The 89,546-nt window shown below is 58.8% G+C and carries 79 protein-coding genes and 4 pseudogenes (1 of these 83 running past the window's edge); 32 read left to right on the top strand and 51 right to left on the bottom strand.

Features of this window, described 5'->3' with window-relative positions; all coding sequences use genetic code 11:
* Nucleotides 1–129 precede the first annotated feature (129 nt).
* From GGD57_RS06530 to GGD57_RS06445, 17 genes and pseudogenes are all read right to left on the bottom strand, one after another.
* Nucleotides 130–1,074, bottom strand: a complete 945-nt coding sequence (locus GGD57_RS06530; RefSeq protein ID WP_184467993.1) for a Gfo/Idh/MocA family protein — start codon at nt 1,072–1,074, stop codon at nt 130–132.
* A complete protein-coding gene (locus tag GGD57_RS06525; RefSeq protein ID WP_184467991.1) occupies nt 1,071–1,874 on the bottom strand; it encodes an IclR family transcriptional regulator in 804 nt (267 codons plus the stop codon). Before GGD57_RS06525 ends, GGD57_RS06530 begins: the two co-directional genes overlap by 4 nt.
* Nucleotides 1,875–1,884: 10 nt before the next feature.
* Entirely contained in the window at nt 1,885–3,498 is a 1,614-nt protein-coding gene (locus GGD57_RS06520; protein WP_184467989.1) for an ABC transporter ATP-binding protein, read from the bottom strand.
* A complete protein-coding gene (locus GGD57_RS06515; RefSeq protein WP_184467987.1) occupies nt 3,491–4,327 on the bottom strand; it encodes an ABC transporter permease in 837 nt (278 codons plus the stop codon). Before GGD57_RS06515 ends, GGD57_RS06520 begins: the two co-directional genes overlap by 8 nt.
* Before the next feature lie 17 nt (nt 4,328–4,344).
* A complete protein-coding gene (locus GGD57_RS06510) occupies nt 4,345–5,316 on the bottom strand; it encodes an ABC transporter permease (protein ID WP_184467985.1) in 972 nt (323 codons plus the stop codon).
* 70 nt (nt 5,317–5,386) lie between these two features.
* Nucleotides 5,387–6,967 (bottom strand): ABC transporter substrate-binding protein, encoded by a 1,581-nt coding sequence (locus GGD57_RS06505; RefSeq protein WP_246713563.1) that lies wholly within the window; start codon nt 6,965–6,967, stop codon nt 5,387–5,389.
* Nucleotides 6,968–7,056: 89 nt separating this feature from the next.
* On the bottom strand, nt 7,057–7,938 hold the full coding sequence (locus tag GGD57_RS06500; RefSeq protein WP_184467983.1) for a dihydrodipicolinate synthase family protein: 882 nt from the start codon (nt 7,936–7,938) through the stop codon (nt 7,057–7,059).
* A 514-nt stretch (nt 7,939–8,452) separates the two neighbouring features.
* Nucleotides 8,453–8,824, bottom strand: a pseudogene (locus GGD57_RS06490) (ATP-binding cassette domain-containing protein); the annotation flags it as partial.
* A 111-nt stretch (nt 8,825–8,935) separates the two neighbouring features.
* Nucleotides 8,936–9,355, bottom strand: coding sequence for a GlcG/HbpS family heme-binding protein (locus tag GGD57_RS06485; protein WP_184467979.1), 420 nt, complete (start codon nt 9,353–9,355; stop codon nt 8,936–8,938).
* Between the two features lie 15 nt (nt 9,356–9,370).
* Nucleotides 9,371–9,562: an NIPSNAP family protein gene (locus GGD57_RS29085; RefSeq protein WP_348645956.1), complete on the bottom strand. Its 192-nt coding sequence runs from the start codon at nt 9,560–9,562 to the stop codon at nt 9,371–9,373.
* Between the two features lie 144 nt (nt 9,563–9,706).
* Entirely contained in the window at nt 9,707–10,459 is a 753-nt protein-coding gene (locus GGD57_RS06475; RefSeq protein WP_184467977.1) for an SDR family oxidoreductase, read from the bottom strand.
* A 10-nt stretch (nt 10,460–10,469) separates the two neighbouring features.
* Complete coding sequence (locus GGD57_RS06470; protein ID WP_184467975.1) at nt 10,470–11,279, bottom strand: aspartate dehydrogenase; 810 nt, start codon at nt 11,277–11,279, stop codon at nt 10,470–10,472.
* Complete coding sequence (locus GGD57_RS06465) at nt 11,272–12,036, bottom strand: alpha/beta fold hydrolase (RefSeq protein ID WP_348645955.1); 765 nt, start codon at nt 12,034–12,036, stop codon at nt 11,272–11,274. Before GGD57_RS06465 ends, GGD57_RS06470 begins: the two co-directional genes overlap by 8 nt.
* A gap of 49 nt (nt 12,037–12,085) precedes the next feature.
* Nucleotides 12,086–12,592, bottom strand: coding sequence for a cupin domain-containing protein (locus GGD57_RS06460; protein ID WP_088682713.1), 507 nt, complete (start codon nt 12,590–12,592; stop codon nt 12,086–12,088).
* An 11-nt stretch (nt 12,593–12,603) separates the two neighbouring features.
* Nucleotides 12,604–14,349, bottom strand: a complete 1,746-nt coding sequence (locus GGD57_RS06455; protein WP_246713562.1) for a choline dehydrogenase — start codon at nt 14,347–14,349, stop codon at nt 12,604–12,606.
* A 13-nt stretch (nt 14,350–14,362) separates the two neighbouring features.
* Nucleotides 14,363–15,397 (bottom strand): proline racemase family protein, encoded by a 1,035-nt coding sequence (locus GGD57_RS06450; RefSeq protein ID WP_184467971.1) that lies wholly within the window; start codon nt 15,395–15,397, stop codon nt 14,363–14,365.
* 79 nt (nt 15,398–15,476) lie between these two features.
* A complete protein-coding gene (locus tag GGD57_RS06445) occupies nt 15,477–16,523 on the bottom strand; it encodes a LacI family DNA-binding transcriptional regulator (RefSeq protein WP_184467970.1) in 1,047 nt (348 codons plus the stop codon).
* A gap of 190 nt (nt 16,524–16,713) precedes the next feature.
* Between GGD57_RS06445 and GGD57_RS06440 the strand changes: the two genes are divergently transcribed.
* From GGD57_RS06440 to GGD57_RS06390, 12 genes and pseudogenes are all read left to right on the top strand, one after another.
* Complete coding sequence (locus GGD57_RS06440) at nt 16,714–18,021, top strand: ABC transporter substrate-binding protein (protein WP_184467968.1); 1,308 nt, start codon at nt 16,714–16,716, stop codon at nt 18,019–18,021.
* Between the two features lie 61 nt (nt 18,022–18,082).
* Nucleotides 18,083–19,030 (top strand): carbohydrate ABC transporter permease, encoded by a 948-nt coding sequence (locus GGD57_RS06435; protein ID WP_184467966.1) that lies wholly within the window; start codon nt 18,083–18,085, stop codon nt 19,028–19,030.
* A gap of 11 nt (nt 19,031–19,041) precedes the next feature.
* Nucleotides 19,042–19,881: a carbohydrate ABC transporter permease gene (locus GGD57_RS06430; RefSeq protein WP_184467964.1), complete on the top strand. Its 840-nt coding sequence runs from the start codon at nt 19,042–19,044 to the stop codon at nt 19,879–19,881.
* 11 nt (nt 19,882–19,892) lie between these two features.
* Entirely contained in the window at nt 19,893–20,978 is a 1,086-nt protein-coding gene (locus GGD57_RS06425; protein WP_184467962.1) for an ABC transporter ATP-binding protein, read from the top strand.
* 28 nt (nt 20,979–21,006) lie between these two features.
* Nucleotides 21,007–22,494 (top strand): aldehyde dehydrogenase family protein, encoded by a 1,488-nt coding sequence (locus tag GGD57_RS06420; protein WP_184467960.1) that lies wholly within the window; start codon nt 21,007–21,009, stop codon nt 22,492–22,494.
* 109 nt (nt 22,495–22,603) lie between these two features.
* On the top strand, nt 22,604–24,052 hold the full coding sequence (locus tag GGD57_RS06415) for an aspartate ammonia-lyase (RefSeq protein ID WP_184467957.1): 1,449 nt from the start codon (nt 22,604–22,606) through the stop codon (nt 24,050–24,052).
* A 6-nt stretch (nt 24,053–24,058) separates the two neighbouring features.
* Nucleotides 24,059–24,733 (top strand): HAD family hydrolase, encoded by a 675-nt coding sequence (locus tag GGD57_RS06410; protein ID WP_348645954.1) that lies wholly within the window; start codon nt 24,059–24,061, stop codon nt 24,731–24,733.
* Between the two features lie 221 nt (nt 24,734–24,954).
* A pseudogene (locus tag GGD57_RS29495) lies at nt 24,955–25,794 on the top strand (GMC family oxidoreductase); the annotation flags it as partial.
* A 99-nt stretch (nt 25,795–25,893) separates the two neighbouring features.
* A complete protein-coding gene (locus tag GGD57_RS29075; RefSeq protein WP_246713559.1) occupies nt 25,894–26,577 on the top strand; it encodes a GMC family oxidoreductase in 684 nt (227 codons plus the stop codon).
* Nucleotides 26,578–26,875: 298 nt separating this feature from the next.
* Nucleotides 26,876–27,949 carry a substrate-binding domain-containing protein gene (locus GGD57_RS06400; protein WP_184467952.1) on the top strand — a complete coding sequence of 358 codons (1,074 nt, stop codon included), beginning with the start codon at nt 26,876–26,878 and terminating at the stop codon, nt 27,947–27,949.
* Between the two features lie 62 nt (nt 27,950–28,011).
* Complete coding sequence (locus GGD57_RS06395) at nt 28,012–28,818, top strand: ATP-binding cassette domain-containing protein (RefSeq protein WP_184467950.1); 807 nt, start codon at nt 28,012–28,014, stop codon at nt 28,816–28,818.
* A 52-nt stretch (nt 28,819–28,870) separates the two neighbouring features.
* Nucleotides 28,871–30,031, top strand: coding sequence for a sugar ABC transporter permease (locus GGD57_RS06390; protein WP_184467948.1), 1,161 nt, complete (start codon nt 28,871–28,873; stop codon nt 30,029–30,031).
* 14 nt (nt 30,032–30,045) lie between these two features.
* Here GGD57_RS06390 and GGD57_RS06385 read toward each other — a convergent pair whose 3' ends face one another.
* The gene (locus GGD57_RS06385; RefSeq protein WP_184467946.1) at nt 30,046–31,038 is read right to left on the bottom strand and encodes a LysR family transcriptional regulator; all 993 of its coding nucleotides are present in this window, start codon (nt 31,036–31,038) and stop codon (nt 30,046–30,048) included.
* A gap of 317 nt (nt 31,039–31,355) precedes the next feature.
* Here GGD57_RS06385 and GGD57_RS06380 point away from each other — a divergent pair, with 317 nt between their 5' ends.
* Entirely contained in the window at nt 31,356–32,585 is a 1,230-nt protein-coding gene (locus GGD57_RS06380; protein ID WP_184467944.1) for a metal-dependent hydrolase family protein, read from the top strand.
* A gap of 44 nt (nt 32,586–32,629) precedes the next feature.
* Here the strand turns inward: GGD57_RS06380 and GGD57_RS06375 are convergent, their stop codons facing one another.
* The 3 genes from GGD57_RS06375 to GGD57_RS06365 form a co-directional block, all read right to left on the bottom strand.
* The gene (locus GGD57_RS06375; RefSeq protein ID WP_184467942.1) at nt 32,630–33,013 is read right to left on the bottom strand and encodes a VOC family protein; all 384 of its coding nucleotides are present in this window, start codon (nt 33,011–33,013) and stop codon (nt 32,630–32,632) included.
* A gap of 473 nt (nt 33,014–33,486) precedes the next feature.
* Nucleotides 33,487–34,473 carry a substrate-binding domain-containing protein gene (locus GGD57_RS06370; protein ID WP_184467940.1) on the bottom strand — a complete coding sequence of 329 codons (987 nt, stop codon included), beginning with the start codon at nt 34,471–34,473 and terminating at the stop codon, nt 33,487–33,489.
* A gap of 4 nt (nt 34,474–34,477) precedes the next feature.
* A complete protein-coding gene (locus tag GGD57_RS06365; protein ID WP_184467938.1) occupies nt 34,478–36,724 on the bottom strand; it encodes a methyl-accepting chemotaxis protein in 2,247 nt (748 codons plus the stop codon).
* Nucleotides 36,725–37,210: 486 nt separating this feature from the next.
* On the opposite strand from GGD57_RS06365, the gene GGD57_RS06360 reads away from it, so the two are divergent.
* A complete protein-coding gene (locus GGD57_RS06360; RefSeq protein ID WP_184467936.1) occupies nt 37,211–37,987 on the top strand; it encodes a DeoR/GlpR family DNA-binding transcription regulator in 777 nt (258 codons plus the stop codon).
* Here the strand turns inward: GGD57_RS06360 and GGD57_RS06355 are convergent.
* Nucleotides 37,952–38,902, bottom strand: a complete 951-nt coding sequence (locus tag GGD57_RS06355) for a LysR family transcriptional regulator (protein ID WP_184468036.1) — start codon at nt 38,900–38,902, stop codon at nt 37,952–37,954. The genes GGD57_RS06360 and GGD57_RS06355 overlap by 36 nt on opposite strands.
* A 109-nt stretch (nt 38,903–39,011) precedes the next feature.
* On the opposite strand from GGD57_RS06355, the gene GGD57_RS06350 reads away from it, so the two are divergent.
* From GGD57_RS06350 to GGD57_RS06335, 4 genes are all read left to right on the top strand, one after another.
* A complete protein-coding gene (locus GGD57_RS06350) occupies nt 39,012–40,454 on the top strand; it encodes an FAD-binding oxidoreductase (RefSeq protein ID WP_184467934.1) in 1,443 nt (480 codons plus the stop codon).
* A complete protein-coding gene (gene glcE, locus GGD57_RS06345) occupies nt 40,451–41,629 on the top strand; it encodes a glycolate oxidase subunit GlcE (protein WP_184467932.1) in 1,179 nt (392 codons plus the stop codon). The genes GGD57_RS06350 and glcE overlap by 4 nt, the downstream gene beginning before the upstream one ends.
* 14 nt (nt 41,630–41,643) lie before the next feature.
* A complete protein-coding gene (glcF, locus tag GGD57_RS06340; RefSeq protein WP_184467930.1) occupies nt 41,644–42,963 on the top strand; it encodes a glycolate oxidase subunit GlcF in 1,320 nt (439 codons plus the stop codon).
* Nucleotides 42,964–43,172: 209 nt separating this feature from the next.
* Nucleotides 43,173–43,310, top strand: coding sequence for a DUF1127 domain-containing protein (locus GGD57_RS06335; RefSeq protein ID WP_088682709.1), 138 nt, complete (start codon nt 43,173–43,175; stop codon nt 43,308–43,310).
* A 53-nt stretch (nt 43,311–43,363) separates the two neighbouring features.
* Here GGD57_RS06335 and GGD57_RS06330 read toward each other — a convergent pair whose 3' ends face one another.
* Nucleotides 43,364–44,530: an aminotransferase class V-fold PLP-dependent enzyme gene (locus GGD57_RS06330; protein WP_184468034.1), complete on the bottom strand. Its 1,167-nt coding sequence runs from the start codon at nt 44,528–44,530 to the stop codon at nt 43,364–43,366.
* Nucleotides 44,531–44,562: 32 nt separating this feature from the next.
* On the opposite strand from GGD57_RS06330, the gene GGD57_RS29450 reads away from it, so the two are divergent.
* Entirely contained in the window at nt 44,563–45,522 is a 960-nt protein-coding gene (locus tag GGD57_RS29450; protein WP_184467928.1) for an IclR family transcriptional regulator domain-containing protein, read from the top strand.
* A gap of 172 nt (nt 45,523–45,694) precedes the next feature.
* On the opposite strand, the gene GGD57_RS06320 is transcribed toward GGD57_RS29450, so the two are convergent.
* The 3 genes from GGD57_RS06320 to GGD57_RS06310 form a co-directional block, all read right to left on the bottom strand.
* Entirely contained in the window at nt 45,695–47,032 is a 1,338-nt protein-coding gene (locus GGD57_RS06320; RefSeq protein ID WP_184467926.1) for a glycoside hydrolase family 32 protein, read from the bottom strand.
* A 170-nt stretch (nt 47,033–47,202) separates the two neighbouring features.
* Nucleotides 47,203–47,994, bottom strand: coding sequence for an HAD family hydrolase (locus GGD57_RS06315; RefSeq protein ID WP_184467924.1), 792 nt, complete (start codon nt 47,992–47,994; stop codon nt 47,203–47,205).
* Nucleotides 47,995–48,311: 317 nt separating this feature from the next.
* Nucleotides 48,312–50,633, bottom strand: a complete 2,322-nt coding sequence (locus GGD57_RS06310; RefSeq protein WP_184467922.1) for a methyl-accepting chemotaxis protein — start codon at nt 50,631–50,633, stop codon at nt 48,312–48,314.
* Nucleotides 50,634–50,832: 199 nt separating this feature from the next.
* Between GGD57_RS06310 and GGD57_RS06305 the strand changes: the two genes are divergently transcribed.
* A complete protein-coding gene (locus GGD57_RS06305) occupies nt 50,833–51,264 on the top strand; it encodes a GlcG/HbpS family heme-binding protein (RefSeq protein ID WP_184467920.1) in 432 nt (143 codons plus the stop codon).
* A 326-nt stretch (nt 51,265–51,590) separates the two neighbouring features.
* Here the strand turns inward: GGD57_RS06305 and GGD57_RS06300 are convergent, their stop codons facing one another.
* From GGD57_RS06300 to GGD57_RS06285, 4 genes are all read right to left on the bottom strand, one after another.
* A complete protein-coding gene (locus tag GGD57_RS06300; protein ID WP_184467918.1) occupies nt 51,591–52,886 on the bottom strand; it encodes a DUF3422 domain-containing protein in 1,296 nt (431 codons plus the stop codon).
* Nucleotides 52,887–53,502: 616 nt separating this feature from the next.
* Nucleotides 53,503–54,528: an ABC transporter permease gene (locus GGD57_RS06295; RefSeq protein ID WP_184467915.1), complete on the bottom strand. Its 1,026-nt coding sequence runs from the start codon at nt 54,526–54,528 to the stop codon at nt 53,503–53,505.
* Nucleotides 54,529–54,568: 40 nt separating this feature from the next.
* The gene (locus GGD57_RS06290; protein ID WP_184468032.1) at nt 54,569–56,110 is read right to left on the bottom strand and encodes a sugar ABC transporter ATP-binding protein; all 1,542 of its coding nucleotides are present in this window, start codon (nt 56,108–56,110) and stop codon (nt 54,569–54,571) included.
* Between the two features lie 79 nt (nt 56,111–56,189).
* On the bottom strand, nt 56,190–57,152 hold the full coding sequence (locus tag GGD57_RS06285) for a sugar-binding protein (protein WP_184467913.1): 963 nt from the start codon (nt 57,150–57,152) through the stop codon (nt 56,190–56,192).
* Between the two features lie 346 nt (nt 57,153–57,498).
* Here GGD57_RS06285 and GGD57_RS06280 point away from each other — a divergent pair, with 346 nt between their 5' ends.
* Nucleotides 57,499–58,608, top strand: coding sequence for a LacI family DNA-binding transcriptional regulator (locus GGD57_RS06280; protein WP_184467911.1), 1,110 nt, complete (start codon nt 57,499–57,501; stop codon nt 58,606–58,608).
* A 67-nt stretch (nt 58,609–58,675) separates the two neighbouring features.
* Here the strand turns inward: GGD57_RS06280 and GGD57_RS06275 are convergent, their stop codons facing one another.
* From GGD57_RS06275 to GGD57_RS06250, 6 genes are read right to left on the bottom strand one after another with little or no spacing between them, the layout of a single operon-like run.
* Nucleotides 58,676–59,557, bottom strand: a complete 882-nt coding sequence (locus GGD57_RS06275) for an alpha/beta hydrolase (protein ID WP_184467909.1) — start codon at nt 59,555–59,557, stop codon at nt 58,676–58,678.
* A gap of 60 nt (nt 59,558–59,617) precedes the next feature.
* Nucleotides 59,618–60,775: a glutathionylspermidine synthase family protein gene (locus GGD57_RS06270; RefSeq protein WP_184467907.1), complete on the bottom strand. Its 1,158-nt coding sequence runs from the start codon at nt 60,773–60,775 to the stop codon at nt 59,618–59,620.
* Between the two features lies 1 nt (nt 60,776).
* Nucleotides 60,777–61,382, bottom strand: a complete 606-nt coding sequence (locus tag GGD57_RS06265) for a DUF1190 domain-containing protein (protein ID WP_184467905.1) — start codon at nt 61,380–61,382, stop codon at nt 60,777–60,779.
* A 12-nt stretch (nt 61,383–61,394) separates the two neighbouring features.
* The gene (locus GGD57_RS06260) at nt 61,395–61,796 is read right to left on the bottom strand and encodes a DUF350 domain-containing protein (protein WP_184467902.1); all 402 of its coding nucleotides are present in this window, start codon (nt 61,794–61,796) and stop codon (nt 61,395–61,397) included.
* Between the two features lie 35 nt (nt 61,797–61,831).
* A complete protein-coding gene (locus tag GGD57_RS06255; RefSeq protein WP_184467900.1) occupies nt 61,832–62,491 on the bottom strand; it encodes a DUF2491 family protein in 660 nt (219 codons plus the stop codon).
* On the bottom strand, nt 62,488–63,543 hold the full coding sequence (locus GGD57_RS06250; RefSeq protein WP_184467898.1) for an ion channel: 1,056 nt from the start codon (nt 63,541–63,543) through the stop codon (nt 62,488–62,490). Before GGD57_RS06250 ends, GGD57_RS06255 begins: the two co-directional genes overlap by 4 nt.
* Nucleotides 63,544–63,648: 105 nt before the next feature.
* On the opposite strand from GGD57_RS06250, the gene GGD57_RS06245 reads away from it, so the two are divergent.
* Nucleotides 63,649–64,095 carry a YjfI family protein gene (locus tag GGD57_RS06245; RefSeq protein WP_184467896.1) on the top strand — a complete coding sequence of 149 codons (447 nt, stop codon included), beginning with the start codon at nt 63,649–63,651 and terminating at the stop codon, nt 64,093–64,095.
* Complete coding sequence (locus GGD57_RS06240) at nt 64,092–64,826, top strand: PspA/IM30 family protein (protein WP_184467894.1); 735 nt, start codon at nt 64,092–64,094, stop codon at nt 64,824–64,826. The genes GGD57_RS06245 and GGD57_RS06240 overlap by 4 nt, the downstream gene beginning before the upstream one ends.
* Before the next feature lie 73 nt (nt 64,827–64,899).
* Here GGD57_RS06240 and GGD57_RS06235 read toward each other — a convergent pair whose 3' ends face one another.
* The 12 genes and pseudogenes from GGD57_RS06235 to GGD57_RS06180 all read right to left on the bottom strand — a co-directional run bounded on the left by GGD57_RS06235 (nt 64,900) and on the right by GGD57_RS06180 (nt 77,501).
* A complete protein-coding gene (locus tag GGD57_RS06235) occupies nt 64,900–65,625 on the bottom strand; it encodes an amino acid ABC transporter ATP-binding protein (protein ID WP_184467892.1) in 726 nt (241 codons plus the stop codon).
* Nucleotides 65,603–66,262, bottom strand: a complete 660-nt coding sequence (locus tag GGD57_RS06230; protein ID WP_126909339.1) for an amino acid ABC transporter permease — start codon at nt 66,260–66,262, stop codon at nt 65,603–65,605. Before GGD57_RS06230 ends, GGD57_RS06235 begins: the two co-directional genes overlap by 23 nt.
* Nucleotides 66,259–66,930 (bottom strand): amino acid ABC transporter permease, encoded by a 672-nt coding sequence (locus tag GGD57_RS06225; protein ID WP_184467891.1) that lies wholly within the window; start codon nt 66,928–66,930, stop codon nt 66,259–66,261. The genes GGD57_RS06230 and GGD57_RS06225 overlap by 4 nt, the downstream gene beginning before the upstream one ends.
* 79 nt (nt 66,931–67,009) lie before the next feature.
* Nucleotides 67,010–67,795, bottom strand: a complete 786-nt coding sequence (locus GGD57_RS06220) for a transporter substrate-binding domain-containing protein (RefSeq protein ID WP_184467889.1) — start codon at nt 67,793–67,795, stop codon at nt 67,010–67,012.
* Between the two features lie 3 nt (nt 67,796–67,798).
* Nucleotides 67,799–68,542: a GntR family transcriptional regulator gene (locus GGD57_RS06215; protein WP_184467887.1), complete on the bottom strand. Its 744-nt coding sequence runs from the start codon at nt 68,540–68,542 to the stop codon at nt 67,799–67,801.
* Nucleotides 68,543–68,882: 340 nt separating this feature from the next.
* Nucleotides 68,883–69,653, bottom strand: a complete 771-nt coding sequence (locus GGD57_RS06210; protein WP_184467885.1) for an amino acid ABC transporter ATP-binding protein — start codon at nt 69,651–69,653, stop codon at nt 68,883–68,885.
* 12 nt (nt 69,654–69,665) lie between these two features.
* Nucleotides 69,666–70,325, bottom strand: coding sequence for an amino acid ABC transporter permease (locus tag GGD57_RS06205; protein ID WP_085740342.1), 660 nt, complete (start codon nt 70,323–70,325; stop codon nt 69,666–69,668).
* Between the two features lie 5 nt (nt 70,326–70,330).
* On the bottom strand, nt 70,331–70,993 hold the full coding sequence (locus tag GGD57_RS06200) for an amino acid ABC transporter permease (protein ID WP_184467883.1): 663 nt from the start codon (nt 70,991–70,993) through the stop codon (nt 70,331–70,333).
* 128 nt (nt 70,994–71,121) lie between these two features.
* Nucleotides 71,122–71,961 (bottom strand): transporter substrate-binding domain-containing protein, encoded by an 840-nt coding sequence (locus GGD57_RS06195; RefSeq protein ID WP_184467881.1) that lies wholly within the window; start codon nt 71,959–71,961, stop codon nt 71,122–71,124.
* A 419-nt stretch (nt 71,962–72,380) separates the two neighbouring features.
* The gene (locus GGD57_RS06190; protein ID WP_184467879.1) at nt 72,381–74,168 is read right to left on the bottom strand and encodes a methyl-accepting chemotaxis protein; all 1,788 of its coding nucleotides are present in this window, start codon (nt 74,166–74,168) and stop codon (nt 72,381–72,383) included.
* A 254-nt stretch (nt 74,169–74,422) separates the two neighbouring features.
* Nucleotides 74,423–76,606: pseudogene (locus GGD57_RS06185) on the bottom strand (DUF1217 domain-containing protein).
* A 247-nt stretch (nt 76,607–76,853) separates the two neighbouring features.
* Nucleotides 76,854–77,501, bottom strand: a complete 648-nt coding sequence (locus GGD57_RS06180; protein WP_184467876.1) for a TetR/AcrR family transcriptional regulator — start codon at nt 77,499–77,501, stop codon at nt 76,854–76,856.
* A gap of 164 nt (nt 77,502–77,665) precedes the next feature.
* On the opposite strand from GGD57_RS06180, the pseudogene GGD57_RS06175 reads away from it, so the two are divergent.
* From GGD57_RS06175 to GGD57_RS06140, 8 genes and pseudogenes are all read left to right on the top strand, one after another.
* Nucleotides 77,666–78,529 (top strand): annotated as a pseudogene (locus tag GGD57_RS06175) (EF-hand domain-containing protein).
* Between the two features lie 321 nt (nt 78,530–78,850).
* Complete coding sequence (locus GGD57_RS06170) at nt 78,851–80,143, top strand: flagellar hook protein FlgE (protein WP_184467874.1); 1,293 nt, start codon at nt 78,851–78,853, stop codon at nt 80,141–80,143.
* Between the two features lie 13 nt (nt 80,144–80,156).
* Nucleotides 80,157–81,617 (top strand): flagellar hook-associated protein FlgK, encoded by a 1,461-nt coding sequence (gene flgK, locus GGD57_RS06165; protein WP_184467872.1) that lies wholly within the window; start codon nt 80,157–80,159, stop codon nt 81,615–81,617.
* A gap of 2 nt (nt 81,618–81,619) precedes the next feature.
* Nucleotides 81,620–82,666 carry a flagellar hook-associated family protein gene (locus GGD57_RS06160; RefSeq protein WP_184467870.1) on the top strand — a complete coding sequence of 349 codons (1,047 nt, stop codon included), beginning with the start codon at nt 81,620–81,622 and terminating at the stop codon, nt 82,664–82,666.
* A gap of 9 nt (nt 82,667–82,675) precedes the next feature.
* Nucleotides 82,676–83,050: a hypothetical protein gene (locus tag GGD57_RS06155; RefSeq protein WP_184467868.1), complete on the top strand. Its 375-nt coding sequence runs from the start codon at nt 82,676–82,678 to the stop codon at nt 83,048–83,050.
* A 186-nt stretch (nt 83,051–83,236) separates the two neighbouring features.
* On the top strand, nt 83,237–84,097 hold the full coding sequence (locus tag GGD57_RS06150; RefSeq protein ID WP_184467866.1) for a DUF6502 family protein: 861 nt from the start codon (nt 83,237–83,239) through the stop codon (nt 84,095–84,097).
* Entirely contained in the window at nt 84,094–85,164 is a 1,071-nt protein-coding gene (locus tag GGD57_RS06145) for a DUF5666 domain-containing protein (RefSeq protein WP_184467864.1), read from the top strand. The genes GGD57_RS06150 and GGD57_RS06145 overlap by 4 nt, the downstream gene beginning before the upstream one ends.
* Nucleotides 85,165–85,407: 243 nt before the next feature.
* The gene (locus GGD57_RS06140) at nt 85,408–85,656 is read left to right on the top strand and encodes a hypothetical protein (RefSeq protein ID WP_184467862.1); all 249 of its coding nucleotides are present in this window, start codon (nt 85,408–85,410) and stop codon (nt 85,654–85,656) included.
* Nucleotides 85,657–85,766: 110 nt separating this feature from the next.
* On the opposite strand, the gene GGD57_RS06135 is transcribed toward GGD57_RS06140, so the two are convergent.
* Nucleotides 85,767–85,937 (bottom strand): hypothetical protein, encoded by a 171-nt coding sequence (locus GGD57_RS06135; protein WP_184467860.1) that lies wholly within the window; start codon nt 85,935–85,937, stop codon nt 85,767–85,769.
* 160 nt (nt 85,938–86,097) lie between these two features.
* Here GGD57_RS06135 and GGD57_RS06130 point away from each other — a divergent pair, with 160 nt between their 5' ends.
* On the top strand, nt 86,098–87,915 hold the full coding sequence (locus GGD57_RS06130) for a methyl-accepting chemotaxis protein (RefSeq protein ID WP_184467857.1): 1,818 nt from the start codon (nt 86,098–86,100) through the stop codon (nt 87,913–87,915).
* 66 nt (nt 87,916–87,981) lie between these two features.
* On the opposite strand, the gene GGD57_RS06125 is transcribed toward GGD57_RS06130, so the two are convergent.
* Together GGD57_RS06125 and GGD57_RS06120 are read right to left on the bottom strand one after the other, a co-directional pair.
* Entirely contained in the window at nt 87,982–88,950 is a 969-nt protein-coding gene (locus GGD57_RS06125) for a sugar kinase (RefSeq protein ID WP_184468030.1), read from the bottom strand.
* Between the two features lie 121 nt (nt 88,951–89,071).
* On the bottom strand, nt 89,072–89,546 hold the 3' portion of the coding sequence (locus GGD57_RS06120; RefSeq protein WP_085740354.1) for a carbohydrate ABC transporter permease. It continues 341 nt past the right edge of the window; 475 of the gene's 816 nt are visible here — the last part of the coding sequence; the start codon falls outside the window, past its right edge; it ends in the stop codon at nt 89,072–89,074.

Raw genomic sequence — 89,546 nt, 5'->3', positions numbered from 1 at the left:
AAACGCGCCGCACGAAGCTTCGATGCAATAACAAGAGCCCTCGGTGAGATCGTCGCCCTCTTCTCAGTCGACGAATGCCTGAATTTCTTCAGAGCTGCCGGATATGAGGCAGAATAAGTGCGACACGCTTTAGCCGGCATAGTGACCTTGATCGCCACCGCCGAGCGAGGGGGTTGCACCGCGACGCGCATCCGGTATGCCTAACTGTTCACCGCATTCCGCCAAGAGCCGCAGAAGCTGCAAACCATAAGACGCGTCGCAATACGGTTCCTTCTGGTTGCCATTGACCATCTGACGAATTGCCTCGCGATAGGCTTCTGCTGCCCCCCCGTTGATCATGTCGATCTGCGGTAGCTCGATCTTGCCTTCACTCCCAACGAAGGCGGTGTCACTCGCGAGGTCAGCGTCGAGCGCGGTTAATGCGAGTTCCGCATGTGATGTAGCGCCGCCTTCGTGGCGAGCGAACAGCAAAACATGGCCCTTGGCGTCGAATTTCGCGCAAACGTCTGAGATGCCACCGAGGACGGACTGCAAGACCGAAAGTGCGTGCGGGCCCAAGTCCCAAAGTGCGGCGTGCGGATCCTGGCGCCACCGCGAGTTGTTGTACGGCGATAAAACTCTCATGGAATTCGCCACGATTCTCACTCGCCCATGCATCACATCCTGTGCTTGAGCAGCCGATGCAAGCTGCGATCGGAGCCTCGGGTGAAACAGGCGGGTCAGGAAAACGACAGAGCGTACACCGCCGTTGCGTATTGCCTCGTTTAGCGCGATGCCGTCATCCAGATTGAGGGCTATCGGCTTTTCGAGGAGCACATGTTTTCCCCGTTCTGCGGCTCTTTTTGCTAGCGTGGCCTGAGCGCCGGGCGCGACGGCGAAGCTGACGGCGTCCACTTCGTCCAACAACTCGTCAAAATTGTCGAACGCCGCGACCATGTGCGTGCCGGCCAACGCAGTTGCTTTGCCCCGATCTCTCGCCCAAACCCCGACAAACGTCACATTGGGATCGTCGGCGAGCCCAGGCGCGTGAATTTCCGATGCCCAGTGAGCGGCACCGACAAGCCCGATCTTCATGCCGTTCGCATCCTCTGCTGTAGCGATTGCTGATAACCCAAGGCACGGGAAACCTCCTTTGCGGCCGCCGAGACAACATCACCGATCGATGCAATGTCGTCGGAAACGATGCGGCTAACGGGGCCGCTCATGCTGATTGCTGCGATGGGGCGCCCCGCCGCATTGAATACAGGTGCCCCGATACAACGTCCCCCAAGCGACGATTCTTCGTCGTCGACTGCAAAGCCAAGTGCACGAATGGTTTGGAACTGAGCCTGCAGCAGCGATGTGGTTGACAGTGTATTCCTGGTGAAGACCTCCAGTGCTGGCGTGGGCAGCAAATCGTTAAGCGTCTTCTCGTCCAGCCAAGCCAAAATCGATTTGCCAAGCGAACTTGCGTGCCACGGATTCGGCAGTCCGACGGTTGCTCCCTGTTTGAGTGCCTGGGTGGCCTCAATACAGTCAATTACGACAAGTTCATTATGAACCCACAGCGCGAGACTGACGGTTTCGTTGTAACGGCGGTGAAGCGCTTCGAGCTGCGGACGCGCCAGATTGCGTACGTCACGATGTTGGAGGGCTTTCTGCCCCAGCAGGTAAAGCCCGATGCCGAGCACGTATCGCCCATTTTCGTCCCGTTCGACGTACCCGTGGCCGACCAGGCTCGTTAGATAGCGCGACGTGGTCGGCTGGCCCAATCCTACCTCCCGCGCAATTTGCGACAAAGAACATGGTCCGTTGGCAGCGCCGAGAGCAGCGAGAATTGCCGCAGCCCGATCGACAGCATCAAATCGTGTCGACTTTCCGCTTTCCACTTCCATCCGCCCATCCTTACTGCTTTGGAAACCGACCCACGCGAGATGCAAGTTGTGTCGCGTTAACCCTCGGAGCTGCCGCTAACAGAAGTCGCGTATATTCGTCCTGGGGCGAACGCAAAACCTGGTTCGTGCTTCCGCGTTCAGTCACCATACCATTCTTCATGATGATGATAGATTCAGCAATCTCGGACACCAATGGCAGGTTGTGGGTTATGAACAACATTGATAATCCGTCGCGCTTCAGCTCCATGAGCAGGTCGACAACGGCTGCTTGTACGGAAACATCAAGGGCCGAGGTGATTTCGTCGCAGATCAGCAGGTGGGGGTTCATTGCAAGAGCCCGGGCAATCGCAACACGTTGCCTTTCTCCACCTGATAGGTGAGCCGGATACAAGGTCGAAACCCGTCGCGGCAAACGCACTCTGTCTAGCAGCTCCGTCACCTTAGAGTCGATTGAGCCTTCGTCGGCTCCCGCAAGTTTTGCTGCGCGACCCACCGCATTATAGATGGATTCACGTGGATTAAGAGAACGATCCGGGTTCTGAAAGACGATCTGAAGCGCGGCCAGTTGCGCCCGCGAACGGTTGCGGTAGCCGTAGCTCAGCGCCGCATTCTGGAAAGTCATTCGGCCATGACCGTTTGCATGAAGACCGGCAATGCACCTCCCGGTTGTTGTCTTGCCACTACCACTTCCTCCGACAAGTGCGAGGCATTCTCCACGATCGATTGAAAATGAAATCCCGTGAACGACCCTGACGTCACCATAGGAAACGCTCAAGTCTTCGATCTTGAGCACAGCGGGGAGTACCCGGTTTGAAGCGCCAAGCTCCTCGACGATGTTACACCGATCGGGCAAATGCGGAATTGTGCTGAGCAGCGTGCGCGTATAGTCAGTTGCGGGCTTCGTGAAGATTTGCTCTTTCGTGCCCGTTTCAATGATCTTTCCGCCAAGCATGACGGCGACGCTGTCCGCGATGTTATGCACGACTGCGAGGTCATGCGTCACATATACGAAGCTCGCCTTCGATGTCTGGACCAGCTCGCGAATCAAGTTCAGAATAGTTTGTTGGGTAGAGACGTCGAGCCCTGTGGTGGGCTCGTCCATGACGATCACGCGAGGGCGAGTAATGAAGGCCATCCCGATCGCGACCCTTTGCAACTGGCCGCCGCTGAGTTCGAACGGGTAGCGGCGCAGGAAGCCATCATCTGCGGGCAAGCCGACATTCTCGAGCATGTCCCGCCTCAAGGCCGGGGTCTCCGCCGCTGAGTAGCCGTGAACACTCAGCAGCTCTGCGATCTGATCGCCGATCCTCATGCGCGGGCTGAAACTCGTCGTCGGATTCTGTGGGACCAGCGAAACCTTGCTTCCCCTGTATCTTCGCAGCTTTTGCTGCGAAACGCTCAGGATATCTTCATTGTCGATAATCACTTCGCCGCCGCTGATCAACATACCGGGACGCGCAAAGCCCAGCAGGCCAAGAGCCAATGAGGTCTTCCCGGACCCCGATTCCCCGATAATGGCGAGCACTTCGCCTTCGCCGACAGCTATCGAGGCGTCATCCACGATGATGCGGCCCTCGGTGTCGCGCATCGACAAGTTCTTAACGATCAATGGAGAATCAAGCATTTCCCTGCCTCTTCGAATGACCGATGGAACGCGCGAAGTTGTCAGTCAGGACGTTCACTGCGACAGAGAAGATGGCTATCGCGGCCGCCGGCGCTACGGCAAGCCAGGGGGAGATCGTGATGCCCAGGCGATTCTCGCTGATCATCATTCCCCAGTCGGCTGCAGGTGGCGGCAGTCCCAGGCCAAGGTAACTGAGCGAGGCGTAGAGAATGATCGATCCGCAAAGCCGAACGCCATAGTCAGCAAATATCGGAGGAAGAATATTCGGCAGGATATCTTTGAGACACACTGCCAGCCAGCTCTCACCTCTGACGAACGCTGCTTCGACATATTCGTTTCGAGATATGTCAATCGTAATTAGCCGAACAATCCTCAGGACACGAGGTACGTGGATAAACACAATGCCAAAAATCACGGTGGTCAGGCTGGGCCCGGTTGCTGCGAGGAGGACGAGCAGAAAGATGGCGGGCGGCAAGGCATAGACGATGTCCGACAGCGCTACGAGGGCGTGGTCAAACGAGCCGCGCCGTAGACCTGATAATATTCCAATCGGCACTGCAATGATAAATGCCAGAGTCGTTGCAAGCACGGCGATCATCAAGATGGTTTCACCGCCGGTGAGAAACCGGCTGAAAGCGTCTCTTCCGAGGAAATCCGTCCCCAGGATGTGATCGCGCGATAGCTGTGAAAAAGGAGGGCCAACAATCTCATCGTACGCGTAAGGGGCCAGCCAGGGCCCGATCGTGGCGACGCAGACAACGGCGATAATGAGGAGCAAAGATGTCCATGCGGCGCGATTTGAAAACATAAGGCGCAAAGTTCGAAGCATTGATCTTCCTTACGAAATCAAAGCACGGCGTGCTGTGCCCGCAAACGCGGGTTGAGAAACATGATCAGGACCTCAGAGACGAGGTTGATCAGAACATATGTTGCCGTGATCAACAGGGTCACGGCCAGGACCGTTGGCATGTCCCGGTTGATGACGGCGTCTGCGAACGCACTGCCGATGCCGGGCAATTGAAATACCGCCTCCGTCACGACGACTCCACCTGCAAGCCAAGCCGCGTTCAGCGCGATGGTTTGGATTGACGGTGTTACGACGTTGGGGAAGACATGGCGCATGAGCACGCGACCTGGGCCGAGGCCACGGAGACGAGCCATGTACACATACTCTGCCGATAGCACTTCGATGGCAACGGCCCGTACCATACGGACGACTTGGGCCAACGTCGTGCACAGGAGAGTGACGACCGGCAGAAAAAAGAGGGTCGACTGTGACAGTAGCGTTCTGTTTCCCTGGATGAGCGATACCGGCGGGAGCAGGTGTAGGCCAACGGCGAAGACAACGATCAGCACAGTGCCGACGACAAATTCTGGCAGCGCCACGAGTACAATCGTGGGGATTGTGATGATGTGGTCAGGAAATCTGTCCTTCCATATCGCTGCTGTGATCCCCAGTAAAAACGAGAGAGGAATCAACAGCAGGAGCGAAGAGGCTGTGAGGATCACCGTATTTATCGCCTTCGGCCGGATCATCTCCCAGACCGGGCGCCCCGATGGAATGGACTTTCCAAAATCTCCGGAGACGACGCCTGTCGCCCACGAAACGTACTGGGAAAATGCAGGGCGGTCCAAGCCGAATTCGGTGCGCAACGCCTCTACGGCGGCAGGATCCGCTTTCGCGCCGAGCGCGGCCCTTGCTGGATCTCCTGGAAGATAGAGCGTTGCAGTGAAGACGACCGCCGAGACAGCGACCAGTGTCAGAAGTGAAAGAGCTAGTCTTCCAATCAGCAACCTGGAGAAGCGTGCAAAAATCATCTGTGTTCCCTTCTTTTGCTGCTCCGCCTGATCGCCAGGCGGAGCAATCGGTAGGTAGGGGAAAGCTGAACTAAGCTTGGAGTGAAATCCCTTCGAAGCGGTAGTAGCCAAGATTACGCTGGCTGGAAGGAAGAAGACCCTTTACGCGAACGTTCGCAGCGTCCAGCAGGTCTCTAAATCCCCAGATGATATAGCCGCCGTCTTCCCAGATGATCTTTTGCGCTTCGAAGAGATAGTCCTTCCGTTGAGATGGATCGAACGTCGTGCGAGCCATGGAAACCCACTTGTCAAACGTGTCGTTGGTCCAATCTGGTTCGTTCCAGTACGCACCGCGGGCATAGGCCTGCCCAAATACGGATTCGATCGTATGTTGCCCCCAGTCGGAGCTGGCCATCGCTGTCTTCTTGAACTTTGGCCCGGAGTAATAGCTGTCTGGCGGGACAACACTCAGGTCAATTTTCACGCCAGCCTGTTTTGCCTGGTTCGCAATAAGGGTCGCGGACGCCAGCATTCCTGGCGCGGCGTCCGAGGTGTAGAGCTCAAACGATAGATCATTGTCGTATCCTGCTTTTTTCAGGAGCGCCCGGGCCTGATCCGGATCGTGCTGTCGCTGCGGCAGCGCCGAAGCGTAATCGGGGTCGGTTATGCAATGAAGATCGTTGCCAACCCCGCCATAACCAGCCAAGGCGTTGGTCACCAACTGCTCGCGATCAACAAGAAGACGCATCGCTTGACGTACTCGGACATCGGTGAAGGGCTTCTGGGCCACCATCATGAATTGGTCAGTGGTAGCGGCACTCTTTGAGCGCAGCAAAGCCATCGCTGGATTTGCCTCGACGATACGGGCAAGGTTGCCATCGAGCTGCGCGACAACATCAACCTGGTCGGCAACGAGCGCATTCATTCGCGCAGTCGGGTCATTGATGGCAACGAATTCGATGCCGTCGAGATATGGCATTCCCGCTTTCCGGAACGCGTCATTGCGCTTCAGGGTAACCCGTTGGCCTTGACTCCATTCGACGAATTGGAAGGGCCCGGTCCCGATCGGCTGGTTGAAGTCCTTCGTGCCATCCTTTACCAGGAACATCACTTTGCTACCGAGCACCTGGGGCAGAAGCGCGTAGGGCTTGGCGAGAGAGACCTCAACCGTGCTATCGTCGAGCGCGCGAACGTCCGACGGCTTCATCAAGGTTGACAGGTTGGTGTAGCCGTCTGCCTTGTTTTCCGGCGTCAGCATGTACTGCAGCGAATAGACCACGTCTTTAGCAGAGAATGGCGTCCCATCATGCCAGACAATGCCGCTGCGAATTCGGATTTTCCAGACGTTGCCTTCCTTGTTGTGACTGAAGTCCTCCGCCAGGCTGTTGTAGATGTTTCCGTTACCGTCGAAGTCGGTCAGCCGGTCGAAGATCGATTGCGCGACGGCAAAGTCCATATCTCCCGTGGAAATAAACGGGTTCAGCGATGACTTGGCCCCTGCTGCGCCAAGACCGACTCGCAAAACACCCCCGCGGGACGGCTCATCGGCAAGCGCTCGATCGACAATGGCCGGATTTAGTGCAATACAAGATCCGACCGCCAGACCCGCCTTGAGGAAATTGCGTCGCGGCATTGTCGCCGATGTAAAAATGTTTGTGCTCTTCTCTTTCATCACAGCTGCTCCCTTTTAGTGTTTGTAACGGCAAGAGGATGAGGTGCCGAAAGCTGGAAAGATGATCCGGCACCTCGGAAATCTTTGAGCTATGCGATAAGACCTGCGTGGCGCAGCGCGGCGCGGATGTTCTCTTGATCTTCTTTGGCCAGATCGCCGCTGGGCTTCCGCGGTTCGCCCACCCGGCGACCCAGGAGGTTGATCGCGAATTTCACGCGAGCGGGAAAGTTGGCCGGCTTGATCATCTCTCGTGCGAGAGGCGCGATTTTTTCGGTCAGTTCTCTGCCCCGTCTGTAATCGCCTTCGACGTGAGCGCGATAGATTTCCCCGTACTCTTTCGGGATGACAGTGTTTACGCCGGAAATCGACGCGTCTGCGCCCAATAGGAAGCTTGCAATGTTCACACTATCCGCGCCGGCAGCAATCGCAACGCGGTCGCCAACTGTCTGAACGAGCTCAGCGACCGGCTCAAGCGCGACCTCCTTTACGCAAATCACTCCAGGAAGGTTGGCGATCCGCTGCATGACCGAAGGAGGGCTGAAAAAGTGATTGTAGAATATAATCGGCATTTGCGTCGCGTCGTGGATATCTCGGACAAACGCCTCGAGACCCTCCTGCGACGGCGTCGTATAAATCGGCGGGCCGACCATCAGGGCGCTCGCACCTGCCTCTTTTGCCTTTTGGCCGCGCAGGATCGCATCCTTCGTTGTTGTTGTGATCACGCCGGCGATAATGCGAATGGAGCTGTTCTGCACCGCCTCCGAGACAAGCTGCTCCAGCTCGTCAGCGGACAGCTCATCTCCCGACCCTGTACTGCCTCCAACGACAGCCAATGTGACACCAACACTTTCCATGAAGCGCAACTCGTTTCGGAAAAGCTCGAGGTCCAAGCTTCCGTCCGCTGCAAACGTCGAAACGAGTGGCGGTATGACGCCGCAAATCTCTTCCTTGCCTAGCGTTTGTCGTGTCATGATTTTTTCCTTATTTCACTGAATGAAAGTATAGTTCGCACAATGAAATTGTTCAGCAGTCGGCTTTATGTGTCAACTCGCATTGAAGGCAGACGCGTCACATCGCGTCACTTATTATTGAAGTGCGAATACAGATTGAAAGAGAGCGTCAGCGATGCCGAGTAACGGCCGCGCGCAGCGGAATCCGGCGAATGTCGGAGCAACTCGGCAGTAAATCGCGGTTGTTAGCCAGGTCAGATCGCGGTGCAGATCGGGCCACCTTCATGGCCACGCTGATCATGACGGCAAGCTCAACCACATCGATCCGCAAGCGTATCCAGCATCCCAGCCTGCTGGCTGTGAAGGCTTCCACAGCGCGGCATAGTCGCCGGTTGGAGCGAGGAACTGGTCGAGACCGGCCTACATCAGGCTGCCATGAAGGAAGTTCGAAATAGACGATCTCGTCAACCGCGGTAGCGCCATTCAACGGGCTGGCAGAAGTCCGTTGTGCAAAAGCCACGAATTCTGGAAAGCGCTATTGAAGAGATCGGCTGATGAAAGCACGAAGGCGATCGGATTTGGAGCTGCTAAAATTTTCTCTGGGACACCTATTTCGGCAATAACGCCATTGTCGAAGAAGGCAACTTTGTCGGCCACATCTCGCGCGAACTGCATCTCATGCGCCCGCAGGATCATCGTCATTCCGTCGGAGGACACGTTGCGGGGAGTCGAGAGAACTTCTCCAACCAATTCGGGGTCCAGCGCCGATGTAACCTCATCGAACAGCATATAGTCTGGTCCCATCGCTATCGCGCGAGCGACCAAGACATTGTTGTTGGCCGCCGGATAATGCAGCGGGATAAAAATCTGACTTAGCGCTAAGGCCCAACGCGGTCCACTGTGACATCTGCCTCGTCACGCGATTTGCCGAGAACCTTTGTCAGGACGAGCGTGAGTTTGCGGCGATCTGCTCCGATGATCCTTTCCCTCTCTCCTCGTCTGGCGCTGCGGTGATCGATCAGACCTCGTCAGCTCCGATTGCCGCAAGTGCCGCGCGCGCGACCTGGAAATCCTGGTCGCCCGTGCCGGATCCGACTCCGATCGCTCCGCCTAGCCGGCCACCGAACCGAATGGGCAGGCCGCCAGGCAGAGACGTGACTCCGCCTTGGGATGCGATGCCTGCTGCAGTTCCGAACTCGAATGCCATCGAACCGGTCGCGTTGTTGATCGACGCAGCCGTGCGCGCCTTGGCGCGTGCCGTGTGCATGCTGAGGTATTTCGCTCCGTCCATGCGCAGGCTCGCAATCGTCTCGCCGCTTGCATCAACGATGAAGATGCATTGCGGAACGCCGATCGACATCGCTTCCGCAACGCCGGCGGCAATCGCCGACAGCGCACCATCGTGGGTTATCGAGATCGTTTCCTTGAACGCCGCCATGCCTCGTCACTTCCTCTATCGAATTGGCGAAAACGCCGTTGGGGTAAGAATGCGGATAGCCTGCACGTCGATCAGCCCTTTGATGCTGGCGAGATATCCAGGCCAGCGCGGATCTGTGAGCATTTTCGATCGCTTTTCGGCGCGCTCGATCATGTCCGCGTAACGCCACATCGAAACGACATGGTTAAGTTCGCCAATATCGGACACGAGAAGCCGTGCGGCTCGCCGAGATGTTCACGTTGAACTGGCAGACCCAGCGTCTGATATTTTTCAAGAAAGTCGGCGACGTAGCCGGCCTTGATCCGATAGTCTCTCTCTTCCAAGATCATGGGGATAACTCCGCGGCCCTCCTCACCAGGCGGCCGCGCCTCCGTCGACGGTCAGCATTGATCCCGTCGCAAATCCGGATTCATCGCAGGCGAGATACAGGATCGCATTGGCGATATCACGGGGTTCGCCGTACCGGCCCATTGGGGCACGCGCTTTGAGCCCGTTGACGAATGCGTCCGGGTCGGGAACCTGGGTCAGCATCTTGTTGTAATAGTTTGACCAGATGACGCCCGGGGCGACGGAGTTGACGCGAATGTTGTCGACTGAGTGGTCAAGTGCCATGGCTCGGGTCAGAGCTGCAACGCCGCCCTTTGCCGCCACATAAGCGGCTCGATCCTTGATAGCGAATTGGACGATGTTCGACGCCGTGTTGACGATCGCCCCGCCGCCGCGTGCGCGCAGTGCTGGAATCGCATATTTCGAGCAAAGGTAGACGCCCTTTAGGTTGACGGCGATGATGTCATCCCAATCGCCTTCTTCCATCGTCTCTACCGTTCCCAGGCTCCCGCGGCCGGCATTGTTGACGACGATATCCAGGCCGCCGAACTTGCTGACTGCGAGGTCGACCATCGCCTTCACCTCGGCGCTGTCGCGCACATCGACAGTGCACCCGATGGCATCCTCGCCGAGGTGGCTCACGACTTCGTTGACGGCATCGGCGTTGAAGTCTGCAACAACCACCTTCGCGCCTTCCCTGATGAACAGTTCAGCGGTCGCCGCGCCGATACCTGCACCGGCCCCGGTGACGATTGCTACTTTATTGATGAGACGCATGTTCGGTTCCTCACAGTTCGATGTTCTGGAAGTGGCGGATGATGCTTTGCTCGATGCTGAGCGCAGCAAGCCAGGATGTCTTGGGATTGTCCGGGAGAGGGCGGTTCTCCAATGAAATCGAGAAGCGTCCGAACGCGCCATGGGCTTCCACCTGATGTATGTTGCTCATCGAAGCCGGATCGGCAATGAGTGTCACCTTGGTGTTGTCGAAGCCAACGCCGGCGAGCGCCACTGCAGCAGTAACGTTTGCGTTTTTGGGGTAACGTCTTGAGGCCTCGAGTGCAGTCCCATCAAAGATCACGGTGCGCTCGCTCAAAGCGGCAAGGTCGAATTTTTCATCCGCCGGCGTCCCTTTCCAAGCAGCCGGAGGCTTACTTCCCGTGTAGACGACCTTATCCAAGCCAGCGATTTTGGCCGACCGCAGAACGTCCAAACCGCCGATTGCGCCGGAGGCGACGGTTAGACGGCTGTTTCCCGATTGGGCCGCTTTTTCGAGGTCAGCCAGGAGCGCCTCGTCGGACAAACTGCCGACGGATACGACAACTACGTCAATACCCGATCGCAAGAGCACCGGGACCGCATTTTTGACCGCCTCGTGACTGGCACATTCGACGACGAGGGATGGTTCCCATGCAATCAGCTCTTCGACGGTGCTGCATACGAAAACACTGTCCGGCACAACGGTACTTGCGTGGAACTCCTTCGGAAGCAGCGTGGCCTTGATTGCCAGACCGCTTTGCGCCTCGGCCAATGATGTTTGGAGGCTGCGGGCCATCGCGCCGAAACCAATGATTGCAATCTTTTGCGGATCTTTAGGCATATCCGTACTCCAGAAATTGGCGGATGATCTTCGCGAACCTGTCAGGGTGCACTTTGGGGAAAAAATGAGCGCCATCGAGCACCGTCAGCTTCGCGCCGGGGATCATCGCAGCGAGGCGCTGCGAGTGATAAAACGGAATGAGAGCATCATCCGTTGCGCCGATGATGAGGGTGGGCGCCTTGATCGAGGCTAGCTCATCGGATCGATAGTCCGTAAAGAGCATTTCGATACGCGCGCTGGCGACTTGCACAGGAGACAATGCAGCGTGGGCGCCCTCGATAACGGTATTGAGCTCGGCCTGATGCTGGTCTAGATAGTCGGCAGGGTATCCCACGGCATGCGTCAGGCGCTGATACACCTGGGGACCTGCTTCGAGAAGCACACCTAACCGAGCTTCGAACATCATGCGAAAACGAGGATCGGGTTTTTCCCAGCTGCCGCTGATGACGAGGCGGCAGACCAGATCGGGATAGTCCAGCGCGAGATACTGGGCTATCATTCCTCCCGTCGAGTGGCCGATGACCGTGGCGCTCGTGGCGCCAGTCTCAAGAAGGATCTGGTGCGCATCCTCAGCAATACGCGCGATCGTGTATTTTCCGTTCGGTCGATCGCTGCGACCGGTGCCGCGATGATCGAAGGAAACGACCCTGTAATTCTCAGCGAGGCGGGGCACGATTGCCGACCAGAAGGCTGCCTGGCCTCCAAGCCCCGGTATGAGAAGTAACACTTCCCCGTTGCCGGAGACATCATATGTCACCCGGCATCCGTCGGACGCCACTATCGTAGGCATTTTAGACCTCTAGGCGTTATTCCGGCTTGGCTGCAACGAATGCAGTGCGCCGTTCGATCTCCAATACGTCGTCCGGTCGCGCAAAGGGCGTCGGGTCGGGCTGACCCGCTTCCATCGGACGGCCGATCTCTTCGAAGAAATCCTCCAGCCCGTTTGGCTGGATGAACCAGAGCCAGTGCAGATCCTGATCCGTGCTGGTATTGATGAACTTGTGCTTGCGGTTACGGCCGACGAAAATCGTCGTGCCGGGCAGGGCGTCGTATTCGACGCCTTCGACGACAGCCGTCCCCTTGCCGGAGATGAAGTGCAAGACTTCGTCGTGGACCGGATGGGCGTGCTCTCGGACATAGCCTTGCGGAGGGAGCGTCTGCGTGCCGATGCTGAAGGGGGTTTCGACATTGACGAACCCCGGCGCCACACGCACTGAAATATGTCCGTTTGCCGGTACCGGCTGCCAAAAATTCCTGCCTTCTTCCGGACGCAGGATCAGGACATCGCCCTTCCGTTCGGTATTTTCGCTCATTTCGAACTCCTTCACTCTGCCGCCGGCAGGTAATAATCCGCCACTTCATTGGGAAGTTTCTTGCCAAGAATGTCGTCGGACAGCTTCTCGGCCATCATAATCACGGGAGCGTTGAGGTTGCCGCTAACGATTGCGGGCATGATCGAGGCGTCGATGACGCGCAGGTTTTCGATGCCATGAACCTTCGCATGGGTATCCACGACCGACATGCTGTCGGTTCCCATCCGACAGCTGCAGCACGGATGATAGTTCGTGCCGGCTTCCTTGCGCAGAAACGCGAGAATGTCCTCGTCGGACTGGACGTTCTTGCCGGGCGTGACTTCCTCGCCTCGAACGTCGTTCCAGGCGGACTGAGCAACGATGTTGCGGATTGCTCGCACGGCTTCGATCGCCTCCTTGCGGTCTTCCTCATGTTCGAGGAAGTTGAAGACGAATTTCGGCGCGACGTCAGGATCGGCGCTGGCGAGCCAGACGCGACCTTCGCTCTTCGGCCGCATTAGGCTGAAGAAATATTGGAAGCCGTTCTCCAGAGCGACACTGCCATGCTGCATTTCGCCGATAAGGGGAACGAACTCCAACTGCACGTTGGGTACCGGATGCTTCTTGTTGGTCCTGAGAAAGCCGCCGACCTCGAAGAAGTTCGTCGCCCCCAGTCCCTTCTTGGCGATAAGCCATTGCAGGCCAAGCTTCAACTTGCCAAAGCGCGTCAGTTTTCCGACAACGGAGACAGGCTTGGTCGCGCGATACTGCACGGGGGCGGCGACATGGTCTTTCAGGCCCCTGCCGACGCCGGGCAGGTCCTGCACGACCGGTATCGACAGCTTACGAAGATCTTCTGCATCACCTATGCCGGAAAGCAGAAGGAGCTGCGGCGAGTTGATGGCGCCGGCTGCAAGAAGGACTTCCTTGTCGACGCCGATCGAGAAATGCTTGCCGTCGATCCGCGCACGCACGCGCACCGCCCGTTTTCCTTCGAACTCGATCTTAAGAACCTTTGCCTTGATCACGACGTCGAGGTTGGCCCGCGCGGGCTGAGCGTGGATATATGCTTGGGAGGAACTCCACCGAATGCCGTGGCCGACATTGCGCTGGGTTATATGGATGCCTTCCTGGCGGTAGGCATTGTGGTCTTCGATATAGGCATAGCCGGCCTGCTCACCGGCTTTGATGAAGGCCCGATAAAGCGGGCTGTCGGCCTTGCAGGTCTCGATTTGCATCGGGCCTTTGCCGCCGCGATAGGCACTGCTGCCTTTGTCGGAGGTTTCTGCGCGACGGAAATAGGGAAGAACTTCCTTGTAGCTCCAGCCCTCCAGGCCCATAGCCGACCAGTTGTCGTAATCCCACGGGCTGCCGCGCACCCAATTCATGCCGTTGATCGAGGAGGAGCCTCCCAGCACACGCCCACGCGCTTCCAGAATAATTCGGTTGTTGAGGTGCGGCTCCGGCTCGGAATTGTAGAACCAGTTGAACCGGTCATTTGCGAGCGGAAGTGGAAGAGCCGCCGGCATTCGTATATGGATATGCTGGTCGGATGGACCAGCTTCCAGAAGGAGCACGCGGTTCTTACCCTCTTCAGAGAGGCGGCCGGCCAGGACACTGCCTGCGGATCCGGAGCCGATGATCACGTAATCATAAGAAGAGCGTGACGGAGCGGTCGAAATCTTACCCATTTTTGTCACCGTTGTTGCGTTCGCGAAGCGCGATGGTTGATGCCGGAGCTTGTAACTGGCCTCTGTCAATACCAGCGAGAAAGCCATCGACATCGCTCCCTTAGTTCGAGGTCTTCCAAGTATCGCCAAGCTTGTAACCCGTCGGGAATGGATCCGTCGGATCGAGGACATACTGGTGGAAAGCAGTGATCCAGGCCGTGCCTGTAATGGCAGGACGGATCGCCGTGCGGCCGGCGACCGACGTCGTCTCGACCACTTCGCCGATGAACTCCGTGCCGATGATCGATTCATGGACGAACTTCTCGCCAACACCGATTTGACCCTTGGCGTGCAACACTGCAAGGCGCGCGCTGGTACCGGTGCCGCAAGGCGACCGATCGTGGCGGCCAGGCGAAACGATGACTGTATTCTTTGACCGCTTAACTCCGTTCTCTACGCGCATCGGGCCGGCAAATAGGGTCTGGTTGATCGTGTGGATCTCGGGATTTTCCGGATGAACCGCCGGGATCTGCTCGGCTGCCGCCAGCTTGATCTTCTCGCCGACATCGACGAGCTCGGCCGCTTCGTCCTCAGTAATGGCGTAGCCGAGTGCCTTGGCGTCGACGAGCGCGTAGATCATGCCGCCATAGGCAACATCGACCGTGACGGTGCCGATTCCCGGAACTTCCACCTTGCGGTCCAGAGCAATGACGAAAGAGGGAACATTGGCGAAGGTAATGCCGGTGACCTTACCGCCCTTGCAATCTGCCTTGACTCTGACGAGGCCGGCCGGGGCCTCCAGCGTCAGATGCGTGACCGGCTCGACCATCGGGATCATGCCCGTTTCCAGAAGCACGGTTGCCGTGCAGATCGTGTTGGTGCCCGACATCGGCACGTAATATTCCGATTCCATGATGATGAAACCAGCATCGGCGTCGGGATCGGTGGGGGGAAGGACCAGATTGACGCATTGCGTTACCTTACCCCGCGGCTCGTGAAGCAAAAACTGGCGCAAGGCATCGCCGTGCTTTTCCAGATATTGCATCTTCTGAAAAATGCTGTCGCCGGGCACCGGCAGGACGCCGCCAGTGATGACCTCATTGAGTTCGCCAGCCGCGTGAGCGCCGACGACAGTCACCATTTTGCTGAAACGCATCTCCAGACCCCTTTTTCCCGCAATTCGAAACTACAGTCTCCTTGATCGAGAAAAGAAGTAAACGTTTTCTGGAAATGCGTCAAGCGGCCCTGTTCGAGCCGCTCGGAGCACGTGCGATGGAGTCGCGCATGATGAGGCTTGTTTCGAATTGCATCGACGTTAGCTTCTGACCTTCCTCAAGATTCGCGATCATGGCGCGTGCGGCATAGCGGCCCATATCGCCTGAGGGAACCGCAAGCGTCGTCAGCGGCTGGTAAAGCAGTGAGGCGAAGGCAACATCCTCGAAACCCGAGACGGACATTTCGTTCGGGACGCTGATTCCGAGCTTGCGGCATTCGGCAAGGACGCCGCAGGCGAGCAGATCCGTCGCGCAGATGACAGCCGTAACTTTCGGATTTTCTTCAAGAATTCTGCGGAATGCCTGGCCGGCGTCATTGATCGTATAACCAGGCTGCACCATCTGGGCCGTCGTCTTCAGCCCGTTGGCCTGCATCATATCCTCATAGGCCTTGCGTCGCGATTGCTGACGGTCGTTGCCCTTGGTCGGCCCTGAAATATGCGCGATATCACGATGCCCGAGCTGCAGCATCAACTGCGCGATCTTTTGCGTGGAGGCGTAATTGTCGATGCCGACAGAAGGAATCGGGTTGCCTTCAAGATAGGAATAGATTTGTATGATCGGAACCTGGTTATTCTTAATAAAAGCAAGTAACTTGTCATCATCAATTCGACCAAATATAAGTAATCCCTCGGCTCCACGATTCAATAAACGAAATACAGCATCGAATATCCGGCTGTTGTCGTAACCTGAAGTCTGAAGAAAGCCCACATAGTCGTTGGCGAAGAGCGTTTCCTGGACGCCATGTGCAATTTCAGAGAAGATCGGATCGTCAAGCCGCGGCAAAAGCGTCCCGATTGTCCTTGTTCGAGCGATTTTGAGGGCTTTTCCGGCGGAATTCGTTGTATATCCGAGCTGCGAAGCCGCCGCCATCACCCGATCGTACATCTCACGGTTCACATTCTCGGGCTTGTTCAGCACCCGCGAAACGGTCGCGATCGATACGTTTGCGACCCTCGCGACATCGTGGATCGTGGCACGCTTCAAATTTTCTGGTATTTTCTTCATGATAGCTCATGGCTCCTTGTGTCTCAGCGCGCTCAACAGGCCAAGGTGGAGCCTGTTTATATTTAAATAAGTTGAATACGTCCACAAAAACTGCATTGACAAAGCACAAGGCTGGTGTTTACGTGAAAACGTTTACTCGATACGACGGAAAAGCCGCCGAGAACGTCCTTCAAAAATTAGGGGAACTGATATGACACAAGGGCCATTTTCCAGTGAACTGTCTCGCCGCGCATTGATGCGCACGCTGGCGGCAGGTGCTGCAGCCTATGCATTGCTCCCGGCAGGTCGCGGCTTTGCCGCTGCGGCGGCTGTCAATATCCTCAACAGCAACGTCGCCTGGTCGAATGCTCTGACGGGCAGCGTCGCCAACGCTTATACGGGCGCGAAAATCACCGGTGAGTCCAATGCCTACGAAGCGCATTACGAAAAGCTGCTGATCGAACTCAGCCAGGGCTCCACCACTTTCGATATCTTCACGACGGACAATCTTTGGATTCGTCAGCCGCTGCGCAACGGCTGGGCGAGTTCGTTCGACGACATTCGCGCGGAGGACAGCTCTTTGCCGGAAATCACCGTCGACAAACTTTCGCCCGCGTCAACCCAATATACGGAATACGAGGGTAAGCGCTGGGGGCTTCCGGTAGCAATGACGACACCTGTCTTTGTCTATCGCAAGGATCTCTTCGAGAAGGCGGGCATCACCAAGGCTCCGGAAACATGGGATGAGTATCGGGACGCGGCACAGAAGCTCCATTCCGACGACGTGGCCGGGAACGTCCTCATGCTGGGCGGCCAGGACGCGCACATGAGCGGTGACTGGGGCAGCCGCCTCATGGGAATGACGAAGATTGCGCCGCATGATGACGGCGTTCTCGACGAAAACAACAAGTTGGTCTTCAACAGCGAAGGTCAGGGCGCCCGTGCGATCGAACGGCTGCGTGAAGTCCTGCCGTTCACGCCGAAGGGCGTCGAAGGTTTTGACTACGCCGAAGGATCCTCCACAATGCAGCAGGGCAAGGCCGCAATGATGGTGACCTGGTCCGATGTTATCGTCGGCATCGAGGATGGCCCCCACAAAGGCAAATTCGGATATACCGTCGCGCCGACGGAAAAATTCCAGCAGTCCATGATCGGCGGCTGGTCGATCCTCATCAACGCGGCGTCCGAAAACAAGGCAGAAGCCTACAAGTTCCTCAAGTGGATGAGTGAAGGCGAAGCCTACAAGCTCTTCCGCGAGGGCGGCGAGTCGTCTCTTTGCCTCCAGTCCGACATCGACAGTGACGAAGTGCTGGCGAAAGTCCCGATGCTCAAGGCGTTCCGCGATTTCAAGACGCGGGGAACATCGCCGGTCAGCATTCCGCCTTACCGGCTCACCAACGCCGTCGAGGTACAGCGCGTGCTTTATGAAAACATCCTCGCCGGAGTAAATGGGCGCAAGACACCGCAAGAAGCCATGGACGATGCCGAGAAGGCACTGGCCTCCGTCATCCGATCCTAACTGCTAACTTTTGTCGGTCACGGCACTTAGCTGCCGTGACCCTCCTGGAAGGAAATCTGTTATGGCCAAAGCTGGGTCCATCGGCGTTTCACCGGCAGCAATCGGCGCGACGAAGGCGGTTCGCGCGGGCGAGAAGAATGTGCAGTGGCTGCTGCTTGCGCCGACCCTCATCATCATGAACGTGGTGGGCTTGTATCCGCTGTTGCACTCCCTCTACATCTCGCTGACGAACTACAATCCGACGTTCGGTACGAGTTACTCCATCATCGGCGTCGGCAACTATGTACGCGCCTTCAGCGATGGCCAGTTTTGGCACTCGGTCGCTCTGACACTCCTGTTCACAGCAGTCAGCGTCTCTATTTCGCTGACGCTGGCGGTCCTGCTATCCCTTCTGTTCAATCAGAACAGGCCTGGTTTTCTGTTCCTGCGGACTTTCCTTCTCATTCCGATGCTGATTACACCGATCGCGGTCGGTATCGTCTGGCGTACGATGATGATGCCTGATCTTGGCATCCTGAACTACCTGTTGTCCTTTATCGGGATTGCGCCGCTCGCATGGGCAGGCTCGCCAAGCGGCGCGCTGGCGTCTGTGATCCTCGTGGACGTTTGGCAGTGGACGCCGTTTATGTTCATCATCATTTTTGCAGGTCTTCGCTCGCTGCCGCGCAGCCCCTTCGAGGCTGCTCAGATCGATGGCGCCGGGCATCTCAGTACCTTCGTCCACGTAACATTGCCGATGCTGAAGCCGGTGATCGTCATCGCTACGCTCCTGCGCATCGTCGATGCATTCCGCACCTACGACACCGTCTATATCATTACGCGTGGCGGTCCTGACTTCGCAACAGACCTGCTCAGCGTTTACCTCCAGCGCGTCAATTTCCGTATCTTCGATCTCGGCTACGGATCGGCTCTGTCGTGGGTCGCGTTGGTGATTGTCCTTCTTATTGTCATCGTCTTCGTCAACGTGACCGGCTTCCTCAAGCTGGTTGCCGACAAAGAAAACCGTTGAGGAGCGCGACGATGTCTAGCGCAAGATTTATCAAGAAGGGCGTCAGCGGCGTCACCGCCTATGTGCTCGCAATCGCCGCAGCATTGTTTTTCGCGTTCCCGATCTACTGGATGGCTTCCTCTTCCTTCAAATCCGAAGTGGACATCTCCGCCTATCCGCCGATCTGGTCGTTCCGTCCGACGTTCGACAATTATCGACAACTCTTCACTGAGCTCAATGCCTGGGACGCCCTGATCAACAGTGCGCTGATCGTCGGCATGTCCACCTGTATCGCAATGGCGGCTGGCACCATGGCCGCTTATGCGCTTGCCAGGTTCGAGATCAAAGGCAAGGAAATCTTGGCATTCGAAATCCTCTCGATCCGCATGCTACCGCCGATCGTTTCGGTCATCCCGATGTTCATCATCGCGCGGCAGATGGGCATTTTCGATACGCCCTGGCTCCTGACGGCTGCTTATGCGCTTTCGGGGCTGCCCTTCGTTGTCTGGGTCATGCGCGTCTTTATCCAGGACATTCCGCAGTCGATCGAAGAAGCCGCGATGATCGACGGATGCAGTCGATTCGAGACTTTCTGGCGGGTAACCCTGCCGCTGCTTCTGCCTGGTCTTGCAGCGACCATGGTCATCGTCTTCATGTTCGCCTGGAACGAATTCCTGCTGGCCAGCATGCTGACCTCGCAAGAGGCCAAGACCCTGCCGGTCATTGCAGCCAATGCGATCAAGCCGAAGGCGATCGCCTGGGGACTGGCCTCGGCGGCAGGCGTCGTCATGTCGCTGCCCGTCGTCGTTCTCGTCCTTCTCATGCAACGTTACCTCGTGCGCGGCCTGACGCTCGGCGCAGTCAAAGGTTAAGGAGCCCAGTCATGGCTATTCATATCGATACCGTCACCAAGCAGTTCGGTGCGCTACGCGTCGTCAACGGCGTTTCCGTCGATATCAAGGATGGAGAATTCTTCTGCATGCTCGGCCCCTCCGGTTGCGGCAAGACGACGACGCTGCGCATGGTCGCAGGCCTTGAACTGCCGACCTCCGGTCGCATCAGCATCAATGGCGCTGACATGACCTATGCCGAGCCGCGCCATCGCGATATCGCTATGGCCTTCCAGGACTACGGTCTCTATCCGAACATGACGGTCTTCAAGAACATCGAGTTCCCCCTGAAAATCCGCAAACTCGATCAGGCGAACCGCCGTCGTAAGGTGGAGGAGACCGCCGAGAAGCTCGGGCTGCATGAATATCTTCAGCGCAAGCCGTCGCAATTGTCGGGTGGCCAGCGTCAGCGCGTGTCGCTCGCCCGAGCTCTTGTGCGCAATCCGAAGGTCTTCCTGATGGACGAACCACTTTCCAACCTCGACGCCAAATTGCGCGCCGTCATGCGCACGGAAATCAAGAAGCTCGTCACCAATCTCGGAATTACCACGATTTACGTCACCCATGACCAGATCGAAGCGATGGCAATGGCCGACCGCATCGCCGTCATGAGCAAGGGCAACATGGTGCAGGTCGCGTCTCCGCTCGAGGTCTATGATCGTCCGAAAACCAGGTTCGTTGCCGAATTCATCGGCTCTCCTCCGATGAACCTCTTCCCGGCGCGGCTGCACTCTGGATCGGCGGTAACCTGTGTGATCCCCGGGTTTGCGCATTCCCTGTCGGAGCAGGAGCGATCCTTCGCCGCCAAGAGCGTGGACGCAAAGGGCGGTCTCCTTCTCGGCATCCGTCCGGAACATCTGGTGGTCACCGCCGCCGGCACGGCGGGTTCGACCGACGCGCTGGTGGAGCTAGTGGAACCGCTTGGTCAGACGACCAATATCTATGTAAGCGTCGGCGACGTCAGGTTCGTGATCGTCACCGATCGCACACAGGTCCGGGCCGGCGATACGATCGGCGTCGCGGCACCCTCCGAACTGCTGCGTGTCGTTGCCAATGACGATGTGGTAGTCCGCCAGTAATCGAACCCTCCCGAGCAAAGGAAAGACGATGACGAATGTCCGCGAGTATGGGAACTGGATCGACGGATCCTGGGTCAAGACCTCCGCTACCGTCGAGAGGACCTCTCCCGCCAATGGCGAGCTTCTCGCCCGCTTCGCCAACAGCGGCGAGAAGGAAGTCGATCTCGCGGTGAAGGCGGCGAGAAAGGCCTTCGACGACCGTTCGATCTGGTCGGCGCTACCAGGGTCGGAGCGCGCCAAGGCCATCGGCCGGTGGATCGAGCTGCTAGTGCGCGACACGGACAAGCTGGCGAAGATGGAAGCCGAGGAGGTCGGCAAGCCGATCCGCTTCGGCAAGGGCGAAACGGAATGGTCGATCGAGCTTGCCCGTTATGCCGCCGCGCTCGCTTGGCAGATCCCGAGCGACCTCGTCAACAACGCCGGCGATGCCAATCTGGGCCTGGTAGTGCGAGAGCCGCGTGGCGTCATCGCCATGATCACGCCTTGGAACTTCCCGCTTGTGACTCTGTTTCAGAAACTGCCCTACGCGCTTGCGGCAGGATGCACGGCGGTGATCAAACCGTCGGAGCTGACGTCGAGCACCACGCTCGAGATTGCCGCGCTCGCCAGGGAAGCGGGGATTCCGAATGGCGTCATCAACGTCGTGACTGGATCCGGCAAAGCCGTCGGCGAGGCGCTGACGGGCCATCGCGGCGTCGATATGATCTCTTTCACCGGATCGACCGCGGTCGGGAAGCGTATTGCAGCCCGCGCGGCCGAGCAGATGAAGCGCGTCGGTCTGGAACTCGGCGGCAAGGCGGCAAACGTCGTCTTTGCCGACGCCGATATTGATGCCGCTCTCGATGGCGTGCTGTTCGGCTATATCCTTAACCAGGGCGAAGAATGCGTGCAGGGTACCCGCCTGCTGATTGAGGAATCGGTTGCCGAGGAATTTGTCGCAAAGCTCGTCGAACGGTCGAAGAAGATCCGTATCGGACTGCCTGAAGACCCCGACGCGGACCTCGGCGCACTGATTCACGAACAGCACATGGAAAAAGTGCTCGGCTATATCCAGTCGGGACTGGAGGAAGGCGCAAGACTCGAAGTTGGGGGCAAGCGCCTCACTGACAGCACGTTCGGCAAGGGCTTCTATGTCGCTCCGACGATCTTTTCGAATGTCACTCCTAACATGAAGATCTTCCGCGAGGAAATTTTCGGGCCCGTTCTCGCCGTGACCACGTTCAAAACAGTCGCCGAAGCTGTCGAACTTGCGAACGACACCAATTACGGTCTCGGCAATGGTGTCTGGACCAAGGATATCGACAAGGCGATCCAGGTCTCGCGCGAACTCAAGAGCGGCACCGTCTCGGTCAATACCTTCCTTGAAACCAGTGTGCAGATGCCGTTCGGCGGCTACAAGGAAAGCGGTATCGGACGAGAGAACGGCATGGACGGCCTTCTGGAGTTCACTGAGGTGAAGTCGATCTTCATCAAGCTCGGCAAACGACCGCACGCGCTGCCGCACACGGTGAACTAACAGCCGGCGGGCCCAGCCGCTTTGAAGCGTTGCACCTCCCAGGCGGCTGTAGCTGGTGACGGACGGTCCCCGTCACCAGCTTTTTGTGATCAGGCATTGGAGATATTTCATGGAAGAAAGTTCGCTTGTCCCAACCTCGGCCGAGACCCGAAGCGAGTATGACTCGCTCGGTTCTGTCGAAGTGCCCGCGGCCGCCTATTTCGGAGCGCAAACGGCCCGCGCGATGAGCAACTTCCAAATCTCCGGAATTCCGATCGGACACTACCCGCTGTTCATCAAGGCGCTCGCCTTGGTCAAGAGGGCCGCTGCCGTCGCAAACTTCGAGCTTGGCGATCTGCCGGAAGGCAAGTGTAATGCAATCGCACTTGCCTGCGACGACATCGCGGCGGGGCTTCTATCGGATCAGTTTACCCTCGATGTCTTTCAAGGTGGCGCGGGAACGTCCACAAACATGAACATGAACGAAGTCGTCGCCAACAGGGCACTCGAGCATCTCGGCTTGCCCCGCGGCCGCTTTGATGTGGTTCACCCCAATAATGACGTAAATCTCTCCCAGTCGACCAACGACGTCTATCCGACAGCTATCAGGCTTGCCCTTCTCCTGAGCTACAAGCAGCTCTCATCGTCAATCTCGGCTCTTGCCGACGCTTTCGAGGTCAAGGCGCATCAGTTCAGCGAGGTGGTGAAGCTCGGCCGCACCCAACTGCAAGACGCTGTGCCGATGACCCTCGGCCAGGAATTCATGGCCTTTGCTGTGACGCTACGCGAGGATATCCAGAGGCTCGAAGAAGCTGCTGCCCTCCTTCAAGAGGTCAATCTCGGCGGCACGGCAATCGGTACTGGGATAACAGCTGATCCCCGCTACGCCGCGCTTGCGATCGCCGAGCTCGCCAGGATCGCCGGTGTATCACTTCGCCCTGCAAGCGACTTCGTCGAGGCCTGCTGGGACACCGGCGCCTTCGTTCTATTCTCTGGGACCTTGAAGAGAACTGCTGTCAAGGTCTCGAAAATCTCAAACGATCTTCGGCTGCTCTCCAGTGGCCCGCGCGGCGGTTTGGGGGAAATCAGCCTCCCCCCAATGCAGCCAGGCTCATCGATTATGCCCGGAAAGGTTAACCCGGTCATTCCGGAGGTCGTCAATCAGGTGGCCTTTCAAGTGATAGGCGCCGATCTTGTCATCACCTTGGCCGCCGAGGCCGGCCAGTTGCAGTTAAACGCGTTCGAGCCCGTCATCGTCTTCAACCTCTTGCAATCGATGACACTGATGACGAATGCTCTGCTAACGCTTGACGAGAAATGCGTGCGCGGAATCGTTGCCAATGAGGAACGGTGCCGTCAGAATCTTGAGGCAGGAACCGCGCTCGCGACGGCTTTGACGTCGCTGATCGGTTATGAGCGTTCGGCGGCGATTGCCAAGGAAATCTTGGCGACGGGTCGGACCATGCGGGAAGTTCTGGAAGCCGACCATACACTTTCGCCAGAACTGATTGACCAGATACTGGACCCGAGGGCACTGACACGCCCCTCAAGGCTGCGGCTTAAGCCGAAGGCAACGTAAAACGAAGTGAGGCTGATATTGCGCAAAGCAATTGAAAGGCGACCCACAGCAATCATCTTCGATTTCGACGGCGTCATCCTAGATTCGGCACGTGTGAAAACCATGGCTTTCGCCTCGTGCTACGACGGCGAGGACCAGCGCAAGATCAAGGAGGTCATCGACTACCAGGAACGGCACGGCGGTATTGGCCGCCGGCAGAAGTTCGAATATTTCGAAGAACATGTCTTCGGCAGGACAGTTGATCCGAAGAGGATCGACGCGCTCTGCGACCATTTCGCCTCGATTATCGACAAGGCGATGATCGAGGCGCCCTTTGTCAGGGGCGCAGAAGAGCTTCTCGCGAGGCTAGATGGCCGCGTTCCTCTCCACCTTGTTTCGGGCATGCCCGATGCCGATCTCAAGCTGGTGCTGCAGCGGCGCGGGCTCGAGCGATATTTCGCATCGGTCGCCGGGTCACCGAAGACCAAAATCGACGAATTCCGCAGGATCCTTGAAATCGAAGGTGTCCCACCCGCAAAGATGCTTGCCGTCGGCGACTCGCGAACCGAGTTCGACGCGGCTATCGAACTCGGCATTCCGTTTCTGGCACTCGTCGCTCCCGGTGCGCCTGACTTCTTTCCACCGGGGACCGTGCGCTGCCGCGATCTGACGGAGTTCGACAAACTCGTCCCGATGGCGTAACGGACGGCCATTATTCGGCAGCTCAATTTAATAGCGGCCGGGCCATTCAACCTGCTCGCCCCGAGCGAGAGGGCTATCGGCGCTCGACCCAGACGAGGTTCTTTCATTATTGGATCCTCGCGGACCTATGAGTTTCACTCATAGAGACAGGATTTCGCGGGGCTTGATACGGCCTTTAACTTGGGCGACCAAAGAAGAAAAGGGAACTGTGGAGTCGGCTTGTGGCGCAAAAGACTGTCGAAGAATTAAACTATGATTTTGTCGTCGTAGGAGGCGGTTCGGCGGGATCCGTGCTTGCCAGCCGACTGAGCGAAAGAGGAGACCAGGTCCTGTTGCTCGAGGCCGGTGGATCCGGTCGTGAATTTATCTACGATCTGCCCTTTCTGGCCGCCAAGCTCTTTGCCTTCAAGCGCAACAATTGGGCGTTTAACTGCCTGCCTCAGGAGAATATGCAGGGGCGCACACAATATTTTCCACGCGGGAAAATGCTCGGCGGGTCCTTCATTTTCAACGGTGCTCAGTATATTCGCGGAAATCCGCATGATTTCGATACGTGGCGCCAGCTTGGCAATACCGGCTGGTCGTTCGAGGATGTGCTGCCCTATTTCCGCAAGTCGGAGAAATATTTTGGAGGAGACAATGCCTTCCACAGCACCCGTGGCGTCTTGCCGGTCAGCAAGCCGCCTGTCGTCAATGAGCTTACCATGGTCTATCTGCAGGCCTGCGAACAGGCCGGCTATTCGCTCAACACCGACTTCAACGGCGCCACGCAAGACGGTTTCGGCATCTACGATTTCAACATCGAAAACGGTCGGCGCGCGACGACGGCCAGAACCTTCCTGCGGCCCGCCATGCAGCGTTCGAACCTGACGGTGGAGGTCAATGCCATAGTCCGCAGGCTCGTGCTCAAGGACAAAAAGGCGGTCGGGGTCGAGTTCGAACAGCACGGCAAAGTCAAGATTGCAAGAGCGCGTCGCGAAATCGTCCTTTCCGCCGGCTCCATCAACACGCCAAAGATCCTGATGTTGTCCGGCATTGGCGATCCGGCCGAAATCGAACGCCACGGCATCCAGGTGGAACATTGTCTGCCGGGTGTCGGCGGCAATCTCCAGGACCATGTCAATGTCTCCGTGGCCCACAGCTCGACGAAGCCGGTCTCGATGGCAAAGTCGCTGCGCGTGCACAAGCTGACCCTCGAAATGATGAAGAGTATCGTGCTCAAGCGCGGTCAGGTTTCGCGTAGCCCGCTTGAGGCCGGTGGCTTCTTCAGTACGCAGCCGGGCGCGGCGGCACCCGAATGCCAGGCCGTGTTCATCCCTTACTATCCGGGCCAGGGCCTGAAGATCTGGATGCCGTGGGCCAACGAGCTTGAAGGCCATTCGTACGTCGTCCACGTCTGGCCGAACAGGCCGGAAAGCCGCGGCAAACTTTGGCTGAAATCGGCCAATCCGAAGGACGCGCCGATCTTCGATCCTCATTTCCTCTCTTCGGAATACGATATGGCCGTCACCCGGGAGGCCATCCGGATCACGCGTCGCATTTTCGCGCAATCGGCATTCGATGCCTACCGGGGACCCGAACTGGCACCCGGAGCCGATATCCGCTCAGACGCTGAACTCGACCATTACATCAGAAGTACGTCGGGCATTGGCCATCATACCTGCGGGACTGCCAAGATGGGTCAGGACGACCTCGCTGTCGTGGACGAGAAGCTGCGGGTCCACGGCATCGGCGGGCTGCGTATTGCCGATGCATCCATCATGCCGACAATGGTGAGCGGCAACACGAATGCCGGCACGATCATGATCGCCGAGAAGGCGGCCGATATGATGTTGGCGGCCTGACCGGTCGGCCAAAACGCACGGCCGGATGCCGAAGAAACAACCTTGCGGATGCCCACGAAATCGCCGCGCTGCGCCGGCGCGGCCAGAATTGAGCTGAGCGCAGTTCAGCCATGACAAAAACTCATGAAGGAATGAGCTTGTCAGACTTGAGGCAAGCAAAGTCGCGGCATAGCCTTTAGACACATGACATTCAGTCATGCTCTTGCCGGAGAAGTGGAGGGCGCTTCGGAGAGAAGCGTTCCGCGAATTGCCCGGCGAGGAACCAGGATGATCTTTCGTCCAAGAGAAGGGGAACCAGATGAAAAAGAAGTTAATGACGGCATTATTCGCAGCCTCGACCGCATGGAGCGTTTTGCCGGCGAAGGCCGCCGAGCCGACGGGCACGGTCTACCTGCTATTGCCGAACGTGACCACCAACAGGTTTGACAAATTCGACGTTCCCAATGTGACGGCTGCCATGAAGACCTATGCGCCGGGCATAGAGGTAAAGGTTCTGAATGCGAATGACGACATGCAGCAGCAGGTTTCCCAGGCGGAATCGGCGATTGCAAGTGGCGCGCTCGGCATCATTCTCGTCTCGGTCGATCCGCCCCGGTCGGCAAGCATCCTCGCCAAGGCAGACAATGATGGAATTCCGGTTGTCACCTACGCACATGACCCGGGTCCCGGTCCGGTGGCCTACCACGTCTCGGTTCCATTCGCCGATATCGGCGACGCGCAAGGCAAGTGGCTGAGCGAGCACCTTCCCGAACATCGTCCTGTCCGCCTTGCCTACATGCTCGGCGACCCCAAATTTGCGTTTTACACAGAGCAGATGAAGGGCTTCGACAAATACATGAAGCCGCTCATCGACAATGGGACGGTTCAGGTCGTCTGCCAGGCCGACGCGCTTCTCTACCTCGCCTCCAATGCCCAGAAAAACATGGAGCAGTGCCTGACAAAGACCGACAACGGCGTCGACGGCGTGGTCGTGATGAATGACGACACGGGCGGTGGCGTGATTGCGGCGCTCAGCGGCCAGGACCTCGTCGGCAAGGTGAGGGTATTCGGCGGCTATGACGCGACGCTCGAGGGCATCCAGCGCGTTCTGCTCGGCTGGCAGGCGGCAGATATGTCGCCTCCCTACAAGGGCATGGCGGACGCTGCCGTGCAACTGCTGGTTTCGAAGATCAAGAACGCGGATGCGCCCAAGGGCCTGATCAACGGCGCGTGGCCGAACAAGTTTACCGATGGTGGTGTTCCGGCGCGCCTGGAACCCAACATCTTCATCACCGCAGACAATGTCCAGAACTCCGTGATCGACAGCGGTCTCTACACGAGGGACGAAATCTGCAGCGGCATCGGCAAGGATGCGGAATTCTGCAAGAAATAAACCGCCGAAAATAAGGAGCTGGCCGATCTCGGCCGGCTCTAACTACAAAAAGGGGTCCTATCATGGAACGAAATGAACCACCCATTCTCGATGTTCGAAACATCTCAATTCGTTTTGGCGGTGTTGCTGCACTGACCAATGTCTCCATGACCGTCTGGCCGGGCGAAGTGGTGGCATTGGTGGGCGACAACGGCGCTGGTAAGTCGACGCTGGTAAAAACCATCTCTGGGATCCAGTCGCCCGACGAAGGCGAGATCCGCGTTTCGGGCCAGACACTCGCCATGAAGGGTCCCCACGAAGCCAATGCTGCCGGCATTCAGACCGTCTATCAAGACCTGGCGCTGTGCGATAATCTCGACACCGTCCAAAACCTCTTCCTCGGGCGAGAACTCTATCATCCCTGGTACAAGGGACGGCGCCTGAACCGGGCGAAGATGGAGGCGCGCGCCAAGGAGGTTCTGGCAAGCCTCGACGTCAAGATCCGCGACACCAACGTGCCATCGGTCTCGCTATCGGGCGGGCAAAGACAGTCGGTGGCGATCTGCCGCTCAATCCTGACCGATCCGCGCGTCGTCTTGCTTGACGAGCCGACCGCTGCCCTCGGTGTGGCCCAGCGCAAACAGGTGCTGAACCTCATCGAGCGCCTACGTAGCCAGGGCAGGGCGGTCATCGTCATTTCGCACGATCTCGGCGATGTGCAGCAGGTTGCCGATCGCGTCGTCGTCCTCAGGCTCGGACATAAGGTCGCGGAAGTATCACGCGGCGCCTATACGCGGGAGGAACTGGTCAGCGCGATCACCGGCATGATGAGCAACGAAGAAATGTCGGCTATGTCGCGCAAGCCTTCGGAGGGCGACCTCCATGCCTAATCATACTGCCACCGCCGCACCGGCGAAAATACCCTCGCAGAGTTCAAACCCAATGAAGACATCGACCTCCATCGCTGCCTTGGCGACCCGCTACCGCATGATCCCCGTGCTCATCGCGCTGGCGCTGATCTGGGGATATTTCGCGTGGGCCAATCCGCTCTTCCTCAGCCCGCGAAACCTCTCAAACCTGTCGCTGCAGATTGTCGTCACCGGCATCGTGGCGCTTGGCCTGATGTTCGTGCTGGTCATTGGAGAGATCGACCTGTCCGTTGCCGCGACGGGCGCGGTTTCAGCCGCGGTGACGGCGGGACTTGCCGTCAATAGCGGTTATGACACCACGGCCGCCGTCCTGATCGGGCTGTTTATCGGTGGGGCGATCGGCGCCGTCCAGGGAACGGTCGTCACCTTCTTCAGGGCGCCGGCCTTCATCGTTACGCTTGGAACCTCGCTCGTCTTGCAGGGCATCCTTCTCGACATGCTGCCCGCCGGTTCCAACCTCATTTCGCTTGTCGGCCAGCCTCTCGGTAAGATCGCCAACATTTATTTGCCTGCGTCGCTGAGCGCCATCCTGCTTGCCACCGTCGTGATCATACTGGCGATTCTTTCCTGGCAGTCCTACGCCGCCAAGCGGCAGAACAGCCTGCCGGCATCCTTCGCGTCAGCCATCGCAGCCCCCGTCCTGTCCACCGCCGCTGTCGGGATCATCGTTCTTGCGGTGTTCAACAGCTATCGTGGGGTGCCGCTGCTTGTGGCCTTTCTGCTCTGCCTTCTCAGCCTGTTCGCCTATATCACGACCCAGACACGCTTCGGCCTGCATCTCTACGCCATCGGCGCCAATGCCGAAGCTGCACGGCGCGCGGGCATTTCCGTTAAGTCGATGCGCATCGCCGCTTTCACGCTGACAGGCCTCTTTGCGGCGCTTGGCGGTATCATCGCATCGGGCCGAGTTCTTGGCGTCTCACCTGACTCGGCGAACACGACGCTGCTTCTCGAAGCTATCGCCGCAGCCGTTATCGGCGGCGTCAGTCTGTTTGGCGGCCGCGGCTCGGTCTGGGCAGCCCTGACCGGTGCGCTGGTCATGGGATCGGTCTCCAACGGCATGCTTCTCGTGAATGCATCGACACAGACCAGGCTCGAGGTCCAAGGCGCTATCCTAACGCTCGCGGTCATTCTCGACGCCTTCCTGTCGCGCAAGGCCAATGTCTCGCGATGAGGCCACAACCCGGGTCATTTGTGAGCCGGGGCATTGCCTGGAAGGAGAAGCTGCAGCGTCTGTTCCTCCGTTCGTCGTGCCTCGCCTCTCAGCCAGGTCCGGAGTTTCTGGACGGCCGGCTTGCTGCGTTTACTCTTCGGGTAGACAAGATAGTACCGCCATGGTGACGGGATCGCCACCTTATGAAGCGGAACGAGCCGTCCTGACTGAAGTTCCTCCATCACCATGAACGGCGGCATAAGGATTGCGCCGAGGCCGGAATTGGCAGCCTCGATTCCCATCTGATACTGTTCGAAACGCGGCCCGGTGTTCGGATGGGGATGGTCGATGCCTACGTCCTTGAACCATTCGCGCCAGGCGGTGGGGCGATGAAGATGCTGGATCAGCGTCAGATCCACCAGCAGACGAGCGTCGGCCGGCGTACCGCTCTTCAAGAGGGCGGGAGAGCACATAGGCACGAGAACCTCGTCCATGATGCGTTCCGACATACTGCCTGGCCATGCCTCGCTGCCGTAATGAATGGCCGCGTCGATTGCGCTCCCTTCGAAGTCGAACTGGCCATTGCGTCCCGTCACACTGATCTCGATCGTCGGATTCTGCTTCAAGAAGCGCACAAGGCGCGGCGCCAGCCATCGCCCGCCGAGACTTGGGAGTGTCGCGATGTTGAGCGTCTCCGAGGTTCGATTATAGGTCGACAGGCGGAGCGTGGCTGCAGCAAGCTCGCTCAGGATGCTGGACACCTCCTCCAGATAGGCGGCACCAGATTCCGTCAGCACGAGCCCGTGTCCCGTGCGTTCGAACAATTGTGTGCCTGTTGCCTCTTCGATCGATCGAACCGCTCGACTGACGCCTCCCTGCGTAATGCCGAGCTCTTCGGCCGCCCGCGAGAAACTTCGGTTATTGGAGGCAGAAACGAAGGCGCGGAGTGCCGTCAGAGACGGAAGGTTTCCTTCCCGATCGATGGCATCTGGCGGTGCTGCCGATTGCATATTTTTACGGTTGGACATTGAGACTTCCTATGACTTTTCCTCATGGAGCCACAACTCTCTCCGTCTTGTCAATTTTCGCCCTGTTCTGAAAAATGGTGCCGGAACGAGAGATCGGAATGCCTGAACTGTCAACGGCGCGGCCTTTCCCCGCACGCATCGGACGTCAATGACTGGAAGTCATAGCCTGGAGAGGAAACATTGCGCAGCACCGTGTGCACCGGCGCGCTCTAGAATCGAAAAGTGCGCCACCGGCTGCATCGGCTCGATACCGACGTGGCCGAAAGTATTTGCCGCCATGAAATTTTTGCCAACATCGCACCAGCGGAATTGATAACATGACATCAATCCTTTTGGAGAATGCCTCCATCCTTGACATCGACCGGGGAGAACTTCTCGATGCCCGCGATGTGCTCGTGGTCGGTGGCAGGATCGCCGAGATCGGCCAGCCGCGGATCGAAGCCTCCGCCGAGCGCGTCATCGATCTTAAGGGCCGGACCCTGATGCCGGGCCTCTGCGATGCTCACGTCCATGTCATCGTTCCGATCAACAGTTTTGCGCAGCTGACCAAGTGGTCGCCCTATTACACGGCGATCCGGGCAATGCCGATCCTGGAGGGCATGTTGATGCGTGGCTTCACGACGGTTCGTGACGCTGGCGGGGCGGATTTCGGGCTGGCGCGCGCCGTCGAGGAAGATCTCATTCCGTCGCCGCGCATCCTCTTCAGCGGCAAGGCGCTTTCGCAGACCGGCGGACATGGCGACATGCGAGGCGCCGGCGAGAACGATTTCGATCGGCACTACTATGTTCCAAGCCTTGGCCGTGTTGTCGATGGGGTCGAGGCAGTCCGGCTTGCAGCCCGCGACGAGTTGCGTCGCGGCGCCCACCAGGTCAAGCTGATGGTCGGCGGCGGCATTGCCTCCTACACGGACCCCGTTACATTCGTTCAGTTCTCGCATGACGAGATCAGGGCGGCGGTCGAAGAGGCCGAGAACGCCGAGACCTATGTCATGGCGCACGCCTATACATGCCGATCGATCCAGCATGCCGTCAAGGCCGGCGTCCGCTCGATCGAGCATGGCAATTTTCTCGACGACGAGACAGCGATCCTGATGCGGGAGCGACAAGCCATCCTGGTTCCCACACTCGCGGCCTACACCACGATGTGGGAGGAGGGGCTCGATGTCGGCATGCCGGCCGAACTGCACGCCAAGATCAAGACCGTGCTCGACGTTGGTCCAGTCGAACTCGAAGTCGCGCAGCGCAACGGCGTCAAGATGGTCTATGGCACGGACCTTATCGGCCCGCTGCATCGCCACCAGTCGCTGGAATTCCGCATTCGCGGTGAAGTCTTGCCGGCCATCGAGGTAATCAGGTCTGCGACAAGCTATGCCGCTGAACTCTTCAACATGGAAGACGAGATCGGCCGGGTCGAGGTCGGGATGCGCGCAGACCTGCTGGTGCTCGAGGGCAATCCCCTGGACGACCTAAACCTCCTTCAGGATGCGAAGCTACTGCAACTGATCATGAAGGACGGCAAAGTCTACCGTGACGCGATGAAGGTCTGAAAGAGAAGATCCGGGACACAGATCGCGGTCTCGGACCTTTGGTATTATCCGGTTATCTCGACGCGGGAACCGTCGGGCGTGACGATCACAGCCTCGTAATAGCCGTCGCCGGTCATTCGCGGGCCCGAAATGAGAATCCCGTCGGCCCTGCACCGTGACGCCATTTCATCGACCGCCTGGGAACTCCCGAGAGAAATGGCGATGTGGTCCCACCCGCACGCTTCGATGTCTTCACCGGCCCCTATCCAAGGCCCGGTCATGAGTTCGATCTCCGCACTCTGGCCCGAAAGCCTGATGAATCTCGAAACAAAACCTTCTCGACGCTTGCTGTGGTAGGCCTCGCCGATCGTGGCGTTGAAATATGTCTTCCAGAACGCAACCTGCCGGTCGAGGTCGGGAGTCCAAAGAGCGACATGAGCAAGATGCAACGTATTTTCCTCTCAAGTTTGACATGGCATCGGTCGTCGGGATGCGCAGTTTCCGCTGTCATGCGGCGCAGGCGCGCCGATTGCATGGCCCTTCGGTAACATTGTCCCGACCGCATCCGTCGATGCGACGTGGTTTCCCTTTGAGACGCAATCGCCAAGGATGTAAAATAGCGAAATGTGTTTTCCTGTTGCCCTGCGTTATCGAGACCAACGCAGTTTTATTTTGGCGAAGTTTCAACTGCCGAACGAGGCAAATCCTCGGAGGCCAACGTGATGCGATTTTGCATGTACACGCCCCGCTTGGCCTTCAGGCGCATTGCCCCGTGATCCGCACCTCGCGACCATGGCAGCGGCAACTCCCGGCCCTAGCGATCCAGGCCCAGGGTTAGCGAACATTTTTGAGCGCCGATGCGACCGACCAGCGTGCACGCAAGGCGAGCTGCGATAAATGACTGCAACGGAAATGCGCTGGCCTAGCAGACCCTCATCGCTCCTGTAGAAAGCCCCACGACGAGTTCGGATTGTATCAAGGGATCGATTGATGCGGCTCCGCCCGGCTCGATCAGGCTGCGAACGGCTTCTAGGGTTCGGCGTGCAAGTACCTCGATGTTCGGTCTGCATACCGTAAGAGAATGATTGGCCATTTCCGCGCTCATTTTTCCGCTCTCGTCGTAGGCAATGATGGAAACATCCTCACCGATGCTCATTCGATGTTTAGAAGCATGCATTTCAACCTCCCGAGCGAGAGCATTGTTCGGGCAAAAAAAGCATGTTGGTTGTTCATGGGTCGCCGCATCCCAGTTCCGCCGAGCTGGCTCCAGTTCGATGCTAAAGGACGCATTCCGCGTGGCACCGAAGTGCGCCAGCGCCCGCCTTGCTCCGGCGAGGTAGAGCTGCATCCGGTCGGACTTGTCGTCGACGAGTACCAATCGGCGGTGGCCGATCTGGAACAGGAATTTCGCCGCCGCATAGGCAGTTTGCTCGTGGTCGATGTCGACCCACAACAGCTCTGTGCCCAAGACGGGCCGTCTTCCAACGCAAGCGATCGGCACCGGCCAGTCACCGGGCACTGGCAAATCCTGCGGATTGAGAAGCAGGGCGGCATCGATCATGCCCCTCAAAGAGAGTTTTCTTGCCTCCCTCAGCCCGCCGTCGCGCCCGGACACGATGAGTACGAAATGCAGACCGTAGACGCTGCCGGCCGTTACCAGCGACCGCAGAAGCACGGTTTCGAGACCGTGATCCGACTGCTCCGGGTCCGGACTCCATATGAGCCCAACGGCATCGGCACGCCCGCCAGCCAACCGACGGGCATGCTGGCTTGGTCGATAGCCGGCCGCGGACGCCGCCTGCATGACGCGCAGCCTTGTTGGCTCGGCCACCTCCGGATAGCCGTTCAGCGCCCGGCTGATCGTGGTTTGCGACAGGCCGAGCAGATTGGAAAGTTCTTTCAGATTCACGTGCCTATGCTGCGATCGCGGGCGAAGACCGCTCGATCACAAACTCCTCTACCGAATGCCTAAGACGCAGGCATTCCTGCGCCAAAACCTGACTTGCCGCGTTGGTTTCCTCCACCATGGCGGCATTTCGCTGGGTGATTGTATCCATCTGCGAAAGCGCGGCATTGACTTCCGAAACGCTGATCCACTGATCCTTAGTTGCCTGTGCAATTGATGCCACATCGCTTCGAATTGCTGCCACTTGGTCGATGATGGTAGACAGGGCCGAGCTTGTCTTTTCCACCAGGAGAGCCCCATCGTGCACCTCGGCCGCGGAGCCACGGATCAGGCTCTTGATCTCCTGGGCTGCTTCGGCAGAGCGTTGCGACAATTCCCGCACCTCCTGAGCAACGACCGAGAATCCCTTGCCGGCCTCTCCGGCCCTGGCCGCTTCGATACCCGCATTAAGCGCGAGCAGGTTGGTTTGGAACGCGATATCGTCGATGACCTCGATAATACTGTTGATTTTGCTCGATGCCGCTTCGATCCTGCGCATCGCATCGACCGTATCGGAGACAACCTGTGCGGAGGAGTTTGCGTTCCGATTCGTCACCTCGACGGCTCTGTCGGCGCGCGCGGCGATCGCTGCCGACGCTTCGACGGTCCTGCCGATCGTTCCCATTGTCGCGACGGTTTCTTCCAGCGAACAGGCCTGCTGCTCGGTGCGGTGGGCAAGTTCGATAGATGCTTTCGACAACTGGCTGCTATTTGCCTGCATCGCTATAGCGTTTTGGCGGATAGAGGCGAGGCTTTCGTTGAGTTTTTCGACCGACGAATTAAAGTCCATCCGCAAAGTTTCAAGGCTTCCGACGAATGGGCGCTCGATCCTTTGTGAGAGGTCACCGGCCGCCAGATTGGCAAGCGCCGTGCCAAGGACCTTGACCGCCTCGCCGATCTGGTCCTGCACGGCCTGTCGTTCTTCCTCGTTTGCGGCTCTTTCCGCATCTGCCAGCTGGCGCGTGCGAAAGGCTTCTTCTTCTGCGGTTAGTTTAGAAATCGCATTGCTCTTGAAGACGGCTAGTGCACGCGCCATGGCTCCGATCTCATCGCGGCGCTCGCCGCCGCATACTTTCGTATCGATCCTGCCTTCGGCGAGCTGGTGCATTGCCTGCGTGATGGCGGCGATGGGCCGCCGCAGGGTCCAAACAAGTCCGAAGCCGGCCCCGAGAGCTATCAGCGCTCCGATCGCCATGGCGGTTACTGAGATCGAATTTGCCAGCGAGGTCTGACTGTCAGCTGCCACCTTCTGACCCTCGGCGAAGGCCCGCAGGTCATCCCATGCTCGGTCGACGAGGATACCAGCTCCGTCGAAAGCTTCGCTTCGCTTGGCGTTGACCTGGATGAGCGCCTTCGTGTCCTGTTCCATGCCGTTCATGATCTGCAGCAGATCTCCCGAAACTTGTTCGAGCGTCTCCTGGCCACGGCCGACCGCACGCAAGACTTGCATGTCATTCTGGGCCGTGTCGAACCGCTTCATCAGGTCCAGCCTGTTTTCGTTCGTCGCCGATCCGAGGAAGCTCGTCGCTGAAAGCTGGACCCCATGGAGTGACGACTGAAGCTTTGCAACGCTCTTGGTGATGGCCTCCAGGCTCTTACCGGTCTTCTGTGCGAGCTTAAGTTGGCCAGCGAGCGCAGTGAGCTCTCCGAGAGTCTCGTCAGCAGACGACCCCGCCCGCGCCGACGCGATCGCGTCGTTCAACAGCCCGTCGATGGGCGCTTTGTCGGCGTTGGCTTGTTTGCTAAGAGCGCGAATGCTCGTATCGATTCGTTCCTCCATAGCAGTTAGCTGATCGATATTCGTCGCTATGGTGGAGCGGAGATTTTGTTCCGAGCCATAAATCTGCCAGAGCAATGCGATGCCGCCGCTGATACGATCAGTCTTCTCGCGCGCACTTGAAAGAAGGCTTGTGTCCTCCTTCTGGGTCATTGCCGAGGCGACAGCGTCAAGCGCAGCCACCTGATCAGCAAGACGAGCTGCAACCGCGTCCTTGTTGTCGGCAGTCGTTCTGCGCAGGAAGGACGTCATATCAGCATAGGTATCCTTGAACCCTGTCAACGCGTCCAAGATGTCGCTTGACACGCTCAGCCGCGAACTCAGCATCCCCGATGAATAATGACCAATGGCACCGACACCGCCGATTGTTGCAAGCAGAGGGACTAGGAACAGGATTACCTTCGTCTGGATGCTAAAGCGCGACAAGAATGCTTCCATAAAATTTCCCCCACGGTCTCTTGGGCAGCTAGGTAATAAGCGATCAGCGGTTCACAGAGCGATGCCCGCAAGTAAACGTATACTCTCGACCAATGATTAAATTTTGGTGATCTAAAGAAACGCCATTTTTTGTCCAGAATTTGCTGTGAATTGGGGTTGTGACCGGCTGTGCTCACTTTCCCACGTCAGAAAACGTTCCCGCGGGTGGGCAAGTGAAGGTCCTGCGCATGTCGTCGGGGAACGCAGAGCGGAGAGGCGACAATGTGCTCCGGCGCCGACCAGAGTGGCGGGGTTTGGTCGAGCGCTGACTCGGTGGACTGGTCGCCGCGGGGGACCGGCGAACTGTGTCGCCCGGCCGCTTCGGCCCGCCGCGACCATCGCCCATGTTGACGGTAAACGTTTTCAAATGGCACCGAAAATGCCTTGGCACCAATCGACTTTCGCGGATATTAAGGTGCTTCATCCGAAGTAGCTTTGGTAGGTAAATTGAGCTCAAATTCCTCCGCCCCGCATTCAGGTGATCTCCTCGTCATCGAGCGCCGGATGCAGATAAAAGATCTGATCGCGACAGCGGGCCGAGTATCATCGCGTGAGTTGGCATCGCTTTTCTGCGTTTCCGAAGATACGATCCGACGCGACCTGCGCGCCCTCAATCGGGCCGGTGCGGCGTTCAAGGTTTATGGTGGAGCGGTGCGTACCCGCGAGGCCGAGATGCCGCCTTTGTCTGCGCCACCCACTGCTGCGGGCATCCTCGTCGGTGCCGCGATCAGGCTCATCGGCCCGAACCAAAGCATCTACCTCGACGAGAGCGCCGAGGCCGCCGCCGTCGCTGGCGCGCTATCGCCTGCGTTGAACTTGACAATCACCACGAATAGCAGCTGCGTGCTTGGCATGCTGAATGCGCAGACTCGCGAAGTGATATTTTTGGGAGGCCTGTACGATTTCAAGCGCTCCGCGACTTTCGGCAGCGCAGCGATCTCGCTGGCACGTAACCTCCATTTTGACGTTCTTGTCCTCGGCGACTGCCTCGTTGACATAGACTGCGGCCTTGTAAGTACGAATTTCCATATGGCCGAGCTCAAATCCGTTGTCGCCGAACGGTCGAACGCCATCACTTTGCTGACAACAGGCGCTGTGCTGGGCAGTGCGCCGTTTATGGTCGCCCCAGTGAACAAGATTAAAAACATCATCAGCACGCATGCACCGGATGAACGCGTACTTGGCGCACTAGCTGACCAAGGGGGCAGGTGGGAAACCGTTTGACGACGATCGCCGAACGTGCTCTCGGTCCCAATAAGGCGATGGGCCGTAGACGTTTACCAGGTAATCTATGAACACCCGGACCTTCGAAGGAAGGAAATGGCGGCTAGGATAGACCGCAGATACGGTGATGTTGTGCGAACCTTCGACTTCGGGAAGCACGCGAACAAGCCTGCCGGTACGCAGTTCCTCGCCAACATCCCAGGTCGACCTGAGAGCGATTCCGATCCCTGCGATTGCCGCCTCCCGCACAACCTCGCTCGAGTTCGTGATCAAGGCGCCTTCAGGTCGTACAACGAAACCGCCGCTCGGTCCGACCAGTTTCCACGGATCGCCGTTTTGGGAGGGAAGACAATGATGGCTTTGTAGATCGGCAATCGTCATCGGAGCACCATTTGCCGCGATATAGTCAGGGGACGCGCAGAGAATCCTGCGCACAGGTGCTAGGCGACGTGCAATGAGGCTGGAATCACTCAATTCGCCAACGCGGATTGCCAGATCATAGCCCTCCACGATTAGATTCGAAAAGCCATCATTCAGCGTTAGCTCGACGACGACGTTCGGATGTCCGTCCATAAATCCCTTCAGATGCGGAGCAACGTGCATTCTACCGAAAGATGTCGGAGCCGATAGCCGCAACATGCCACTCAAATCCGAAGCTCGGCCGGAAATGTAAAACTCTGCCTCTTCAATCCCCGCCAATATATTGATGACGCGCTCGTAAAAACCACGTCCGGCTTCCGTCAACGTCATCTGCCGCGTCGTTCGCTGCAGAAGCCTCGCTCCGAGCCGGTCTTCCAGCCGTTTGATGCGCTTGGACACGACTGCAGGCGAGAAGCCCAATAACTTGCCCGCTAACGACATCCTACCGGTCGCCACGACTTTTGTGAAAACCTCGAGATCGCCCAGGTTGGTCATGCACAACATTCTTTCCGGAACAGTCATATGTTCTTTAGTGTTTGCGCCAAAGTGAAAAAGATAGTAAACGTTTTCTCGCACAAAGAGGAGCGCTTTTTGCGCTGGGGAAATGTCACAAGCATTTATTTCTTTCTTGCCGCCCAAACAGCATATCCTGGCTAGGCGAGAGACGATTATCGCGGATCTTGAACTGTTGTTGCCACCGTCTTGTGTGATCAGCGACCAGCGCGAGCTCGTGCCGTTCGAGACGGATGCCTTTATCGCCTACCGGCGACTGCCGCTGGCGGTCGTTCTGCCGGAAACCACCGCGCAGGTATCGAGAGTCGTGGCCTATTGCCAGGCCAACGAGATTCCGATCATTCCGCGCGGGGCAGGGACCTCGCTTTGCGGCGGAGCCATTCCGCAGGAAGATGCCGTCGTTGTCGGCTTGTCGAAAATGTCGAAGATCCTGGAAGTCGATCTCGAAAACCGCACGGCGACCGTCCAGGCCGGCGTGACCAATCTGAATATTTCGAATGCGGTCGCAGGCCACCGTCTATTTTATGCACCCGACCCGAGCTCGCAGCTTGCCTGCACCATCGGCGGCAATATCGGCATGAATTCCGGCGGAGCGCATTGCCTCAAATATGGCGTAACCACGAATAACCTTCTCGGGCTGACCATGGTAATGTTCGACGGGACAATCGTCGAAATCGGTGGAAAGGCGCTCGATGGTGCGGGCTATGACCTTCTCGGGGTCATCTGCGGATCGGAAGGCCAGCTTGGCATCGTTACCGAGGCAACGGTTCGCCTGATCACTTCGCCGGAAGGATCACGTCCTGTCCTGTTCGGCTTCGACACATCCGAACAGGCGGGCTCCTGTGTCGCGGGCATCATCGCGGCAGGCATCATTCCGGTCGCCATCGAGTTCATGGACAAGCAAGCGATCGAAATCTGCGAAGCCTTTGCGCATGCCGGCTACCCCATGGATGTCGGTGCCCTTCTGATCATCGAGGTCGAGGGCTCCAATACGGAAATGGACGCTGTCCTTGCTGATATCATCGCCATCGCGCGTCACCATGACGTCAGAGTCATCAGGGAGAGCCAGTCGGCTACGGAGGCCGCGCTGATCTGGAAGGGTCGAAAATCGGCTTTCGGTGCAACCGGGCGTATTGCAGATTACATTTGCATGGATGGCACTGTGCCGCTCGGCCAACTCTCCCATGTTCTTAAGAAGACGTCCGAAATCATCGATCGGTTTGGGCTTCGCGTCGCCAACGTCTTTCACGCCGGCGACGGTAATATGCATCCATTGATCCTGTACAACATCAATGACCCCGAAGATGCTGCTCGAGCGGAAGAGGCGGGAAACGAGATCCTCAAGCTTTGTGTCGATGCTGGCGGCTGCTTGACCGGTGAGCATGGCGTTGGTCTCGAAAAGCGCGACCTCATGCGTCATCAGTTCGCCGATGCCGACCTCAAGCAGCAGATGGCCGTCCGCCAGGCCTTCGATCCTGCGTGGATCCTCAATCCTTCGAAGGTCTTTCCCTTGGAATGCCGAGACCTCGCATGATCCTTTCTCCTGCATCCGAAGACGAAGCACGCGAGCTGGTGCGCGCGCGTGCGGCCAGCCGTTCTCCTTTCCGGATCATCGGTGCCAACACGCGCTCGGCGATCGATCTGAGCGAGGGTGACGTTCTCGCCACGACAAAGCTTACCGGCATTGTCGATTACGACCCTTCGGAAATGGTAATGACCGCCAGAGCCGGCACCGCGCTTGCCGACATCGAGGCAGTCGTATCGGAAAAAGGCCAATTTCTGGCCTTTGAGCCGATCGATCTCGGTCCCGTCATGGGGACGACAGGCAGATCCACCATCGGGGGAGTGATGGCGACCAACAGCTCGGGGCCGGCACGCTTCGTCAACGGCGCGGCGCGCGATCATCTCCTTGGTCTTCGCTTTATCAATGGGGCCGGCGAGATCATACGCGCTGGAGGGCGCGTCATGAAGAATGTGACAGGCCTCGATCTTCCAAAATTGCTTGCCGGATCGCGTGGAGAACTCGGGCTGATTACCGAGGTCACGTTCAAGGTGCTCCCGAGACCGCAGACCTCCTCGACCCTCGTTCTTTCCTGTGACGACGATGCACATGCAGCAAAGGCAATGGCGGCCGCCCTTCGACTGCCGCTGTCAGTATCGGGCGCAGCATTCGTCCCCGGCAATCTTGCAGGTCGTGTCATGATCGGGAACTTGCCGGAGGAGGGCGCCGTTCTCCTTCGCATGGAAGGTTTGTCCGCGTCTGTGAAAGAGCGGGCCGAAAAGATGCGCGCTGCGATGACGCCGTACGGTCATGTCGCTATCGCTGATCACGAAGCCAGTATCACCATGTGGAACGCAATCCGTCATGCGATCCCCTTTTCCGGCGACCGCAAGTCATTCCTCTGGCGAATCTCCCTGCCGGCGATGTCGGCTCATCGTTTTGTCGCCGCCATTCGTCGAGAAGTAAAACCAAACGTCTTCTACGATTGGCAGGGCTCTCTGGTCTGGATGGAGACAAGCGAAGGGCTCGACGCTCAACTAGTTCGGACGGAAATCGCCAAGGCGGGCGGCGGGCATGCTGTTCTGGTGAGGGCGAGATCACGCTTGGATAGTCGTTCCTTCGATCCTCCGAGCCTGCCTTTGCTGGCGCTCTCCCAGCGGATCAAGGCCGCGCTCGACCCGCAGACTATCTTCAACCCCACATTTTGACGAGCCACTGAGCGATGCGCACCAATTTCAGCGTCGAGCAACTATCAGATCCGGCAGTCGCCGAGTCGGAAGCTATTGTCCGCAAATGCGTCCACTGCGGCTTTTGCACGGCAACCTGTCCAACCTATGTGACACTCGGCAACGAACTCGACAGTCCACGCGGACGCATCTACCTTATAAAGGACATGCTTGAAAACGGCCGCGCAGCTGACGAGAAAACCGTCACGCATATTGACCGCTGCCTTTCCTGCCTTGCCTGCACGACCACCTGTCCCTCCGGTGTCGATTACATGCATCTTATCGATCACGCCCGAATACATATCGAAAAAACCTACCGTCGGCCCATCTTCAGCCGCCTGCTGCGTAGCCTTGTCGCTGCCATTCTTCCCTATCCCGGCCGATTCCGCGTCGCGCTGGCAATGGCCAAGTTTGCTCTTCCGCTCAGCGGTTTGTTCGACCGAATAGGCCCGTTAAAGCCGGTCGCCGCAATGTTGCGGCTTGCCACTGTTCCCAGGCGGAGCCGCTCGGCCTACCAACCGCCGGTGCGCGAGGTGATACCGACACGCGCCAAGGCAAGGGTCGCTATTCTTTCCGGTTGCGCCCAGTCGATCCTCGACCCCGGCATCAATATCGCGACCGCCTCGCTTCTCCAACGCCTGGAGATCGAACTGGCCTGGCCGAAAGGCGAGGGCTGCTGCGGAGCACTTGTCCATCACATGGGTAGGGAAGAAGCAGCCCTCGACGCGGCCCGCGGGAACATCGAAACATGGACGAATGAGATCGAAGCGAGGGGTCTCGACGCCATCATCGTGACGGCGTCCGGATGTGGCACGACCATCAAGGATTACGGCCACATGCTGCGCCACGACACCGCTTACGCAGGCAAGGCAGCACGGATATCCGTGCTCGCCAAGGATATTACAGAGTTTCTGGCGAGTCTGGATCTTCCGAAGGCCGATCCGAAGAACCTCACCGTCGCCTATCATTCCGCCTGTTCCATGCAGCACGGCCAAAAGATCGTCGCGGCGCCGAAAATCCTGCTGAAGCAGGCTGGATTTGAGGTCCGTGAACCGGCGGAGGGACATTTGTGCTGCGGCTCGGCCGGAACGTACAATATTTTTCAGCCGGACATATCCGCCTCGCTGAAGGCGCGAAAGGTCAAGAACATCGAGGCGACAGGCCCCGACGTCATCGCCACGGGTAATATTGGCTGCATGACCCAATTGCGAAGCGGAACCGATATTCCGCTCGTTCACACAGTCGAACTGCTGAACTGGGCCTATGGGGGACAGGTACCACCTGCACTTGCCAAGCTGTCATCCACGACGACCTAGCTGCTGTTGGTGATTGCTGCCGCTCAAATCCCGCGCCGGGATTGTCTGATAATCATCGCTATGCCGATGAGTTAAGCCTACTGCGCCGAAGAGATTGCCTTCATCAAGCGTGGCCTGCGCCAAACGCATGCCTCTAATGCATAGCAATGCATTCAAATTAGGCGGAAAAATGCCTATATCTTCATCAACACCAAACGGAGATGATGAACATGAATATTCGCGAACGCGTGAAGAATTATGCCGCTAAGCGCCGGGCTATCCGCGAACTGAGTGCCCTTGACGACCATGCGCTGGCAGATGTCGGCCTGCTGCGGGAAGAAATCCGCGGCGCTGTGCAGGGCCGCTGATCTCAATCCCCTGATTTTCAAAAAACTCCGCTTCGGCGGAGTTTTTCGTGCCGTTACGAGCGCTGAGCGAAGAGCTGCTGGGCTGCCGTCGTTCCGGATCCGAGTGCGACGGGATAACCAAGCTCGTTCATTGCCATTTCGATCGTCGCCAAGCCGCCGAGGATCATAGTATCGGTAATCGAGCCAAGGTGGCCGATGCGGAACGCCCTGCCGTTCATCTGACCGAGGCCGATCCCGAAGGAAACGTTATACTTCTTGAGCACTAGATCGGTCAGAACATTGCTGTCGAAGCCCGCCGGCACGTAGACGGCGCTGATCGTGTCGGAGTGATGCGGCGCAGACTTCGAGCAAAGCTCCAGGCCCCAGCCGGAAACGGCCGCCCGCACTGCGTCCGCCGCCCGTCGATGGCGTGCAAAAACTCGATCGAGGCCTTCCTCGCTCAACATATCGAGGCTCTCCCGGAGGCCATAGAAATGTTGAAGAGCAGGTGTATAGGGGTAGCCCCCTGCCTTGTTGGCTTTCAGCATTTCCTGAAAATCGAAGAAGCAGCGGGCCGTCTTCGACACGCGCGAGAGTTCAAGCGCCTTTTCGCTGACGGCCACCAGCGCGAGGCCTGCCGGAAGCATGAAGCCTTTCTGCGAGCCCGACACGGCAACATCCACGCCCCAGGCATCCATTTCAAAATTCATCGATGCGATCGAGGACACGCCGTCCGCAAGCAGGAGCGCCCCGTGCCCCGCCCGATCGAGTGCCTGTCTGACCGCGGCAATGTCGCTGCGCACGCCCGTTGCGGTTTCGTTATGCGTGACCAGAACGGCCTTGATTGCGCCCGCCTTGTCGGCCGCAAGCCGCTCTGCAAATGTTTCTGCCGGTGCCGGATTGCCCCATTCGGATTCGATTACCTCCACATCGAGGCCGTGCCGCTGGCACATCTCGATCCATCGGTGGGAAAACACGCCGTGGCGCGCTGCCAGGACCTTGTCGCCCGGTGCCAGAGTGTTCTCGATCGCTGCCTCCCAGCCGCCGGTGCCGGTAGAGGGGAAGGCGAACACGGTGCCCTTGCTGGTCTTGAAGACAGTCTTAAGATCCTGAAGGACGCTCCCGAACAATTCGCTGAACTTCGGAGAGCGATGATCTACCGTTTGCCGGTTCATCGCATTGCGGATGCGGTCGGGAATGTTTGTAGGCCCGGGAATGAAGATCGGATTTTGGTCGGTCACGTATAATCCTCCTCTGGAGTGCGTGACAATACGTGATCGATCAGCCAAGGCTATTTTATATTTTTTCTCATACGAAGCTAAAAAATAAAGCGCAAACATATGAAATCAAACGTATATATTATCCCACGAATGATACTTTCTTAAACCGAAATGGTTCTTCTGCAAAACTGTTAAAAATGATTGGACCCATCATGAAAAATCCGCGAGGGCGCCCGCGCAGCAAGCAGGTTGATCTGAGCATGACCGGTCGGACTATGGCCGACCATGCGATCGACGTCATGGAAGCTGTCTCAAGCTTTGGCCCTATCTCGCTGCGCGACTTGACGACGAAAATGAAGGTTCCGGCTTCGACCGCTCATCGGTTTCTCCTCATCCTGGAGGCGCGGGGATTTTTATCCATGGACCCGGTGAGCCAGAAATGGGAGATCGGCGTTCGCGCGTTCCAGGTGGGCAACGCCTATCTACGCCGTACCGGCCTTGCGGAGATGGCGCGCGCCTATCTCGCCACGATCGGCGCGGCATCCGGTGAAACCGCGAACCTTTCAATCCGGCAGGGAGATCGGATGATCGTCATTGCGCAGGTCGAAAGCCACAATCCGCTGCGCGCTTTCTTCCGGCTCGGATCGCAGATCCCGATCTATTGCTCGGCTGCCGGCAAAGCTGTTCTTGCGCATTTGCGGGATGATGAAGTCGATGCGATGTTCGAGAAGACGGTTCTTGCAAGGCTCACCGATCGAACGATCGTATCCTTGCCGTTTCTGCGCATGCAACTGAACGAGATCAAGGCGCGCGGCTGGGCACTCGACGACGAAGAACAGGTCGCGGGTATGCGCTGCGTCGCCGCCCCGATCATGGACAAGGATGGCCTGCCTGTCGCGGCACTGTCGCTGACAGGACCGAAGAGCCGCTTTGATGCACCCTCGCTCGAGGGACTGAGCGCTTTGGTGATAGATGCCGCTCGCGGCATATCCGATGCAAGATGCGACCGATGATCAAGCTGCCGATGGTGGATCAATCAGCGTTCATGATAAAGATGCTGCCTCGATAGGTTGGGGATGAGGTGCAGCCTGTCGCCCGCAGCATTCCGATCGCTGCGAAGGCATTCAACAAATCTGGCCGGAAGTTACGGTTTAACGGACGCTCCCGATTAGCCTCAGATTTACTCTAATGGAGAACGACCGCGCCGGCCGGTGTGTCGGGATAGTAGACGTTTGTTGCCCAGATGAACTTGTCGAGGTTAAGCTCGACGAGGCCATTGTCGACGAATACCTCGAGCGTAAATGCGCCGAGATTACCGGCGTCCACATCATAATCATGCGCGAACTCGTTCATGTCGCTGTAGGGGTCGCGAACCTGGCGGATGCGCGTGCGTCCATTCTCGTCCCGAAGGAATGTGAACTGGGGACAATCGGCGCCGAATAGGCTCAAGGTCACCTGTGAGCCTGGCGCAAGCGAAATCCATTCCTGGAGACGATAGGTTCCTGAAACCGGCTGCGCTTGCCCGGAAGACAGATTGATCGTCGAAAACGCACTCGATACGGCTTCCGGCACGAACGAGCCGAGGCGCAGGCCGTCAGATGTTTCCACCAGGCGGAGGTGGCGGGGCAGCGACATCAGCCCACTGAACTCCTCCGCCGGTGTCTGCTGCGAATATTTCCAGTTGTTCGACCAGGCAAGCGCAAGCGGCGCATCCTTGTGGACGCCGAAAAAGCTCTGAGCCGCGTAATAGTCGCGGCCGTAGTCGAGCCACAACTCTGTCTCTGGCGAGTTCGAATTCGTGAAGGTTTTCCCGTCGAACTGGCCGATGAAATACATCGTGCCGGACCCCGGAGCATAGGCATCGTCTCCAATACCAGCGATCAAGACCCAATGCTTGCTGCCATCGGGTGCGACCATCGGCAAGAGATCGGGGCATTCCCAGGGACCCGTGCCGTGACGACCGTCTTCGTTGCCGAATTCGCTTTCGAAGGTCCAGTTGATCAAGTCTGCCGACGAATGAAAGCCGATTGACTGTCCCACCGTTTGCCCATGGGCGAGCGCCATGATCCAACGGCCGCTGTCTGCATGCCAGAATACTTTCGGATCGCGGAAGCATCCGAGGCCCGAATTATTGATGACGGGGTTGCTCGGCTCCTTCTCGAAGTTCGAAAGCGAACGGTCGGCATGAACGATGCATTGCTGCTGATAGTCCCTGCCGGCGTCATCGAGGCGGTGTGATGTATAAAACAGCTTGATCTGACCGTCTTCGGTTTCGATCGCACAGCCGGAGAAACATGTGCCGTTCTCGTCAGGAAAAAGCGCCACCTGATGTTGAATCCAATTTACCAGGTCGCGCGAACTGGAATGGCCCCAATGCATTGGTCCGTGATGGATGCTGTTCGGATCGTGCTGGTAGAAGGCATGGTAGACGCCATCCACATAAATTAAGCCGTTCGGATCGTTGATCCATCCGTACTTGGCTGTCAGGTGCAGTTTTGGACGAAATTTCTCGGTAAGCGACATTGACGTGTTGTCCGTTTACATTGGAGCTCGTCATCGAGCGATGAACTGCTGATTAGCTACGAGGAGAGCAACTGACGGGAAGGACCACCAAGGCAATTTCCCGAATAAGTTCCTATCATCCGGACGCCCCGCTGGCGAAGCCACAGCGGCGAGAAAATGGAATCAACCCGCTATTGCATTCTCGCCATCAACCAATCGAGCACGACGGCCATTCCCCCTTCGTCTGCATGCGGGCCGATAAAATGAGCAAGCTCCCTTATCTCTATAATTGCGTTCGCCACGGCAACCGGCACGCCGACCCATTGTAATAGGCTGAGGTCGTTCTCGGCGTCGCCCGCGGCAGCGCAGAGTCTCGGATCGAGTTTCAAGTGTTCGGCAATTTGCCGCGCGGCTGTGCCCTTCGAGACGCCTGCTGGAGTAATTTCGAGAAGCCTCCAGTTCGAGCTGGTCATCTCGCATGACGGCGAAAAGCGTGCCCGAAGGGCGTCGAAGCCTCCACCTTCAGGCAAGGGCCGCGCGCACATGATCTTGAAAGGCTGGCCGGGAAGATCATTGAGGTCGGCCACTTCACAGACGCTCTCGCCGGTAATTTCGGCCTCCCGCCGGACGAGAGACGAGTTGTCCAGCGTAAAGATGGCATCATCCCGATACCACATACTTGCTATCCCAAGACGACGGGTCTCCGCCATCACAGACAATGCAATCCGCCGGGCGATCTTTGCCTCCGAGATCGGAGCCTGCTCCAACGGTTTGCCGATCCACCCGCCGTTGAAGCAGATGGCATAGTCAATGCCGAGTGCACGGCAGATCGGCGCAACACCGTTTGGTGAACGCGCGGTCGCGAGAACGGCTTCGATACCGCGTTTACGTGCCTCGGCGAAACCACGTACGACCGGCTCGGGAAGGTCGTAGTCGGCGGTCAGAAGGGTTCGATCAACATCTGAAAAAAGGGTTGAGATCATGGTGCCTACTCAATTGGGACAGCGTGAGCATGCCTATGCTGCTATAACTGTGAGCGCAATGGAAAACGTTTACTTGGCATAAACGTTTTCCTTTTTCGTGGTGGTCAGAGATCGCAGGACCGTAAAGGCGGGGGGATACGGCAGGTATCGTGGGTCCCTCGGAACTGCTTCGTGTTGTCGCTAACGATACCGGCAGGCCGGAAACACTGAGCGACGGCAGTCTCTGAGAGAAGCGTCTGATCAGTGCCGCCGATATGCGTAGCTGTATGGCCGCCACTGCATGTTTCTTGCGGTAGCGGCCATTCTCAATGGAGGCCTCAGAATTCCTCCCAATTGACGGCGGCGTTCCCCAGCGCACTACGGCGGGGATTGCAGGCCCGGCCGATCGAGACACTGGCCGCCGGCGAGCGCATGCGTATTGCCATGCCCCCAAGCTCAGTTCCTCCAAGTCGCTCGAAGTCGGAGGTCTTGAAGCGTAATGCAAGATGTTTGAGGGTCTGAGCTTCGTCGTTAAGTGCAGCACTCGCCGCGGTCGCTTCTTCGACCATAGCCGTGTTTTGCTGAGTCACCTGGTCCATCTGATTGATAGCGATGTTGATTTCTTTCAGCCCGACGGCCTGCTCGTTCGCCGACATCGAGATCTCTCGAATGAGAATGTTGATGCCCGTGACTTGGTCAGAAATCTTCTGCAGGGCCTGCCCAGTTTTCCTGACGAGTTCGACACCGTCTTTGACCTGATCCGCCGACGTGTTGATGAGAACCTTGATCTCCTTGGCCGCTTTTGCGGATCGCTGCGCCAGCTCTCTGACTTCCTGCGCTACAACGGCGAAGCCTTTGCCTGCCTCTCCTGCGCGGGCCGCCTCAACGCCGGCGTTGAGAGCAAGGAGGTTGGTCTGGAAGGCGATATCGTCGATGACGCCGATGATCCTAGACACCTCGACAGAGGACTGCTCGATGCCGTTCATCGAGCTTATGGCGGCGCGGACCACGTCCCCGGACGTCGTTGCCTCGTCGCAGGCCAAATTCACGGTCTCCGCGGCCTTTCGCGCGTTGTCTGCGCTCGCCGTGACTTGTTCGGTCAGCTGGTTCAGTGCCGCCGCGGTTTCTTCCAAGCTCGCCGCCTGTTGCTCCGTACGACGCGCGAGATCCGAGGCGCTGGAACTGATCTCTCCTGCTCCGGAACCGATGTTCACGACGCTCAAGTTCATCGTATTCATTGTTTCCTCCAAACTCGATAACGCATCGTTGAAGTCGCTTTTGAGCTTCTGGTATTCGCCAGGGAAGTCTTCCGTAATACGATGGGATAGGTCTCCCTGCGACAGGGCAGAAAGTCCGTTCCCGACTGTGCTGACGATGCGGCGCTGAAGTGCGACGGAACGAGCGCGTTCCTCTTCCGATTTGAAACGTTCGGATTCGGCTGCCGACCGATGGGTGTCCGCTTCGGCTTGTATGCGGCTTGTGTCCGCTAGGGCGAACCTGAACTGCTCCAGAGCCTGTGCCACCGACCCAATCTCGTCATCGCGCTTCTGTCCCGCCACCGCACGCTCATAATGTCCGCCGCCAAGACGCCTTACGTCCGCAACAAGCGACGAAAGCGGCACCCTGATGAAACGTCGGGCTGCAATGTAGAGGGCAAAAACGACTGTTAGAAGAACAAGAAAGCCGCCCACCGCCAGCATGACGGTTTGCTGCCATACAGCGGCATCCACGATAGAAGTTGGGACGTCGACGATCGCGAGCCATGTCGTTCCCAAGCCAGCAATGGCGAAGGGCTGGACTACCCGAGTGAAGCCTCCGGCTGCTTCATCGACCACTTGACCGAGAACAAACGGTTCTAAGGTATTCAGGGCGTTGGTCATCTTGTCTTCGCCGATGTCCTTATACGGCTGCATCGACATCGACTCGTTCGGGCCGACCAACCAGTTTCCGTTCTGCGCGACCAGCAAAACGCGTCCCGTCCCAAACGGTCGCAACTCGCCCACATGCTTCATGAGCGACTGCAGCGAGATGTCAATACCAGTAATTCCGAGCGTTTTGCCATCTACACGGATGGGAAACGATATGCTGGCTAGAGGAAGCTTGAGGTCTTGAGCCATGAACGGCGCGGTCATCAAGGGCTTCATGCTAGAGGTTGCCTTTGTCCAAGAATCCTCGCCGTAGAACTCGTCCAATGCGAGCTGTGTCAAGGTCCCGTCCTGGTTCTTCAGCCAGCCAGGGGCGAAAATTCCATTTGCATTGGATCCCTTCTGCAGGTTGCCCTTGAAGCTGCTCGCTTGGCCGTCGAAAGCGTTGGGCGCTTCAAGGAACCAGCTCTCCAGTGCGAGCTGGTTGTCAGCTGCAACGGGCTTCAGCATGTCGATCACCGACTCCCGTTGAAGCGTTCCATTGTGGTGTCCCGCCGCGATTGAACTTGCGACGGATCTTGCTGTAGCCGAAAGCATGCCGAGCTCGGAGTTGACCTCGAACGCGATCGCCCGAGCTTCGGCTTGCGCTTTTTCGATGGTAGCAGCCTCGGTGCGAGAGCGGGTTTCAGATACCAGCGCATAATCCGAGACGCCCAAAACGAGCGTGATCGCAATGCCTGTTGAAACCAGCAATTTGGCGGATATCGACTTTGCGATATTGCGTGAGATATTCATATTTCGCTCCCCTGGACATCGAGAGGTCGATGCTGGCGTAAGCTACAAAAATCAGATAAAAAACAAGTAAACGTTTACCGGTATATGGTGCGCGTTTTTTTGAAATTGCCTATCCAAAACGGAGTTGAAGGCGACTAGTAGCGATTCGTCGCGCGGAACCAAATAAAAACGTTTACACATTAAAAGAGGTTGAGCTCGTATGACTGTGGTGAATCTGGAAGTAGGCCAAGCGTTGGTGGCTGAGGTGTTGAAAGCGTCTAGGGCGCGAAACATGAAGCCGATGGCAGTCGCGGTGCTCGACAATCGTGGATCTGTTCGGGCGCTCGCCTGTGAAGACGGGGCAGGGACAGGTCACTCAAATATAGCTATTGGAAAAGCAAACGCTGCGATATCCGTTAACATTGGTACGCGCGCTTTGTCCCAATCCGCCGTCGAGCGACCGTACTATGTTGCTGGGCTGGTCGCTGCCGTCGGTCAGTTCATCCCCCTTCCCGGTGGAGTTCTTGTGCGGGATGACAGCGGTGCGATTATCGGAGCGGTCGGCGTCACTGGTGACACTGCCGACAATGACGAGGTCGTCGCAATCGAAGGCGTCAGATCTTCTGGTCTTACAGCCGACGCTGGTGAATGATAGAAAGCGTGGGTATCATCGGCCCGAACTCCGAAGGCGTCGGGGGTCGGCCGCTTGTCGGGGTGTCCTGCAGGTGAGACGTTCCTCATTTTAGTTCCCTGAGAGGAAGGAACGCGATGCCAGCGGAGAGACTGAAGATGCGGTGACGCGATATTCTGAGATACAGATTTGCGGCCCCGGTCGTGCAATCGAAGCTGGTGAGAACTGCCGGTCGGTTGCGGCGAGCCGCGATAGAGCCGTGCAACAATTCCCGCCTTTATTCAAACATACGTGCTCGTTGGCACCTGCCCTAAGCGGACTTGTCGCTCAGCTTGCGGTTTCTACCTCTAGGGCTCTGCCTTTAGAGCATGTTTGACGCGCAGAATGGTGATCGCAACAGTTCCCACAACCACTGGAATGGCGACAAGCATGATCATGGGATCGAAATGAAACCCGGCGTGGTCTGCTGTCTCGTATACCAGTTTCAGCAGACTCATGAGATAGTAGCTGATCGCGATGATCGAAAAGCCTTCGACCGCGCGCTGGATCTTGACCTGCGTCGCGGCTCTATCAGCCATTGCCTGAATCTGTGTAGCATTCTGGAACTCAATCTCGACCTGAATTCGGGTCTGCAGGAGGTCGAGCAGGTGCATCGTCGCTCTTGACAGATGCTCGAGCCGCAAGACGGTGGCCTCGCAAGTCCGAACCGCCGGCTTGAACCGGCGCTCGACGAAAGTGCCGAAACGTTGGAAACCAGGGACATGCGTTTCCCGCAGAAGTGCTATCCTCTCTTCAACGATTTTGGCGTAGGCAGCGGTTGCCCCAAACCGGTTTCTAGTTTCAGCAGTGGCCGAGATGATATGCGACGAAAGAACCGTGATCTCGTCGAGCAGCTGCTTGTGTTGATGTGTGGGAGTACTCAGGTTGCGGTTGGTCAGCTGAACGAGCTGCGCATCATATCCGCTGAGAAGCGGCGCCAGGCGTCGCGCCTCCGGCAATGCGAGCAGCGCCATTGATCTGTAGGTTTCAATCTCAAAAATGCGACGCACCATGCGCCCCAGGCGATGTGCATTCAAGTCCTTGTTGAACAGGATGATCCTGCTTGAATGGTCTTCTCGCACGCGAAAATCGGAGCATACCTGCGCCGCGCCCCCACCAATCGAGGACGCCGCGGTATCCCCGAGATCGAAGGTTTTCAAAACCGATCCCAGCTCGTCAGGAGCGTTCCCGAGGACAAGGATACTAACGTGGCAAACAAGCCGAGGAGAATTCAATCCCGCGAGCCGCGCAAAATTACCTTCCGTGAGATCGGATGCCGGCCAACACTCGGGGTCTGAGTCCAACTTCCGTAGGCGAGTGACCGTCACGAATTCAGTATGCCGTTCGAGCCTGACTGAAATCTTACCATCGACTTCAACGGTATCGTGGAACTCCTTGATCGCTCCATCCGCAGGCGTGAAAGCAACGTGTTCGACGATCGCCGGACCGTCGAAATAAATCGACGGCCGAGCGTGAAGCTCGGAGTTGAAGTCGGCACTCTCCGGATTACAAGAAGCTGAGCAGGAGACTTCTTGTTTGGAAGCGGACGTGGTCGCCGAAACTGCCTCTTCTGCGCAATTTAGAGTCACGGCTGTTTTCCCCATTATCAACTCCTAAACCGGCGAACCTGTATGAACCAGACGCAATCACCTTGAAAGCCCTGCAGGTGCAAAGAAGCTACCAGTTCGGTGAGTGCTCATTCAAGTGCCGCTGAACGCCTAGCCTCTAAGGTACTTTGGCTCGACCGTCGCGCTAGCTGCGATATCGTCTCGGGCCAACTGGCTTGAAACAGAACTGCCATGCTCGCCAATTTGTCCTTGAATTGGAACATCGAGATAGTAAGTCTCCGCCGCCAGCCGAAGCCTTGGAATCTAGGGCTTGGTCGATGAGCTCCGCTGAAAGCGACTGCTCCGCTTCGAGAAGTTCTCGCAATGGTCAGTCCCGTTTCGAGGACCTTCTTGGCGAGTGCCGCAGCCGAAGAGGGAAACCAAGGCGGTCGCAAGCGCGGTCCCGGCTTCCAGGTTCCGTCTGCACTGTTCCTCGTTCGCTGTGATGCCCCGTAGCGTTTCTGCTGCTCTCCTTCTTTTCCTGGCATAGAGATCATCAGGTTCCATAAATCGCATTATGCGCCACAAAAATGTAGCGGGGGTACATTCTATTTCCAAGTGCGACATGCCAGCAGACAATGCCCGAGATGCAGAGGTCCTGCTCTTGGAATACCTAATCCTGACTGGCAACCACGGGCACGCTGCCATCACTCGGAAGGCGGGCCTCGGTGTGCCGGGCGGCGGAGACGAGGCGGCGTTTTGCGCGGATCGCGTGCCATTGCTGGTCGATCAGGACGCCGATGAGGATCACGCCGCCCATAACGGCGAAATTCAACGATGATGGGATGCCAAGCAGATTCACCAGATTCTGCAACTCCTGCAGCAGAACCGTGCCCAACACGACGCCGATGATCGATCCCTCGCCGCCGCGGAGCGAAAAACCGCCGAGGACGGCGGCGGCAATCGCATAGAGTTCGTAGAACTGGCCATGGCTCGCCGGTGAGATCGAGCGCGTATACATGGCGAAATAAATCGCCGAAAGCGCCGTCAGCAGCCCGCAGATGACATAGGCCGACATGATCATGCGGCCGGTGCGGATACCGGAATAGCGGGCCGCCTCCTCGTTCTTCCCGATTGCATAGAGATAACGCCCGAAGACCGAGCGATGCAGCATGATCCACATGACCACGGCGATGATGACAAGCGCGATGAAGGTGTTGGGAACGCCGTAGAACCGTCCGGCTGTCAGGAATTCGAGGTCAGGGAAATTTTGGCCGAACGCAAAACCCGCCGTCCCGTCGGCTGTATAGAAGCGTGCCGCCCCGCGATAAATCAGGAGGCCGCAAAGGGTGACGACGAAGGGCTGCAGGTTGAGCCGGGTGATCAGCCAGCCGTGCACGGCACCGATAACAGCGCCAAGTGCCAGAATGAGCGGCAGCGCCAGCATCCACGACATATCCTGCACCGCGATAAAATCGACGAACAGCACGCCGAGAAGTGCGACGAGCGAGCCGACGGAAAGCTCGATACCGCCTGTAATGATGACAAAGGCCTGGCCGATCGACAGAATGCCGAACAGGCCGATCAGGTTGGCGGTATTGGCCAGGTTGATCGGCAGCAGGAAGCGCGGATTGATGATGGCGACGACGATGCCGACGACGACGATCAAAAGCAGCAGTCCGAGATCTTTCTTGACCATTCGAGATTCATTCCCCGATATTTGATTATCGACGCAGCCGCTATTTTACCCTTTTGCCGACAGCAAGCAAAAGGACACTTTCCTGACTGAATTCGTCCTCTTCCAATATGCCGGCGATCTGACCCTCATGCATGACGGCGATGCGGTCGGAAACGCCGATCACCTCTTCCATGTCGCTTGAAATCATCAGGATCGCGACCCCGGCATCGGCAAGGGCTCGCATCAGGCCGTAGATCTCGTTCTTCGCGCCGATATCGATGCCGCGCGTCGGTTCGTCGAAGATCATCACCTTCGGGCTCATCGACAACCATTTGGCCAGCACCACCTTTTGCTGATTGCCACCGGACAGGGTGCCAGTTCGCGTCGAAACGGAGGGCGCCTTGATGCCGAGGCGAAGGCGCTGCTTTTCGGCCGCCGCCGTCTCCCGCTCGGCAGAAAGCATGAAGCGGCGAGAAAGCTTGCGGAGATCGGCAAGGCTTATGTTCTGGGCGATCGGCAAATCGAGAAGAATGCCGTTACGCTTGCGATCCTCCGGCACCAGGAAAATGCCGCGAGCAACGGCGTCCCGCGCGGAATTGACCGTGATCTGCCGCCCGTCCTGCAGAATTTCTCCGCCGTAGCTCCGGTCGATGCCGAAGAAGACCCTTGCAAGCTCGGTGCGGCCCGACCCCACGAGACCTGCAAGCCCCATGATTTCTCCATAGCGGATTTCCAGATCGACGGGGCGGCCGGGATAGGCCTCGGTGCGCACGCCGCTTGCCTGCAGCGCAACCGGGCCGGGCGAGCGCTGCGGCTTTGCGGTCCGGGCCGCAAGCACCCGGCCGATCATCAGCTTGACCATCTGGTCGTGGCCGATGTCTTCCTTGGCGAGCGTGCCCGCAAGCGTGCCGTCGCGCAGGACCACGACCCGGTCTGCTACGCGCTCGACCTCGTGGAGGCGATGCGAGATGAAGATGACGCTGATGCCATCCGCTTTCAGCGATTTGATAATGCTCAGAAGCCGCTCGGTTTCGGCCAACGGCAGGCTGGACGTCGGTTCATCGAAGATGACGAGCCTGGCGTTGATGGATAGCGCCTTGGCGATTTCGACCATCTGCTGCTCGGCCAGCGAAAGCGACGCCACGGGTGTGTCGGCGGAAAAATGAGCCCCTACCCGCTTCAGGAGCGGCTTCACCATGTCTCGCAGCCGATCGCGATCGACGAGCTTGAAAGGTCCCGCCTTCAGCGGTTCGCGACCCAGGAAGATATTGGCGGCAACGTCGAGGTTTTCAAAGAGATTGAGCTCCTGGTGCACGAAGGCGATACCGGATGAGATGCTCGATTCGACGGTGAGAAAACGAAGTTCTGCACCGTCGAGCAGGATGGTGCCGCGGTCGGGTGCGATGACGCCGCCGAGAATCTTCATCAGCGTCGATTTTCCAGCCCCGTTCTCGCCGACGAGGCCGATGACCTCTCCCGGCATGATGTCGATCGATAGGCCCTCGAGCGCAACGACGCCCGGATAGGTCTTGCCAACACCGGAAAGCGAAAGGAACGGCGTTGCAGGCGCGTCCGGTGACGGGATGTCGGAGCTATGGTTCATCGCCTGTCCATGGCTGCTGATTCTGGTCGGCATGGGGCGTCTTTCGCGGCAGCGGCAGCGCCGCCGCCGCGAAGGAGGATTATTTTCCGGACATGGCCTTCAGATTGGCGGCATATTTGTCAACGTCATCCTTGCCGATGATCACCGTCGGGATGATGATCAAGCCGTTGCTGGGAACCCCTGACTTGTCGCCCTTGAGATAGGCGGCCATCAGCTTCATGCCCTGATAGGCCCATTCGAACGGCTGCTGCACGACGGTCGCTGCGACCGTGCCCTCCTTGACGCCGCCGAGCGTGATCGGATCGTCGTCGAAGCCGACGACGGTGATCTGGCCGAGTTTGCCGGCGTCGCGCAGCGCCTCATAGATGCGCGGCGTATTATAGGAATAGAAACCGACCATGCAGGTGACGTCGGGGCTGGCGACCAGCGCGTCCTCGACGTTCTTCTTTGCGCGCGTCTGGTCGATATCGTCGCCGCGTACATCCGTCAGCTCGATCTTCGTGCCCTTGAGGCCGTCCTTCATGCCCTGGATGCGTTCTTTGGCATTGTCGGCGCCGAGCAGGCCAACGAAGCCGATGCACTTGCCGCCGTCCGGCATCGCCTTCTTGGCGATTTCGGCGGCCTGCATGCCGGCGTCGATATTGGACGAGCCGATATAGGCGACGCGGTTGGTCTTCGGTGCGTCGCTGTCGGTGGTGAAGAGTGCCGTCTGCGAACCGATCTTATTCAGGCCGTCCGTCTGGGTCTTGGGATCGACCGCGGAGACCATGATCCCCTTGACGCCGGCGCTGACGAGATCTTCCATGAGACGCTGCTGTATGGCGACAGCCGCCTGCTCAGGGTATTTAAGTTCCATCTGGTAGTCCGGCATCTCGCTCTGCGCCTTCTTGACGCCCGCCTCCGCGGCTTTCCAGAAGTCGGACGCTCCGTTGACGACGAAGGCAAGGGTCGGCTTGTCGGCGGCATGCGATACCGCAGCCGGCGCCGCGCTCAGCATCAGCCCGGCAAAGAACAGGGCTGCATTGCGTTTCAGCTGTCTCATAATACACCTCCCGAGGGGCCGCAGAGGGGCCCGTTTCCGTTTTACGGCCGGTCGGATGCACGCCCCCTCCCAGGGCCGTCGCGAAGCGACGGGTGGCATTGGTTCCGATCGCTCCGTGACGGTATAGAAGAATTTTAATTAGTAAATAGTATTATCAATTCAGATCAAAACATTTCACCGCGCACGGACCAGCATGCAGTTTTATACTGGCAATGGCCAGCAACTGCCGGCGTTGCAGCAATTGATGCAATTGCCAGCGCTTTCAGATAGATGCTAATATTAATTAGCCAGCACGGACGATCGAGCGTCCTGCCCCATTATCGCCAGCAGAGGCAATTTTCCACGAATGCAAAAACCCAAGACCCAGAAGAGGAACAAGCCTGCCGTGGACAAGCCTGCGCGCGTGACGATGATGGATATCGCCGCGGCGGCTGGCTGCTCGCAGGCGGCCGTCTCCTTCGTTCTCAACGACACGCCCGGCACCCGTATTTCACCGCAGACCCGCGACCGGGTATTGGAGGCGGCGCGCGCGCTCGGCTATACCGGGGCGACCTATACGACGAAGACCTCCTATTCCGGGCTGGACAATGTGATCGGTTTCGCCGTGGATCAACTCGCCACCAGCCCGGAGGCGATCGTTGCGATCGAAGGCGCGCGGCAAGCCTCCTGGGGCGCCGGCAATGTGCTTCTGGTAGCCCAGACGCTCAGCGATCCCGTCATGGAGCCGAAAGCCATCAAGGCGTTGACGAGCGGAGGCATATCGGCGCTGATCTATATGACCATCTACACCCGCCAGGTGGAGCTTCCTGCCTATGTCGGCAAGCTCAACATCCCGACGGTGCTGCTGAATTGTTATACGGCCGACCATGCTTTCCCCGCCGTGGTGCCGAGCGAGATCGCGGGAGGGCAGAGCTCCACCCGGCATCTGATCATGCACGGACATCATCGCATCGCGACGATCACCGGCGAAATCTGGATGCAGGCTGCGCAGGACCGGCTGACGGGATATCGCCGCGCGCTGGCGACCGCCGATATCCCCTTCGATCAGGAATTGGTCATTGAAGGCGACTGGTCGGCCGGTGCCGGCTATGCCGCCACGAGGAAACTGCTTGCTCTGCAAGAGCCGCCGACCGCGATCTTCTGCCAGAACGACCGCACGGCCATCGGCTGCTATGAAGCGCTCAAGGATGCAGGGCTTCGCATTCCCCAGGATATGTCGGTGGTGGGCTATGACGACGAAGAAATTTCGCGGCATCTCGTCCCGCCGCTGACGACTTCGGTCCTTCCGCATCTTGCCATGGGCCAATGGGCGATCGAACATCTCAACCCGGAAAGCATGCCCGGCAAGCGCTATCCGATTGCCAAGCTCGAATGTTCGCTGGTCAAGCGCCATTCCGTCGCTGCCCCGCGGGCAGAGGCGCGGCAGATCCCCGATAGATTGAATAGCTCGCCATAGACGCCGGGACCGAAGACCGGTGGCGCTGGCCAGAAAATAGATCAGCGAAGAAACCCCTGAGAGAGCCTCAACTGTCGGTCGATGTCCCGACGGCAAACGCGATGCTGACCGCACGGTTCACGGCGGCCGCGAGAACGGACATGTGGGTCTGGCCGGCATAAAGCTCGAATTCGGCATGCAATCCGTCAGCGGTGCTCTTGAGCCGCTCCGCCATCTCCTGCGCCAGAAGGATGGTCCGTTCCGTCTTCCTTTTCTCCAGGCGTATGGCGGCATCCTCGTTCCGATACTGAAAGGGGGCCAACTCATCGCCTTCGTATTCTCCAGCGGACAAATGCAGGAAAGCCGCATTTCCCGGGATGCGTTGACGTTGCGCCTCATTGTTGAGGATTTCGCTGTTCTCCCAATAAATGGTTGGGCTGGCCGCAATCCAATTGGCAAACAGACCCGGACGCTCGAACAGGGCGTAGAGAGTAAAGAGGCCGCCGAAGGAATGCCCGAAAAGCGATCGGCGCAGCGGATCCAGCATCACCATCTCGGCAATCTTCGGTATCAATTCGTTCTCGATGAAATCCACCAGTTTACCGGTCCCTCCGATGACAACCGGGGGACCGCCCTCCACGAAGGGCGGATAGGATTTGGCCGGCGGCGGCCCCAGGTCCCAGGACCGGCGGAGCGGATCATAGGGTTCGTCGCACGGGTAGCCGATCGCCGCGATCACCCCCCAGCCGACATTCGTCCCCGTGGGATAAGGCGCCTGCGTGACCAAGCTGGCGGCCGCGAAGGGGAACGTGGCATTGCCGTCGGTCATCACCAGAAGCGGCCATCCTTCCGCCGGCGGTTTCTCCGATGGAATGGAAAGGAATATGCGATAGGGCTCGCCGCCGGCAGCCGGAGCCAGATCGAAAGAAGCCGTTCCGGGCATGGAATAGAGGCTGATGGGATTACTCATGAGAAGATTTTCTGATGTTTGCATAAGAGGATAGGAGAAGGAGAATTGTTGTATCCCCTCTTAATCGATGATGACGTGCGGCACGAAACGCGACAGGTTGGCGGTTATACGCGAGCGGTCCTCGCGCACGGCAAGGCCGCAGGCCCGATCGCCGACGATCCAGCTGCCGAGCACGGCGAAGCCGCCATCGCTTTCGAAAAGCGGGGCATAGGCCTGGACGACGAATCCTTCATCGCCGTAATCGCCGGGGGCGGACATCAATTCCCGGCCATCTCGAAATATCGTGACGTTCTCGCCTTCTCGCGACAGCAGCGGTTTGCGCACATAGTCGGTGAGGGCCGATGCCGCCGGGTCGTCGGCGAAATAGCTCGGCAGCAGATTGGGGTGATTGGGATGGCGCCGCCAGAGCAGCGGCAAAAGCCCCTTGTTGGAAAGCACGGCCTTCCAGGCGGGCTCGATGAAAACATCGCCCGAGCGCACCAGTTCGCGGGCGAACGGCTCGCGCAGCATGAATTCCCATGGGTACAGCTTGAAGCAGCGGTCGATCACCCGATCCTGAAGGTCGGTGTAGCGGCCCTGCGCATCGATGCCGATCTCGCTCATGTCCAGAAGCTCGACGCGATGGCCGGCCTGTACCGCACAGTCCATCAGATAAACCGTCGTGCCGCGATCCTCCTCATTGTCAGTCATCGCGGCGAAGTGGAAGATCGGCCCTTTGGGAAACTGCTCGAACGCTTCGACGAGGCTTTCCTGCAAGGAATTGTACTGGTCCGCATCATTGGGCAGAACACCCAAAGCCATCTGGTCGGTCAGCCAATTGAACTGGAAATAGGCTGTCTCGAACACCGAAGTCGGCGTATCGGCGTTGTATTCGAGCAGCTTGGCGGGACCGGTGCCGTCGTAAGCGAGATCGAACCGGCCATAGAGATGCCGATCTCCGCGCAGCCAGGAGCGCTGCACCACATCGCGCAGATCCTCCGGAATGGCCAGCCGGTCGAGCGCCTCTTCGCTTCCGACGATATCACCGACCATATCCATGCACATGTCGTGCAGTTCCTGGCTCGGCTCTTCGATCTGCGTCTCGATCTCATCGAGCGTGAAGGTGTAGGCGGCATCGTCGAGCCAGTAGGGCTCACCGTACATGACGTGAAACCCGAAGCCGACGGCGCGCGCCTTGTCACGCCAATCGGGACGCGCCGGAAGAGTGATGCGCTTCATGTCAGCCGCCGAAACCGAAGGACGAACGGCCTCCGAAGCCTTGGCGGGCGACGGTGCGGGTATTGACGTTGACCGGCTTGACGCTCTGGCGCGAGGGCGCAATCGTGGTGTCGTAGCGCGCGCCGCCTGAGCGAACCGTCGTTGTCACCATCTGTCCGGAGCGATTGCGATAAATCGGCGTCGAACCGTAATAGAAGCCAATCTCCTCCTGGCGCCGGCGATAATCATTGTAGTCGCCGATGTTGTTCAGTGCCGAAGACAGCATGTAACCTGTCAGGAACGGCACGAAAAAGCTGCCGCTTCCGCCGGTATTGTTGTTAGGGACGGCATTGCTTCGCTGTTCAGTGCATTGGCCCGCGCCGTACTCGGCCTCGCAGGCGGCCATGCCGTTGAAATGCGGCGCGGTGACGAGATGGGCTCGCATGGCATCCTGATATCCGGCCTGGCAGACCTGCTGGTCCATGCCGGATGCCACGCATTGGTCGACGGAGGTGAACATGACCTCCGAAGGAGTCTGGTCGCCGCAACCGGATAGCGCCAGGGTCGAGGCGGCGATCGTGCCGAGGGCGAGGAAAGGTCGTTTGTGCCCGCTCTTGCGTCTGCGCATCGTTCCCTCCCCTCAATAGGTCATGCAGGCGGCATTGAGAATACCGATGACCAGTGCGATGCCGCCGCCCCATATGCCCGCGGCGATATTGTCGGCCGTGATCTTCTGATGCAGGTCTGTCATCGTGAAATTCGCAATGTAGTAAGCGAGAATCTGCGCCAGGATGCCGATCACCGCCCATATAATGTAGTCGACGACGCTGACCGAATTGGCGGCGGCCGAAGCCAGAGGCAGGCTGAAACCGACAAGCGCACCCAGGAATGCAGTAACGGCGGCAAGATTGCCCGCGCGAATGAGCTGGACCTCCGCTTGCGGCGTCAACCATGTGTAAATCACCGCAAAAACCGCGTAGGCGGCAAGACCGACGGCGAAATAACCAAGGAATGCAGGCAGGCCCGCCACATAATCGAGCATTGAAAAAGTCCTCCGTTAAAAATTGATGGGCGCTATCAGACGCGGCGAACGTCGGCTGGAGCAAGTCCATAGCCGATCAGAAATTCCACCGAGCTTCCCGTCTGGCTCTGTGCGAAATCGAGGTCGCGCTCGACATTGATCAGAAGCATTTCGCGCGTCGAGCCAAGCGGGCGATAATACAGCATGCAGGTCTGGTGAATGGAGCGCTGCTCTTCACCATCGTCGACCTTTTCGACGAACTCCGCCAGTTGGGCGCGCTCCGGGCCTTCGCCCCAGAAGCGGCTAAAGAGGATACCGTCGGCATCGTAGGACGGCTGGCCGATCAGGCCGTCCGGCCCGGTCCAGCGGCGCCATTCACCCTGCCCGGCAGGCACGACGCTGTCCCAAGGCTGATAAAAGCTGATGTCGTCGACGGCATCACCCGGCCGGCCCGACGTCGACATGACCTGAATCATCCGATGGTCTTCATCGTAGTAACGCGACAGAACGGTGGCGGCATCGAGCGAAACCTCACCGTAGCCGGCAATGATGAAGGGACCGCTCCGGGGCAGCGGCATGGCCGGCTCGCCGCCCAAAGCCTCGGCCTCGAGGGAGAGGAAATCGATTTCCAGGGCCCCGCCGATCGCGGCGCTCAAGGGGCCAAGTTCTTTGGGCAAGGGCTTTTCGTTCTTGTCTCTGCCGAACCATCCGATCATGATACGTCTCCCATTCGAACCCAAGCGATGGCAGCGGGATCTAGCCGCATTCCGCTGATGTAGTAAAGGGTTTCACCGCCCCGCATCTCAACCTCGTCTCGGCAATTGAGGTCGGTCATGCCCTGGCTCAGCAAGCCCACCAGCGTCACATTGTGCTCGCGCTTGAGGCTTAAAAACACGTCCCCATAGAGCAGCGGCGTTTGCAAAGGCGGGACCGGCAGGGAAAAGGCCGTGTCGGTGGAGGCGGCCGACAGCAGCCGTGCGGCGATTTCCGAAGAGCCCGGGTCACGGGCGGCACGCGACAGCAGCTCCTCGGCGAGCGAGCCCACCGCCTCGACGCGCGGCCGGAGTTGTTTGACCATCTGCGCCGTGCGGTCGTCGGCGAAATAAGCCACGATATGGGCATTGGGTGCATGGTCTTCGGCAATCAGCACTGCGGCCAGCGTCTCGTCGTCATTGGCCCCGCGCGCGATGATCGCGCGCGCCTGCGCCACTCCGGCCCGCACCAGGGCATCGGCATCGGAAAGCCGCTCGGTTCTGATATAGTCGGCGTAGTCGCTGGCGGGATTTTCCGCCAGGTCCTTGGCAACCAGAACGCTCATCGGTTCGTTGGCCTGCCGTTCGGCATGCAGCAGCCGCAGCGTCTGGTATGTCTGTCCCTCTTGCCAGCCGAGCACGATGATATGGCCGGCGCGTTCACTGTAATCGCCCAATCCGCGCATACGGTTCCTCCAGATCGTGCCGATAGTTGTCAATAATTTGCCAAGAACAGCGGTGAAGATGGCAATGCCACCGGGAAGAACGAACAGGACGGCAATGAGCCGGCCAAGCCCCGATTTTGGGGACAGGTCTCCATAGCCGACAGTCGTTGCCGTCACCATATAGTAGTAGAGAAAATCGATCGGATTGCCGACAAGATCGCCTTCGCCGGCCAGCATGAAGAGCAGATAAGAAGCGATCAGGTGGATTACGAGGATAAGAAAAAGCGCCGACCAAGCCAATTCGCTCAGCGAGAGATATACACGCCGCAACAATGAAGCGATAAATGGCACGCGATTCGCCCCCGTTCCCGGTGTGCAGCCTAGCGAAATTTATTTAGTGCGCCACCCCTTTAAGTGGCATACCGATTACCCAGATATTTTTCGGAATTCTAACCGATGGAGGATTTTTTGGAGACCTGGAACCTCACCACTTTGACGCGCCTGTTCGCCGCCGATCCGGAGGCACTCGGCGATGTGGATGTCGCCGTACCCGAACAGGGCGACATCCTATGCGTAACTCTTAAGGAAAAAGGCGATCTCGACGTCTTCGTCGCGGTGAGCGGAGAGCGTGATATCCTAGTCAGCGCCGTTCTGGTGCCGTGCAAGGATGTTCCCAACCGCGAAGCCTTCGAACGCATGGTGCTCAAGACGCACAAGTTCGTACCGCTCTCCAGCTTCGGCATCACCGCGATCAACGGTGAGGAATGGTATGAATTGTTCGGCTCGCTGTCGGCCCGTTCATCCGCCGACACGGTGGTCGAAGAGGTCGCAATTCTGGCGGCCAATGCCGTCGATGCGGCACACATGATTGAAGAATGGAAAAGCGGGGAGATTGCAGCGTGAGCACCTGGGGAAAGATTTTCACCGCCATTCGCGGCGGCATTAACGAGGCAGCGGAAGCCGCCGCCGACAGCCAGTCCATGCGCATTCTCGACCAGGAAATCCGCGACGCTGAACAATCGCTGCGCCGGGCGCGATCCGACCTGGCCGGCATCATGGCGTCCAACAAGAGCGTTATGCGCCGACTGGACGAAAACCGCGCCAAGGAGACCAAGGATACCGACAGCGCCCGCGCTGCGATCTCCGCCGGCCGCACCGATCTCGCTCAGGGTCTCGCCCAGCGCATCGCCACCAGCCGTGCCGAAGTGCAGCGCGACCAGGAGGAGCTCGATCGCCTGCTACCCCGCCAGCAGCAGATGCTGCGGACGATCCAGGATACCGAGGCACGCATTGCCCAGATGAAGCGCGAGGTGGAGAACGTCAAAGCCAACGAGTCGCTGCTGCGCGCGCAATCGGCGATTGCCCACAATCAGTCGGGCATCAATACCCGTCTCGGCAGCGCCGTCGAAAGTCTCGAACGCATCAAGAAACGCCAGGAAATCACGGCCGGCCGCATCGAAGCCGGTGCCGAACTGGCCGCGCTGGAAAACGGCGGCGATCTCGACCGTCAACTGCGCGAAGCCGGCATCGGCACTCCGAGCCATTCGGCAGACGACATTCTTGCCCAGCTGATGCTGCCGAAACATACGGCCGAGCCCGTCCTGCTGCCCGCCCCGACCGGCAGCAAAGACTGACAATCCCGGGAACGGCAGCCATTCTGCCGTTCCCGGCACGCCTGCGGCGTAGGCGAGAGCATGTCGTCGTTTCTTAACTGAGGCCGAGGAACTGCTTCAGCTCGGGGGTCTGCGGATTGGCGAAGACGTCTTCCGGCCGGCCCGCTTCGTGGACCCGGCCCTGATGCATGAAGACGACGCGGTTGCAGACGTCGCGGGCGAACTTCATCTCGTGTGTCACCATCAGCAGCGTCATTCCCTCCGCGGCAAGCTCACGCACCACGGCCAGAACTTCAGCGACCAGTTCCGGATCGAGCGCGGAGGTGATCTCGTCGCAAAGAAGCGCTGCCGGCTGCATGGCGAGCGCGCGGGCGATGGCGACGCGCTGCTGCTGACCGCCCGAGAGCTCGTCCGGATAGGCGTCGAACCGGTGGCCGAGCCCTACCCGTTCCAGCATCTTGCGGGCAGTTGCCTCGGCTTCGGCCTTCGGGGTCTTTTTGACCACGGTCTGCGATAGCATGACGTTGCCGCCGACGGTCAAATGCGGGAAGAGGTTGAACTGCTGAAAGATCATGCCGACCTTCAGCCGCAATGCCTTCAGATGCACTTCGTCATCCAGAAGCTGCGCGCCTGCGACAGCGATCGAACCGTCGGTGATCGACTCCAGTCCGTTGATGCAGCGAAGCAGGGTCGATTTGCCCGAACCGCTCTTGCCGATGATGGCGATGACCTCACCGGGCTCGACATTGAGATTGATGCCCTTCAGCACCTCGGTGGTACCAAAGCTCTTGCGGACTTCAGTGATTTCGATGAGCGACATTGAGCTTCCTTTCCAGGATCTGGCTGCTTTTCGACAAAGGCCAGCAGAGGGCGAAGTAGATGAGGGCGACGAGCCCATAGACCGTGAAGGGCTGGAAGGTGGCATTGGTGACCACGGTGCCGGCTTTCGACAATTCGACGAAGCCGATGATCGAGGTCAGTGCCGTACCCTTGACGATCTGAACAGAGAAACCGACCGTAGGCGGGATGGCGACCCTCAGCGCCTGCGGCAGGATGACGTAGCGCATCTGCTGCATCCGCCCCATGCCGAGGCTGGCGGAGGCTTCCCATTGACCCCGCGCAACCGCTTCGACACAGCCGCGCCAGATTTCGGCAAGAAAGGCTGCGCTCCACAGGGTGAGCGCCAATCCCGCGGCAAGCCAGGCCGGCACGTCGATGCCGAACAGGCCGAGCCCGAAAAAGGCGATGAAGAGTTGCATCAGCAGCGGCGTGCCCTGGAAGAGCTCGATATAATATTTCGCGAGTGCCCTGAACGCCTTGCGCTTGCTGATGCGCAAGAACAGCAGCCCCAGCCCGACCGCGCCGCCGCCGATGAACGAGACGAGCGAAAGCAGGATCGTCCAGCGGGTGGCAAGCAGCAGGTTGCGCAGAATGTCCCAGAGTGTGAACGTGATCATCGTGCTGCCCTCCTCGGGAAAATCAACCCGCCGACCATTGCCAGCACCTGCCGCAACAGGATCGCCAGCACCAGATAGATTGATGTCGAGACGATGTAGGCCTCGAAGGCGCGAAAGGTTCGCGATTGGATGAAATTGGCGGCAAAGGTCAGATCCTCGGCGGCGATCTGCGACACCACCGATGAGCCGAGCATGACGATGACCACCTGCGACGACAGCGCCGGCCAGATGCGCTGCAGCGACGGAACGAGAATGACATGGCGGAAGGTTTCGAAGCGCGTCATGGCGAGGCTCGCGCCGGCCTCGAACTGGCCCTTCGGGGTCGCCTGGATGCCGGCGCGGATGATCTCGCAGCTATAGGCGCCGAGGTTGATAACCATCGCCAGATTGGCCGCGGTCAGTTCGGGAAGCTGAAGACCGAGCGACGGCAGGCCGAAGAAGATGAAAAACAGCTGGATCAGGAACGGCGTGTTGCGGATCAGTTCGACATAGGTCGCAACGACCGGCTTCAGCCACGCCGGACCGAGCGCGCGCACCCAGGCGCAGAAGATGCCAAGCGCAATGCCGAGCACACCGCCGATGGCGATAAGCTCCAGCGTGACCAGTATGCCCTTGATGATCTCAGGATAATATTCAAGCAGCCAGCCGAATTCGAAATGGTAGCTCAAGGAATTCTCCCCTCTTGCGGTGACGAGCCTCGGTCATCCCGCGCGTGGGGCGCGGGATGATGTCCGTAAGACCGGCTCTTTAGAGATCGGACGGGAGATCGGCGCCGAGCCACTTCTGCGATATGGCATTCAAGCTGCCATCCGTCTTGGCGGCAGCGATAATGGCGTTCACCTTCTCCAGAAGAGCCGCCTGCTCCTTGTTGAGACCGATGTAGCAGGGCGAATTCTTGATGAGGAACTTCATCTCAGGGCGCTTCGGGGGATTCTTGGCGAGGATCGCAGCGGCCACGACGTTGCCGGTGGCAATGGTGTCGACCTGGCCGGAGAGGAAGGCCGAGATCGTGCCGTTATTGTCCTCGTAGCGCTTGATCGTCGCATCGGCCGGCGCGATCTTGGTCAACTCGAGATCCTCGACAGCGCCGCGCGTGACGCCGACGCTCTTGCCTGCGAGATCTTCCGCCTTGGCGATCGAAAGATCGGCCGGCGCGAACACGCCGTTGAAAAAGGGTGCGTAGGCAGCAGAGAAATCGATCACCTTTTCGCGCTCCGCATTCTTGCCGAGACTTGAAATGACCAGATCGACCTTGTTGGTCTGCAGATAGGGGACGCGATTGGCGCTGGTAACCGGCACCAGTTCGGTCTTGACGCCCAACTTTTCGGCGATGAGGTTGGCCACGTCGATATCGTAGCCCATCGGGGCCATATCGGTGCCGACGCTGCCGAAGGGTGGGAAATCCTGCGGGACGGCGACACGCAGCGTCCCGCGCGCCGTGATGTCGGCGAGAGCATCGGCGTAGGACGCGGAACCGAAGCTAAAGGTTGCAGCCAGGGTCGCGATCGCGAAGAAGACTCGTCTTGTCAGCATGTTTCAATTGCTCCTTTGAAGTTTGTGGTTTTTGGGTCTGTCAGTTGGGGATACGGTCCTGGAAGGAAGCGACAGGGAACTGCGCAGTTCTGAGAGCGGATCCGGGCGAGCGGTGAGGTCGAGGCCCATTTCCACCTCGTCGAGATGTTCGACAGCGAGCTCCGCCGCTCTGCCGAAATCGCCCGCTTGCATCGCCTGGAAGATGCGGCAATGCCCGTCATGAGACTGTGCGGCATGAAATTCAGATTGATAGAGCATGGAAATGAGGATCGTCCTCGCGGTGAGATCGCGAAGGATATCGACGATGATGGCGTTCCCGCTCAATTCCGCGATACGGATGTGAAAATCACCCATCAAATAGGTCAGGCGCTGGCGGTCGCCCGCAGCAATCGCGCTTCTTTCCTCGTTCAAATGCGCATCGAGAGCTTCCCGTCCCGCGTCTGTCAGCACACGCATGCTGCGCAACAATCCGGCCTCGATGATGCGTCGCGCCTCATAGACCGCGATCGCCTCTTCGGCGGAGGGCTCGACGACAAACCAGCCCCGCCTCGGACTGACATGCACGATGCCGCGTGTTTCCAGGCGCATCATGGCTTCGCGAACGCGGGTGCGAGAGACCCCGAAGAGGCTTGCCAGCTGGTTTTCGCTGAGACGGGTACCCGGCCGGATCCTGGCCGAAAGAATCCCGGAAACGATCGTTTCCTCGATGGTCTTCTGCGTGGTGTCTGATGTCTGGCTATCTTGCATACAAGACAGCAAAGCAAAGCGCGTGCCAAAATTCCGCGTTCAGGATTTCCAAGATCTCCTGGATTCATCCTCTGAAATCTGCACGCAGGGAATGCAGACTGAACGCAAATTGGGCGCGCGCGCCTGCAACCGCCTTGCCAACTCGATCAGCGTCGGCCGCTCACGTGGCGGCTTGCTTAGGTGCCGGCAGCATTCGCTTATCCCGTGCGGTTGAGGGTGGCTGCACTGAGTTCCGTCTAAGGCGCGCCGGATTCAAGCGGGTTCAGGCGACGCGCTATAAATTTTTGTTTTCGTACATGTCGGTGTCTCAAAACCGCCGCACGGTTTTAGGCGACCTGCATCAGTTGAAGCTCGAGGTCTTCAGGAATTCCGCGAGCCGTTCGGTTTTCGGATGCACGAACATCTCCTTCGGATCCCCCTCCTCGCAGATCACTCCCTGGTTCATGAAGATGACGCGCGATGAAACTTCGTAGGCAAAACGCATCTCGTGGGTGACGAGCAGCATGGTCATGCCGTCGGCGGCAAGACCCTTGATGACCTGCAGCACTTCGCCGACCAGTTCGGGATCGAGCGCCGAGGTCACTTCGTCGAACAGCATCAGCCGCGGCGACATGGCGATGGCGCGGGCAATGGCGACGCGCTGCTGCTGGCCGCCGGAAAGCTGACCGGGATAATGGTTCGTGCGGGCGGCAAGACCGACACGATCGAGCCATTTCTCCGCGATCGCACGGGCCTCCGGCTTCGTCATTTTCTTGACCTTGACGAGGCCGAGCATAACGTTTTCAGCAGCACTCATATGCGGGAAAAGATTGAACTGCTGGAACGCCATGCCGGTCAGCGCGCGCTGGCGTGCGATCTCCTTCTCGCTTTTGCGGCGACGCGTCGCGCCTTCGACATGGTAGCCGATCTCCTCGCCGTCGAGGCTGATCGTGCCGCCCTGGAATTCTTCCAGCATGTTGACGCAGCGCAGCAAGGTGGTCTTTCCGGAACCGGACGAGCCGATGATGGAAATGACCTCACCCTCCGCCACGGCGCAATCGACGCCTTTGAGAACTTCGTGGATGCCGTAAGTCTTGCGCAGACCCTTGATGTCGAGAATGGTCTTGGCCATCGGGGGAACTCCTCAGGACGGCAGGGCGGTCTTGCGCTCGACATATTTGCCGAAGTGCTCGATGCCGTAGTTGACAATGAAATAGAGACCGCCGGCCAGGAAATAGAACTGGAGGCTCATGAAGTTGCGGGAGATGATCTCCTGCGTGCGCAGGAGAAGCTCGGCGACGCCGATGACCGAGAGCAGCGTCGAGGCCTTTACCATTTCGGCCGCCGTATTGACCCAGGCCGGCAAGCACTGGCGCATGGCCTGCGGCCACAGCACCGAGGTGAAGGTCTGGGTGAAGGTCAGGCCGATCGCCTTGGCCGCTTCGGTCTGCCCCTTCGGGATCGCTTGAAGCGCGCCGCGGACGATTTCGCCGACATGGGAAGAGCAGAAGACCGCAAGGGCCAGCACGCCGGCGGAGAACGGCCCGAGATCGAGCCCGACGGCTGCCGAGACGTAATAGCTTGCCAGCACCAGCACCAGTACCGGCGTGCCGCGGATGATATCGGTATAGGCGCGCACGAGAAGCCGCAAAACAACGCCGCCATAGACGAGCGCCAGACCGACGAAAACGCCGAGTACGGACCCTGCGAGGATGGCCAGCAGCGAGATCGACACGGTCACGCCGATACCGTTGATGATGACGTAGCGGGCGATCCAGAGTTGTTCGAGAAAGGTGTGGGACATCAGGTCTATCTCGGCAGGGCCAGACGGCGCTCGACGAAGCGCATCACGGCGGCGATGAGGAAACAGGTCACGACATAGAGGGCCGAGGTGACCATCCAGGTTTCTATGACGCGGAAACTCTCGACATTGATCTTGCGGGCGGCAAAGGTCAGTTCCGGCACGGCGATGGCGGCGGCGAGCGAGGTGTCCTTGAAGAGCGAGATGATCGTCGAGGACAGCGACGGCAGCACGTTGCGCAGCATCAGCGGCGCGATGATCGAGCGGCGGATCTGCATTCCCGTCAGGCCGATGGCAAGACCGGCTTCCGTCAACCCTCTCGGGATCGACAGCAGCCCGGCGCGGAACACCTCGGCGAGATAGGCACCGGAATAGAGGGAGAGCACCAGAACGAAGCTTTTCATCTTGTCGAGACGCAAACCCATCTGCGGCAGCGCGAAAAAGGCGAAAAGCACCAGGACAAGGATCGGCAGGTTGCGAATGACAGTGACATAGACCCGCGCCGGCAAGACCGCGAAGCGGCTTTTGGACGTCAGCGCGAAGGCCACGACGAGGCCGATCGCCGCCCCGATCAGGATGGAGATCACCGCAAGGCCGAGGCTGAGCGCAAGCCCGCTCAAAAGAAAATCGAAATTGCGCCAGACGGCAGCAAAATTCAGCGTGTAACCCATGCGGGCCGCCCTTTCAGACGAACGCATCGTGCACGATGCGTGGATTCAAAATGTTGCGTCCGTTGCGCGTCTGAAAAGACACGCGGCGCTGCAGCGGAGCGGGAGAACAATCCCGCTCCGCATGGCCGTTACTTGTACTCGACAGGAAAGCCGATCTGCGGCGGGGCCAGATCCTTGCCGAACCAGGTCTTGAAGGACTTGGCGTAAAAGTCGAACTCGACGCCGGTCATGGCTTCATGCAGGGCGGTGTTGACGAAATTCAGCCAGTCCTGATCGCCGCGTTTGACCGCGCAGGCGTAGGTCTGCGGGTTCCAGCCGTAGCCGGCGTCTTTGTAGCGGCCCGGATTCTGCGTCATGTACCAGGCAAGCGACGACTGGTCGGTGGCGACGGCATCGGCGCGTCCCGACTCCAGCGCCTGATAGATCAGGTCGACGGAATCGTACTGATCGACGGTCGCCTCCGGCAATGCCGCATGCACCATGGTCTCGGCATAGACGTTCTGAAGCACCGAAATGGTGACGGAGGAACCGGCCGCCTTGAGGGCGGCATAGTCGGCGTATTTTCCGTCCGCCTTGAGCATCAGGCCGACGCCTTCGCGATAATAGGGAATGGTGAAGGCGACCTGCTGGGCGCGTTCGCCGGTCACGGTCATGAACTGGCAGGTGATGTCGACTTTGTCGGTGGTGATGTTGGGGATGCGGGCGTCGGAGGACTGGTTCACATACTCGATCTTCTCGGGATCGCCGAACAGCGCCTTGGCGATGATATGGCCCATGTCGACGTCGAAGCCCTGCAGCTTGTCGTCCGCACTCTTGAAGTGCCAGGGCGCGTTGGTGCTGCCCGTGCCGAGGACGAGATGGCCGCGGGCCAGCACTTCATCGAGCTTGCTGCCGGCAGCCAGTGCAGGCGTGGAGAGCAGCGCGGCTGTTATCAGCGACATCACACCGGTGCGAAAGGAAATGGTCATGGCGTTCCCCTTATGGATGGTTCCCATTATTCCAGTATAATGGACGCATGTCTGTTTTACTGGAATAACGTATCAAGTGCCATCGGGGATGAATTGTCAATGGGGCATGCCGGAAAAACGCGCAGGGCTGCACGTGGCGATTTTTTTGGCAGCGCAGCATTCCAGCCGTTTGCGGACGACCGCCTGGCTGCGTTCTGATTGTTTTGGTGAGTGAGGCGGCGTGCGATGAGGTTTGGCCGGGAATGCGGAAAACGCAGCGCATTTCCGTGAAAAATCAGGAAATGCGCTGGGGAAACAGAGTGAGGCCTTTTACGGATTCATGCCGCGAGACGGTGGAACCGCATTGTCGAGACCGGATATCGAGGCTGTCGCCCGCAAGCCTCTTCTAGAGACTTTCCGATCGGTTCATTTCCCGCAGATCAGAAGTCTTCCCAATCCGTCCTCAGCGCGGCAGCCGCCGATCCACGTTGGCTGGAAACGGTGGGTGCGGTACGAACAACTTTCAAAGCCGTCGGCCTGCCGGCGTGATGCGCGGCCTGCGCGGCCGAAGACCGGGATATCGGTGCATCGTCGAAACGGAACTGTTCGAGAAGCTCGAAGAGCGCGGCGGCTTCTCTTGCGAGACCATGGCTCGCAGCCGTCTGCTCCTCGACCATCGCGGCATTCTGCTGCGTTCCCTGGTCGACGGTGTTGATGGCCTGGCTGATCTCGCCGAGCGCGGTCGATTGCTCGCGCGCCGCCTCCACGATCGCCGTGACGTTGGTATTGATGTCGTGAACCTGACTGGCGATTTCCTGCAGCGCGGATCCGGCATTGGTGACGAGGGCGACACCGTTTGCCACATGGGAACCGGACGCGGTGATCAGGCTCTTGATCTCCTTGGCAGCCTTCGCCGAACGCTGCGCCAGCTCCCGGACCTCTTGAGCAACGACCGCAAAACCCTTGCCCGCCTCCCCTGCCCGTGCCGCCTCTACGCCGGCATTGAGCGCCAGAAGATTCGTCTGAAAAGCGATCTCGTCGATCACTCCGATGATATTGGAAATTTCGCGTGACGAGGTCTCGATCTGATCCATCGCTCCGATCGCATCGCGCACCACCTGGCCGGAATGCTCCGCATGGTCTCTGGTGTGCGCCACGAGTTGACCGGCCTCCTCGGCGCGGCGGCTCGAATCCTTGACCGTCGTCGTGATTTCCTCGAGGGCGGCCGCCGTCTGTTCGACGGATGCCGCTTGCTGTTCGGTCCGTTTTGCCAGGTCGTCGGCTGCGGTGCGGATCTCGTTGGAACCGGCCGAAATCGCCTTGGCATTTTCGGCAACCGTTGCCATCGCGCCCTTCAACTTCCCCGAGGCGCTGTTGAAGTCGGTGCGCAGCCGCTCCAACGAAGGAATGAAGGGCTTTGGGATCGTCTGCGACAGGTCGCCGTCGGCGAAATTCGTCAGGCAGCGGGCAAGCTGTTCGACATTCTCGACGCGCGCCGTGACATCGGTCGCGAACTTCACGACTTTCGACACTTTGCCGGTCAGGTCGAAAATCGGATTGTAGGAGGCCTGGATGTAGACTTTCCGTCCGCCCTTGCCCACCCGCATGAATTCGTCGGCAATCAGCTGGCCGCTCGCCAGCTTGTTCCAGAATTCCTTGTACGCCTCCGACCTCGCATAGTCGGCTTCACAGAAGATCGAATGATGTTTGCCTTGGATCTCGGCAAGCGAATAGCCGAGTGCGGCGAGAAAATTGTCGTTGGCGTTCAGCACTTCGCCGGCTGGCGTGAATTCGATGATCGCCTGAGCGCGCGACAACGCGTCGATCTTGCCCGCATCCTCGGCGGCTTTCAGCTTCTGCGCGGTGATATCGGTTGCGATCTTGATGACCTTGACGGGCTTGCCGCGTCGGAACACGGGATTGTAGGATGCTTCGATCCAAACCTCGCGGCCGCCTTTTCCGAGCCGCTTGTATTGCTGCTGATCGTATTGTCCGGCTGCCAGCTTCGTCCAGAATGCCTTGTAGTCTGCCGAGGATGCATAGCCGGGCTCGACGAACATGCTGTGATGTTTTCCGACGATCTCCCTCAACTCGTAACCGAGCGCCCTGCAGAAGTTTTCGTTGGCGGTGAGGATCGTGCCCGACATGTCGAACTCGATCATGGCTTGCGAGTTCGATAAAGCGGCAAGAGCCGCGACTGCATTGGCACCACGATCAAGAATGCTCATCCGCAAACCCCCCACACAGATTTCATCGCTGTCCAATTCGGACAGGCTACGAATATTTACCCATGTTTATTAATGGGGATTTAATGATTAATATAAGGTTTAGCGCTCTATTTTGGGCCTTTAATGGCCATCGCGCGCTGATGGCAGCCCTATTTTGATGAACTTCCGTCAGGTTCTGAGGAGCCGATGTGGAGATCCAAAGGGCTACGGCGTCGTTGCACAGTAGAAAAGAAACACAGCGCTGGAACGATCGTTCAGCCGCTTTTCAGTTGCGCCATCGTCAGCAGCGTATCGGCGCTGATCGTCGCCGAACCGGTCAGGATAGAAAGCGCTGTCGACGTGGTGCCCGTCCCGTTGGCCATGTCGTACATGGCGGTGAAGCGCTTGATCAGATTGTCGACCTTGTCGGGATCCGACAGATCCTTGATATCGATGAAATTGCCGACCATTTCAGCTTGCTTGTCGACGTCCATGTTCGAGACATAACTCGACAGGTTGAAGGTCGTGGTAAAAAACTCAAAGAGCGCGCTGTCGCCCAGAATGTCATAGGCGTTCGAGATCTCCGGCGCCTTACGCTGGAAGTATAGAGCGAGGCGCACGCCGGTATTGCTGTCGCCCTGGTCGTCTTCGAGCGTCATGCGGACATAGGAGTCGATCGTCTCCAGCACGTCGCCGCGCTGCTGCACCGTCCCGGTCGGCTGCGCCGAGATATTGCCATCCTGATCGAAATTGAACGCACCGACGAGTTCGGCGAAACGATTGTCGTCCAGCTTGTTGACATAGCTATCTTCGTCATCGAGATCGGACGAAAACATCTTCTTCAGCTGATCCGAGGTGACATCGTCGGGATCGAGTCCCTTCGCCTCGAGCACAAAACTCACCAAGCGATCATCGGCCAGAAATTCGCTCGCCGTGGTGATCGTCGCCATCTGCTCGCGAAAATAGGTGATCTCGTCATCCGCCGCGTCGGTCGCCTCGGTCAGTTCGTCACCGTCGAGGTAACGGATTTTGTTCTGCTTGTAATAGGCGGCATAGTCGTCGACGACAGATTCCGACATGGCCTGCAGGGGAACGGTGACGTCGCCATCGCTGTCGAAGTTGAATGCCTTCCGAAAGGCGACGAACCGGTCGTCGTTCAGGCCGTTGACATAGCTTTTCGAATCCGTGGGATCGCTTTCGAGAATCTTCCGAACCTGGCTTTTCGAAACCTCGGTGGAGTCTATGCCAAAGGCGCGCAGCGCCATTTCCCACATTTCCGGGAGATCGTCGTTGCCATCGTCGTCGTCGTCGGCATTCGACACGAGGAAATCATCGATCGAGGTGACGCTGGCGATGCGCGTCGTATAGTTGTCGACGGCATCCTCCGTGTCGGTATTGGCGACCAGCACCTGATAGTTTTCATCGAAGGCCGCCGTCGTCGCCGTGGTCTGATCCGATGTCTGGGCGGCGTCGCCATCGGCAAGCGCGCCGTCCTCATCGAAATTGAAGGCATCATGCAGATCGGACAGACCGATTGCGTCGGCGATGTCGGCGCTTTTCAGTGCCGCGGAAATGAACGTGTCGGTTTCGTCATCGGTCAGCCCGTAAGCGGTCCTGAGATAATCGACCAGCTTGTCGTCGTTCATCAACTGATCGACGGAGGTGATGTTTCCGATCTGCTCCGCGAAATAGGTGTCGTAGGCTTCTCCGGTGTCCGAAGAGGCAATCGTCGACGAGGCCACCGCGTAACCGCTCGTCACCAGCGAGAGCTGGTCTTCCGACATCACGTCGCCGTCGGTCGAACCGTCCTCGTTGAAGTTGAAGGCCTTTGCCAGGCTGACATAAACGTCGTCACCGAGCTGGTTGACGAAACTGTCGGGGTCGTCGAGATCGCTCGTCAAAACCTGTTCCAGGAAGCTGCTGGAAGTTTATTCGGTGCTGAGACCGAAGGCTGTCAGCGCATAGTTCTTCAATCTCGAACTCGAGAGGAAATCATCGACTGAGGTGATCGACGAGATATTCTCTTCGAAATAATCCGTCTCGTCGGCGATATTCTCCGCCTCGGTGTCGAAGGATGTCTCATAGGCATCGAGCAGGTTGTCCCGCTGCACGTCGGATTGCGCCGTCTTCGTCTCGCCGGAAAATTTGAAGGCGGCGGCGAACTCGGCATAACGGCTGTCGCTCAGGCTGTTGGCGAAGCTCGATGAATCGCTGAGGTCGCTTTCCAGCACCTTCTTCATGAAGGCCTTGGCATATGTCATGTCGTCGAGCCCGTAGGCCTTCATGGCATAGGAGTAGAGCTTATAATCGCCCATGAATTCATCGACCGTCGTGACCTTGTCGATGTTTTCTTTGTAGTAGGCGCTGTCGCGGGAAACCGTGGCCTGAGACGCGACGTTCGAGAGACTGGTGTTGAGATTTCGCGCGACTGCGAGATAGCTTACATAGGTGGAAACCAACGTCTGTTCCTCTAACCTTTTGTTTTACGCAAAACCGCTACGCACTCTTGCTGGAATTGCTCCAGGCACGGCGGTGCCGCGCGAAAGCCTGCCGGCGGTCACGGGTAAACTTTTCATCTCTACAGGGAGGTTGTCGCCGGTCATGGCGAGGCACAGCCACGTACATGTGGCCGAATCAATTTAAAAGAACTCTACAGTTCTATAATTAATCCAATGCGGAATTGGAAGCTGAAAAATTTGCGGCTCTTTAAGCCGCGCCGACGCCGGCGGCAAAGATTGCGATGCAGCGCCGAAGATGGGCCAGCAGTGCTGCCCGATCGGGCCAAGCCTTGGCGGGCCCTTCCGGCGGCCCCATGCCGCCAAAGACCATATCCATCAGCATTCGGGCCCCGCTCTCAGGGTCATCAAGCGACAACTTGCCTTCCGCCCGGCGATCGCTCAGCCAGTCGGCAAGATGCTGTCGGCTGGCATTGATGCCGTCATGCTGCAGAATGTCGACGAGTTCTGGAAATTGCCCCGCTTCACGAAAGACGAGCTGCAGGAAGCCGGCACGGTCGGCATCCTTCTCCTCGTCCATGTCGATCATGAAGATGCGCTCGAGGCTCTCGGCGATCGAGAGATCCTCCACAGGCCTGGGCAGGTCGAGCATCATGCGCCGATGCGCGCCGACCACGGCAGCAAACAACTCTTCCTTGCTCTGAAACAGCTTATACAGCGTCTGCTTCGAGACGCCCGCCTCGGCGGCAACGACAGCGGTCGTGCTTCCGGCATAACCGCATTTTACGAAAACGCGGCGGGCAATTTCGACGATATGTGCCCGCTTGTCCTCATCGCTGGAGACTTTCGGCCTGCCCCGCTTGCGCGGCTCATCTACGGGCTCGTCGACACTATTCATGCTGATCTAGACCGCTTTACCAAGGTGCATGCCGATGACCCCGGAAAGCGGATTACGATTTCTGAGGGATGATTTTTTCGGTTGTCGCATTAGTAATTTCGACTTAGAGAACTCATAAGTTCTGTAATGCGTTGCATCCCCACCCTCATAGCGATGGAGCGCTTATGACGACCATTTCGGCCGCAACATCAATTTCTTCCTATTCCTATAGCAAGAATTCGACGTCCGCGTCACAGGACATCCTATCCTGTAATACGGTTTCGGCAAAAAAATCAACCACAACCCAGCAGTCCAGCGAAGACTCGACCAATAGCGCCGAGAAGCTCATGGCCCAGTTGATGTCGATGGCGATGAACGGCCTCACCGGTCAGTCCGGCTCCGCCCAAGAGCAGGACGGCGGCAAGGGTATGGACGTTGCGGAGCTGGACAGCGATGGCGACGGCTATGTGAGCAAAGCCGAATTCGTCGCAGCCCGGCCATCCGACGTGACGGAAGATCAGGCCGGCACGCTGTTCGACAGCTTCGACAGCGAAGGTTCCGGTTCACTGTCGGTCGACGCGCTGAGCGAGGCCATGTCCGCCCAGCAATCGCAACGTGCCGGTGGACCCCCACCGCCCGCCGGGGATGACGAGCCTGCATCCCTGCTCTCCGATCTCGATACCGATGGCGACGGGCTGGTCAGCAAAAGCGAATTCGTAGCAGGCCGGCCGTCAGACGTCAGCGAAGACCAGGCCGGCACACTGTTCGACAGCTTCGACAGCGAAGGCGCCGGTTCACTGTCGGTCGATGCGCTGACCGAGGCGATGTCCGCCCAGCAGTCGCAACGCCCGGACGGTCCGCCGCCTGCCGACGATCAGCAGTCTGCATCCCTGCTCTCCGACCTCGATGCTGATGGAGACGGGCTCGTGACATTGGAATAATTCATGGCCGGCAAGCCGGAGGACGTCACCGAAAGCCAGGCGAGCCAGCTCTTCGACCTGCTCGACACATCGGGCAGCGGTTCATTCTCCGCCCGCGCCACGGGCTGACGGCGGATAAGGAGCGTCGCATCGCGGCTGCTGGAGAAGCTGCAATGCGACGGCCTGAAAGCGGCCCGGCAATCGAGCCGGCAGAGCCCCGAGCCGGGCCGCTCCTGAACTGTAGAAGAGTTTGAATGGTGCGCGGCAACAGGCGCACGATATTTGCGCGCGGATGAGCCGCAGCGCCTACCGCCATCGCGGGGTCAGTCCAGACAATCTCATCTACCGGTGCCGGCCTTTGCCCGGCGCGGCCGATATCGTGCGCCCGTTGTCCGGGACCTGGAAGCCTCTCGTCACATGGCATGTTCCCAAACCTTAAAGGATCGAGCCATGAGCATTTTTGGAAGCATGAAAACCGCGGTCTCCGGCATGAGCGCCCAGGCAAACCGCCTGAGCACGGTTTCCGACAATATCGCCAACGCAAATACGGTCGGCTACAAAGCCGTTTCCACCTCCTTCTCGTCGCTGGTCCTGCCGTCCTCTTCGGGCAATTACAATTCCGGCGGCGTCCAGACATCCGTGCGCCAGGCGATTTCCGAACAGGGCGACATCTCTTATACGACTTCGGATTACGACCTGGCGATATCAGGAGATGGCTTCTTCATCGTGCAAAACGCCGACGGCACGCCAGTTCTCACCCGCGCCGGCGACTTCTCCGTCGACAGCGACGGCAATCTGGTCAACAGCGCCGGTTTTACCCTCATGGGATATTCCTATGATTCCGGCGTGCCGGCGGTGGTCGTAAACGGCTTCGACGGCCTGGTGCCGGTCAACGTAACCCAATCGGGCTTGAGCGCTATCGCTTCGAGCAGCGCCTATTTCAGCGGCAACCTGAATTCCGAGGCAACCGTCGTCACCGATACGACGACATTGCCGAGCGCCAACTCGTCCAGTGTCACAGACGACACGAAGAAGATGTCGCTGGTTGCCTACGACAGCCTCGGCGGCACCGTCCAGTACGACTACTACTTTACCAAGACGGGCGTCACGACGGATACGAGCGGAGCAGTCACCGGAAGCACCTGGGAGGTCTCGGTTTACCGCAACGCCGATGCGGCGACCGGCGGCACGACGTCCTTCCCCTACTCCTCCAGCGCGGTCAGCGTCGCCAGCCTTTCCTTCGACGCCGATGGCCAGCTGACCTCTGCTACAGACACCGACATCGTCGACCCGGTCACGGCAAAGACGATCACCATGGATTATTCGGATTTCACCCAGCTTGCCTCCGACTTCTCGGCGACGGGTTCTGCCGACGGTCAGGCCGCCAGTGCCGTGAGCTCGGTATCGATCGGTACGGACGGCGTGGTCTCGGTCTCCTATGCCAATGGCGCGACCAAGTCTCTCTATCAGATCCCGCTCGCCACCGTCGCCAGCCCCGACAATCTGACGCTGATGAGCGGCAACGTCTACAGCGCCAACGGCCAGTCTGGCGTCACCGTCACCGGCTTTCCGCAGACGAACGAGCTCGGCTCCATTCAGTCCGGCGCTCTCGAAAGCTCGAACGTCGATCTCGCCGGCGAACTGACGGAGATGATCGAAGCGCAGCGCAGCTATACCGCCAATTCGAAGGTGTTTCAGACCGGCTCCGATATCATGGATGTCCTCGTCAATCTGAAGCGATAGAGGGAGCAGCTGAATGTCGCTCACCTCCGCCTTGAACAGCGCCCAAAGTATTTTCAACAATACGGGCCAGCAAAGCAGCGTCATCTCGACCAACATCGCCAATGTCGGAAATTCCGATTATGTCAGACGGGAGGCGTCGATCACGACGTCCCTGTCCGGCGCGCAGGTCGTCAGCATCAGCCGGGCGCAGGAAACTGCGCTGCTGGCCCAGTATCTGCAGTCGAATGCCAAGGACAGCGCCCAGCAGACCCTGGTGACCGGCCTCGAAAGCCTGAAATCGCTGATGGGAGGCAACGATTACGAGACCTCGCCGAGCACCTATCTCTCGGGATTCCAGCAGGCTCTGCAGACATACGCAACATCGCCGAGCAGCACGACCGCGGCGCAATCGGCCGTCACCGCCGCGCAGGATCTTGCCAATTCCCTGAATACCGCAAGCGACGGCGTCCAGTCGATCAGGGCCGACGCCGATGCGGACATCGCCACGCAGGTCTCCTCGCTGAATACGCTGCTGTCACAGTTCGAGACGGCCAACAACGCGGTCAAGCAGGCGACCGCGACCGGCGCAGATACGTCCTCGGCACTCGACGAGCGTGAAAAGCTCCTGAAGCAGATCTCCTCGATCGTCGGCGTCACCACCACCGTGCGCGACAACAACGACATGGCGCTCTACACCTCGGACGGCACAGTGCTGTTCGAGACCGTACCGCGCACCGTCACATACGTCCCGACGACAACCTACGTCGCCGGAACCGAGGGCAATTCCGTCTATATCGACGGCGTGACGCTTGACGCCGGCGAGGGATCGACGACGACTGCCTCGGGCAGCCTGCAGGCACTGCTGCAGCTTCGCGACGAAATCGCGCCGACATTCCAGGCCCAGCTCGACGAAATTGCCAAATCCCTCGTCCAGGCCTTCTCGGAAACCGACGGCAGCACCAGCGCTCCCGGACTTTTCGTCTGGACGACGGCGGCCGGCGCAACCGGGGGAACGCCCGGTGCCTCCGACGACACGACAGGGATCGCCTCGACGATCTCCGTCAATCTTGCCGTCGTCACCAGCGAGGGCGGCGATGCGACGAAGCTGCGCGATGGAACGATCAGCGGCATCACCGATCTCAACACCGCCGGAGACAGCGGCTTCTCGGACAATCTCGACGCCCTGTATTCGGCTTTGACGGAACAGCGCTCGTTCTCCTCCGACGCCGGTCTTTCCACGACACAGAGCCTGACGGACTATGCCAGTTCCTCTATCGGCTGGCTGGAACAATATCGCAGCGATGCGACGTCGGCCTCCGAAAACACCGCTGCGGCGCTATCGCGTTCCGACGAGGCCTATTCCAACGAAGCCGGCGTCAACCTTGATGAGGAGCTGACGCTCCTTCTCGACATCGAACAATCCTACAAGGCGGCGACAAAGATCCTGAACGTCATCGACGAGATGTTCAAGTCGCTCCTCGACATAGCGAGCTAGCCATGAAAGCCTCTTTCGTCTCATCATCGGCGATGCAGACCGTCCTGCGTCTGACTATCAGCCAATCGCAGACCAAGCTGCAGCAGGCTTCGACGGAGGCGACGACCGGGACCTACGCCGATATCGGCGTATCCCTTGGCGCCGGCGCCGCAAAGTCGATCAATCTGACCAGCGCCATCGACCAGGCCACATCATTCCAATCGAGCAATGCCGTCGTCGGATTGCGCATGGACGCATCGCAGACCGCCCTTTCAAGCCTCAAGGACGCCGGCGACAGCCTGGTCTCGAACCTGACCGCTCTCCAGGCGAGCCAGGATACGACGAGTATCGCCGTTACCCTGCAGACCGCAGGTGCTACGATTTCGCAACTGATCTCGATGGCGAATACGTCGGTCAATGGCGAGTTCCTGTTTGCCGGAACGAACCTCGACAGCCAGCCGCTGACCGATCAAACCTCTACCACTTCGGATGCGATCGTCACGGCGCTGGGCGACTATGCAACCGGTCTGGGAAAAGATGTCAACGAGTTGACCGGTGAGGAAATCGGCACTTTCATCACCGACACCGTCGAACCGATGTTCTCCGAAAGTGCCTGGACGGACGCTTCGAGCGGCTGGTCGACCGCTTCCAGCACCGACATGACCAGCCGCATCAGCAGCTCGGAAACCATCACCTCGTCCACCAACGCCAATTCCGAAGGTATGCGTTATCTGGCGCTTGCCTCCGTCGTCGTCTCCGCCCTCTTCAGCCAGGATCTCAGCGCCGACGCGCAGAGCACCGTCGCATCGAAGGCGATTGGTTATGCGGCTCAGGCGACATCAGGCATCGTGACGCAGCAGAGCCAGCTCGGCCTCTCGCAGGAACGGGTCGAAAAGGCGAATGACGCCCTCGATGCCCAGTCGAGCCTGCTTCAAGGAAACCTCGTCGATCTCCAGGGCGTGGATGCCTATGAGGCGTCGACCCTCGTCAACGAACTGCAGACGCAACTGGAAACGGCCTACACGCTCGTTTCCAAGCTCCAGGGTCTGAGCCTGGTCAACTATCTCTGACGGATCAAAATGAAGGAGTTCAAGCGGTTGCAGATACCAGCCTTAAGGAAACAACCCAGCACGGCCTGCTCCGAAATCGTGGCGGAAGCCGCCTTCGCGCTCGCCTCCGGCATCATCGACACGATCCCCTTCGTCGGCAGCAAGCTGGACGAAGGGCAGGCGCGGGCATGGCCACGATCGGGTGTCTTCACCGATGACGGTGTCGAGATGACGGGCACGCCCCCTGAAATATTCGAGCTCTGTAAGCTGCTGGCAGGCCATATCGAGCGGGGCGCTGCTTTCGACGTCTTCGAGGTTTTCCACAAGATTGCGCGGATCGACCGGCTGATCGACTGGAGCCAAGGAGCGGTGCTTTCACCCGAGCCGCATCCGGTAACGCATTGACAGAAAAACAGAAAGATCGCCCGGAAGGTGGTGCGATCGCACCCTCGCCGCGATCGTGCGCCGGATATGCCGGCCTTGCACACCGCTTGTCCATTGCAGCATTCTGGACTTTGCCATAGGGAGATCGAAGGCGATTGTCGAAGGTCTGCCCACAGATGGGTCTATGAAAGACCGAGTGTGTTGTTGATGTCGAAACCGCGCGCGAAGCTGCCCTTCTCCGAAGAGACCCTGCAGGCCATGCTTGTCCGCGTGCTGCGGCCGCTGGTCAAGCTCGCTCTCGCCTCAGGCTTCAACTTCACCGCCTTCACCGCCGTTCTTCGCCGCCTCTATATCGAGGTCGCGGAGAAGGAGTTCGCGCTGCCGAACAAGCAGCAGACGGATAGCCGCATCTCGCTTCTGACGGGCATCCATCGCAAGGACGTCAACCGGCTGCGCGGACAGGCGCCTGATGCATCCTTTTTGACCGTCGGCGTTTCCCAGACGAGCCGGATCCTGGCCAGGTGGCTGGCCGATCCGCTCTATTGCGATGCGGAGGATCGACCGACCGCCCTGCCCCGGACCTCCAGCGATGGCGGCCCGTCCTTCGAAAGCCTGGTGAGCGACATCACCAAGGACGTCCATCCCCGCTCCATCCTCGATGACTGGCTGGACAGAGGGGTCGTCATTGTCGATGAAAACGGCTGGGTCCGGCTCAACCTCTCCTCGATCGTCCCCAATGCCGGCGACGAAGCCCGCCGGCATTATTTTACCCGCAATCTTCGTGACCATGTGCAGGCGTCGGTCATGAACCTGATGAACGACCCGCCTCCCTATTTCGAACGCGCGGTTCATTACGACGGCATGTCGCCGGCGCTGGCCGCCCGGCTCGACGAAATCGCGCGCGAGGAAGGCATGGCGCTGCTCCTCAAGCTCAACAAGCTCGCCCATCAGGCCATCAAGGACGATCCCGGCGGCAACAGCCGCTGGATCTCGGGCGTCTACGTCATGACCGAGGAGCGTGAGGCGGATCTTCAGGCAGAAGCCACCGGGACGGAGGCTGGCGAATGAGCCCGTCGACGATCTCCAGAAGACAGTTTCTGCTGGGCGGAATAGCGCTCCAGGTGCTGATGCCTGCGATGACAGCCGCGCAGCCGACAGGCACCGGCGATCATGGTATCGGCGGCTCCGGGCTTTCCATCGGCGGCGGCGAGAACGACGATCACGGGATCGGTGGAACCGGGATCGTCGGAACGATCCAGGGTTTTGGCAGCATCATCGTCAACAATATCCACATACCGTTCAGCGCGACGACACCGGTCGAGATCGACGGTCGGCGCGTTCCGGCGAGCGCGATGAAGATCGGCCATGTCGCGCGGGTGCTTTTGACGGGAAAACGCGCCGCCCGCATCACGATCGTCAGCGAAGTCCAGGGCCGTATCGACCGCATGGACAAGACCGGGATAAGAATACTTTCGCAAACCGTCGACACATCAGGTTTGTCCACAAAGGGCCTGCGGAAAGGCAAGCGGGTTGCCGTATTCGGCATCCGCAAACCTGATGGAACGATCATTGCACGGCGTATCGAGCCGCGCTCCGTTTCGGATGGCGCCCATATCCGCGGCGTCCCCGTCAAGAGCGGCAATCGCGTCCTGATCGGCGGCCTTTCACTTGGAAGCACGCATGGCTATCTCGCCGGCAAGCAGACGCTGGTGCGTCTCAAGGCGGTCGCCGATCGATTGATCATTACGCGCATTCAGACTGAACCGGTGGTGCCGGGCTTGAAACGCGGCATCGTCAATGTCGAGACCTTCCGGCCCACCGATAGAGGCCAGGCCGGCTCGGGGCCAGGTTCGGCGCCTTCCGGTCCGATGTCGCCGCCGCCTGATGGTCATGGCTTCGTCGATATCGGCGTACGGGATTCGAGCGGGATGACGGGCTTTCCAGGAGGACCCGGTCCGGATGGGTTGGGTCCCCGCCCCCCGCACGGCCCCTGGGATGGACCGCGGCCCGATCATTCGCCTTTCGGCAGAGGCCGGCCAGACGGAGATTTTCCGGACCCGAACAGACAAGGCCGGCCATCCGGTCCTGGCGGCCGTCCCCCAGGACCACCGCCCGGGGGGCCGGGCCCGCACTGAAAGCACAATCAGCCATGTTGACAAATGGGAAATTTTCCCATTTTATGGTCCTTGCGAATCTCGTTTGGGTTACCTCAAGAGGGACTTGCCGATTGGCTAACGGGTCCGCCCCACGCCCGCTAGCCAATCGCTTTGATTTTCAGCCGCTTTTCAGTCGAACCGTGTTTACGAGTCATTGCAAAGGATGGCCGCCCCGACAGGCGCCACCCGAACAGATCGTCACCGTTCAAGAGGAATCAGAAATTGCTTTTGCTGGAACGTGAACCGGATATTTCGATCGAGATGGACGAACCGCCCGTCGTTGCAACCTGGGAAAACCGTGCGCAAATCCTCGACATCATGAACAGCGCGCTGCACATGAGCCACGAATTCCAACTTCTTTGGAATAGCAGCGGCGAAACGGGCCGGCTCAGCCAGGACGATACGGATAGATTGGTCGAGCTGTTGCAAGAGATCAGCGACCTCAATGAAATGCTGATGCGCTTGGCCTGAGCGGCCCGCTGCTGAGCGACTTTCACAAAGCATCCGAAACATGCTGGTATCGAGAAAATTAAATCTCGATGCCCCCACGTGCCCGCCGGCCAGGCTTGACGACGGCGGCTTCAAGCGAGCGTTTTTCGTGGCGGGCAGCCGGTGAGCAAGATCATGCGCCTTGCGCGGGAAAGCTGGGGTTCGGCCATACCAATCTCCTTTGCGATAAATAAAGCAATGTCCTGCAAGCCATCAGGATAGCTGTTGGTGGCTTGATACCGAAAATAGTTTCCCCAATTCATCAACCACCCCAATTTTGGACGGCTGAACTCAGGCTGGGAAGATCGGCTAAGCCCCCGATGTTAAAAGAATTAACCATATCTCAGCGTTCTTCCGAAATAATGCTGTACGTAGATCAGGCCTCTCGACACGCAGAAGCCACAAATTATTTTGGAGACGACCTTGGCTTTTACTATTGCCCGTAGTCTGGTGGCATTTGGTGTCGCCGTTTCAGCCGGCCTTTTCATGTCGATCGGATTGCAGCAATCGGCGCTCGAACGGCTGAAAGTCAATGGCCCTGTCTACGAGCAGGTGGTCTACGGCAAGGATCTGATCGCCGATATTCTGCCGCCGCCGCTCTTCGTGGTCGAATCCTACATGCTCTCCTTCGAAGCGAGCAAATTTCCCGAACTCACCGAAACCAACCTTGCCAAGATTGCCAATCTGAAGGCCGCCTATGACGACCGTCGCGCCTATTGGAAAACCACCCGGCTGCCGCAGGCTTTGAAGGACGAGCTGGAAAACGATGTGCTGGCCAAGGGCGATGCATTCTGGGACGTGATGAACCGGGAGATCATCCCGGCGCTGAATGCCAAGGATGAAGACAAGGCGCACGGCGCGATCGAGCAATTGCGCGTCGCCTTCCATGCGCACCAGGATGCTGTGGAGAAACTCGTCGCGAATTCCGACGCCTTCCTGAAGGGCGAAGAAAAGAACGCAGCCTCGGAAATCGTAACCTGGACGATCTATGCGGGTGCAGCCGGCTTCGGGTCGTTCGGGCTGCTGCTGGTGGGACTCTACTTTCTGCGCCGCCGGGCAATCTTGCCGCTCGATGGCATGAAGGCCTATATGGGCAACCTCGCCGAAGGCGACTTTTCAACCGACGTTCCCTATGCCAACCGTTCCGACGAGATCGGCGCCATGTCCAAGGCCGTGGCGGTCTTCCGCCGCAATGCGCTCGAGCGGCAGGAGGCCCAGACACGCGAAACGGCGCGTCGTGATGCGGAATTTGAGCGCGAACGCAGCCAGCTGGCCGAAAAGGCCACCGAGGAGCAGATCCGCCAAACGGTGATCGATCAACTGACCTATGGCCTGGAACAGCTTTCGACCGGCAAGCTCGACTGCCGGATTACGACACCATTCGCGACCACCTACGAGACTTTGCGCGCAAAATTCAACAACAGCATGGACGCGCTTTCCGCCTCGATGGCCGAAATCGCCCAAACCTCCAAACAGGTGGGCAGTTCCTCGGCCGACATTACCGGCGCTACCGAGAGCCTTGCGGTGCGCACGGAACAACAAGCAGCGATGCTCGAAGAGGCCACGACAGCGCTCGGTGAAATGAATGCCAAAGCGAAAGACGCCTCTGATCACGCCGGCAAGGCGACTGGCATGATGGTCGAGACGCGCAGCAGCGCCGAACATTCGGCGGCCGTGGTTCGCGAAGCGATCGCTGCGATGGAAAGGATCGAAGGCTCGTCCTCGCAGATCGGCGACATCGTCAACGTCATCGACGAAATCGCCTTCCAGACCAATCTTCTGGCGCTCAATGCCGGGGTTGAAGCCGCCCGTGCCGGCGAAGCGGGCAAGGGTTTTGCCGTCGTGGCGCAGGAAGTGCGCGAACTCGCTATGCGCTCGGCCAACGCCGCCAAGGAAATCCGGGCGCTGATTTCCACCTCCTCGGCCCAGGTTTCCACCGGCGTGGAGCTCGTCAACCGCACCGGCAAGGCGCTCCTGGAAATCGAAGGGCAGGTCGAGCAGGTTGCCAACCTGATCGCCCGGATCGTTTCGGTGTCTTCCGAGCAGGCGGTCGCGATCAGCGAGATCAACGCCTCCGTCAACGCGCTCGATCAGGTGACGCAACACAACGCGACGATGGCCGTGGAAACCGCCTCGGCCTGCCGTGCGCTCGGCTCTCAAACACAGACACTGGAAGGCGTCGTCAGGCGCTTTCAGATCGATGCTGCGGCCAGCATGTCCAGACCGCAGAGAGCTGCCTGACGCGCATCGCATTTCCATCGCTCCAAAGCGCGTCACGTCGAAGCTGGTTCAGGTGATGCGCCGGCATCATTGCTGCCCGACGCTCCAACCTCGCAGGGCATCGCAAACCTCCGCTCTGGTGGGCGCGCCGGTGCGCCCGCCGAACACCTGGCATTTGAGCGCCGCCGCCATGGACGACATGCGCATCGTCTCTGCGATCGGCAAGCCTTCCGCTGTCGCCAGCGCGAAAGCGCCATGGAAGATATCGCCGGCTGCGAGCGTATCGACCGTCCTCACCTTCGGAGCGGCAAGATGGACGATTTTGCCGCTTCGGTCATCGAACCAGAAGCAACCGTTTTCGCCTGCCGTAACGCTGATGAAGGCATGCTCGAACTTTCGCTTCAGAAGGCCGACGGTCTTGGCCAGCTCGGCCGTTCCGGTCAGGCGCTCGGCGGCCGGCTGTGAGAACACGATGTGGCTGGCTGCCGGCGCAAGCATCTCGATCACGCCCTCGCCGGCAACATCGCCATCGAGAATGGCCGGCTTGCCCGCCTCTCTCGCTGCCGAGAGCGTGCGCAGCGCAAGCTTCGGCCACCGGACATCGACGAGCACAGCATCGAAAGACGAAACATCCTGCTGTGTGACCGGTTTGGCGGTATCGTGCAGGCCCGCATCGTAGAAGGGCACGATCAGGCGCTCGCCCTGATCGTCAATGAGGATCGTCGAGACGGCCGAGCGGGCGCCCGCCACGCGCAGCATACCGCTCGTGTCTATGCCGCTATTCCCGAGATCTGCAATGATGCGTTCGCCGGTGGCGTCCTCGCCGACGGCACCCCAGAGGCTGGCATGGCCGCCCAGCCGGGCGACGGCAAAGGCCGCGCTCGACGCCATGCCCTCGGCGACCTGCAGCATATCGTAGGGCAGGATCTTGCCCTGGCCGGTTGGTAACGAGCGCACGCGAAACAGCGTGTCGAGCACCGCCGCGCCGACGCAGAGCACGCGGCGCGCCGGGCTAGAGCATGATGCCGAAAAGTGTAAGCGGTTTTCGGACGACATCATGCTCTAACTCTTTAATTTAGAACAGGATTCAGATTCTAGGCCGACCGGCCTAAAATCATCCTGTTCTGGCAGGCGGATCGAAGGCGGAAGAAGTCGTCACGGCCGTCGTCTCATCGGCTCACTTGACGGCGCCGGCCGTCAGGCCCGCCACGATCTGCCGCTGCGCAAACACCGTCAGGATCAGCACCGGCAAGGTAACGATCAAGGCGGCTGCAGCGAGCGGGCCCCAGCTGACCTGTTCGAACGACAGCATGTTGTAGACCGCGACCGGAAGCGTGCGGGTCTCGCGGCTGGCGAGCACGATGCCGAAGACGAAGTTGTTCCAGGAAAAGATCACCGACAGGATGAAGGCGACGACGATGCCGGGCTTGGCGATCGGCAAGGCGACCATGCGGAAGACCTGCCAGGGTGTGGCGCCGTCGATGCTTGCGGCCTCTTCCAGCTCCATCGGCGTCGTCTCGAAATAGCCGATCATGATCCAGACGACGATCGGTACGGTGACGACGAGATGGATGATGATCTGCGGCAGCAGCGTGCCGAGCAGGTTCAGCCATTGAAACAGCAGGAAGAGCGGGATCAGGAAGGAAAGGCCG

Origin of the sequence: Rhizobium esperanzae, from assembly GCF_014197615.1 — a bacterium.
Lineage (GTDB): Bacteria > Pseudomonadota > Alphaproteobacteria > Rhizobiales > Rhizobiaceae > Rhizobium > Rhizobium esperanzae_A.
This window is presented reverse-complemented; position numbering and strand designations above follow the sequence as displayed.

What these genes read in the sequence shown, in the direction of transcription:
- GGD57_RS06215 (WP_184467887.1), bottom strand. Translation starts at nt 68,542, where the DNA reads ATGCAAGATAGCCAGACATCAGACACCACGCAGAAGACCATCGAGGAA.
- GGD57_RS06300 (WP_184467918.1), bottom strand. Translation starts at nt 52,886, where the DNA reads ATGGGGAAAACAGCCGTGACTCTAAATTGCGCAGAAGAGGCAGTTTCG.
- GGD57_RS06255 (WP_184467900.1), bottom strand. Translation starts at nt 62,491, where the DNA reads ATGATCGGATGGTTCGGCAGAGACAAGAACGAAAAGCCCTTGCCCAAA.
- GGD57_RS06220 (WP_184467889.1), bottom strand. Translation starts at nt 67,795, where the DNA reads ATGCTGACAAGACGAGTCTTCTTCGCGATCGCGACCCTGGCTGCAACC.
- GGD57_RS06260 (WP_184467902.1), bottom strand. Translation starts at nt 61,796, where the DNA reads ATGCTCGATTATGTGGCGGGCCTGCCTGCATTCCTTGGTTATTTCGCC.
- GGD57_RS06290 (WP_184468032.1), bottom strand. Translation starts at nt 56,110, where the DNA reads ATGAACCATAGCTCCGACATCCCGTCACCGGACGCGCCTGCAACGCCG.
- GGD57_RS06190 (WP_184467879.1), bottom strand. Translation starts at nt 74,168, where the DNA reads ATGAGCATTCTTGATCGTGGTGCCAATGCAGTCGCGGCTCTTGCCGCT.
- GGD57_RS06510 (WP_184467985.1), bottom strand. Translation starts at nt 5,316, where the DNA reads ATGATTTTTGCACGCTTCTCCAGGTTGCTGATTGGAAGACTAGCTCTT.
- flgK (WP_184467872.1), top strand. Translation starts at nt 80,157, where the DNA reads ATGTCGCTCACCTCCGCCTTGAACAGCGCCCAAAGTATTTTCAACAAT.
- GGD57_RS06425 (WP_184467962.1), top strand. Translation starts at nt 19,893, where the DNA reads ATGGCTATTCATATCGATACCGTCACCAAGCAGTTCGGTGCGCTACGC.
- GGD57_RS06280 (WP_184467911.1), top strand. Translation starts at nt 57,499, where the DNA reads ATGCAAAAACCCAAGACCCAGAAGAGGAACAAGCCTGCCGTGGACAAG.
- GGD57_RS06445 (WP_184467970.1), bottom strand. Translation starts at nt 16,523, where the DNA reads ATGAAGAAAATACCAGAAAATTTGAAGCGTGCCACGATCCACGATGTC.
- GGD57_RS06305 (WP_184467920.1), top strand. Translation starts at nt 50,833, where the DNA reads ATGACTGTGGTGAATCTGGAAGTAGGCCAAGCGTTGGTGGCTGAGGTG.
- GGD57_RS06455 (WP_246713562.1), bottom strand. Translation starts at nt 14,349, where the DNA reads ATGGCTTTCTCGCTGGTATTGACAGAGGCCAGTTACAAGCTCCGGCAT.
- GGD57_RS06430 (WP_184467964.1), top strand. Translation starts at nt 19,042, where the DNA reads ATGTCTAGCGCAAGATTTATCAAGAAGGGCGTCAGCGGCGTCACCGCC.
- GGD57_RS06435 (WP_184467966.1), top strand. Translation starts at nt 18,083, where the DNA reads ATGGCCAAAGCTGGGTCCATCGGCGTTTCACCGGCAGCAATCGGCGCG.
- GGD57_RS06125 (WP_184468030.1), bottom strand. Translation starts at nt 88,950, where the DNA reads ATGTCGTCCGAAAACCGCTTACACTTTTCGGCATCATGCTCTAGCCCG.
- GGD57_RS06320 (WP_184467926.1), bottom strand. Translation starts at nt 47,032, where the DNA reads ATGTCGCTTACCGAGAAATTTCGTCCAAAACTGCACCTGACAGCCAAG.
- GGD57_RS06385 (WP_184467946.1), bottom strand. Translation starts at nt 31,038, where the DNA reads ATGTCCAACCGTAAAAATATGCAATCGGCAGCACCGCCAGATGCCATC.
- GGD57_RS06530 (WP_184467993.1), bottom strand. Translation starts at nt 1,074, where the DNA reads ATGAAGATCGGGCTTGTCGGTGCCGCTCACTGGGCATCGGAAATTCAC.
- GGD57_RS06295 (WP_184467915.1), bottom strand. Translation starts at nt 54,528, where the DNA reads ATGGTCAAGAAAGATCTCGGACTGCTGCTTTTGATCGTCGTCGTCGGC.
- GGD57_RS06150 (WP_184467866.1), top strand. Translation starts at nt 83,237, where the DNA reads ATGTCGAAACCGCGCGCGAAGCTGCCCTTCTCCGAAGAGACCCTGCAG.
- GGD57_RS06335 (WP_088682709.1), top strand. Translation starts at nt 43,173, where the DNA reads ATGAATATTCGCGAACGCGTGAAGAATTATGCCGCTAAGCGCCGGGCT.
- GGD57_RS06470 (WP_184467975.1), bottom strand. Translation starts at nt 11,279, where the DNA reads ATGCCTAAAGATCCGCAAAAGATTGCAATCATTGGTTTCGGCGCGATG.
- GGD57_RS06420 (WP_184467960.1), top strand. Translation starts at nt 21,007, where the DNA reads ATGACGAATGTCCGCGAGTATGGGAACTGGATCGACGGATCCTGGGTC.
- GGD57_RS06265 (WP_184467905.1), bottom strand. Translation starts at nt 61,382, where the DNA reads ATGCGCAGACGCAAGAGCGGGCACAAACGACCTTTCCTCGCCCTCGGC.
- GGD57_RS06200 (WP_184467883.1), bottom strand. Translation starts at nt 70,993, where the DNA reads ATGGGTTACACGCTGAATTTTGCTGCCGTCTGGCGCAATTTCGATTTT.
- GGD57_RS06380 (WP_184467944.1), top strand. Translation starts at nt 31,356, where the DNA reads ATGACATCAATCCTTTTGGAGAATGCCTCCATCCTTGACATCGACCGG.
- GGD57_RS06155 (WP_184467868.1), top strand. Translation starts at nt 82,676, where the DNA reads ATGAAGGAGTTCAAGCGGTTGCAGATACCAGCCTTAAGGAAACAACCC.
- GGD57_RS06475 (WP_184467977.1), bottom strand. Translation starts at nt 10,459, where the DNA reads ATGCGTCTCATCAATAAAGTAGCAATCGTCACCGGGGCCGGTGCAGGT.
- glcE (WP_184467932.1), top strand. Translation starts at nt 40,451, where the DNA reads ATGATCCTTTCTCCTGCATCCGAAGACGAAGCACGCGAGCTGGTGCGC.
- GGD57_RS06500 (WP_184467983.1), bottom strand. Translation starts at nt 7,938, where the DNA reads ATGACACGACAAACGCTAGGCAAGGAAGAGATTTGCGGCGTCATACCG.
- GGD57_RS06230 (WP_126909339.1), bottom strand. Translation starts at nt 66,262, where the DNA reads ATGATCACGTTCACACTCTGGGACATTCTGCGCAACCTGCTGCTTGCC.
- GGD57_RS06505 (WP_246713563.1), bottom strand. Translation starts at nt 6,967, where the DNA reads ATGAAAGAGAAGAGCACAAACATTTTTACATCGGCGACAATGCCGCGA.
- GGD57_RS06160 (WP_184467870.1), top strand. Translation starts at nt 81,620, where the DNA reads ATGAAAGCCTCTTTCGTCTCATCATCGGCGATGCAGACCGTCCTGCGT.
- GGD57_RS06310 (WP_184467922.1), bottom strand. Translation starts at nt 50,633, where the DNA reads ATGAATATCTCACGCAATATCGCAAAGTCGATATCCGCCAAATTGCTG.
- GGD57_RS06205 (WP_085740342.1), bottom strand. Translation starts at nt 70,325, where the DNA reads ATGTCCCACACCTTTCTCGAACAACTCTGGATCGCCCGCTACGTCATC.
- GGD57_RS06450 (WP_184467971.1), bottom strand. Translation starts at nt 15,397, where the DNA reads ATGCGTTTCAGCAAAATGGTGACTGTCGTCGGCGCTCACGCGGCTGGC.
- GGD57_RS06270 (WP_184467907.1), bottom strand. Translation starts at nt 60,775, where the DNA reads ATGAAGCGCATCACTCTTCCGGCGCGTCCCGATTGGCGTGACAAGGCG.
- GGD57_RS06395 (WP_184467950.1), top strand. Translation starts at nt 28,012, where the DNA reads ATGGAACGAAATGAACCACCCATTCTCGATGTTCGAAACATCTCAATT.
- GGD57_RS29075 (WP_246713559.1), top strand. Translation starts at nt 25,894, where the DNA reads ATGGCAAAGTCGCTGCGCGTGCACAAGCTGACCCTCGAAATGATGAAG.
- GGD57_RS06355 (WP_184468036.1), bottom strand. Translation starts at nt 38,902, where the DNA reads ATGACCAACCTGGGCGATCTCGAGGTTTTCACAAAAGTCGTGGCGACC.
- GGD57_RS06275 (WP_184467909.1), bottom strand. Translation starts at nt 59,557, where the DNA reads ATGAGTAATCCCATCAGCCTCTATTCCATGCCCGGAACGGCTTCTTTC.
- GGD57_RS06440 (WP_184467968.1), top strand. Translation starts at nt 16,714, where the DNA reads ATGACACAAGGGCCATTTTCCAGTGAACTGTCTCGCCGCGCATTGATG.
- GGD57_RS06180 (WP_184467876.1), bottom strand. Translation starts at nt 77,501, where the DNA reads ATGAATAGTGTCGACGAGCCCGTAGATGAGCCGCGCAAGCGGGGCAGG.
- GGD57_RS06135 (WP_184467860.1), bottom strand. Translation starts at nt 85,937, where the DNA reads ATGAATTGGGGAAACTATTTTCGGTATCAAGCCACCAACAGCTATCCT.
- GGD57_RS06415 (WP_184467957.1), top strand. Translation starts at nt 22,604, where the DNA reads ATGGAAGAAAGTTCGCTTGTCCCAACCTCGGCCGAGACCCGAAGCGAG.
- GGD57_RS06245 (WP_184467896.1), top strand. Translation starts at nt 63,649, where the DNA reads ATGGAGGATTTTTTGGAGACCTGGAACCTCACCACTTTGACGCGCCTG.
- GGD57_RS06525 (WP_184467991.1), bottom strand. Translation starts at nt 1,874, where the DNA reads ATGGAAGTGGAAAGCGGAAAGTCGACACGATTTGATGCTGTCGATCGG.
- GGD57_RS06485 (WP_184467979.1), bottom strand. Translation starts at nt 9,355, where the DNA reads ATGGCGGCGTTCAAGGAAACGATCTCGATAACCCACGATGGTGCGCTG.
- glcF (WP_184467930.1), top strand. Translation starts at nt 41,644, where the DNA reads ATGCGCACCAATTTCAGCGTCGAGCAACTATCAGATCCGGCAGTCGCC.
- GGD57_RS06390 (WP_184467948.1), top strand. Translation starts at nt 28,871, where the DNA reads ATGAAGACATCGACCTCCATCGCTGCCTTGGCGACCCGCTACCGCATG.
- GGD57_RS06400 (WP_184467952.1), top strand. Translation starts at nt 26,876, where the DNA reads ATGAAAAAGAAGTTAATGACGGCATTATTCGCAGCCTCGACCGCATGG.
- GGD57_RS06145 (WP_184467864.1), top strand. Translation starts at nt 84,094, where the DNA reads ATGAGCCCGTCGACGATCTCCAGAAGACAGTTTCTGCTGGGCGGAATA.
- GGD57_RS06520 (WP_184467989.1), bottom strand. Translation starts at nt 3,498, where the DNA reads ATGCTTGATTCTCCATTGATCGTTAAGAACTTGTCGATGCGCGACACC.
- GGD57_RS06515 (WP_184467987.1), bottom strand. Translation starts at nt 4,327, where the DNA reads ATGCTTCGAACTTTGCGCCTTATGTTTTCAAATCGCGCCGCATGGACA.
- GGD57_RS06210 (WP_184467885.1), bottom strand. Translation starts at nt 69,653, where the DNA reads ATGGCCAAGACCATTCTCGACATCAAGGGTCTGCGCAAGACTTACGGC.
- GGD57_RS06365 (WP_184467938.1), bottom strand. Translation starts at nt 36,724, where the DNA reads ATGGAAGCATTCTTGTCGCGCTTTAGCATCCAGACGAAGGTAATCCTG.
- GGD57_RS06170 (WP_184467874.1), top strand. Translation starts at nt 78,851, where the DNA reads ATGAGCATTTTTGGAAGCATGAAAACCGCGGTCTCCGGCATGAGCGCC.
- GGD57_RS06235 (WP_184467892.1), bottom strand. Translation starts at nt 65,625, where the DNA reads ATGTCGCTCATCGAAATCACTGAAGTCCGCAAGAGCTTTGGTACCACC.
- GGD57_RS06350 (WP_184467934.1), top strand. Translation starts at nt 39,012, where the DNA reads ATGTCACAAGCATTTATTTCTTTCTTGCCGCCCAAACAGCATATCCTG.
- GGD57_RS06315 (WP_184467924.1), bottom strand. Translation starts at nt 47,994, where the DNA reads ATGATCTCAACCCTTTTTTCAGATGTTGATCGAACCCTTCTGACCGCC.
- GGD57_RS06195 (WP_184467881.1), bottom strand. Translation starts at nt 71,961, where the DNA reads ATGACCATTTCCTTTCGCACCGGTGTGATGTCGCTGATAACAGCCGCG.
- GGD57_RS06285 (WP_184467913.1), bottom strand. Translation starts at nt 57,152, where the DNA reads ATGAGACAGCTGAAACGCAATGCAGCCCTGTTCTTTGCCGGGCTGATG.
- GGD57_RS06460 (WP_088682713.1), bottom strand. Translation starts at nt 12,592, where the DNA reads ATGAGCGAAAATACCGAACGGAAGGGCGATGTCCTGATCCTGCGTCCG.